A 110,338-nucleotide genomic window follows, 5' to 3' on the forward strand; every position below is an offset into this window, starting at 1 on the left:
GACCGCTGCTCTACCAATTGAGCCACCGCCCTTCGGACACGGTTCGTCACCGATCCGCGTTCCGGTGGACGAGTCTACGGGAGTCCGTCACACGGTGTCCACTTGGCCCCTTCCACGGCGTGCCGCGCCGGTAGGCTGGGCCCCGTGAGCACCGCAGCCCCAGGCCCCGAGTCCACCGCCCACGTGTCCGTCGACACCCCCGCCACCGCGCCGGTCGATCGTCCGCGCATCGCGTCCCGCATCGCGGCCATCGCCGAGTCCGCGACGCTCAAGGTCGACGCGAAGGCCAAGGCACTCAAGGCCGCCGGCCGTCCGGTGATCTCGTTCGCCGCCGGTGAGCCGGACTTCGCGACCCCGCAGCACGTGGTCGACGCGGCCGTCGCTGCCGCGCAGGACCCGAAGAACCACCGCTACACGCCCGCGACCGGCCTGCCCGAACTCAAGCAGGCCATCGCCGACAAGACCGCCCGGGTGTCCGGCGTCACCGTCGAGCCGTCGCAGGTCATCGTCACGAACGGTGGCAAGCAGGCGGTCTACCAGGCGTTCCAGACCATCGTCGACGCCGGTGACGAGGTCCTGCTGCCCGCGCCGTACTGGACCACCTACCCCGAGGCCATCCGGTTGGCCGGCGGCGAGCCCGTCGAGGTCTTCGCCGGCAGCGACCAGGACTACCTGGTGACGGTCGAGCAGCTCGAGGCCGCCCGCACCCCGGCGACCAAGGCGCTGCTGTTCTGCTCGCCGTCGAACCCCACGGGCGCCGTGTACTCCGCCGAGCAGACCCGGGCCATCGGCGAGTGGGCGCTCGAGCACGGCATCTGGGTGATCAGCGACGAGATCTACCAGGACCTGGTGTACGACGGCGTCCGCTTCGCCGGCATCCTGGCCGAGGTCCCCGCCCTCGCCGACACCACGATCCTGGTGAACGGCGTCGCGAAGACCTACGCGATGACCGGCTGGCGCGTCGGGTGGTTCATCGGCCCGACCGACGCCGTCAAGGCCGCGTCGAACCTGCAGTCGCACCTGTCGTCGAACGTCTCGAACGTGTCGCAGCGCGCCGCGATCGCCGCCCTGACCGGTCCGCAGGAGCCCGTCGCCGCCATGCGCGAGGCCTTCGACCGCCGACGGAAGGCCATCGTGGACGGCCTCAACGCGATCCCGGGCTTCCGTACGCCGACCCCGCAGGGCGCCTTCTACGTCTACCCGGACGTCACCGCCCTGCTCGGTCGCGAGTGGGCCGGCACCACCCCGACGACCACGCTCGAGCTGGCCGACCTGATCCTCGAGCACGCCGAGGTCGCGGTCGTGCCGGGTGAGGCCTTCGGCCCCTCCGGCTACCTGCGCCTGTCGTACGCGCTGGGCGACGACGACATCGCCGAGGGCGTCGCTCGACTGGCGGAGTTCTTCGCGTAGAGCCCGCGCACACCAGACCCCGCGGAACGCAGAACGGGCCACCTCGTCGAGGTGGTCCGTTCTGCTTTTCCGAAAGGCCCGTGGTGCGTCGTGCTCGTCCGTCCCGTCGCGCGGACGATCAGCCGAGCAGGTCCCCCACCACGACGGGTTCCGGGACGAGCGAGACACCGAAGCGGTTCAGCACGGTCACCTGCACGAACCGTGCGAGCTCGGCCACCTGCGCCGCCGTCGCCCCGCCGCGGTTCGTGAGCGCGAGGGTGTGCTTCGACGAGATCGCCGCACGGGAGCCCGGCACCGCGTACCCGCGGTGCACGCCGGCGTGCTCGATGAGCCACGCGGCACTGAGCTTGACGTCGTCGCCCGCGGGCCAGCGAGGCGCATCCGTCGGCAGGGTCTCGGCGAACGCCGGCGAGACGATCGGGTTCGTGAAGAACGACCCGGCGCTCCAGGTGTCGTGGTCGTCCCCGTCGAGCACCATGCCCTTCGAGCCGCGCAGCCGCAGGACCTCGTCGCGGACGGTCGTGGGCGGCACGAGCGCACCGAGCTCGACCCCGAGCGAACCGGCGAGCTGCGCGTACCGCACGGGCACGCCGTGCTCCCCCGCGAGCCCGAGTCGGAACTCGACCGTCAGCACGACACCGCGCCGACCGTGCTTGAGGGTCGACGTGCGGTAGCCGAGCGCCAGCTCGGCTGCCGGGAGCCACGCGCGCTCCCCCGTGGCCGCATCGAGGAACTCGACGCGGGTGAGCACGTCGGCGAGTTCGACCCCGTAGGCGCCGATGTTCTGCACCGGGGACGCACCGACGGTGCCCGGGATGCCGCTGAGGGCCTCCAGGCCGGTCCAGCCGTTCGCGACGGTCGTGGCGACGAACGGGTCCCACGGTTCCCCCGCGGCGACGCGGACGGTGACGCCGTCGGCGTCGCGGTCGGCGTCGACGCCCGTCGTCCGGACCAGCACGACGGTGCCGTCGAAGCCCTGGTCGGCGACCAGCAGGTTGCTGCCGCCGCCGAGGACGAGCCACTCGTGGTCGTCGAAGGCGTCGAGCGCGTGGGCGACGAGCTCGTCGGTCGTCTCGGCCGTGAGCAGCCGGGTGGCGGCCCCGCCGACGCGGAGCGTCGTCAGGTCGGCCAGCACCGGCTCGGACACGGTCAGCGGAACACCACCGTGACCTGCGCCTTGCCGAGCACGGTCTGCCCGGCGGCGGTCACGGTGAGGTCGATGCGCTTCGGCCGGCCGTCCTCGTCGACGGTGCCGACCTTCGCGACGATGCCGACGGTGGCACCCTGCTCCGGGTCGACGACGACGGGGCGCGTGAAGCGGACGCCGTAGCCCGCGACCCAGCCGCTGTCACCGAGCCACTCGGCGACCGGCTGCACGGCGATGCCCATCGTGAGCATGCCGTGGGCGAGCACACCGGGCAGGCCGACCGAGGCGGCGACGTCGTCGCGGTAGTGGATCGGGTTGAAGTCGCCCGAGGCGCCGGCGTACCGGACGAGCGAGTCGCGCGTGATGTGCACGTCGCGCTCGGCGACGACGGTGCCGACCTCGAGCGCGGTGGCGGGTGCGGCGGTCATGCGTCGTCTCCTCGGACCACGAGGGTGGAGGTCGCCGTGACGACGTGCTCCCCCTCGGCGTCGTTCATGGTGCTCTGGGCGGTGACCATCGCGTTGCCGCCGAGGGTCTTCACGCTGGTGACCGTCAGGGTCGCGGTGAGCTCGTCACCGGCGACGATCGGCCGGTCGTAGGTGAAGGACTGCTCGCCGTGGACGACGCGGGAGAAGTCGATGCCGGCGTCGGGCTCGTTCAGGAGCTGCGCGAGCGTGGCCTCCTGCACGACCACGGCGAACGTCGGGGGTGCGACCACGTCGGCGTACCCGGCGGCACGTGCGGCGTCCGGATCGTGGTGGACGGGGTTGGTCGCGAAGACCGCACGCGAGAACTCGCGCACCTTCTCGCGGCCGACCAGGTAGGGCTGGGCCGGCGGGAACGTCCTGCCGACGAGCTCGGGGTTCACTGACACCACGGCAGTCTACCGAGGCCCGTCCGGGGGCCGGTGATCGATGAGAACGCTTCAGCTAGACTGTCTGAGACCGATTCGGGGGAATCGGGGCGTGCCGTGCGGCACGGGTTCGTTCGGGACGGGGAGGGCCGATGGACACCACGACGGAGTTCGCCGTGCACACGGGAGACCGGTGCACCGCCATGGAGGTCGCGGCCGCCGCGCTGCGCCGCACGGGCCACCACGTCGAGTCGACGGGTGGCACGATGACCGCGACGGCGGGCAGCCGGACGCTCACGATCCTGCTCGGCGCGCTCGTCCAGCCGGCCCGGGAGTACCGCCGGTACGAGCTGTCGACCGTCGTGGACGGTGCCACCACCACGATCACCCTGCGCCGGGCCGGGCACGGCACGGCCGTGTCGGGCGGCAGCATCGGAGCGAACCGGCGACGGGCCGCCTGGCAGCAGGTCACCGCCGCGGTCGAGGACGCGTTCCGTGCGGCCGGGGTGCTCGCGACGCGGACGGACACCGGCTCCCACCGCACGCAGTAGGCGGCCGGACGGCCTCCGGCGGGTGGCCGCGCGGCGCACCGCCACGGGAGCGGTCACCGGGGACCCGGCCAGCCATCTAGGTTGGGCCCGGGGCCCCGGAAAGGAACCGCCATGAGCATGGAGAGCGCAGCCTGGAGCTCGCTGTACAAGATGTCGTCCGCGCAGGGCGGCAAGCACGGGTTCTCCCGCGCGTCCGTCCGGCGGATCCTGACGTTCGCGGTGCCGTACCGGGCGAAGCTGCTGGTCTTCATCGGCCTGTCCGTCGTCGGCGCCTTCCTCGCGGTCGCGACGCCGGTCCTCGCCGGGCAGGTGGTCGACGTCATCGTCGCCCGCGGTGAGGTCGCGACGATCGTCCGGCTGGCCGTGGTCATCGCCCTGGTGGCCGTGGCCGACGCCGCCGTGTCGCTGACGACGCGGTGGTACTCGGCGCGGATCGGCGAGGGCGTGATCCTGGACCTCCGGACCGCCGTCTTCGACCACGTGCAGAAGATGCCCATCGCGTTCTTCACCCGCACCCGGACCGGTGCGCTCGTGAGCCGCCTCAACAACGACGTGATCGGCGCCCAGCAGGCCTTCAGCGGCACGCTGTCCGGCGTGGTCACGAACCTCGTGGCGCTGGTCCTCACCCTGATCGTCATGCTCAGCACCTCGTGGCTCGTGACGGTGCTCGCCGTCGTCATGCTCCCGGTGTTCCTGGTCCCCGCGCGCCGTATGGGGAGCCGCCTCGCCGCCCTGCGTCGTGAGGCCGCCGACCACAACTCCGCGATGAGCACCCAGATGACCGAGCGCTTCTCGGCTCCCGGCGCCACCCTCGTCAAGCTGTTCGGCCGACCCGACGAGGAAGCCGAGGAGTTCCGTGTCCGCGCTGCCCGGGTCCGCGACATCGGGGTCCGGACCGCGATGCTGCAGTTCGTCTTCTTCACCGCGCTCATGCTCGTCTCCGCGCTCGCCCTCGCGCTGGTCTACGGGCTCGGCGGCTTCCTCGCGCTCGCCGGCCGGCTGGACACCGGCGAGGTCGTCACCCTGGCGCTCCTGCTCACTCGGCTGTACGCCCCGCTGACGAGCCTGGCGAACGCCCGGGTCGAGATCATGAGCGCCGTGGTCAGCTTCGAGCGCGTCTTCGAGGTGCTCGACCTCGAACCACTCATCCAGGAGCAGCCCGACGCGGTCACCATCCCCGACGGCCCGGTCTCCGTCGAGTTCGACGACGTCCGGTTCGCGTACCCGTCCGCCGACAAGGTGTCGCTCGCCTCGCTCGAGGAGGTCGCGACGCTCGACACCCGCGGCGGCGAGGAGGTGCTGCACGGCCTGTCGTTCCGGATCGAACCGGGGCAGACCGTGGCCCTGGTCGGCTCGTCCGGGGCCGGCAAGTCCACGGTCGCGCAGCTGCTCTCGCGCCTGTACGACGTCGACAGCGGCGCCGTGCGCCTGGCCGGGACGGACGTCCGCGACGTCACCTTCGCCTCGATGCGGCACACCCTCGGCATGGTGACGCAGGACGGCCACCTGTTCCACGAGACCATCCGCTCCAACCTGCGGTTTGCCCGGCCCGAGGCGTCCGACGACGAGGTGTGGGACGCGGTCCGCCGCGCACGGCTCGAGCCGCTCATCCGGTCCCTCCCCGACCAGCTGGACACCATGGTGGGTGAACGCGGCTACCGGCTCTCCGGGGGCGAGCGCCAGCGCATGACGATCGCCCGGCTCCTGCTCGCCCAGCCGCGCGTCGTCATCCTCGACGAGGCGACGGCGGCGCTCGACTCGACGTCCGAGGCAGCGGTGCAGGCAGCGCTCGGCGAGGCGCTCGAGGGACGGACGGCGATGGTGATCGCGCACCGGCTCTCGACGATCCGCAGCGCGGACGTGATCCTCGTCGTCGAGGACGGCTCGATCGTGGAGCGGGGCACGCACGACGAACTGCTGGCCGCGGATGGCCGGTACGAGGAGCTGCACCGCACCCAGTTCGCCCCGCAGGAGAACGTCACGGCCGACGTGCCGGCGGCGGACTGAACGCGCGACGGGTGGGCCCCGGCAATCGAAGTGGGGCCGGCAACAGAGAAGGCCCCCTGACCCAGGGGATCCTGGACGAGAGGGCCTTGCGTGTAGCGAGGGCGGGACTTGAACCCGCGACCCCACGATTATGAGTCGTGTGCTCTAACCAACTGAGCTACCCCGCCAGAGATCCGGAGCGGCACGCGCACCGGGTCGGAGCCCCGAGTCAGGATTGAACTGACGACCCCCTCCTTACCATGGAGGTGCTCTACCACTGAGCTATCGGGGCGATGTACCGCGAGCGGCACCACACGAGGATAGCAGACCTCCGACGCTGCTCCGGAACCGGACGAGACGCCCGGGCGTGCCGCGTCGCGGGCCCCTAGTTCGCGTTGGTCTTGAGCCACGCCAGCGGGTCCACCGGGACCCCGTCGACGTGCACCTCGAGGTGCAGGTGCGGGCCCGTGGAGTTGCCCGTGCTGCCGACGAGACCGAGGATGTCGCCGACCTCGACGTGCTGGCCGGTGACCACCTTGAAGGAGTTGTCCTCCATGTGGCCGTAGACGCTGACGAACTGCTTGCCGTCGACGTCGTGCTCGACCCAGACGTCGTTGCCGAAGCCGCCGTCGTTCGCCTGCACCTTGATGACGGTGCCGGCGGCGATGACGCCGATCGGGGTGCCCCCGCCCGGGGCGAAGTCGACGCCCATGTGGTTCGTCGAGCAGAACGAGCACCCGGCGACCTGGCGTCCGCCGAAGCCCGAGGTGATCGGGACACCGGTCAGGAACGGCCACTGGATCGTGCCGGTCGGGTCGTTCGTGAAGCTGGAGGAGTCGACGTTCGCGTACTGCGTGGCGTCCGAGACCGTGAACTGGTCGCGAGCGGTCGACCCGTCAGCAGCGGCACCGACCTGCATCGACTGGGTGGCACCCGAGCTGGCACGGGCCGCGGTCGAGCCGGACTCGGGCACCCAGAGCGCCTGGGCCGGCAGCGAGGTCGAGACGACCAGGCCGGCCGCGAAGAGCAGGGCACCGACCGCGGTCACACGGGAGGCCGACCGGCGGAACGACGCACCACGCTTCGGGGCCGGTGCGCTGACGGGGGTGCTGGAACGGATGTGACGGGTCGCGCGGTCGACCGGGGTCTTCGTGGCCGGACGGCTGGTGCGACGACGCGACGCGGGGACCTGCCCAGCGACCCGACGCGGCTGCGACACCGAGGCGGCGGGAGCGGCCGGCTGCGCGTGCACGACGGGCGAGGTGGGGGCCGGCGGCGTCACGATGCGGGACGCCGGGCGCGCGGGCGACGCCGGTGCGAGGTCGATCGGTGACACGGGGGCCGCGGGGGTTCCCGGCGTGACCGCACCGATCACGTCGTCGAAGCTCGGCCCCGCCGAGCCCTGCGCCTCCTGCACCACGCTCGAGCCCTTCGCCGCTGCTCGTTCCGCCTCGATCCGAGCGCGTCGGGTCTGGTGGACGACCGGGGTGGCGGCGTCGACGGAACCGTCGGTGGGAGCGGACGACAGAGGAGTACGGGGCATGCGTGCGGTGGCGATCCTGATCAGAGAAGGGCTCACTCGTTGGTAACGAGCAGATAACGGGACCTGAGCACGCTAGCAGGCGAGGTCGCAGGTCGCCAGTCGTGGTGATGTCCTCCCGGCGCCCCCAGACCTGGGGACCGGCGCGTCCTCAGGCCCGCACGGCTCCGAGCGCACCGGCCTCGAGCCCACGCACCAGGGCCTCGAGTTCGTCGGCGACGGCGGAGCTCGCGAACAGGAAGGAGCGGGTCCCCCCGGCCTCCCAGATGCGGATCGTCGCGCCGGCCTCCTGCGCGACGAGGGCCCCGCCCGCCATGTCCCACGGGTTGATCCCGCGCTCGTAGTACGCGTCCACCACGCCCGCACCGACGGCGCAGCAGTCGAGCGACGCCGCTCCCCCACGGCGGATGTCCCGCACCTCGCCGATGAGCCCGGCGAGCACCGCGACCTGCTCGCGGCGACGGTCGGCCGTGTACCCGAACCCGGTGGCGACGAGCGTCTCGGCGAGCGAACCGGGCGTGGCGACGGACAACGGCTCCCCGTCACGGGTCGCACCCTGGCCGACGGCCGCGCGGAAGACGGTACCCGTCGCCGGCGCCACGACGACGCCCGCGATCGGTTCCCAGGTCATCGGGTCGGGTGCGCCGCGGACGACGCCGATGCTCACGCCGTACTCGGCGCTGCCGTACAGGTAGTTGACCGTGCCGTCGATCGGGTCCACGACCCAGGTGATGCCCGAGGCACCGGAAGCCGACCCGGACTCCTCGCCGTGGAAGGCGTCGTCCGGTCGGGCCTCGGCGATGCGGGCGCGGATGAGCGCCTCGACCTCACGGTCGGCGGCCGTGACCACGTCGACGATGCTCGACTTCCGGTCCGCGACCTCGACCCCCTCGGCGCGGCGGCGTGCGGCCAGCGCCGCTGCGTCACGGGCGATCGACTCGGCGAGGTCGGCGAACTGGGACGGGGTGAGGTCGGATGCCATGCACCCATCCTCCCGGAAACACCATCGGCCCCGTCCGCAGTGGACGGGGCCGATCAGATGGTGGCAAGTGAGGGATTCGAACCCCCGAAGGCTACGCCGGCTGATTTACAGTCAGATCCCTTTGGCCGCTTGGGTAACTTGCCATGCGCACCCAGCCGGTGTGATCACCAACCGAAGGCGCGCACAAAAGCATAGCGGATGGCTGACGGTGGTCGTGACCATCGGCCCTGGACGCGACCACGCACCCACCAGGGCCCGCGCACGGGGGCCGAACCCGGCCTCCCGTCCGCCGTTAGGCTGTCGGCATGGCAGACAGTTCCTTCGACGTGGTCAGCAAGGTCGACAAGATGGAGGCGGAGAACGCCCTCAACCAGGCGGCCAAGGAGATCGAGCAGCGGTACGACTTCAAGGGCGCCGACGCCTCGGTCGCGTTCAGCGGCGAGGACGTCCTGATCAAGGCGAACTCGGAAGAGCGCGCCAAGGCGGTCCTCGACGTGCTGCAGAGCAAGGCGATCAAGCGGAACATCAGCCTGAAGAGCCTCGACGCCGGCGACCCGTACCCCTCGGGCAAGGAGTACCGCATCGAGGTGAAGTTCAAGAACGGCATCGAGCAGGACGTGGCGAAGAAGATCGGCGCGTTCCTGCGGGCCAACGCCCCGAAGACGGTGAAGAGCCAGATCCAGGGTGACGAGCTCCGCGTCTCGTCGAAGAGCCGTGACGACCTGCAGAACACGATCCAGCTCCTCAAGGGTGAAGAGTTCGACGTCCCGTTGCAGTTCATCAACTTCCGCTGACCCGCGGCCCCTGCGAACGACACCCGACACCCCGTGGAGCACTGGCTCAGCGTCGTCATCACCGTCCTGCTCGTCCTGCTGGACCTGGCGATCCGCGTCTTCTCGATCATCTACGTCCCGATCAACCGGAAGCCGCAGACCGCGACGGCGTGGCTGCTCGCGATCTTCCTCATCCCCTACATCGGCTTCATCGTCTTCCTGGTCATCGGGTCGACGAAGCTCCCCCGCGCCCGTCGCGAGAAGCAGACCGAGATCAACGCGTACATCCTCGAGCAGACCGAGGGCATCGAGCGGGTCCGGCGCGACCACCCGTGGCCCGCGTGGCTCGAGAGCGTCACGCGGCTGAACCGCCAACTCGGCGCGATGCCGTTGGTCGGCGGCAACTCCGCGGAGCTCTACCCCGACTCCGAGGAGTCCATCGCCGAGATGACCCGCGCGATCGACCAGTCCCGCCGGTTCGTGCACGTCGAGTTCTACATCGCGACGCTCGACGACACCACGCGCCCGTTCTTCGAGGCGCTCGCGCGGGCGCAGGCCCGTGGGGTGACCGTGCGGTTCCTGCTCGACCACTGGGCCAGCCGCGGGTACCCGGGCTACAAGGACACCCTGGCGTTCATGGACCAGGCGGGCATCGAGTGGCACCTGATGCTGCCCCTCCTGCCACTGCAGGGCAAGTTCCAGCGCCCCGACCTCCGCAACCACCGGAAGATCATGGTGATCGACGGCTCGGTCGCGTTCACCGGCTCGCAGAACCTGATCGACGCGTCGTACGACATCAAGTCCCACATCGAGAAGGGCATGGTCTACAAGGACCTGTTCGCCCGGTTCGAGGGACCGGTCGTCGCCGGGCTCAACGCCCTGTTCGTCACCGACTGGTACAGCGAGACCGACGAGCTGCTGCTGCGTGAGAGCGACCCCGTCCAGCGGGCCGACCGCGGCGATGCGCTCGACTGCCAGGTGGTGCCGTCCGGCCCGGGCTTCGACGGCGAGAACAACCTGCGCCTGTTCAACGCGCTGCTCTACTCGGCGCAGCAGAAGGTCTCGATCACGTCGCCGTACTTCGTACCGGACGACTCGATGCTCTACGCCATCACCACGACCGCCCAGCGCGGGGTCGACGTCGAGCTGTTCGTCGGCGAGATGGGCGACCACGCGATGACCTGGCACGCGCAGCGCTCCTACTACGAGGAACTCCTGCGGGCCGGCGTGCGGATCTGGCTGTACCGCGCGCCGACGATCCTGCACGCCAAGCACTTCACCATCGACGACGAGGTGTCGGTGATCGGGTCGAGCAACATGGACATGCGCTCGTTCAGCCTGAACCTCGAGGTCTCCGTGATGGTGCGCGGTCACCGCTTCGTCGATGCCCTGCGCGAGGTGCAGGACTCCTACAAGGAGCACAGCTTCGAGCTCACGCTCGACGCGTGGGTCGACCGTCCGCGACGTTCCAAGGTGCTCGACAACGTCGCGCGGCTTACGGCGGCGCTGCAGTAGCCGTCTGGAGGCCCGTCGCAGCGTGCACCGTCGCGCCGTCGCACCGTGCGTCGTCCTCCACCCGGTGCGACCTTGGCCGCACCGTGCGTCGCGACAGCGGGGCACCCGGCGAGCAAGCCCGCGGCGAACGGACAACCCTGCACCGTGCGGGGCGTTCCGAGCCGGTTCAGGATGCCGTGCGCCACGCGTCGCACAACCAACCACGCACGGTGCGGACGGGAGGCGCGGGTCGCCTCCGCCGCGCACGGTGCGTCGTCCTCCACCCGGTGCGACCTCGGCCGCACCGTGCGTCGCGACAGCGGGGCACCCGGCGAGCAAGCCCGCGGCGAACGGAGAACCCTGCACCGTGCGGTGAGCGTTCCGCGGCCGGTGCGGGTCCGCCAGGTGCGCTCAGCGCATCGGGACGAGGGACGCCACGGCCCCGACCACCCGCTCGAGCGGGCCGCGGCCGAGGAACCGCCGCCACAGCATCGCGAAGACCACCGAGCCGAGGGCGAACCAGCCCCAGGCCTCGGCCGACTCGGGGTACGTCGGCAGCATCGCGATGACCACGAGGTGCCCCGAGTACACCGTCAGCGGCATCGACCCCACGGCCGCCAGGGGGAACGCGATCCGCTCGGCGACGCGCCCGCGGCCGTCGAACACGAGCAGGCAGAGGGCGATCACCGCGACCGCCACCCCGGCCGTCCCCACCACGTCGACGACCGACGACGAGTGGTCGCGCGGGGACAGGAACAGCTGCGCGAGGGCCTGACCGGGGGTCGAGTCCTCGCCCGCGTACGGGACCCCGGGGAACGCCAGGGCCGCGTCGTCCGGCAGCGGGGCGAGCACCGAACCGGCGACGTACGCGGTGGCGGCGACCAGTGCGCCTGCCACCAGGAGCGCGACCTGCCGGCCCCGTTCCTCCAGGTCGGCCCGGGCGACCGCGAGCCCCACCAGGACGTACGCCAGGAAGGTGACCACGGGGTAGACCAGGCCGAGCTGGACGCCGATCATGCCGGCGTCCGCGTAGGCCGGCGCGATCGTCAGCGCGGCGAGCGGCGACAGCACCGCGCAGAGCGCGGCGATGCCGAGCAGCGCCGCCGGGCGGACGCGGAGCACCGGGACCACGAGCAGGAACAGCACCCCGTAGGTCGGCAGGATCACGTACACGGGGGTGTCGAGCGCCATCAGGGCGAACCCGATGACGACGACCACCACGGCGCGGATCGCGAGCCGGGCACGGATGCGGCCGATGATGGGCGGGCCGGGCGGGTCGGTGCGGCCGCTCGTCAGACCGATCGAGACGCCGGCGAGGACCGCGAACAGCGTGGACGGGCGCCCGTGGGCGACGGCGGTCCAGGTGGCCGGGTCGGTCCAGTCGAGCTGCTCCGCGATGCCACCGATGTGTGCGGCCATCATGCCCAGCAGCGCGACCGCACGGGCCACGTCGACGCCCTGCAGCCGCATCCCTGACGTGGACGCGCCCCGCACCGCTGTGAACGGGACGGGGCGCGTGTCGGTCATGGTCGTCAGCTCGTCGGGGTGTCGACGCGTCCGAGCGAGACCTCGATCATCTCGTCGCGCGGCACCACCTTGATGCGCTCGCGCCCGTCGACCGCACCGAGCGCCTGCTCGTGGGTGTCGAGGTGGTGCCAGCCCTCGAGGTCGGTGTACTCGACACCGCGCTCGCGGAGCAGGGCCGGGATCGCCTCGTCGGAGGGGTCCTCAGGGGTCCACCAGCTCGCCTGGTCGTTGACGATGTGCTGCACGGTCTCCATCGCGTCGGACTTCGTGTGCCCGATGAGCCCGACCGGACCGCGCTTGATCCAGCCGGTGGCGTACACCCCGGGGATCTGCTGGTTGTCGTCGTCGAGGACCTGGCCCTCGTGGTTCGGGATGACACCGTGGCGCTCGTCGAACGGCACACCGGGCAGCGGGGAACCGAAGTACCCGACCGCGCGGTAGGCGGCCTGGATCGGGATCTCGCGGATCTCGCCGGTGCCCTCCACGCCGCCCTCGCCGTTCGGACGGGTGCGCTCGTAGCGGATGGCGGTCAGCTTGCCCTGCTCGTCGCCGACGAACTCGATCGGCTTCGCGTAGAAGTGCAGGTGGAGCCGGCGGCTGGCCTGGCCGACCTCGCGCGTACGCCACTGCTCGAGGACACGGTTGATCACCATGACCTGCTTGTTCGTCGCGATCGCGGTCTTCGACGCCTCGTCGTGGTCGAAGTCCTCGTCGTAGACCACCATGTCGACGTCACGGACCTCGCCGAGCTCGCGGAGCTCGAGCGGCGTGAACTTCACCTGTGCCGGGCCGCGGCGGCCGAAGACGTGCACGTCCGTGACCGGCGATGCCTTGAGGCCCTCGTAGACGTTCGCGGGGATCTCGGTCGGCAGCAGGTCGTCGGCGTGCTTCGCCAGGATGCGGGAGACGTCGAGGGCGACGTTGCCGACGCCGATGACCGCGACGCTCTCGGCGTTCAGCGGCCAGGTGCGCGGGACGTCGGGGTGGCCGTCGAACCAGCTCACGAACTCGGCGGCGCCGTACGAGCCGTCGAGGTCGACACCGGGGATGTCGAGGTCGGCGTCCTTGATCGCGCCGGTCGAGAACACCACCGCGTTGTAGTGCTTCTTGAGGTCCTCGAGGGTGATGTCCTCGCCGTAGCGGACGTTGCCGAACAGCCGGACGACCCCGCGGTCGAGGACGTCACGCAGGGCGTTGATGATGCCCTTGATGCGCGGGTGGTCGGGGGCGACGCCGTACCGGACCAGACCGTAGGGCGCGGGGAGCTGCTCGAACAGGTCGATCGACACGTCGTAGCCGTGGGCCTCGCGCAGCAGGATGTCCGCGGCGTAGATGCCGGCCGGGCCGGCGCCGACGATGGCGAGTCGGAGGGTGGGCACTGATCGTCTCCAGTTCGTTCGGGTGGGGGTTCCCGGGGGCCTCCCGACCGGGCCGCAGTGCGTGCGCCGTCGGGAGGGGTGTTCAACGGCTTCGGTCGACGACGGAGTCCGCGAAGCGGGTGAGTGCCCGTTTCACGGTGCCGTCGGGGAGCGGGGCGAGGGCGGCGACGGCTTCGCGGGCCCAGGCGACGGCGACGGCTCGGGTCGCCGCGGTGGCCTCGTGCTCGCGGAGCGCGGCGACGGCCGACTGGTACGGCGCGGAGTCGACCACGTCGTCCGGCGCACCGTTGACGTCGCGCTCGATGCGCTCGACCAGGTGCTGCGCGGACGGGTCGGTCGCGGCCATCCGGCGCAGCTGCAGGACCGGCAGGGTGTCGACGCCGGCGCGCAGGTCGTTGCCGGCGATCTTGCCGGTCTTGTCCGTCGCGGGGGCGAGGTCGATGACGTCGTCGACGAGCTGGAAGGCCACGCCGACCTTCTCGCCGAAGGTACCGACGGCGTCGAGGTAGGCACGGTCGGCACCGGAGAACATCACTCCGGCGCGTGCCGCGGTGGCGATGAGCGAACCGGTCTTGTCGCTGAGTACCTGGATGTAGTGCTCGAGCGGGTCGTCGTCCGGCTGCGGCCCCGTGGTCTCGTGCAGCTGCCCCATGCAGAGACGTTGGAAGGTCTCGGCCTGCATCCGGATGCCCTCGGTGCCGAGGTCGGCGGTGATCAGGCTGGCGCGGGCGAAGAGCAGGTCGCCGGTGAGGATCGCCACGTTGTTGCCGTAGGTGATCTGCGCGGCGGGGACCCCGCGGCGCACGGGCGCTTCGTCCATGACGTCGTCGTGGTACAGCGACGCCAGGTGCGTGGTCTCGATGCTCACCGCGGCCTTGACCACGGCGTCGGTCACGCCGTCACCGAGCTGGGCGATGAGGAGCGTCAGGGTCGGACGGATGCGCTTGCCACCGGCGGACAGCAGGTACCGGCTGGTGGTGTCGGCCAGGGTGTCGGTGGAGCGCATGGCGTCCTCGAGCCCCTGCTCGACGAGTTCGAGCCCGTCGTCGACCGCGGAGATGAAGCGTCGGTCGGCGGGCGTGGCGAACAACCGCTCGCCGATGCCCAGCGATGCGCGCAGGCTCGGCGCGCGACGTGCGACCGGGACGCTCGGATTCAAGTGCTGCTCCGTCTTCGGGGGTGGTGACCGGTCAGTCGGCGGCCGGGTCGACGCGCGGCTGCTCGCCGGTGTTCTGGTGGTCACGGCGGGCCTTCGCACGCCGTGCCGCGGACTCGCGCACCGTGTCGGCGACGGGCTTGCGGCCACGGTGCAGTGCGACGATACCGGCCGTCAGGTTGCGGTAGGCGACCACCGAGAAGCCGACACCGCGGAGCCACTGGGTGAGCACCTGCTGGTCGGGCCACGCATCGATCGACTCGGCGAGGTAGCGGTAGGCGGCCGGGTTGCTGCTCGAGAGCCGCGCGATGCCCGGGAGCACGCGCTTCAGGTAGGTGCCGTAGCCGAGGCGCAGCAGGGCGCGGGGCGGCGTCGAGAACTCACAGATGACGACGCGGCCACCGGGCTTCAGGACGCGCAGCATCTCGGCGAGCGCCTGCTTCGGGTCGTTCACGTTGCGCAGCCCGAACGAGATCGTGACGGCGTCGAACGTGTCGTCGTCGAAGGGCAGCTGCTCGGCATTGCCCTCGACGAAGGTGATCTCGGGGTGGCGTTCGCGGCCGACGGCGATCATGCCGGCGGACAGGTCGAGCGCGGTGACCTCGGCGCCCTTCTTGGCGAAGGCCGCTGCGCTGGTCCCGGTGCCCGCGGCGATGTCGAGGACCTTCTCGCCGGGCTGCGGGTCGACCGCGCGGACCGTCGCGACACGCCACAGCGGGGCGTTGCCCGCCGACAGGATGTCGTTCGTGAGGTCGTACTTGGCCGCGACGTCGTCGAACATCGCCGCCACCTCGTCCGGGCGCTTGTTCAGGTCCGCTCTGCTCACACGATCAATCCTAGAGGTCCCGACCGAGCGTTCACCGGACCCGCAGCCACCCGGGCGGTGCGGGATCGGCGCGTAGCATCGGAGCCGTGACCCGAACCACCACGGCGGCGCCCCCGCTGACGGTCTCGACCCGGATCCTTGACGACCCGGGCGCCGTCCTCCGCCACACGCTCCGCGACCGTCCCCTCGCCTTCGTCCGGAACGGCGACGGCATCGTCGGCATCGGTGAGGCGCTCCGGTTCACGTTCACCGGTCCCGATCGGATGCGGGACGCCGCGGCCCTCTGGCGCAGCATCGTCGAGACCGCCGTCGTCGACGACCCGGTGCAGCTGCGCGGTTCGGGGCTCGTCGCGTTCGGGTCGTTCGCCTTCGCCGACGACTCCGCCGACGAGAGCGTGCTCATCGTGCCCCGGGTGGTCCTCGGTCGGCGTCGCGGCAAGGCCTGGCTGACCGCGATCGACACCACGCGCGGCGCGGAGCCCCTGGCCTTCACCCGGACCTCGGTCCCGGTCCCCCACGTCGGGCCGCACGTGTCCGTGGCCCTGCGTCCCGGGCACATCGACGAGGACACCTACGCCGCCAACGTGACCGAGGCGGTCCGCCGCATCGTGGCCGGGGGTGCCCGCAAGGTGGTGCTCGCCCGCGACCTCGTCGGGACGCTGCCGCCGGGAGCCGATCGACGGGCGGTCCTGCTCGACCTCGCGTCGGCCTACCCGCAGTGCGTGACCTTCGCGGTGGACGGACTGGTCGGCGCCACCCCCGAGACCCTCGCCCGCACCGACGGCACACGGTTGACCGCACGGGTGCTCGCCGGCAGCGCCGCCCGGGGCACCGACGAGGTGTCCGACCGGGCCGCCGCCGAGGCCCTGGCCAGCAGTGCCAAGGACGTCGAGGAGCACACCTTCGCGATCGACAGTCTGCTCGCGGCCCTCGCCCCGCTCGCGACGGACCTGCGCGCCGACGCCGAACCGTTCCGGCTGCAGCTGCCGAACCTGTGGCACCTGGCGACCGACGTGCAGGCCACGCTGCCGCCCGACACCACGTCGCTGGACGTCGCCGACGCCCTGCACCCGACGGCCGCGGTCGCCGGGACCCCGACGGACGTGGCCGTGCGGCTCGTCGCCGAGCTCGAGGGCGTCGACCGGGGCCGCTACGCCGGGCCGGTCGGCTGGATGAGCGCGACGGGCGACGGCGAGTGGATGCTCGCGCTCCGCAGCGCGCGGATCGACGACGACGGCACCGTGCGGGCCTGGGCGGGGGCCGGGATCGTGGCCGGTTCGGAGCCGGCGCGCGAGGTCGCCGAGACGGCCCTGAAGTTCCGGCCCATCGCCGACGCCCTGGCCTGAGGCAGGCGCGCGATCCGCGCGGGCGCGCAGTCGCCGGTCGCCGGTCAGTCCGCCAGCGGGACCTCGATCACGACCCGCTCGGCGGGGTCGGTGAGCACCCGCTCGAGGTCACCCCACGTCGCCGCCCGGCGGTACTCCCACCCGAGGCCCGTGACGACACGCTCGACGTCGACGTGCTGCGGGGTCGACATCATCCGCCGCATGTCTGCCTCCGGCGTGGTCTTCGCCACCTCGAGCCCGCGGAAGATCGCGCCACCGTGGTCGTTGCCGACGACGACCTGCACCCGGTGGACACGTTCCTCGGTGCCGGTGACGAACGCTCCGAGGTCGTGCAGCAGCGTCAGGTCGCCGAGGAGCACGCGAGTGGTGCCCACCGAGGCCGAGGACTGTTCGAGCGCCGCGGCGATGCCGAGTGCGGTCGAGACGGTACCGTCGATGCCGGCGAGGCCGCGGTTCGCGTGCACCCGGATCTTCTTGCCGAGCACCCGGGCATCGGCTTCACGGATGAGCTGCGATGCCCCGAGGACCAGCCGGTCGTGCGGCCAGGTCACCCCCCAGACGGCCTCGGCGAGCATGGCGCGGTCGACGGGTCGGCGACGGAGCGCGACCTCGTCACGAAGGAACTTGTTCCGCTCGGCTCGGTCGGCGGAGCGCTTGGCGTCGAGGTCCGGGCCGGCGTCGCCGTCCCCCAGGATCCGCCGGCTGGAGCCGACCCAGCGGCCGACCCACGCGCGGTGCTCCGGCCGGGTCCGGCCCGCCACGCGGACGTCGGACACGAAGGTGGTCGCGGCGTCCGGTCGGGAGGCGCGGGCCGGGTCGAAGGGGTCGGCCGCCGGTCCGCGGACCACGATCGTCTCGACCCCGTCGCGCTGCAGGAGCGCGGGGATCTCCCTGCTGAGGGTCGGGTGGCCGAGCACGACGGCCCGGCGGACCGCTCCGCCGTGGTCCGGGTCGCGCAGCAGTTCGCGGTAGGCCACGACCAGGTTGCGGCCGAAGCGCGCGCCGCTCGAGACCTCGGCGAGGAGCGGCGCCCCGAGTTCCCAGGCGATCCGCTCGGCGTCCTCGCCGGCGTCGTGCCCGGCGATGACGACGGTGCCCGGTTCGTCGTCCGGGGCGAGTTCGGCGACCGGGAGACCGGTGTGTGCCCGGCGGGTGGCGAACGCCAGGTCGACCTCGTCGTCCGGCACGGGGCTGACGTGCTCCGGGGCGAGCCCGGCGGACAACGGCTCACGGAACGCGACGTTGAGCTGCGCGGGACCGGGCTGCCCGGTGTGCCCGGCTGCGGCGGCGACCGCCTGTCGGGCGAGGGTGCGCAGGGTGTCGCGGACCGAGGCGTCGACGCCGTGCGCCGACGGGGCCTCGACGTCGCGGACGAAGGCGACGGCCTGGCCGAAGATCCCCGGCTGGACGGTGGTCTGGTTGCTGCCGATGCCGCGCAGTTCGTCGGGACGGTCGGCGCTCAGCACGATCATCGGCACGCCGGAGTGGTGCGCCTCGAGCACGGCGGGGTGCAGGTTCGCCACCGCGGTGCCCGACGTCGTCACCACCGCTGCGGGTCGGTGCGTCTCGACGGCGAGCCCGAGTGCGAAGAACCCGGCGGTCCGTTCGTCCAACCGCACGTGCACGGTCAACCCGCCGGCGCGCTCGAGGGCGACTGCCGCGAGGGCGAGTGCCTGGGAACGCGAACCGGGGCTCACCACGACGTCGGTGACGCCGGCACGCACGAGTTCCTGCAGGAGGGCGAGCGCGGTGTCCGTCGCCGGGCTGCCCGAACCGGCGGGCCCGTCAGCGATCGGTGCGGCCGTCGTCGTCGCGCTCGTGGAACTGGTCTTCGAGGTCTCGGAGGGTCGCGTCGTCCTGGTCCTTGTCCGTGAGGGTGGTGCCCGGCTCCGGCGTGGTGCCGAGGAAGTCCGGGTCGTCTTCGGGTCCACGGTAGCGGGCCGACGCACCGGGGTCGGCCGCCGGGGTGCGGCCCAGCAGGAACCAGAGCACGCCACCGAGGACGGGCAGGATGATGACGAGCAGCAGCCACACGCCGCGACGCAGGGAACGGACGCGCTGACGCGGCATCGTGCCGCAGTCGATGGCCGCGTACACCGTGAAGGCGACGGCGGCCACGGCGACGATCAACCACAAGCGGACCATGCGGTGAAGTCTAGGTCGCGACCCTGTGATGCCCCTGCCGGTCGGCGCTCCGTAGACTCACCGTGTGAAAGCGTGGCTCCTGTACACCCTGGCTCGGCTCGGCATCTTCGTGGTGGCGCTCGTGCTCCTCCTGCTCCTGACGCCGATGCCGTGGTACTGGGCGACGATCGTGGCCGCCCTGGTGGGCCTGCTCATCTCGTACATCGCCCTGTCCGGACTGCGCACGCAGGTGGCCCTGAGCCTGGCGAACCGCCGCGGTACCCCGGAGCGGGACGCCGACTCGGACTTCGAGGACGACTTCGTCGACGCCGCCGACTCCGACGCCACGGCCACCCCGACCGTCCGTCCGGTGTCCGACGCGGACCGGCACGAGGCGCGCCGGGACACCGACGCCGACTGACTCCGAGCGCGAGGGCGGGGCCGTCCGGTCGAGCAGCCGGAACGGCTACGGCTGGACGGCCAGGGTGATCCCGAGCACCACGCCGAAGGCGAGCGAGGCGAACGACGACAGCTGCAGGGCCGTGATGAGCTCGCGGGGCTTCCGTGACGACACCCCGATCGCCAGTGCCGGCAGCGCCAGCAGCAGCGAGAAGTACGTGAAGCCCGTGCGGAAGTACAGCAGCACGAACCAGAGCAGCACGACGTACGGCAGCATCAGGAACAGGCCGTACAGGACGCGGGCCACCGGACGGCCGACGACCACGGCGAGCGTGCGCTTGCCCGCCAGCTGGTCCTCGTCGATGTCGCGGATGTTGTTCACCATCAGGACCGCGCAGGCGAAGAAGCCGGCGGCCACCGCGGCTGCCCAGCCGCTGACCGTGACCTCGCGGATCTGCACGAACTGGGTGCCGAGCACAGCGACCAGCCCGAAGAAGACGAAGACGAAGACCTCGCCGAGGGCGTTGTACCCGTACGGCTTCTTGCCACCCGTGTAGAACCAGGCGGCGACGATGGCGGCTGCCCCCACGAGCAGCAACCACCACAGCTGGGTGAGCAGCACGATGACCAGGCCGGCGACCGCGGCCAGGCCGAAGAACGTCAGGGCGACGGTGAGCACGGTCCGGGGCTTGGCCAGACCGGCTCCGGTGAGTCGTGCCGGGCCGACGCGGAACTCGTCGGTGCCGCGGACCCCGTCGGAGTAGTCGTTGCTGTAGTTCACACCGATCTGCAGGAACAGCGCCACGGCCAGGGCGAGCAGCGCGACGGCGAGGTGGCCGTCCTTCGCCAGGTAGTCGCCGAAGTCGCCGGGCTCCCCGCTGTCGACGAACGCGACGGCGGTGCCGAGCACGACCGGGACGACACCGAGGGTCAGGGTGCGCAGGCGTGCGCCGCCGATCCAGTCGCGTGCGGTCGCCTTCCGCTTGGTGCGGGCGGGGGCAGCGGCCTTCGCCGGGTTGCCGGACCGGCCCTGCTTCTGCGTCGAGTTCTTCGTTCGTGCCACGAGCACCGATCATATTGCCGATGCGCCGCCCGGCCGCTCGCGGTCCCTACGAGCGGCCCGGGTCGACGAGCGCCTGCACGGCCCGACGGTCGGGCTTGCCCGACGACAGCATCGGGATCCGGTCCAGGACGACGACGTCCGCCGGACGGGCGGCACGGCCCAGGGTGGCCCCGACGTGCGAACGCACGGCATCGAGGTCGAGCGGCTGCTCGGTGACGACGACCGGGACCTCGCCCCACTCCCCCGCCGAGCGCCGGGCGACGACAGCGGTCTCCTGCCCGGGCAGCCCGCGGACGAGCCGTTCGACCGCACCGAGCTGGACCTTCTCGCCGCCGGAGATCACCACGTCGTCGAGGCGTCCGAGCACGCGGACCACGCCGTCGGACAGGGCCGCGGTGTCCCCGGTCCGGTACCAGCGCAGCCCGTCCCGCTCGACGAAGGCCGACGCCGTGCGGGCATCGTCGTCCAGGTACCCCTCCGCGAGCATCGGCCCCGCCAGGTGCAGCTCGCCGTCGACCAGCGCGGTGCGCACCGTGCCGAACGGGACGCCGTCGTAGACGCATCCGCCGCTCGTCTCGCTCGCACCGTACGTCGTCACGACCCGGACCCCGGCGTCGAGCGCACGCTGCCGGAGCGGCGCCGGGGTGGCCTGCCCGCCCACCAGGACCGCGTCGAACCGGGCGAGCGCACGGGTGGCGTCCGGGTCGTCGAGGACCCGGGCGAGCTGCACCGGCACCAGTGAGGTGTAGCGACGCGGTGCGGCCGGACCGGTGACGAGCCGTTCTGCGGCCTCGGTGAACGCGGCGGCCGCGAAGTGCCCGGGTGGCACGACGACGGGTTCGGTGCCCGCGGTGATCGAGCGGGTCAGGACGTTGATGCCGGCGATGTAGTGCGTCGGCAGCGCGAGCACCCAGCGCCCGGGCCCACCGAGTGCCGCGTCCGCCGCGGCGGCACCGGCGAGGAGCGCCTCGGACGAGAGCGCCACGCGCTTGCCGGTGCCGGTGGACCCGCTCGTCTCGACCACCAGGGCGACCGCCTGCCGGACCTCGGCCGGAGGTGGCGTCGGCAGTGCCGGTGCCCCCTCGGCGACGGGGAGCAGTGCGGGGCCGCCGGCGAGTGCTGCCTCCAGGCCGCGCAGCACGGCCGTCGGGTCCGACGTACCGGTCGCGACCAGCGGACGGGGCATCAGTAGTGCCAGGGGAACGCGGTCCACTCGGGAGCGCGCTTCTCGAGGAACGAGTCGCGACCCTCGACCGCCTCGTCGGTGCCGTAGGCGAGCCGCGTCGCCTCGCCCGCGAACACCTGCTGGCCGACCATGCCGTCGTCCACGGCGTTGAACGCGTACTTGAGCATCCGGATCGCCGTCGGGGACTTGCCGAGCACGATCTCGCCCCAGCGGATCGCCTCGCGCTCCAGGTCGGCGTGCGGCACCACGGCGTTCACCGCACCCATCTCGTACGCGCGCTGGGCGGAGTACTCCTGCGCGAGGAAGAAGACCTCGCGGGCGAACTTCTGCCCGATCTGCTTGGCGTAGTAGGCGCTGCCGTAGCCGCCGTCGAACGAGCCGACGTCGGCATCGGTCTGCTTGAACTTCCCGTGCTCGGCGCTCGCGATGGTGAGGTCGCAGATCGCGTGCAGCGAGTGCCCACCGCCCGCAGCCCAGCCGGGGACGACCGCGATGACGACCTTGGGCATCATCCGGATCAGCCGCTGGACCTCGAGGATGTGCAGCCGCCCCATCGATGCCTGGGCGGCCGCGGGGTCGACGCCCTCGGGCGGGGCGCCCTCGTCACCGACGTACTGGTAGCCGCTCCGCCCCCGGATGCGCTGGTCGCCGCCGGAGCAGAACGCCCACCCGCCGTCCTTCGGGCTCGGGCCGTTGCCGGTGAGCAGCACGACGCCGACACGGGGGTCCTGCCGGGCGTCGTCGAGGGCGCGGTAGAGCTCGTCGACGGTGCGCGGGCGGAAGGCGTTGCGGACCTCGGGACGGTCGAAGGCGACCCGGACGATGCCCTTGGAGACGTGCTTGTGGTACGTGATGTCGGTGAACTGCTCCGCGATCGGAGCGGTGGTCCAGACGTCGGGGTCGAACAGGTCGGAGACGGGAGCAGCCATGCTCCCAACGTACCGCCGGGCGTCTGGCGGGTCAGGCGCCCATGTCGGTCAGGATCTCCGGCGCGACGAACACCATGATCACGATGAGGATGACGGGGTTCGCGAAGAACGCCAGGACGACCCCGACGGCGCCGTACCAGCGTCCGAACGAGCCGACGGCGGCGACGAACCCGAGCACGGCGGCGACGAGCGTCAGGAACACGACGACGAAGCAGATCCCGAAGGCGAAGTTCGTGTCACCGCCCATGAACACGGCGAAGGCACTGGCGTCCACAGCGGCGGACACCACGGCCAGGCCGAGGGCGATCTTGCCGACGACGGGGTTGCGGCGCTTCGTGCCACCCGTCTGCCGGACGTCGACGGTGTTGCGCTGCATGAGGCGGGCGAAGTCATCGGAGTCGCGCCCGGGAGCCGCCGCGGATCGAGCACCCGCTGCCGGGCGGGTCGCCGCCGCGGGTCGGGCTGCAGCTGCCGGACGAGCCGACGCTGCCGGGCGTGCAGCTCCGGCGCTCGACGGGTCGGACGGGCGCTGCGATGCGCGCTGCTGTGCTGCGCGCTGCCGCGGATCCACCGCCACCGAGCCTCCCTCGTTCCGGGTCGTTCCCCTGCCGACCGAGGCCGACCGATGCATGCTAGTGCCCTGCCCTGGCGGTCCCCTCCGAGGATCCGGCAGGGCCCCTGGGTGCGGTGGGAGGATGGCGGACGTGCTCCCCGACCTCGCCGATCTCCTCGCCGACGCCCACGTGGTGGCCCTGCCGATGCGCATGCGGTTCCGCGGCATCACCACGCGCGAGGCGGTCGTGCTGCGCGGACCCGCCGGCTGGACCGAGTTCTCGCCGTTCGTCGAGTACGACGACGCCGAGGCCGCCGCCTGGCTGCGTGCCACCGTCGACTTCGGGTGGACGGACCACGAACCGGCCGCCGACTCCGTGCCGGTCAACGCCACCGTCCCGGCGATCGCCGCCGACGACGTCGCGGACCTGCTCGCACGGTACCCCGGGTGCACCACCGCCAAGGTCAAGGTCGCGGAGCCCGGCACGACCGTCGACGACGACGTCGCCCGTGTCGCCGCGGTCCGCCGGGTGATGGGGCCCGAGGCCGCGGTCCGGGTCGACGCGAACGGGCTGTGGAGCGTGGAGCAGGCCGCCGCGGCACTCGAGCGGCTCGCACCGTTCGACCTGCAGTACGCCGAGCAGCCCTGCGCGACGGTGCCCGAGCTCGCGGAGCTCCGGTCGCGGATCGCCGGCCTCGGCGTCCGGGTCGCCGCGGACGAGAGCGTCCGGAAGGCGAGCGATCCCCTCGCCGTCGCCCGGGCCGGCGCTGCCGACGTCCTGGTCGTGAAGGCCCAGCCGCTCGGGGGGATCACCGCGGCCCGTGCCGTCATCGCCGACGCCGGGTTGCCGTGCGTCGTCTCCAGTGCGCTCGACACCTCGGTCGGGCTCGGCATGGGAGCGTTCCTGGCCGCCGCGGCGATGACGCCCGGGTACGCCGCCGGGCTCGGGACGGCGGCCATGTTCGCCGGGGACGTCACGACCGATCCGCTGCTGCCGGCCGGCGGTCGGGTGCCGGTGCGCCGCGTCGACGTCGCGCCGGAGCTGGTGGAGCGGTACGCCGCGTCGCCGGAGCGCACGGCGTGGTGGCGTGCGCGGGTGGCCCGAGTGCACGATCTGCTCGCAGCTGCCGGGTAGCGCGCCCGCCGCGTCCTCACGAGACGCCGCCGTCTCCGGAAGACGCCGGCGTCTCAGTTCGACGCCGGCGTCTCCCTTCGGCGCCGCCGAGTCATCGAGACGCCGCCGTAATCAGCGGCGTCTCACCGACGAGGCGGCGTCCCACCGACACGACGGCGTCTTCCTGGCCGTGCACGCACCCCGGACGACGGACGGGAGGCACGGCGCCAGCTGGCACCATGCCTCCCGTCCGGTCGTGGTCGCGACCAGGGCCGCGTCAGCGACCCGCGTGACTCACAGACCCGAGTAGCTGTGCAGGCCCTTGAAGAAGACGTTCACGACCGAGAAGTTGAACATCACCGCGGCGAAGCCGATGAGGGCCAGCCAGGACGACCGCGCACCGCGCCAGCCACGGGTCGCACGAGCGTGGATGTAGCCCGCGTAGACGACCCAGATGATGAAGGTCCAGACCTCTTTCGTGTCCCAGCCCCAGTAGCGGCCCCAGGCGCGCTCGGCCCAGATCGCACCGGCGATGAGGGTGAACGTCCAGAGGACGAAGCCGACGAGCAGGACGCGGTAGGTCAGGACCTCGAGCCGGTCGGCATCGGGCAGCGTCGCCATGAAGCGGAGCTTGCCGGAGGCCGTGCGGCCCTGGCGGTACGTCTGCACGAGCTGCGCCACCGCGAGCCCCGCGCCGAGCGCGAAGAACCCGGTGCCGGCGATCGCCACGAACACGTGGATGACCAGCCAGTACGACTGCAGGGCCGGCTGCAGCGGGACGACGGGGACCCAGTAGTTCACGGTCGCGATGCCGAGCAGGATGATCGTCAGGCCGGTGATGAAGACGCCGAGGAACTTCAGGTTCTGCCAGAACTGCACGAGCAGGAAGATCAGGGTGATCAGCGCCGTGCCGGTCAGCGAGAACTCGAACATGTTGCCCCACGGCACGCGGTCGGCCGCGATGCCGCGGAGGACGACCGAGGCGACGTGCAGGACGAGCGCGAGGATCGTCATCGCCATGCCGACGCGCTCGAACTTCGTGCCGCGGCCGGCGGAACCGCCCGACGGCGGTGCGGCGACCTGCTCGAGCACGACGGTGCCGCCGCGGACGGTCGCGACCGTCTTCGCGCCGGGTGCTGCCGCAGCGCTGGCCGCGTCGGCCGAGCTGTCGTCGGCGCCCGCGTTCTTCGCGGCGGCCGTGACGTCGCCGGAGCGTTTGGCCATGTCGAGGGCGAACGAGATGAACGCGACCACGTACACCGCCATCGCGGAGTACGTGAGCACGACCGAGTAGGTCGCGAGGTTCGTGGTCATGTCGTTCACTGGGGCATCCTAACTCCGAGGTCCGACGTGTGGCGCTGTGCGATGTCCGCGACGGCCCGTTCGAGGTTCGGGTCCTCGCCGCGTGCGAGTCCGGCGTACTCGAGGTCGTACTCGCCGCCCGCCGTGTCCGTGCGCGGGACGACCTTCACCCAGACGCGACGGCGCGGGACGAACAGCGAGGTGAGCAGGCCGAGGGTGGAGAGCAGGGCGAACCCGCCCACCCAGAGCTGCGAGGGGTCGTGGTGGACGTCGAGGGAGACGTACCGCTTGACGCCGTCGAACGTGATCGACCCGGCGCCTTCGGGGAGCTTCTTCGTCTGGCCGGGCTTCAGCGCGATGCTCGCGGTGTCCGACTGCCGACCGGCGATCTGGTCGAGCCCCTTGGTGCTGAGCGTGTAGACGCTCTGCGGGACTCCGCTGTCGAGCCCGAGGTCGCCCGTGTAGACCTGCAGCGTCAGCAGCGGGTTCTGGGTGTCCGGGTAGGCACTCGAGTAGGCGCCGCTCGCGAGCTTCGATGCCGTGGGGTAGAAGAACCCGACCATGCCGAGCTGGTCCGGCTTCGCGTCCGGCACCTTGATGACGCCGGTGGAGGTGTAGTTCGCGTCCTCCGGCAGGAACGGCACGACGTCCTTGAAGGCCACGTTGCCGTCGCCGTCGCGCACCGTGACCTGCATCGCGTAGCCGTTGCCGAGCAGGTAGACGTTCGTGCCGCCGACGTGCAGCGGATCGTTCACACCGAGGCGGCTGGTCTTCGGCTCGCCGCCCTTCTCGGTGCTCGTGACCGTGGCCGAGTAGTCGAGCGCCTGCCCGAGGGCGTCGAGGTTGCGCTCCTCGTACTTCGTCACGAACTTGTCGAGCCGGAGGTTGTAGCCCTTGAGGTCGGTCTGCTGGAACCAGCGACCGGGGTTGAACGAGTCGTACGAGCCGAGCACGTTCGAGAACGTCTGGCCCTCGACCAGCAGGCGCTGTCCGGTGAAGCCGAAACCACCGCCGACGCCGACCGCCAGGAGCACCCCGACGAGGGCGGTGTGGAACACCAGGTTGCCGGTCTCGCGCAGGTAGCCGCGCTCCGCGCTCACCGAGTCGCCGAACCGCTCGACGCGGTACCCGGACCGCTTCAGGATCGCCATCGCGCGCGTCACCGCGTGCTCGGCGGACGGGAGGCCCGTGGTCGCGTCGATCCCGGTCGTCCCGTCGATCATCGCGTCCGGCTGCACCGCCACGGTGCGGAAGCCCGCCAGTCGCGTCAGGCGCGCGGGGGTCTTCGGTGGACGGGTCCGCAGTGCCTGCCAGTGGTGCTTCGTGCGGGGCACGATGCAGCCGATGAGCGAGATGAAGAGCAGCAGGTAGATCGCGGAGAACCACACCGAGGTGTAGGTGTCGAAGACCTGCAGCTTGTCGAGGACCGGGTAGAGCTGCGGGTGGTCCGCCTTGTACTGCACGACGCCGTTCGGGTCGGCGGTGCGCTGCGGCACGAGCGACCCCGGGATCGCCGCGAGGGCGAGCAGCATGAGCAGGAACAGCGCCGTGCGCATGCTCGTCAGCTGCCGCCAGAAGAAGCGGAGGTACCCGACGAAGCCGAGCTTCGGCTGGTTGATGCCGCCGTCGGTGGGGCCGGAGCCGTCGACGTGGTCGGACGGTCGCTGCGGGTCGGAGGCGCTGTCGGCCCCGTCGCCTGCGCTCGTCGGGATGTGCTCGTTCAGGTCAGACCGCGGGGACAAAGCTCTGGATCACCGCCCCGACGCTCGACATGACGGCCGACCAGATACCGGTGACCATGAGCAGACCGATGACGATCAGGATCGCTCCTCCGATGATGTTGACGGTGCGCATGTGACGCTTCACCGCCGCGATGGCCCCCGTGGCCCAGCCGGCGCCGAGGGCGACGAGGACGAACGGGATGCCGAGCCCGAGGCAGTACGCCACCCCGAGCCACATGCCCTGCCAGGCGCTGCCCGACTGGACACTGAGCAGGTTGATGGCCGCCAGCGTCGGGCCGAGGCACGGGGTCCAGCCGAGGCCGAACACGATGCCGAGCAGGGGGGCGCCGAGGATCCCGGTGGCCGGGGTCCAGCTGGGCTTGATGGTGCGCTGCAGGAACGTGAACCGACCGACGAACACCAGGCCCATCGCGATCACGACGACCCCGAGGATCTGCGTGATGAGGTCGCGCCACCGCACGAGCCAGAAGCCGAGCGCGCCGAACACCGTCGTGTACGCCACGAACACCGCGGTGAACCCGGCGATGAACAGCAGCACGCCGAGCACCACTCGACCCCGACGCTGCCCGCCCTCGGCGACACCGCCGACGTACCCGAGGTACCCCGGCACGAGCGGCAGCACGCACGGGGACAGGAACGACACGAGCCCGGCGAGCGCCGCCACGGGCAGCGCGACGGCCATCTGGCCGCTCAGGATCGCGTCGGCGAAGGGGTTGGAGGTCACGGGTCAGGAGGCCTTGCCGGCGTCGAGCTCGTCGCTGACCAGGGTCTGCAGGATGCTCGTGCCGTCGATCGCGCCGAGGACCCGGGCAGCCACGCGGCCCTTGGTGTCGAGGACGATCGTGGCCGGCACCGCGTTCGGTGCGATCTGCCCGGACATCGCCAGCTGCATCGTGCCCGTGCGCTGGTCGAGGACCGTCGGGTACTGCACGTCGAAGGTGCGCTCGAAGGCGGCCGCGGTCGCTGCTTCGTCGCGGACGTTGACACCGATGAACGCGACGTCGTCGGCGTCGGCGTACTCGTCGTGCACCTGGTTGAGGTACTTCGCCTCGGCACGGCACGGGGGGCAGCTGGCGTACCAGAAGTTCAGGACGACGACCTTGCCGCGGAGGTCCTTCGACGAGACCGTGTCACCGTTCGAGTCCTCGGCCCGGAAGGTGACCGGGTCGGTGCGGTCCTTCGCGGAGACCTCGGTCACGGCACCGTCACCGGAGATGTAGTTCTGGGTCGTGCCGTTGCCGTACTGCTTCGCGATGCCGCCACTGTCCGACGAGCAGCCGGACAGGACGAGCACGGCTGCGACGGCCGTCGCTGCGAGGACCGCGAACCGCTTGCTGATGACGCGCGCACGCTTCGTGCTGTTCACACTGCTCCTTCGTCGACGGCGGTCGCGCGCAGTTCCTGCGCGGGGTCCGCGTACCCGACCTCGGTGAACCGACCGGTCGACGTGGCGGGCACACGTTCGACGGTGGTGATGCTCGACAGGTCACAGCGGCGCTTGCGCGGGTCGTGCCACAGGGACTCCCCCGCGAGCTTCCGGTGGACCATCCAGATCGGCAGCTGGTGGCTGACCAGGACGACGTCGCCCTCGTCCACGCTCTCCCACGCCGTGGTCATCGCCGCGAGCATGCGGTTGGCGATCGACTCGTACGCCTCGCCCCAGCTGGGACGCAGCGGGTTCGCGATCCACGGCCACTCTGCCGGGCGGCCGAGCGAGCGCTTCGTGAACCCGGGGGGCTGCCCCTCGTAGCGGTTCGTCGGTTCGATCAGGCGCTCGTCGAGCGTCACGTCGAGCCCGTAGGCGGCCGACCAGGGCGCAGCGGACTCCTGCGTGCGCTGCAGCGGGGACGCCACGATCCGACGCACGTCAATGCCGGCGTCCTTCCAGGCGGTCGCGGAGGCCTGCGCCATCCGCGTGCCGAGGTCGCTCAGCCCGAAGCCCGGGAGCCGGCCGTAGAGGACGCGGCCCGGGTTGTGCACCTCTCCGTGCCGGACGAGGTGGAGACGGGTCGCGGGCATGGGTTCCAGTGTAGGTCGCCCGCGGTTCCCACCGCCCCCTCAGGTGATTCATCGGATGCGGAAGCACTCAGCCGCCGAGCTCACCGGAGAGCCGCCCGTGCAGCGCGATCGACCCCGTGTCGAGGTTCACCACCTCGACGGTCGACCCGTGCTTCGCGAACCGCTGTTCGACCCCGTCGAGCGCCGCGACCGTGGACGCGTCGAACACGTGGGCGTCGGCCAGGTCGATGATCACGTGCTCCGGGTCCTCGGCGTAGGAGAACCGCGTGACGAGGTCGTTCGACGAGGCGAAGAACAACGCCCCGCGGACCCGGTACCGCACGGTGCGGTCGTCGACCGGCTCGCGCACCACGGTCACCACGTGCGCCACCCGTCGGGCGAAGACCAGGGCCGCCACGACCACGCCGACGAGCACCCCGGTCGCGAGGTTCTCGGTCACGACGACCACCACGACGGTGACGAGCATGACCGCGGTCTCGCCGAGCGGCATCCGCCGCAGGGTGCGCGGTCGGATGCTGTGCCAGTCGAAGGTCGCGACGCAGACCATGAGCATGACCGCCGTCAGTGCCGCCATCGGGATCTGGGCCACGAGGTCGTGGAGCACGATCGTCAGGACCAGCACCGAGACCCCGGCCGCGAAGGTCGAGACGCGGGTCCGGGCACCCGCGGTCTTCACGTTGATCACCGTCTGGCCGATCATCGCGCAGCCGCCGGTCCCACCGAAGAAGGCGGACGCGATGTTCGCGACGCCCTGACCCCACGACTCGCGCCACTTGCTCGAGCCCGTCTCGGTGATGGAGTCGACGAGCTGCGCGGTGAGCAGGGTCTCGATCAGCCCGACGATCGCGACACCGAACGCGTACGGAGCGATGATCTGCAGCGTCTCGAACGTGAACGGCGTCGTGATGCCGCCGAAGCCCGGGAGCGCCGTCGGCAGTTCACCCTCGTCGCCGACCGTCGGCACGGCGACGCTGAACACCATCGTGAGACCGGTGACGACGACGACCGCGATGAGCGGCGCGGGGATCGCCTTCGTCAGGAACGGGAAGCCGACGATGATCGCGATGCCGAGCACGGTCAGCGGCCAGACGATGAACGGCACGTCGTCGCCGAGCAGGTTCGGCAGCTGGGCGGTGAAGATGAGGATGGCCAGGGCGTTCACGAACGCGACGTTGACGCTGCGCGGAATGAAGCGCATCAGCCGTGCCACCCCGAGGAACCCGAGCACGAGCTGGAACACGCCGCCCAGGACGATCGCGGGCACCAGGTACTCGATCCCGTGCTCCCGGACGAGCGGGGCGATGACGAGCGCCACCGAGCCGGCTGCGGCGGAGATCATCGCGGGGCGACCACCGACGATCGAGATCACGATCGCGATGACGACGCTCGAGAACAGGCCGACCGCAGGATCGACCCCGGCGACGACGGAGAACGAGATCGCCTCGGGGATGAGGGCCAGGGCGGTGACGATGCCGGCCAGGACCTCTCGGGTGAGCATGCGGGGCGAGCGGAGGGCGGCGAGGACGCTCGGGGCCGTCGGCGCGTGTGTGATCACGGACATCGATCGGAACTCTACCCTCACGTGAGGGTAGAGTCGTACGCCGTGAGCACCAGCGACGTCCCCGACACGATGCACATCGGCGAGCTCGCCGACCGCGCCGGCATGTCCCTGCGCACGATCCGGCACTACGACGAGGTCGGGCTGCTCGTGCCGAGCGGCCGCACCACCGGCGGGTTCCGGGTCTACACGGCGCAGGACCTCGAACGGTTGCTCGTGATCCGCCGGATGAAGCCGCTCGGGTTCACGCTCGACGAGATGGCCGAGCTGCTCCGCGTGGTCGACGCCCTCGCGACGAAGGACCCCGAGGACGAACCAGCGCTGGCAGCCCGCCTCGACGCGTACCTCGAGGATGCCCGCGCCCGGCACGCCAAGCTCGTCGAGCGGGCCGGCATGGCCGAGGAGTTCATCGGCACGCTCGGATCACTCCGCGCGTCGCTCCCCTGATGTCGCGGTGTCCTCGGCGAGCACCCTGGCGCGCATGCGCTGCCGCTCGAGTTCGAGCTTGAGCTCCCCCTCCTCAACGTGCAGCTGCCAGTCGATCGCCCCACGTTGCGCCCAGTCCCACATGCTCTCGCCAGGCGCAGGACCGATGTACGGCCGCTCCGCGGGAACCGTGTCCTCCTTCCGAACCAGCTCTCGCCAGGCACGGCGCAGACGAGTCGTCATCACGGTCTCCTCTTCTCGATGAACAGTTCCGCAAGCACCCTCGCAGCGGGTTCTTCTCCGGCAGGCACTTTCTGCATGTCGTACATCGCCTGTGCCAGGTTCCGGCCGATCTCGCGGCGCCCGACCTCGGCCGCGGTGATCAGCTCGAACACCACGGTCAACCGCGCCCAGTAGCGGTCCCGTTGCTCCCGCGCGACATCCCGCCGCCACCGGATGACCGCCCACAGCCCACCGACGACCGCCACGAGCAGCGTGAACGCCGTCGTGCACAGTGCAGCCACCACCACCGCGACCGCCGCAGGCGGCCAGGCCGCGAGCTCCCCCGTCTCCGTCCCCACCCGGTCCCCCTCTCGTCCCGCGACCCGGCCACGTCGAGAACGCTACGGAGTCCACGCACGCCGCCACGGGCCTCCCGGCCATCGGTGGAGAACGCCGGACGCAGGCGGCCCTGTGGAGGAAGGAACCCTGCCGCCCACGCCCCCGGACGCAGGCGGTTAGACTCGACCACCGTGATCGAACGCACCCGCATCGCCGACCTGGCAGCCCTCCCCGACGGTCCCGTCTCCGTGGCCGGATGGGTCGAGACCGTCCGAGACCAGAAGAAGGTGCAGTTCGTCGTGCTGCGCGACGAGACCGGCGCCGTCCAGCTCGTGAACCCGGCGACGCGCGAGGCCGAGGACGGCGACGACGCGGCACAGTCCGCGCTCGCGACCACCAACGAGATCTCCGGCCTGGCCCACGGCACCTTCGTGCACGTCACCGGCACGCTGAAGCACGACGAGCGCGTGAAGCTCGGGGGACTCGAGGTCAAGATCGGTGCGCTGCAGGTGGTGAGCGCCGCGATCCCGGAGACCCCGATCGCCGACGACTCGTCGCTCGACAAGCGTCTCGACTGGCGCTTCCTCGACCTGCGCAACCGCAAGCAGAACCTGATCTTCCGCATCCAGACGACGCTGGAGCACGCGTTCCGCACGTACTGGGTCGACCGCGACTACATCGAGATCCACACCCCGAAGCTGATGGCGTCGGCGTCCGAGTCGCGCGCCGAGCTGTTCCAGCTCGAGTACTTCGAGACGACCGCCTACCTGGCCCAGTCGCCGCAGAACTTCAAGCAGATGGCGCAGCCGGCCGGCTTCGGTGCCGTGTTCGAGATCGCGGACGCCTTCCGCGCCGACCCGTCCTTCACGAGCCGCCACGCCACCGAGTTCACCAGCGTCGACGCCGAGTTCTCGTGGATCGAGTCCCACGAGGACGTCATGGCGATGCACGAAGAGGTCCTGGTCGCCGGCATCACCGCCGTCAAGGAGAAGTACGGCAAGGACATCGCGGAGGTCTTCGGCTTCGAGCTGCAGGTCCCTGCGACGCCGTTCCCGCGCGTGACCCTGGCCGACGCGCGCAAGATCGTCGCCGACAGCGGCTACGACGTCGTCCGCGCCGACGGTGACCTGGACCCCGAGGGCGAGCGCCGCGTCGCCGCCTGGGCGAAGGAGCACCACGGCTCCGAGTTCGTGTTCGTCACGGAGTACGACGCCTCGATCCGGCCGTACTACCACATGCGGAAGCCCGGCGACCCGTCGGTCACCAACAGCTACGACCTCATCTTCAACGGCGCCGAGATCTCCACGGGTGCACAGCGTGAGCACCGCGTCGACGTGCTCGAGGCGCAGGCAGTCGAGAAGGGTCTCGACCCGGAGGAGCTCGGCTGGTACCTCGACTTCTTCCGCTACGGCGTCCCGCCGCACGGCGGCTTCGGCATGGGCCTCGCACGCGTGCTGATGCTGATGCTCGGTGAGCCGTCGATCCGCGAGGTCACGTACCTGTTCCGTGGCCCGACGCGCCTGACCCCGTAGTCACCAGCGAGTGAGCAGAAAAGGTCGCCTCCGGAAATCGGAGGCGACCTTTTCTGCTCACTGGACGCACGCAGCACATGCAGCGCCGGGGGCGGGACGGGACGGGAGGCCCGGCTCAGCTCTCCCAGTCGATGGCGGCCCGCGCCGTGACCAGTTCGCGGATCTCCGCTGCCGCGGCCTGGTGCTCCGGGTGCACCTGGTACGCGTCGAGTCCGGCGAGGTCGTCGAAGGTGGCGACCACGGCGACGTCGTGGTTCTTGTCCGGGTAGGCGACGTTCTCGACGACCTCGAGCGACCGGATCGACTCGACGGTGCCGACCAGACCGGTCAGGAGTTCGCGGATGCGGGCGATCGACGCGGTGCGGTCGAGGTCGGTCCGCAGGGACCAGGAGACGACGTGGGAGATCATGCGCGGGCCTCGGCCTTCTCGAGCGCACGTGCGAGCCGGTCGGCGTCGACGTGCCAGTTGCTGTGGACGCGCCCGTCGATCAGCACGACGGGGATGTCCTCCGCGTACTCCTGGCGGAGGGCGTCGTCGTCGAGGATCGAGCGTTCCTGCAGGGTGACCCCCGGGTGGTCGGCGACGACGCGTTCGACCACGGGTCGGGCGTCGTCGCAGAGGTGGCATCCGGGCTTCGTCAGGAACGTCACTGCGGGCATGGTCCCATCGTAGTCCGGGAACGCGAAAGCCCCGGCGAACCGGGGCTTCTCGTGCAGGTCCTCCGACCTGCGCAGACCTGTGAGGGTCTACTTCTTGTTGCGGCGCTGGTGACGCGTCTTGCGAAGGAGCTTGCGGTGCTTCTTCTTCGCCATGCGCTTACGACGCTTCTTGATGACAGAACCCATGTGGACCTCGCTCGGACTGATGCTGATGTACGGACACCGGGCCGAAGAGACCGCGGAAAATCAACCTGCCCGAGTCTACCGGCTGCCCGCTGTGATGTCGAACGCGCGCTCAGCCGACGTCCGCCACGCCACCGCGCAGCACGTCGGCGACGGCTGACTCGGGGACGCGGAAGGAACGGCCGAAGCGGATGGCGGGGAGCTCACCGGCGTGCACCATCCGGTACACGGTCATCTTCGAGACGCGCATCATCTCGGCGACCTCAGCGACGGTGAGGAAGCGCACGTCGTCGAAACTGCCGGTCATGGTCCGCCTTCGGGGCTCGCACGCGCGCTGCGCACGGGAGTGGTGTGACCTGTGTGGTCAGTGGCAACTGTAGAGGCGTGTGCGACCCGGTGTCCAGGATCAGTCCGCGCCACGAGCCCACCTGCCGTGCCGCGGAATCAGTCCTCGTCGCCCCGGCGGGTGAAGCGCTTGCGGCTGCGGTCGACGACGCGCTCCCAGCCCTGCTGCGCGCCGGAGATCGCCGCGGTCGCCCGGTACGACGCCTCGGCCATCACACGACCGAGCTCGGTGCCCACCTCCACCGTCGCCTTGCCGGCCGTGCCGTTCCGGCGGATCGACACCGGCTGGCCGTCCGGCGTCCACGCGGTGGTGGCCGGGGTGCCGTCGGCGTCGACCGCGCCCGTGAACGGCAGGACCCAGTCCTCCAGGTGCACGAGCGGCTCCGGGTCGAGCCGGTAGTAGCGGTGCTGCCCCTCTTCGCGACTGGTGACGAGCCCGATGTCGCGCAGGACACGCAGGTGCTTCGACACCGTGGGCTGGCTGACCCCGAGGCGTTCGACGAGCTGGCCGACGCTGAGCTCCCCGCCGGTGACGTCCGAACCGTAGGCGGACAACAGCGTGCCGAGCAGCTCGCGCCGGGTCGGGTCCGCCACGACGGAGAAGATGTCGGCCATGGGGCAAGGCTAGCCGGGGCACCACGGATGTACCATGACGAACCGTCCCGGCCCATGTCCTCGGAGGCATACGCATGCTCGACCGAACCGAGCCGATCCCGCACCACGTGAGTGTCGGCCGACGGCGAGCGAGCCGGATCGCGACGGTGCTGCGCTCGTCGCCGTCCCGACTGGCGATCGTCGTGTTCATCGCGCTGATCTTCCTGTTCACGGTGCTCTTCATGACGCCGTGGGCCACCGCGGACCGCAGCAGCACCCACTTCGCGGACGCCCTGTTCACCGCGGCGTCGGTGGTCTGCGTCACCGGGTTGTCCACGGTCGACATGGCGACGCACTGGTCGGTGTTCGGCAAGGTCCTGGTGGTCATCGGCACCCAGATCGGCGCCGTCGGCGTGCTGACGTTCGCCTCGATCCTCGGCCTGTTCGTCACCCGCAAGCTCGGCCTGCGCGCCAAGCTCATGGCGGCCGGCGACTCGAACCCGCTCCGCACTCACCACGGCGCCGTGCCCGAGGGACAGGCCGTCCGGCTCGGCGAGGTCGGCACCCTGCTCGCGACCGTGGCGGTGAGCACGCTGTCGATCGAGATCGTCCTCGGCCTGCTGCTCCTGCCGTCGGTGCTCATCGCCGGCATCCCCTTCTGGACCGCGGTCGGCGACTCCTTCTACTACGCGGCGATGGCCTTCACGAACACCGGGTTCTCGCCGAACGCCGACGGCCTCGACCCGTTCGCCCACGACTACTGGTTCCTGACGCTGCTGATGATCGGCGTCGTGGCGGGGTCCATCGGGTTCCCGGTGATCCGTGCCCTGACGAAGCAGCTGCGCACCCCGCGGCGCTGGCCGATCCACGTCAAGCTCACCCTGGCGACGAGCGCGATCCTGCTCCTCGGCGGCGCGGTCGTCTACACCGCCCTCGAGGCGTCGAACCCGACGACCTTCGGCGAAGAAGGAGCCGGGCGCACCGCGTTCCAGGCACTCTTCCTGTCGACGATGACCCGCTCGGGAGGCTTCTCGCTCGTCGACTTCGACCAGCTCAACGGCTCGAGCCTGCTCGTCACGGACATGCTCATGTTCATCGGTGGCGGATCCGCCTCGACGGCCGGCGGCATCAAGGTGACGACCCTCGCGGTGCTGTTCCTGGCCGCGGTCGCCGAGGCCCGCGGTCGCCAGAGCATGGAGGCCTTCGGTCGCCGGATCCCGAGCGACGTCCTGCGGGTCGCGGTGGCCATCGTGCTCTGGGGAGCGACGATCGTGGCCGTCGCGACCGTGGTGCTCCTGCAGATCACCGACGACTCGCTCGACCGGGTGCTGTTCGAGGTGATCTCGGCCTTCTCGACCAGTGGGTTGTCCTCCGGCGTGTCCGCGGACCTGCCGGAACCGGGCAAGTACGTGCTCGCCGCCACCATGTTCCTCGGCCGGGTCGGTACAGTGACCATCGCCGCTGCCCTGGCCGCCAGCCAGAGCCGGCAACTGTTCCGCCGTCCCGAGGAGAGGCCGATCGTTGGCTGACCGCACCCGTTCGTCGCACCAGCACGGTGCCATCAGTCACGACGCTCCCGTCCTCGTCATCGGGCTCGGTCGCTTCGGGGCCGCCACCGCCGGGCAGCTCGAACGCCAGGACCGCGAGGTGCTCGTCGTCGACACCGACGCCGGACTGGTGCAGAAGTGGTCCGACCGGGTCACCCACGCGGTGCAGGCGGACGCGACCGACATCGACGCGCTCCGGCAGATCGGCGCGCAGGACTTCGCCATCGCCGTCGTCGGCACGGGCAGCGACCTGGAGTCGAGCGTGCTCATCACGGCGAACCTGGTCGACCTCGGCGTCCCGCAGATCTGGGCGAAGGCGATCAGCCGCTCACACGGCACGATCCTGTCCCGCATCGGCGCCAACCACGTCGTCTACCCCGAGCGTGAGGCCGGCGAGCGCACGGCGCACCTGGTGTCCGGCCGGATGCTCGACTTCATCGAGTTCGACGACGACTTCGCCGTGGTCAAGATGTTCCCTCCGCGCGCGGTCCGTGGCAAGGACCTCGCCACCACCGTGATCCGCACGCGCTTCGGCCTGACCGTGCTCGGCATCAAGCCGCCCGGCAACCCGTTCGTGCCGGCGACGCCGGACAGCGTCATCGGCGAGGACGACGTCATCATCGTCTCGGGTTCCGAGACCGACCTGGAGCGCTTCGCCGCGTACGAGTAGCGACCGCAGGACGGACGGGAGGCCCGTGGCGGCCTCGCCCCGGGCCTCCCGTCCGCACTGTGGCTGCGTCCACGACGCGGTGTGCGTCTACGACGCGGCGATCTCCTCGGCACGCGCGATCGCGGCACGCGACGCACGCAGCAGCGTGTCCGCCAGGTCGGCGTCCTGCAGCACCGCGACTGCCCGTTCCGTCGTGCCCTTCGGGCTCGTCACCGCGCGGCGCAGGTCGGCGGGCTCACGGCCCGACCCCTCGAGCAGCTCGACCGCGCCGCGGACGGTGCCCTGCACCATCGTCGCCGCCTGCTCGTGGGTGAACCCGAGCTCCTCGGCGGCACGCTGCCACTGCTCGATCAGCAGGAAGACGTAGGCGGGACCGGAACCGGACACGGCGGACAGCGCGTCGAGCTGCGACTCCGGCACCTCGATGACCTCGCCCGAGGCGGTGAACACCGACGACGCCAGTGCGACGGCCTCGGCGTCGGCCGAGGTGCCCGCGCTGATGCCGGTGACGCCGTGGCCGACGCCGATCGGGGTGTTCGGCAGGGCACGGACGACGCGGACGCCGTCGGGCACCCGTGTCTCCATGCTCGCGGTGGTGGTGCCGACGGCGACGCTGACCAGGACGGCGCCGGGCTCCAGGTCGTCGGCGACCTCGTCGAGTAGGTCCGCCATCATGTACGGCTTCACGCCGACGACGACGAGGGCCGCGCCACGGACGGCCGAGCGGTTGGCGTCGGGGTCGGTGTCGCTCGCGGTGGCGTCGAGACCGCGCTCCCGGTGGGCAGCAGCGGACGCCTCCGACTTCGTGGTGAGGGTCACGGTGGCCGGGTCGAGTCCCGCGGCGAGCAGGCCGTCGAGGACCGCGCCGGACATGGAGCCGACGCCGAGCAGGGCGGTGCGGGGCAGGTCGATCGTCATGCTCCCGACCCTACCGACGCCACCCGCCTAGGATCGTGTCGCAGACCACGAGAAGGGGACAGCTGTGAGCGCTTCCGGAGGCACGAAGGCAATCTTCGCCGCACTCGGTGCCAACATCGGCATCGCGATCGTGAAGTTCATCGCGGCGGCGATCAGCGGATCGGCGTCGATGCTGGCCGAGGGCGTGCACTCCCTGGCCGACTCCGCGAACCAGCTCCTCCTGCTGCTCGGTGGCCGGAAGGCCCGGCGAGCGGCGGACCAGGAGCACCCGTTCGGCTACGGGCGTGAACGCTACGTCTACGCGTTCGTCGTCTCCATCATCCTGTTCTCGGTCGGCGGTGTGTTCTCGCTCTACGAGGGCATCGAGAAGCTCGCCCACCCGCACCCGCTCGAGAACTGGTGGCTCCCCCTGGTGGTGCTCGTCATCGCCATCGGGCTCGAGGGCTTCTCGCTCCGCACCGCCCTGCACGAGGCCCGACCGCAGAAGGGCTCGCAGAGCTGGGTGCAGTTCGTCCGCCGCGCGAAGGCCCCGGAGCTGCCGGTCGTGATGCTCGAGGACACCGCGGCGCTGCTCGGCCTGGTCTTCGCCCTGTTCGGCGTCGGCCTGACTGCGATCACCGGCAACGGGGTGTTCGACGCGATCGGCACCATGCTGATCGCGGCGCTGCTCATCACGGTCGCCGTGGTGCTCGGCATCGAGACGAAGAGCCTGCTCGTCGGCGAGGGCGCGACCGCCGCCGACGTCGAGCGCATCAAGCAGGCGGTGCTCGACGGCCCCGAGGTCGACGCGATCATCCACCTGAAGACCCTGTACCTCGGACCGGACGAGCTGATGGTCGGCGTGAAGGTCGCCGTCGACGGGGACCGCCGGCTCGGTGACGTCGCCGCCGGCATCGACACCGTCGAGCAGCGTGTCCGGAGCGCCGTGCCGATCGCCCGGGTGATCTACGTCGAACCGGACGTGCTGCGCACCGGGCCGCAGCCGCCGACCGAAGCGATCGTCATCCTCGCCGCGGACTGAAGAAGTCGTCGAGCAGCTCGGCACACGCCTGCTCGAGCACGCCCCCGATGACCTCGGAGCGGTGCGGCAGCCGGCGGTCCCTGGCGATGTCGTAGACGCTGCCGCTGGCGCCCGCCTTCGGGTCCCACGCGCCGAACACGACCCGGGGCACCCGTGCGGCCATGACGGCGCCGGCGCACATCGGGCAGGGCTCGAGCGTCACCACGAGCGTGTGCTCCTCGAGGTGCCAGTCCCCCGTCACCGCCGCTGCAGCACGCAGCGCGAGGACCTCGGCGTGGGCCGTCGGGTCCTGTCGCGCCTCGCGCTCGTTCCGGCCGGTGGCGACCACGACGCCGTCGCGGTCGAGCACCACGGCGCCGACCGGGACGTCGTCGGTCTCCAGGCACCGTCGAGCCTCGTCGAGCGCGCGCTCCATCGCCGGGACGAACGGGCGGGCTGCGGGCTCCTCCACGGGACCTCCTGACGGTCGACGGCACGCTAGGCTCGACCCTATGCGAGTCCACGTCGCCGACCACCCGCTCATCACCCACAAGCTCTCGGTGCTCCGCGACCGTACGACGCCCTCCCCCACGTTCCGCGCGCTGACCGAGGAGCTCGTCACGCTCCTCGCGTACGAGGCCACGCGGGGCGTCCGGGTCACGGCGACGCCGATCGACACGCCGGTGGCGCACACCATGGGCGTCGCGATCGCCAAGCCGCGGCCGCTCGTCGTCCCGATCCTCCGCGCCGGGCTCGGCATGCTCGAGGGCATGGTCAAGCTCGTCCCGACCGCCGAGGTCGGCTTCCTCGGCATGGCCCGCAACGAGGAGACGCTCGAGCCGCAGACCTACGCCGAGCGCCTGCCCGACGACCTGTCCGGGCGGCAGTGCTTCGTGCTCGACCCGATGCTCGCCACCGGTGGCACTCTCGCCGCCGCGATCGACTTCCTGTTCGCCCGCGGTGCGCAGGAGATCACGTGCGTGTGCATCCTCGGCGCCCCCGAGGGGCTCGCCATGGTCGAGCAGGCCGTCGGCGACCGCAACGTCTCGATCGTCCTCGGTGCGCTCGACGAGAAGCTCGACGAGAACGGGTACATCGTCCCGGGCCTCGGCGACGCCGGCGACCGGCTCTACGGCCTGGCCGAGTAGCGCAGACCCCGCCACTTCTCGGACTGGAGGCGCGGTGCCAGCTGGCACCGCGCCTCCAGTCCGTCGTGGCGCGCGTCGCGCCCACCGCACCCGCCCGTTCCGGGCGTACCAGGTCGTTCCGGGCGTACCAGGTCGTTCCGGGCGTACCAGGTCGTTCCGGGCGTACCCGGTCGGTTCTTTCCACCCGGTACGCCCGATTCCACCTTCCATCGCGGGTGCAATGGGAAAGAACGGGCGTGGCACTCGACGTCCGTGCGGTCACGCCCACCGCACCGTCCGCGCGGACGGTTGACACCGCGTTGGTATACCGCAGATACTCGTCACATGACTGCAACCGTGTCCACCCGCGTCCTCTCCGAGGCGTGCTCCTCCGCAGGGGCAGTGGGGACCGTCGGCGTGATGATGCCGACCATGCCGGTCATGCGTTGTCGAATGTGTGCCTGATCGGCACCCGTTCCAGCCGGATCCCCCGCGACACCACCCCCGTCGCGAGCGCGTGATCCCCGGGTGACGGACACCGTCGGCGACGCGCACCACGTCACGAGGTCTGTCTCCCGTTCCCCCGGGTCGGCCCCGGTCCGCAGCAGGACCGCAGGGCACATCGGCGTACCGCCGCACCCGGGATGACGCATTCGACACCGGCCGCCGCGCCACCAGCGCACCGGCCACACCGCCCGGAGAACCACCATGTCGCTCACCATCGCCCAGCCCCGCACCGCGCTCCGCACCGCACCGGCTCCGACCGACCTCGGCACCGTGACGCCGATCCGCCCGCGCCCGGCCTCCCCGGCGGCCACCGGAGCGGCCACCGTGCCGACGAGCCCCGTAATCGCGCCGCAGCGGAACCGCGCACTCCCCGACGGCACCGAGGCCCGCGGCTTCGCCCTGTACGTCGGCATCGACGAAGCGAAGGCCGCCGCCGCCGGCACGACCCTGGCCGCGGTGGTCGAGCAGCTCAAGGCCCTCACCGCGCAGCTCGTCCCGTCGTCCGAGACGTACGCGGCCGTCGCCGTCGCCGCCGAGCACTCCGGTGGCCGTGACGTCGACGTCGTCCGCCTCGCCCTGCAGGACCGCTCAGCGGTGGCCGCCCGCAAGCAGGCCGAGAAGCCCGAGCCCGAGGAGACCGGCGTCGTCATCGACATCTCCCGGAAGCGCGTGACCCTCGACGGCGAAGCGGCGCCCCTGACCTACAAGGAGTTCGAGCTCCTGCAGTTCCTGGTCCTCCGCGAGGGCCAGACCGTCGACCGTTCCGCGATCATCGAGGGCCTCTGGTCGGACGGCGAGGACGAGACCCCGAACGAGCGCACCATCGACGTGCACGTGCGTCGGCTGCGCTCCAAGCTCGGCGCGTTCGAGGAGATCGTCCGCACCGTGCGCGGCGTCGGCTACCGCTTCGACCGGCACGCCGACGTCGCCGTGCGGTACGCGTCGACCCCGTCGCCCGACCTCTTCTGAGCGTGATCGGTTGCTCTTGGTGAACTCGCAGCGAACCGGCCGCGGAGAGGCTGGCGCGCCGTTACCGCTTCGTTATACAGTCGGTTGCGCAGGCAGTGTTTGCTGTGGCACCGCCTGTGGAATGTGATTGCAGGAAACTCTTGGTGCAAGGGAGAGGGCCGGTCGCCGACAGGCGGCCGGCCCTCGTGCATGTCGCCCGACTCCTGTCGGACCCCGTCGGTAGTGTGGTCAGACCGTACGACCGGAGGGAACGCGAACGTGAGCGAGACACGCCGCAGTGAGAAGGCGACCGCCGTCGCTGCCTGGGAAGCGCTCTTCCGCGCCCAGGTCGCCGTGATGCGGAGTCTCAACGCGGACTTCCCCGGCGACGAGATCTCGTTCAACGAGTACGACGTCTGCTTCAACCTGTCGACCCAGCCCGGCCGCCGCTGCCGCATGCGCGACCTCACCGGGCACCTCCTCCTCACCCAGCCGAGCGTCAGCCGTCTGGTCGACCGACTGCTCGCCCGCGGCATCGTCGAGAAGCAGCCGGACCCGACCGACGCCCGCGGGGTGATCGTGGCGCTGACCCCGCACGGCTTCGACGTCTACCGTCAGGTCGCCGTGCAGCACGCGGCGAGCATCGCGCAGCAGGTCGGCGCCGGGCTGTCCGACCCCGAACTCCGCACCCTCACCGAACTCTGCACGAAGCTCCGACTGGCGGTCGGCACGACTCCGGGCCGGCGGTCGACGGTCCGCCCGGTCGCTGCGGATGCGGCCACGGTGTGACCGGCGCGATCGTCTGGCTCCGTGACGACCTGCGGCTGTCGGACAACCCGGCGCTCCGTGCGGCGATCGACCACGGTGGCGACGTCACGGTGGTGGTCGTCCTCGACGAGCAGTCCTCCGGGCTCCGTCCGATCGGTGCCGCGAGCCGCTGGTGGCTGCACCACTCCCTGACCGCCCTCGATGCCGACCTGCGCGAGCGGGGCTCCCGGCTGGTCCTCCGGCGCGGCGCCGCGGCGAAGGCGATCGACCAGCTCGTCGCCGACACCGGGGCGGACGCCGTGTACTGGAACCGTCGGTACGGCGCCGTCGAGCGGGACATCGACGCCGGCATCAAGGCGGCCCTGCACGACCGTGGCATCGAGGCGCACAGCTTCGCCGCGAACCTGCTCTGGGAACCGTGGACGGTGCTCACCGGGCAGGGCGAGCCGTACAAGGTCTTCACCCCGTTCTGGAACGCCGTCCAGGCGCTGCCCGAACCGCGCCACCCCCTGCCCGACCCCGACGACCTCCCGGCGGCGGCCGACATCACCGGTGACGCGCTGGCCGACTGGGCACTGCTGCCGACGAAGCCCGACTGGGCCGGCGGACTCCGTGACGCCTGGAGCCCGGGCGAGCACGGCGCCCAGCAGCAGCTCGAGCACTTCGTCGAGCACGCGCTCGAGGACTACGACCAGCGCGACGAGCCCGCGATGGAGGCCACGAGCAGCCTGTCGCCGTTCCTGCGGTGGGGCGAGATCAGCCCGTACCAGGTGTGGCATCGCCTGCACGAGCGGCTCGAGCCCGCCCAGCGCCAGAACGCCGCGGCGTTCCTCCGGCAGCTGGCGTGGCGCGAGTTCAACTGGAACGAGTACTTCCACTGCGACGACATCGCCACCGTCAACGTCCGTCGGAACTTCGACGCGTTCCCGTGGCGTGACCCGGAAGCGGCCGAGCTCGACCGCTGGCGGCAGGGTCTGACCGGATTCGACCTGGTCGACGCGGGCATGCGCGAGCTCTGGCACAGCGGCGCCATGCACAACCGGGTGCGGCTGGCCGCCGGCAGCTTCCTCGTGAAGAACCTGCTCGTCGACTGGCGCGTCGGGGAGCAGTGGTTCTGGGACACCCTGGTCGATGCCGACCCCGCCAACAACGCGGCGAACTGGCAGTGGGTCGCGGGCTCCGGCTTCGACGCCGCCCCGTACTTCCGCGTCTTCAACCCCGATCGGCAACTCGAGCGCTTCGACCCGCACCGCGAGTACGTCCACCGCTGGGTCCCCGCCGACGAGCTGCGCCCCGAGCCGATGGTCGACCTGAAGGCGTCGCGGCAGCGGGCGCTCGACGCCTACGAACGGATGCGGCGCTCGTGACCGGGTCGCACCCCGCGATCGCTGCGATCGTCGACCAGGTCGACGAGCTGTTCCGTGCTCGCGTCGAACAGGGCATCGCGCCGAGCAGCGTGTGGGGCGTGTTCGACCGCTCCGGCCTCGTCGCGTCCGGCGGGCACGGTGACCGCGGTGACGGCCGGAGCCCGGACGCCGACACCGTGTACCGCATCGCTTCCTGTACCAAGAGCGTCACCGCCGCGACCCTGCTGACCCTCGTCGCCCGGGGTGCACTCGACCTCGACGCGCCGATCACCGACTTCGTGCCGGCCTTCGGCGCCGTCACCCTGCCGACCCCGGACTCCCCCGTCCCCACGGTGCGGATGCTGCTGACGATGTCGGCCGGGTTCCCCACCGACGACCCCTGGGCCGACCGGCAGGAGTCGATCTCGGACGCCGAGCTCGACGAGGTCTTGCGCGGCGGCCTGCTGTTCGACTCGCTGCCCGGCACCCGCTTCGCCTACTCGAACCTCGGCTACGCGCTGCTCGGCCGGGTCGTCGCCGCCGTGACGGGGCAGCCCTTCACCGCGGCCGCCAGCGAGACCGTGCTCCGTCCCCTCGGCCTCACCGACACGGTGTTCAGCGCCGCCGAGTCGACCGGCTTCGTGGTCACCGGTGTCCGCGGACACGAGGGCGACTGGGAACCCCTGCCGATGACCGGCCCCGGTGCCTTCTCGTCGATCGGCGGGCTCTTCTCGACCGTGCGTGACCTGGCGCGCTGGGCGACGCACCTCGGTTCGGCGTTCTCCGCCGCACCGGAACCCGGCCCGGTCTCCCCCGCTGACCGCCGGCTGATGCAGCAGGCGATGCGGGTCGTCCCGTCGTCCGTCGTCCCGGGTTCTGCCCGCGCGACGGCGTACGGCTTCGGGCTGTTCGTCGAGCAGGACGACCGCTTCGGCGAGCTCGTCTCGCACTCCGGCGGCTACCCGGGCTTCTCCGCGCACATGCGGTGGTCCGTGCGCGACGGCTTCGGGGTCGTCGCGTTCGAGAACGCCACGCAGGCCAAGGTCTCCGCGGTCGCCCAGCAGGCGCACGACCTCGTGCTCGACGCGGCGCTGACGGCTCACACACCCGACGCGCCGGGAGCCAGTACCGACGTGACCGGAGCGAGCACCGGGGTGGTGGCGACCACCCGCGCGACGCGAGCCGCCCAGGTCGCCGTGACGCGCCTCCTGGCCGACTGGCGGGACGACCTGGCGGACGCGATCTGCACGCCCAACGTGGCGATGGACGTGCCGTACGACCGACGGCGGCGGGCTGTGGCGCAGGCCGTCGCGGACGTCGGTGCCGACCTCGGTGCCGCACCGGTGTCCGAGTACTCGGCGGCGCCGTCGCACCTGCGCTGGTGGCTCCCCGGCACCTGCGGGCGACTGCGCGTCGAGATCCGGCTGGCGCCCGCCGCCGCGGGGCGCGTCCAGACCCTGAACGTCGTCGCTGAACCGTCCGAGCGCTGATCTGACGGCGCGCTGAACCGTCGGAGCGCTGGTCTGACGGCGCGCTGACCCGACGGCACCACGGAGGCGCGCCCGCCTCAGACCGGCGGTCGTCCGCCCACGAAGCCGAGTGCCCGCGCGGCGACCCGGGTGCCCTCGCGGGCTGCAGCACCGACGCGGACCGGATCCGTCGCCCACGCACGGACGAACCCGGCGACGAAGGCGTCCCCCGCCCCGATGGTGTCGACGACGGTCGCCGGTGTCGCGGGCACCCGGTGGACGCTGCGGCCCCGGCGCCCGATGAACGCGCCGTCGGCCCCGGCCGTGACGACGACCAGCGGGACGTGCTCGGTCAGCCGCCGCACCGCGGCGTCGAGGTCGTCACCCCCGGCGAGGGCGAGCGCCTCGTGCTGGTCGGGGAAGATCACGTCGACGCCCCGCAGGGCCTCGAGGAACCGGTCGGCACCGATCGCCTCGATCACCGCCACCGACGAGGGGTCCACCGCCACGCGCGCCGGCCCCGTCCGGGCGCACGCCACGAGGTCGGCGAGCCGGTCGGCTCCGCCGCCGAGCATGGCGGCCCCGGTCAGGTGCACGATGTCGGCGCGGGCGACCACCGACGGCGGGACGTCGGCGGCGCTGATCTTCCCGCTCGCGGCGGGGTCCGACATCGCGGTGCGACCGTGGTCGTTGCGGACCGAGACCACGACCCCGGTGGACGTCATCGCGTCGTACCGCAGGTGGGCGCGGACCCCGGCGTCCTCGAGCGCGCGCTCGTGGCGGTAGACGTCATCGACCCCGACCCGGGCGACGACGTCGACCTCGGCCCCGAGCCAGCCGAGCCACGTGGCCGTGTTGCCACCGGCACCGGTCGGCCGGTGGCGGATCTCCGCAGCGGGGTCGTGCACCCCGATCCGGTGTGCGGTGGTGTGCACGAGGACGCCGTCCAGGACGTCCCCGACGACCAGGAAGCGTTTTCCGGCGCCGCGACGACGGCCCGCGACCACCCGTCCGGCGCGGGTCCCCTCGGGCCGTGACGGCGGCAGAGCGCCCTCGTACGGCATGGACATCCGCAACAGTCTACCCGGAGCCGAGTTTTTCTCCGTTTCTATCGGTGAAAACGGAGGTTTCGCGGAGAGATCGCACACAACGACCAATGGTGTCACTGATATACCGGCTGCTAGTATGTGGGCGGTCGCGCGACCACCGCCCCGACGACGGAGATGCCATGCCCAGGAAGCCCGACCCCACCCGCAAACCCGCGATCCTCGAGAAGGTCGTCGACCACTTCGTCGAGACCAAGATCGAGGACGTCACGGTCCGGGGCCTCGGCCGCGTACTCGGGACGAGCGCCTACCCGGTCGTCTACCACTTCGGCTCCCGCGACGCCCTGATCGACTCCGTCGTCGAGCACCTCGCGACCTCGCACCGAACGCCCGCGCTCGACCCCGCCGCCGACACGGACGCCCTCGCCGATCACCTGGTCGCGACCTTCGGCGGGCTCGACGACACGCACCGTGCGCTGGCCGCACGGCTCACCTTCGAACTCGGGTCGGTCGAGTCCCTCGACGGGCGTGACCGGCAGCGCCGCGCGCACCGCTGCCAGGTCGCCGCCATCCGGGCCTGGTGCCGAGCACACGGCGCCGACCCCGTCCTCGCCGAACGTGCGGCCCAGCACACGGTCATGGCCGCCCGCGGAGCCCAGTGGGGCGCGCTCGTCGACGGCGCGCACACCGATGCTGACGCCGCACTGCGTCGCATCGCCCACGACCTGGCAGCCAGCACGGCCGCCGCAGACCGCGCGCGCTGAGCGCACGCGCGAACGCGATCGCGGACCGCTCGCGTACCCGGCAACGGCGCACGGCCCGGAACGTGACCCGGACCACGAACGGGAGGCACGGTGCCAGCTGGCACCGTGCCTCCCGTTCGTCAGGTGGTCACCGTGGTGACCCGCCGACGCGGATCAGAGCGTGACGAACCGCTGCGACTTCGCGTTCTCGAAACGAGCGGCGACGTTCTCCCAGTCGACGATGTTCCAGACGGCCTTGACGTAGTCCGCCTTGACGTTCAGGTAGTCGAGGTAGAAGGCGTGCTCCCACATGTCGAGCATGAAGATCGGGACGAGGCCGAACGGGATGTTGCCCTGCTGGTCGAAGAGCTGGAACGTGGTGAGCTTCTGGCCCACGGTGTCCCAGGCCAGCACGGACCAGCCGGAGCCCTGGATGCCGTTCGCGACGGCGGCGAACTGCGCCTGGAACTTCTCGAACGAACCGAAGAACTCGTCGATCGCCGCGGCGAGCTCGCCCTCGGGGACCTTCGTGTCCGGGCCGAGGTTGGTCCAGAAGATCGAGTGGTTCACGTGACCACCGAGGTGGAACGCGAGGTCCTTCTCGAGCTTGTTGATCGCGCCGAAGTTGCCGGACTCACGGGCCTCACCGAGCTGCTGCAGCGCGGTGTTGGCACCGGTCACGTAGGCCTGGTGGTGCTTGTCGTGGTGCAGCTGCATGATCTTGCCGCTGATGTGCGGCTCGAGCGCGGCGTAGTCGTACGGCAGTTCCGGCAGGGTGTACTCAGCCATGTGAGGTCCTTTCGATCAGTGGGTTGTGGACGCGGCTCCGCGGCTCACGAGAGCCGGGAACGATCGGTGAGGGAGTGGAATTCCCGGTTGTGGTAGACCAGCGGCTCGCCGCGGTCGGCGCCGACGATGATGTCGAGCACCTCGGCCACGACGACGGTCGAGCTGCCGATGGGGGTCGTCGACAGCGGTCGGCAGCGGAGCGCACTCGCCGCACTCGGCAGGTAGCGGTCGCCGGACGGCAGGGTGCCCCAGATCGGGTCGTCAGCGGCCGGGCTGCCGGTCGAGGCGAAGCGCTTCGCCAGTGCGACCCCGAGGGAGTCGACCAGGTGCACGACGAACAGCGGCGCACCGAGCACGACCCCGGCCGAGCCGGAGTTCGTCGAGAGCGAGAAGACCAGCACGGGCGGGTCGACGGCGACGCTCGCGACGCTCGAGGCGGTGAGGCCGGTCGGTCCGTCGGGGCCTTCGGCCGTGATGACGGCGACGCCGGCAGGGTGCCCGCGGAAGGCGGACTTGTACGCGTCGGCGATGGTTGCCGGTGCTTCGTCGGGCATGGTGATCGTGGTCGTTCCTTCGGGAGGGGCTGCCGTCACTCGGCGGCTGTCACCCAACGTATGACCTGAACCCTGGTTGAGGTCAACGATTCACAGGTTCGGGCGTGGCCGGGCGCGCCGTTGCGGGCGCTTCGTGAGCAGGAATGGTCGGGTCACGCACGGCGACCCGACCATTCCTGCTCACGAAGCGCAGCGGCGCTCGCGGCGCAGCGCGCGCCCGCGCGGCCGCTCAGCGGCGCTTGAGCATGACGAGCGCACCCGCGGCCGCCACCACCATGAGCACCGCGGCGACACCCGCCGTGATCGTCACGCCGGAGTCGAAGGCCGCCCGCGCCGACTCGAGCAGCACCTGCCCGGCGCTGCCGCCGAGCTGGCCCGCCGCGGCGACCGCGCCGCCGAGGGTCTCCTGCGCCGCGATGTGCGCCGCCGAGGACAACCCGTCGGGCACCACGACGTGCGCCCGGTAGGTCGTGGCCAGGATCGTCCCGAGCACCGCGGTGCCGAGCACGGCGCCGATCTCGTACGCCGTCTCGGACATCGCCGACGCCGCACCCGCCTTGTCCGCCGGTGCCGTCGAGATGATGAGGTCGTTCGTCACGGTCTCGGACGCGCCGATCCCGATGCCGAGCAGCACGAACGCGAACGCCAGGGCGGCGATGGAGGCGTGGTGTCCGAGGACCGCGACCAGGGCGTACGCCGCCGCCGAGAACAGCAGCGCGACCGACACGACCCAGCGCGGGGCGACACGCGCCACGATCGGCACGACCGCGAGCCCGGCGACGATGGTCAGGACCGACCCCGGGATGAGCACGATGCCGGATGCGAACGGGTCGAGCCCGGCCACGAGCTGCAGGTGCTGGGCGATGAAGAACAGGAACCCGGTGAGCGAGAACATCGCCGCCAGGTTCATCAGCACGCTGCCGGTGAAGGCCGTGCTGCGGAACAGCCGCAGGTCGAGCATCGGCGTGCGGGACCGCAGCTGGCGACGGACGAACGCGATGCCGCACACGACACCGACGGCGAGCATGGCGATCGCGAGGCCGCGCTCCTCGGGGTGCACGACCGACTTGATGGCCCACGCGATCGGTGCGAGCGCGCCGAGGGACAGGAACATGCTCGGCAGGTCGACCGGCCCGGGCATCGGGTCGCGGGACTCCGGCACGCAGAACGGCACGCCGACGAGCATGAGCACGAGGATCGGCACCGCGACGAGGAACACGCTGCCCCAGTGGAAGTGCGCGAGCAGCGCGCCGCCGACGAGCGGGCCGAGGGCGTTGCCGGCCGCGAACATCGTCGACCAGACGGCGAGCGCCATCCGCCGCTCCCCCGCGTCCACGAACACGTTGCGGATGATCGAGAGCGTGGCGGGCATGAGCATCGCGCCGAAGACGCCCATGGCGATCCGGGCCGCGACGAGCATCCAGGCGTCGGTCGCGAAGGCCGCGGCCACCGAGAACAGTGCGAACCCGGTCGCCCCGATCACCAGGATCCGCCGGCGGCCGATGCGGTCACCGATGCTGCCCATCACGACGAGCAGGCCGGCGAGCACCAGCGGGTACGCGTCCACGATCCAGAGCTGCGTGGTCGCGTCCGGGTTCAGCGCGCGGCTGATCGACGGCAGCGCGAAGCTCAGGATGGTGTTGTCGACCGAGATGAGCAGGACCGGGAGCATGAGCACGGCGAGCGCCAGGAACCGTCGGGCGCGGCTCCCGGTGACGCGGGTGGCGACGGGGCTGGTGAGCAGTGCGGACACGGCGGACTCCTGGGACTTCGAGCCGGACCAGGTCGACGGCGGGTGGTACGTGGGGCAGACGAGACGGGACGCGGGATGGACACGCGCCCCGTCAGGACTCCGTTAGTGTACCGTCCGGACGGTTTTGGTTGCAAATGCAACTGACGACGGCCAGGAGGCCCGTGGCGGTCCCGCCACGGGCCTGCGGACGATCCCCTGGTGGCGTCGTCGGGCCTACGCCGATTCGCGGAGCAGCAACCGGTGGCGCACCGTGCGCTCGACGGCCGCGCCCGAGCGCGGCAGCTCGCCCGCGAGCATGCCGAGCGCCAGGTCGAGGGCCTGACCCGCGACCTCGTCGAGGTCGACGGCCAGCGTGGTGAGCGTCGGTGCGACGAGCGTCCCGAGCGACAGGCCGTCGACGCCGACCACGCGGACGTCCCCGGGGACGTCGACCCCGGCACGACGGCAGGCCGACAGCACGCCGAGCGCCAGCACGTCGTTGAACGCCAGGACCGCGTCCACCCGCCGGTGCTCGGCGAGGATCCGCTCGGTCTGCCCGGCGCCGGCCTCGGCGGTGGGCGCGGACGCGACGACGAGGTCGGGCAGGTACCCGCGCCGCCGGAGTGCCGCGACCATGTGCTCCCCGCGCTGACTCGGCGCGCCGTCGGCGGCGGCGTCGAGCACGACGGGGTGCTTCACCCCGACGTCGACGAGGTGGTCGGCGAGGTCCTCGATCGCGGCGGTCGGGTCGATCCGGACCGCGGCGCGGGTCACCGGCCCCGAGGGGTCGAGCTCGACGACCGGGACCGAGCCGAGCCGTTCGATCCACTCCGGCGCGCGGGACCCGAGGTAGCCGATCACGACGTCGGTCTGGGCGCCGAGGGACTCCACCATCCGGTCCGAGTCGCTCGCGAGCCCGACGTCGGCGAGCATGACGTTCCACCCGCGGGCGGCGGCCAGGCCGAGCACCGCGGATGCGAGTGCCGGTGCGTAGGGGTTCCGCAGGTCGTTGACGACGAGCCCGAGCTGGTGGTCGCCACCCGTGACGAGCCCACGGCCGAAGCGCGACGGACGGTAGTCGAGCGCCGCCGCGGCCTGGAGCACGCGGTCCTTGGTCGCCGCGCTGATGCCGGACATGCCGTTCATCGCGCGGGTGACGGTCTGCCGGGACACCCCGGCGGCCGCGGCGACGTCGATGATCGTCGCGCGGCCGCCCGGGGTCAGGCGCGGAGGTCCAGCCATGCCACCTGTTCCGGGGAGAGTTCGACGGAGAGGCCGGTCATGGACGACCGGGCCTCCGCGATCGTACGGGGTCCGAAGAGCGGGAACGTCGGGAACGGCTGGTTGAGCACGTACGCAAGGGCGATCGCCGTCGCGGGGACGCCGAACTGCTCGCCGAGCTCCCGCGCACGCCGGAGCCGCTCGAAGTTGTCGTCCGAGTAGTAGCAGCGGACGAGTTCGGCGTCGCTGGTGTCCTCGGGCGTCGCGCGGCCGGTGAAGAACCCGCGGGCCTGCGAGGACCAGGGCAGAAGCGGGACCTGGCGTTCCTCGAGCCACGCCTTCGACGCCGCATCGGTCGCGTGTTCGCAGCCGTCCCACGGCACGTCGTACGCCTCGGCGAGACCGAAGTGGTTGCTGAGCACCTCGAACCCGTGCTTGCCGTTGGCGCGTGCGTAGGCGTTCGCCTCGTCGAACCGTGCGGGAGTCCAGTTCGAGCCGCCGTACACACGGATGCGGCCGGCCCGGCGGTGCTCGTCGAGCACGTCGACGAACTCCCCCACCGGGATGTCGGGGTTGTCGCGGTGCATCATGTAGATGTCCGCGTAGTCGGTGCCCTGGCGCTCGAGGCTCTCGAGCAGCTGGCGGGTGATCGACTCCGGGTCACAGTGCGGGGTGTGGGCGCCCTTCGTGATGACGACCACGTCCTCGCGGATCCCCCGGTTCTGGATCCACTTGCCGAGCCTGCCCTCGAGCACACCGCCGCCGTAGATGTAGCCGGTGTCGAAGACGTTGCCGCCCTGCTCGACGAACAGGTCGAAGATCGCGCTGGCGTGTGCCAGGTCCGGCTGGTTGTCGACGCCCATCACCAGGCGGGACATCCGCTTGCCGACGCCCGGCACCTCGCCGTAGCGCATCGGGTTGCCGTCCTGCACGGTGAGCGGCCGGCCGGACACGGTCGGGATGTCGGCGGTCTCCGCCTCGAACGGGTAGCGCAGGCCGATCGCCGCGCGCCACCTGTCGAGCGTGCGGGCGGTGGCGAGGGTCTCGTCGATGGTCATCTGCGCCGCTTCGACCCCGCCGGCACGCAGGGCGTCGGTGGTGGCGTCGGCTTCTCGGGCGTAGGGGTGCTCACCCGCGAACGACAGCGAGCGAGGGGGTTCGTCGACGGTGTGGATCTCGATGGTGGGATCGTCGCCCAGGGTCCACGGGTCGGTGAGCACGATGCGACCGCGCGAGCCGTACACCGACACGGCGTTGTCGTCCTGCACGAAGACGCCGGTCCGGACCGTCGCCGTGATCCCGCCCCGGTAGGTGAGCTGCGCGACCGTCCACTCGTCGACCCCGGTCGGCCCGAGCGTGCCCGTGGCGGTGAGGTCCACGGGCTCGGCGACGGCGACCCCGGTCGCGGCCTGCACGATCGCCGCGGCCATCGTCACCGGGTACCCGCCGACGTCGAGGATCCCGCCGCCGGCGGTGCCGACGTCGAACAGTCGACCGGTGCGCTCGCCCGTCCGGAACGCGAACGAGGCGTCGACGTGGGTCACGTCGCCGATCACGCCGTCGCGGATCAGGTCGAGCAGTGCCGCGGTCTGCGGGTGGAAGCGGTACATGAACGCCTCGACGAGCGGCAGACCGGCCTGGCGTGCGGCGTCCGTGAGCGCCATCGCGGTCCCGTGGTTCACGGCGAGGGGCTTCTCGCACAGGACGGCCTTGCCGGCCTCGAGTGCGGCGATCACGAGCCGGGCGTGCCCGGTGTGCACGGTCGACACGTAGACGGCGTCCACCCGCGGGTCGGCGAGGACCTCGTCGTAGGTCCCGGCGGTCACGTCCGTGAACCCGAACCCGGCGGCCTCGTCGGCGAAGACCTGCGCCCGCTCGGCGGACGAACTGCCGGCCGCGACCAGGACGCCCCCGCTGGCGGGCAGCTGCGAGAGGAAGCGTCGGGCGATGCCGCCGGGGCCGAGGACGGCCCACCCGGGGCCGTCGGTGGTGGTCGAGGTCGGAGTGGTGGCGGTGTTCGCCGTCTGCGCTGACATGCGGATCCTTGTCGTCTCGTGAACCTTCACGGTCGGTTCGACGCTAGCGGGCGCCAGAGCGATCGGCAATGGTCCTGCGGCGATTCGTGAGCGTTCACGGCGGTGGCGGAGGAGCCGGCGTCCGCGACCCCCGGAACTGCTCCTAGACTCTGGGCATGGCCAGTGCCCGCGACCGTGTCCTCGACAGCTTCGTCGCCATCGTGTGCGAGGAAGGCGAGCGTCCCGCCACGCTCGACGCCGTCGCCGCGCGCGCCGGTGTCTCGAAGGGCGGCCTGCTCTACCACTTCGGGTCCAAGGCCGCGCTGGTCGAGGGGCTCTGCGAACGCCTGTCCGACCTGTCCGCGATCGACGTCGAGCGCATGCAGGACGCCGAGGACGGTGCCGCGCGCTACTTCGTCCGCAACTGCCTGTTCGTCGGCAGCGAGCTGGACCTCGCCCTGCTCGCCGCGAGCCGCCTGCAGCAGGCCGGCTACGAAGAGGCCGGACGCACCCTCGACGACACCGAGAACGCCTGGCTCGCGACCCTCGTCGACGCCCTCGGCGACGAGCCGACCGCGCAGGCCGTCAAGCTTCTCGGCGACGGGCTGTACCACCAGGCCTCACTCGGTGCTGCGAGCGAGGTACGACCGAAGCGGGGCAGCGTCGACATGGAGACCCTGCTCACCGTCGTCGACCGTCTGATCGCGACGCGACCCGGAGCGTGAACCGGCACACCCCCGGCTGGGGATAGACTGGGGAACGATCCACTCGTCGACACCCGGAGGTATCCCGTGGGCCGCGTCATCGCCGCTGTTTTCTCGATCCTGCTGCTGCTGGTGTCGATGTACCTGTTCGGGTTCGCCTTCCAGGTCGAGTCGGGCCAGGCCTTCGTCTTCATGGCCGGCGTGCTCCTGATGAGCCTCTCCTTCTTCCTGCCGATCCACGTGTTCGGCAAGCGCTAGCCAGCAAGCACTGCCGCGAGCCAGCAAGCACCGCCGCTGGCCAGCAAGCGCGGACCAGCAAGCACAGAACGGCCCCGCACCTCACCGGTGCGGGGCCGTTCTGCGTGGAGCGTCAGATCACGAGCCGATCAGACCGGGAGGCGCAGGGACCGCAGCGTCACCGCGGTGCTGATCGCCGCGTGTGCGGCCTCGGCGCCCTTGTCCTCCTTGGAGTCGGGCAGCCCGGCGCGGTCGAGTCCCTGCTGCTCGTCGTCCAGCGTGAGCACGCCGAACCCGACGGGCTTGCCGGTGTCGATCGCGACCTGCGTCAGGCCGCTCGTCGCAGCACCCGAGACGTACTCGAAGTGCGGGGTGCCGCCGCGGATGATGACGCCGAGCGCGACCGCCGCGTCGAAACCGGCCTCGAGCGCGGTCTTCGCGACCACGGGCAGCTCGAAGCTGCCGGGGACGGGGATGACCTCGGCCGTCGCCCCGAGCCGCTCGACCTCGCGCTGTGCGCCGGCCAGCAGGCCCGCGGCGATGGTGTCGTGCCACTGTCCGGCGATGACGGCCACCCGGATCCCGGTGCCGTCGACCTGGTCGCGGTCCGCCGCGCCTGCTCCGCTCATCGTGTCGTTCCTTCCGTGGGCGCTGCGGTCGCTGCCGCCGCCCGGTCTGCCGCGTCCAGCCACTCGGCGAGCGCGGCGATGGTGATGACGGGCACGCCCTCGCGCGCCCCGAGTGCGACGAGCGCCGGCAGCCGCATCATGCTGCCGTCCTCGTCGACGATCTCGCAGATCGCCGCAGCGGGCCGGAGCCCGGCTGCTGTGACGAGCTCGATCGCTGCTTCGGTGTGCCCGGCGCGCTCCCGGACCCCGCCCGGTCGTGCGCGCAGGGGCACCACGTGTCCGGGGCGGTGCAGGTCGTCGCGCACCGAGGTCGGGTCGGCGAGGACCCGCAGCGTACGGGCACGGTCGTGGGCGCTGATGCCCGTGGTCACGCCGACGGCGGCGTCGACGGTGACCGTGTAGGCCGTGCCGCGGACGTCCTCGTTGTGCGCCACCATCGGCGGCAGGTCGAGGGCGTCGGCGATCTCGGTGCTGAGCGGCGCGCAGATGAACCCGGACGAGTGCGCCACAGTCCACGCGATCCACTCCGGCGAGGCGAGCTCGGCGGACAGGATGACGTCACCCTCGTTCTCGCGGTCCTCGTCGTCGACCACGATCACCGGGCGCCCGGCGGCGATCGACGCGATCGCGGCCTCGATGCTCGACAGCCCGAGTGCCTGCGGGACGGCACCGGTCTCGGCGACCATCACCGGGCCTCCGATCCGACGGTCTCGAGCGACTGCGCCGCGGCGTCGAGCCGCAGCATGCGGCGGACGTGCCGTGCCAGGACGTCGGTCTCGACGTTCACCCGGTCACCCGGCACGCGGAGCCCGAGCGTCGTCGCCTCGAGCGTCTCGGGGATCAGGCTCACCTCGAACCAGGCCGCGTCGGGCGCGGTGTCCTCGGGTGAGACCGCGCTGACCGTGAGCGAGACGCCGTCGAGCGCGATCGAGCCCTTGTCGACCACGAGCGGGCTGAGCGCCGGCGCGAGCGAGAACCGCACGCGTCGCCAGCCGTCACCGTCTGCCGTCTCGAGCACCGTGGCGGTGCCGTCGATGTGGCCCTGCACGATGTGCCCGCCCAGGCGGTCACCCACCGAGGCGGCGCGCTCGAGGTTCAGGCGGTCCCCCACCCGGAGTGCACCGTGGGCGCTCATGTCGAGGGTCTGCTTCATGACGAAGGCGGTGAAGGTCTCGGGGGTCTGCTCGACGACGGTCAGGCAGACACCACTCGTCGCGATCGAGTCGCCGTGCCGGGCGTCCTGCACGACGACGGGGCCGTGGACGGTGAGCGCGACGGAGTCGCCCTGCTGCTCGACGGCGGTGACGGTGCCGAGTTCCTCGATGATGCCGGTGAACACTGGTGTCCTCTCAACGGGACTCCGGGGGCGTTCGACGATCGTCGGCATCGACGGACGGGTCGCACCCCACGGGTCGTGGGGTCGTCCTGTCCGCCCAGCGCGCCTCCCATCCGGACTTTCACCGTCGGTCCCGGAATCCCACCGGGTCAACCTCTGTCGGGTTCGCACCCGTCATCAGTTCGTGGACTGTCACCACCGGCTCGGAATTACACCGACCCCGGAGCGCTTGCGTAGTCGGAACGATACCCCAGGCCGCTGACGGCCGCGCCACGGTGGCAGCGCCGTCGTAACCGGGCGTCTCCCCCGGGCGCGGTGAGCACGTGGCACCCGCGGTCTCCGACGTCCGCGTCCGGCGTCCGGCGTCCGGCGTCCGCACTGCGACGATGCACGAGTCGATCGACGAGCGGTCCGTCGGAACATGCACACGCATCCGATGCGCCGACATGTTCCGACAGGACATCCGTCGATCCTCCGGTGTTCTGTCGCGGAACGCGCACGCCCCCCCGGGCATGGTGACGAGGGGCGCCACGGTGTGACGCCCCTCGATCACCCGCCGGTCAGTGCCGGCGACGGAGCACGAGCGTGCCCGCTCCGGCGAGGAGCAGCAGGAGCGCGAACCCGGCGGGCAGGACCGGCGAGCCGGCTCCCGTGTAGGCGAGCTCCGGCTGGCCGTCACCGGCCGCGGCGGCTGCCGCGACGGTCCCGGCGCTGGTGCGGACCCCGCTGGTGGCAGCGGTCGTGGTGGTCACCACACCCGCAGTGGAGGCCCGGGGCGGCTCGACGACGCCGACCACGCCCACCGGGATGGTCGCCGTGCCGGGCGTGGTGCCGGTGTCGGTGCCCGTCCCGTCGGTGGGGACGGTGCCCGGGTCGGTACCGGGGTCCGTACCGGGGTCGGTACCGGGGTCCGTGCCCGGGTCCGTGCCCGGGTTGGTCCCGGGGTTCGTGCCGGTGCCGGGGGTGGTGCTGGTGCCGTCACCGACGATGCCGATCCCGTTGCCGCCGATCGTGATCGGCAGGCTGATCACCGGGGTGACCTGGGTGCCGGAGAGCAGGCCGCCGTCGCCGGAGGTCGAACCGCCGGCCGTCGGGGTCGTGGTGCCGGTGGCCGGAGCCGTGGCGCCGCCGGTGCTCGTGCCGTCACCGAGGACGCCGATGCCGTTGCCACCGATCGTCACCGGGACGTCGACGACCGGGGACACCTGCGTACCCGAAGCCGTGCCGTCCGAACCCGAGGTCGTACCACCGGCCGCCGGAGCGGTCCCGGTACCCGTGCCCGTGCCCGCAGCGGGCGCCGTCCCCGTCGCGGTGCCCGTCCCGAGCAGCCCGATGCCGTTGTCCGCCACCGTGACCGGGATCGAGACGACCGGGGACACCTGCGTGCCCGAAGCCGTGCCGTCCGAACCAGAGGTCGAACCACCGGCCGCCGGAGCAGTTCCGGTACCCGTGCCCGCAGCGGGCGCCGTGCCCGTCGCGGTCCCGTCACCGAGGACACCGATGCCGTTGCCACCGATCGTCACCGGGACGTCGACCAGGCCGGTCACCTGGGTGCCGGAGAGCAGTCCGTCGGTACCCGAGGTGCTGGGTGCCGACGGTGCTTCGGCAGCCGGCGCCGGAGTGGTCGCCGCCGCCGGGGCGGTCGACGTCGCGGTGCCGTCGCCGAGGACGCCGATCCCGTTGCCGGCCACCGTCACGGGGACGGTCACGGCCGGGGCGACCTGGGTGCCGGAAGCGGTGCCGTCCTCGCCCGAGGTGCTCGGAGTGGGAGCGGCAGGAGCAGCAGGAGCCGGTGCCGGTGCCGGTGCTGCAGGCGCCGGAGCTGCCGCGGGTGCGGGTGCGGCGGCCGAGACCGCGTCACCGGCGACCGCCACGGCGTTGCCGCCGACCGTCACCGGTGCCGCGACGTCCGGCACCACCTGGGTGCCCGAGAGCGTGCCGTCCTGGCCCGAGGTGCTGGGGGCAGGAGCGGTCGTGGCCGGAGCCGGAGCAGGCGCCGGAGCGGCGGGCGTGGACCCCGTCGCCGTCGACACCGCGTCGCCGAGCACGGCGATCGCGTTGCCGCCGAGGGACACCGGGGCGTCCACGGAGGGGGCCACCTGGGTGCCCGAGACGGTGCCGTCGGCACCGGATGTCGTGGCCGCGTTCGCCGCAGCCGTGCCGCCGAGCGTGAGCCCGCCGACGAAGAGGGCGAACCAGAGCCCTCTGGAGACGTACTTGTTCATGGTCGTACTCCCTGATCGAGATCGTCACCGACCGCGGACGCAGCCGGGATGTGTGCGTGCCTGCCGTGGCGGACAGGCGCACCGATCTCAGTCAGGGGCGACGTCGTGCTCGCCGACGACCGATGCGGGGACCGCGTCGTCGGAGAGCGTGCCGCGAGACCCCGCGGCGAGGGAGACGATGTCGTCGGTCGAGCCGACGATGCCGACGGCTGCTGCGCCGCCGGAGGTCGAGGAGGCACTGCCACCGAGCACGCCGGCGTCGGCTCCGTCGAACGGGAGCCCGTGGCCCTCACCGTCCGCGGGGACGAGCAGCGCGTGTCCGCCGAGGGTCGCGTCCTGCACATCGACGGCCGAGACGACCGGGCCGACCGTTGCCGTCGTGGCGGCTACGTCGACGGGCTCCGACGGGCGGAGTCCGGCTGCGCGGTCGCCCACGGCATCGGCAGCGACGACGCGCGCGGATGCGGGTGTGGGTGCGATGGGCACCGTGGCGCCCTGCGGGGCGACGGTTCCGGGCCGGACGGGTGTGTTCGCGACCGGCACCGACGGGACGGGCCCGGCGGACGGGTTCGAGCCGCCGCCCACCGGGAGCGCGGGGACGTCGACGACGGGGTCCGTGCCTCCTGGCAGGGTGCCGCCGACGGACGGGACGACGCCCTCGACCACGTCGGGGACGGTGCCGACGGTCGTGCCGACCGAGCCGAGCGTGTCGTCGACCAGGCCCGTGACCGGACCGGTGACGGTGCCGAGGGCGTCGTCGCCGAGGACCGCGCCGACCACCGGGACGCTGCCGACCACGTCGTCGACGGTGTCGACGACGGCGGTCACGGGGCGCGCGTCCGTGACGCGTTCCACGGTTCCGGTGACGGGGCGCAGGACGTTCGCGACGGTGTCGGTGGCCGGCCTGGAGGCGCTGCTCACCTGGTCGACGACCTGTCGCACCGGGCGCGTGGCCGGGTGGGCCGCAGGGGCGGTCGTGGTCGGCTCGGCAGCCGGGGTGGTCGCGACCGGAGCGGGGCTCGACGGCGCGGGGGTTGCGGGAGCCGGAGCGGGGGCTGCGGGTGCCGGTGCGGGCGCTGCGGGCACCGGAGCAGGTACGGGCGCGGGGGCCGGAGCAGGTGCGGGTGTGGGTGCCACGGCCTTGCGGACGGGATCCGTCACGCCGCCGACGACCTTGCCGACCTCACCGGTCACGCCCTGCACGGTGCCACCGACGCCGTCGACGACGCTGCCGACGAGTCCGCGCTGCTCGGTCGGTGCGGCAGAGGTCGTCGCGGCGGAGGCCGGTCGCGCGCCGAGGAGCAGGGACAGCAGCACGAGGGCGGCGAGCGTCCCGACGCCCAGCAGCACGATGCGGAGTGCGGCGCGCCAGGGTGGGCGCAACGGGTGGTCCATGCGCTCACCTCCTGATCTCGGCTGCGCACGTAGAGTGGTTGACCGGCAATGTACGCCGATCCGGTCCGGAACACACCCTGTTTCGGAAGAAATTCTCAGGAAGGGCCGTCCGTGGTCTCGATCTTCAACGCTCCGACCCGCAACCTGGACATCGTCACGCTGCACGAGATCCTGCGGCTCCGCCAGGACGTCTTCGTCGTCGAGCAGGAAGCCGCGTACGGCGACATCGACGGCCGTGACCTCGAGCCCGGCACCGTGCAGTTCTGGGCCGGCAACGGTTCGGTGGACGCGACGCTCCGCCTGCTCCGCGAGCCCGACGGCACCGAGCGCATCGGCCGGGTCGCCACCGCGAAGCACGCCCGCGGCCAGGGGCTCGGCGCGCAGCTCATGGAGGCAGCGATCGCCGAGTCCCGTTCGCCGAGCATCGCCCTCGGTGCCCAGTCGCACCTGGAGCAGTGGTACGGCCGCTTCGGCTTCGTGCGCTCGGGCGACGAGTACCTGGAGGACCGCATCCCGCACATCCCGATGACCCGGAAGCGCTGACCCGACGGCGCTGTTCTGACCGCGCTGATCAGGGCTTTCGCGCGTCAGGCCCGCCAGCGCCGCAGTTCGTCGAACGAGCGGCCCTGCGTGGCCCGGTCGGCGACGAGGCGTTCGAACACGATGTTCGTCTGCGTCGTCGCCACCGAGGGGTCACCGCTGAGCTCGTCGGCCACGAAGTCCCGGAGCTGCTCGGTCGACTCGCACGCGATGTGCACGAGGAAGTCCTTGTCCCCCGCCAGGAACGACACGTCCTGCACGACGGGCACCCGCAGCAGGCGCTTGGCGAAGTCCCGCAGTTCGTGGCGGGCTGCGGCGTGCACCCGGACGGACACCATCGCCTCGATCGAGAACCCGAGCCGGGCGACGTCCACCTCGGCTCGGTAGCCGCGGATCACCCCGGCGTCCTCGAGCGCACGGACCCGTGCCAGGCAGGTCGACGGCGCGATGCCGACGGCGGCCGCGAGCCGGTTGTTCGGGATCCGGGCGTCGGCCGACAGGGTCCAGAGGATGCGCTCGTCGACCTCGTCGAGGCGCGGAGCGGGGTCGGGGCGACGTGCGGGACGGTCGGACACGCCTCGACGCTACCGCGACGGCGCGAGCAGGGCGCGGAGGGCGTCCTCGAGCGCGGCCGACACGACGGCGTCGTCGGCGGATGCCAGCGGTTCCACCGCGGTGGACTGCCGGAGCATCGACATCCCGAGCACCACCGCCAGCGCGATCTCGGCACGGACGAGCAGCTCCTCGGACCCCGCGCCGCCGACCGTGCCCGCGAGCCGTTCGGCGTACCGGCGCAGCGTCTCACGGCGGATGGCATCGGCGCCGTCGTCGCCGGAGGACCGGAGCAGGAGCATGAGCTGCAGGGAGTCGTCGTCGGTCGGGGCGCGCACGATGTGCGTGATGATGCCGGTCAGCGCCCGTTCGAGGCCCTGCTGGCTCGCCTCTTCGGCCCCCAGGTCGCGGACGACGCGGTCGAGGCAGGCGCGGAAGAGCCCCTCCTTCGAGCCGAAGTACCGGTTGATGAGGGCGACGTTCACCCCGGCGTCCCCGGCGATGTCGCGCACCGTCGTCCCGCGGTATCCGTCGAAGGCGAACCGACGCCGGGCGGCCTGCACGAGCAGGAGTCGGGTGGCCGCGGCGTCCTTGCTCATGGAGCGCAGCCTAGCGGTCCTCACAGGGATGTAAGCAAGCGTTGACATGCCCTCTCGAACGCGTACCCTCGTCATGTCAGCAATTGTTTACATCGACGACCACGACGACACGGAGCACGATGACCGACACCATGCAGAGCCCACGGACCGGCTCGCACCCCACCACCGACGGACGCCGGCCGAACAGCACGGCGATCATCGTCTACCTGTCCCTCGGCGGCCTGTCCTTCGCGGTCCTGCAGTCACTGGTCGCCCCGGCACTGTCGACCATCGGGCAGGACCTCGGCGCCTCCACCAGTGCGACGAGCTGGGTGCTCACCGCGTACCTGCTCTCCGCCTCGGTGCTCACGCCGATCCTCGGTCGCCTCGGCGACATGATCGGCAAGCGCAAGGTCCTGATCGTCGTGCTGTCGATCCTGCTCGTCGGCGCCGTGCTCGCCGCCCTCGCACCGAACCTCGGCGTCCTGATCGTCGGGCGCGCGCTGCAGGGCGCCGCCGGAGCGGTGATGCCGCTGTCGATCGGCATCGTGCGTGACGAGCTGCCGAAGGAGAAGGTCAGCGTCACGATCGGTCTGCTGTCGGCGATCTTCGGTATCGGTGCCGGTGTCGGCATCGTCGCGGCCGGGCCCATCGTCGAGCACCTGTCGTGGCACTGGCTGTTCTGGCTCCCCGCCGTGCTCGTCGTCATCGCACTGCTCGGTGCGGTCTTCGGGATGCCGGAGTCCCCGGTCCGGAAGCCCGGTCGCCTGGACATGGCCGGCACGTTCGTCCTCGCGGTGTCGCTCGTCGCCATCCTGCTCGCCGTCAGCGAGGGCGAGACCTGGGGCTGGGGCGACGGCAAGACCATCGGCCTGCTGGCCCTCGGCGCCGTCGCACTGGTCGTGTTCGTCCTGGTCGAGCTCCGGGTCGCCGAGCCGCTCATCGACGTCCGGCTCTTCGCGGTCCGCGGCGTCTGGACCGCCCACGTCGTCGCACTCGTCTTCGGGTTCGCGATGTTCGGCACCTTCGTCCTCGTGCCGACGCTGCTGCAGCTCCCGACGGCGCTCGGCTACGGCTTCGGCAAGGACGTCACCCAGGCCGGTCTCTTCCTGCTGCCGACCGTCGTGATGATGGTCGTCGCCGGGCCGATCGCGGGCATCCTGGTACGCAAGGTCGGCCCGAAGCCGCCGATGCTCATCGGTGGGTTCGCCATCGTCGCCGCGTTCGTGCTGCCGGCGATCGCACACGCCGAGCTGTGGCAGGTGGTGGCCTCCGGTGTCCTGACCGGCATCGGCATCGGCATGGCCCTCGCCGCCTGCTCGAACGCGATCATCGAGAGCGTCCCCGCGAACCAGACCGGTGAGGCCATCAGCGCCAACACGGTCGTCCGCACCATCGGCTCGAGCGTCGGCACCGCCGTCATCGCAGCGCTCATCACCTCGCACAGCACACCCCAGGGACTGCCCACCGACGACGCCTTCACCATCGGGTTCTGGGCGTGCACCGGTGTGGCGGTGGTGGCCGTGCTCGCCGCGCTCGCCGCGCCGTCCATGCGTGCCCGCCGCGCAGCGGCCGCCGCCCGTGGGATCGACGACCTCGAGGAGGTCACCGAGTAGGGCATCGGGCCCGACCACCGGGAGGCCCGTCCAGCGTCGTCGACGCGGGGCGGGCCTCCCGTCCGTTGCGCAACCTGGGAACGCACCGGGCACACGCGAGTCAGCGTGACGATCATCGGACCGGTCGCGTCCCGTCAGGGGACGCGGACCGCCGCGCCCGGACAGGAGACCCCATGAGCAGCACCGACCACGACGACACCACCGCTCCCGGACGGCCGTCGTTCCGCGACACCGTGACCGCCGGACTCGTGCAGAAGGCCCTCGAGCCGGTGCTGCGCGCCGTCCGCGAGGAGGTCGCCTCGGCGCGGCGCGAGATCGGCGAGCGCGCGAGCGGTGCGAAGACCGGGCTGGTGCTCACCGGGGTGGCCGTCGGGTTCGCCCTGACGACCCTGGTCGCGCTGGCCGGCTTCGCGGTGGCGCTGCTCGCCCTGGCGCTGCCGCTGTGGGCGGCGACCGGGATCACGTTCGTCGTGTTCGCGATCGTGACCGCGATCCTGTTCGTCGTCGGCCTGCGCGGGATCCGGCGGGGTGTGCCGCCGGTGCCGAAGGACACGATCCAGGCGGCGAAGCAGCGGGTGACGCACGCGGCGGACGCCCAGACGGACAGCGCCGCGCGCGACTGACGGACCCGACGGACCTGCGGCGGGGGCCGCGACCGCCAGCGCTCGCTCCGCTACATCGCCAGGGTCATGCCGACCACCGCGACGGTCATCGCGAAGACCTCGCCGCTGCGGACGGCCCGCCGGTCCTCGCGGCCCCACTCGTACCGGAGCAGCCAACCGCTGAACGCGCAGTAGCCGATCACGCCGGCGCCGAGCACCGCGGACAGGGCGATGCCGTGCCCGGCGTGGTCGCCGGCGACGCCCGAGGCGTGGCCCATCAGCAGCATGCCCGCCATCACGACGGCGGAGAGCGCGCGGTGGACGTCCATCGGCTCCGCGCGGCGACCGTCGGCGCGGCGGCGACGCATCACGGGCAACGGCGCGAGCAGGAGCAGGAGGGTCGCGGCGAACAGGGTCCACACCGCTCCGGCGTCGACGACGGGCATCAGCATCGCGACGAGCATCACGCCCGCCGGCACGATCACGCCCGGGCGCGGTCGGTAGCGGTCACCGACGATGCAGCACACGGACGCGAACTGCGGCACGACGAGCATGGCGTCGGCGACGGTCTCGTGCACGTGGGGCGTCCTCGGTGCGGCGGAGTGGTGCGGGGTGGGGTCAGTCCTCGGCGCGGGCAGCGGCCTTGGCGGCGCGCTCCTGCTTCACGCGGGCGTTCTCGGCGTGCACGGCGGCCTGCGTCGCACGCTCACGGACGAGCCACTCGGGCTTCTGCTCGAGCAGCGTCTTGATGTCCGCCGTCGTCAGTGCGTCGTCGATCCCCGCACGGCTCAGGCCGGAGATGGAGATGCCGAGCTTCTGCGCCACGACGGGTCGCGGGTGCGGGCCGTCGCGTCGGAGGTCCTCGAGCCAGGTCGGGGGTTCGGTGCGGAGCTCGTCGAAGGCGGTCCGCGTGAGGGGAGCGCTCTGGAAGGACTCCGGAGCCGCCGTCAGCAAGATGCCGAGCTTCTTCGCAGCCGTCTCGGGCTTCATGGTCTGTTCCTGCGCCATGAGGACAAGGGTACGGCCCCTATGCTCGTCTGCATGACCGCGGCTCTCACCATCGCCTTCGTGCCGGGGGTCTCCCCCGCAAAGTGGGCCCGTGTCTGGCGGGAACGCTTCCCCTCCATCGAGCTCCGGCTGCGGCCGATCGGCGCCGACGACGTCGACGACACGCTGGCCGGCGAGGCCGACATGGTCTTCGCACGCATGCCCGTGTCCGAGCAGCACAACGCCATCCCGCTCTGGACCGAGACGGCCGTCGTCGCGATGCCCAAGGACTCCCCCCTCGCCGAACTCGCCGAGGTCGACCTCGCCGACGCCGAGGTCCACGTGATCGACGCCGGCCCGGTGCCCGCCGACATCGACGGATCGCTCGACCTGGTCGAGTCGAACGTCGGCGTCGTCGTGCTCCCCCAGTCACTGTTCCGCGCCGCCAGCCGCAAGGACCTGGTCGGTCGTCCGCTCATGGACGCCGAGGGCACGCGCATCGCGCTGGTCTGGCGGGACGAGGACGCCACCGAGACTACCGAGGAGTTCATCGGCGTGGTGCGCGGGCGGACCGCCAACAGTTCGCGCCAGCCAGGAGGCCCGGATCGCGACGCCGACGACGACTCGCGTCCGGTTCGTGCCGGCGCCAAGGCCGGGTCGGGTGCCAAGGGCTCGTCCAGCGGGTCGGGTGGGTCCGGCGGGTCGGGTGCGTCGGGTTCCAAGGGCGGCGCCGCGGGCGCCGGCGGCAAGGCCAAGGCGAAGTCGCCCGGCAGCGGTAAGTCCGGCGCCGGCAAGAAGTCGAACACCGGCAAGGGGCCGACACCCGGACGCGGCAAGATGCGCGGGAAGCCGAGCCGGGGTTCCAAGGGCAACCGATGACGGACACGCGGCTGGCACTGATGCCGGCCACGCGCCTCCCGGCCTGGCTCCAGCGCACGATGGCCGAGTACGTCGAGTCGCGGATGCAGGCGGGCGAGACCCGCGAGCAGGCCGAGGCGAACGAGCAGCAGTCACGGGACCGCTGGTTCCCGGGCGGGTCCCCCGCTGACGGGCAGCTCGTGTGGGACGTCACCGACCAGGACGACACCGTCATCGGGTACCTGTGGATCGGACCGCTCACGCCGGGCAGCACCGACTGGTGGGTGTTCAACGTCGAGATCGACGAGGCACACCGGCGCCGCGGGCACGCACGGCGGGCGCTCGAGCTCGGGCACCGCGCCGCTGCGGAGCACGGTGCGACGAGCATCGGGCTGAACGTGTTCGGCTACAACACCGGGGCGCAGGAGCTCTACGCGGCGCTCGGGTACCAGGTGACGTCGGCGCAGATGCGGAAGCCGCTGGTCTAGCCCGCGGCGGCGGCTGCTGCTGCTGCCGCTGCTCGGGTCACAACACCCCGCGTGCATGGCCCCGAGCGGTCACGAAGTGTCGACTGGCCGCGCCCGGAACGACGTGTCGTGACCACTCGGCGGACACCAGCGGGGATTCGTGACCGCCTCAAGGTCCGCGTCAGCGCAGGACGGCTGCGGCGGCGCGGGTCACCCTCGCGCCGCGCGACTCCTCGGCTGCTGCGCGGGCCCGGGTGACGACGACGGCGTCGGCGCGCTCGGCCGATCCGTGGTCGAACGGCGGTTGCGGGTCGTACTCGATCTGCAACTGGATCGCCTCAGCAGCGGGCTGTCCAGCGAGCTCGGCCGCGAGCCACAGCGCCATGTCGATGCCCGCGCTCACCCCGGCCGCGGTGACGACGGCGCCGTCCCTTGCGATCCGGGCGTCCACCGGCTGCGCGCCGAAGGCCTCGAGCATCGGCTTCGAGGCCCAGTGGGTGGTCGCGCGTCTGCCGGCGAGCAGCCCCGCGGCGCCGAGCACGAAGGCACCGGTGCACACCGAGGTGATCCACGTCGCGTGCTCGGCCTGGCGCCGCACGAAGGCCACGACGTCCGGGTCGAGCATCGCGTCGAAGGCACCGTCACCACCGGGCACCACGAGCACGTCCGCGGGTCCTGCATCCCTGATCGTCACGGTGGGGACGAGCGCCAAGCCGCAGTCGCTCGGCACCGGGTCGAGCGTCGCCGCGACGTACTCGACGCGTGCGCCGGGCACGCGGCTGAGGACCTGCGCCGGACCGGTCAGGTCGAGCTGGGTCAGGTGCGGGAACAGCAGGAACGCGATCCGGAAGTCGTCGGCCATGTCGTGACCATAGTCCCGGCGAGGACGTGCGTCATGGGCGGGCTGGCTCGTGCTTGCTCGTGCTCCTGGGCTGGACTGGGCTCGCCTGTCAGCCCCAGATGCCGGAGGTCCCGCGCCGGTGGCTGCCCACCAGGTGGGTGTCGACGATGCCGAGCGCTTCCATCAGGGCGTACATCGTGGTCGGTCCGACGAAGGCGAATCCGCGCTTCCGCAGCGCCTTCGACAGGGCGAGGGACTCGTCGGACTTCGTCGGGACCTCGGCGGAGGACCGCGGCTCGGGCGTGGTCGCCGGCCGGAACGACCACACGAAGTCGGCGAGCCCGCCGTCCTGCCGCAGGGCGATCGTGGCGTTCGCGTTGGTGATCGTCGCGAGGATCTTCGCGCGGTTCCGGACGATCCCGGCGTCGGCCATGAGCCGTGCGACGTCGTCCTCGACGAAGGCTGCGACGGTGTCGGCGTCGAAGTCCGCGAAGGCGGCCCGGAACGCCGGTCGTTTGGCGAGGATCGTGCGCCACGACAGACCGGACTGGAACGCCTCGAGCGAGAGCCGCTCGAACACCCCGCGTTCGTCGCGGACGGGCATGCCCCACTCGGTGTCGTAGTACTCGCGGAGGAGCTCGTCCGACGACGCCCAGACCGGCCGGGCGAGGCCGTCGTCGCCGGTGACGAGGTCGGGCACGGGCGGGGCGTCGACGGGCTCGGTGCTCATGCGACCATCCTGGCGGGCGCCGCCGACAGCCGATCACTCACTCGGCGGGCGGGCCGTCCTGCGTCGCCTGCTCGTCCATCCACACGTACTCCCAGCGGTGTCCGTCCGGGTCGGTGAAGCTCCGCTGGTACATGAAGCCGAGGTCCATCTCCGGGCGGTCTTCGGTGCCGCCGGCGGCCACCGCGGCGTCGACGATGCGGTGGACGTCCTCCTTCGACGGGGCGCTGAGCGAGTTGATGACCTCGATCGTGTCGGCGTCGGCGATCGTCTTGTCCGTGAACTCGGCGAACTTCGCCGTCGTCAGGATCATGACGGAGATCGTGTCGGACACCACCACGCACGCCGCGGTGTCGTCGCTGAACGCCGGGTTGATCGAGTACCCGAGTGCCTCGTAGAACGCCTTCGAGCGCTCGAGGTCCGTGACGGGCAGGTTGATGAAGACCATCGTGTCCATGGCGGTTCCTTTCGTCACGCTCAACCTGGACCCACCCGGTCCAGCGCGCAACCGTTTCGCGGGGGAACCAACCGGTACACAATATGCTGGTCGGATGCGGGCGGACGTGGACGAGTCAGAACCCGGTGGTGGACGGGACCACACCGCGTACGTCCTCGCTGCGGTGATCATGCGGATCAACGGCGAGGACGAAGCCCGCGAGGCGGTTCGACGGGCGACCCCTCGGCGGATGCGGAAGCTGCACTGGTACGAGGCACTCGGAGAACAGCGACTCTCATGGCTCGCCCTCCTGCGGCATGCCGTCGCCATCGTCGTCGTCCGTTACGCCGGTCATCCGGCCCGGACGGAACGCCGTCGCAGGCGGTGCCTGGAGCGCCTTGCTTGGGAGCTCGATCAGCGAGGAGTCAGTCGCGTGGTCTTCGAGTCGCGCGGGCCGTCACGCGACGCGAGTGAGGCTTCGATGATGGAGTCACTCCGCGGTCGGGGCCTCGGCGCAGAGTTGCAGTACGAACACGTCCGAGGCGGTGTGGAGCCGCTGTTGTCACTCGCCGACATCGCCTGCGGGATGCACGTGCACGGCGCCGAGAGCGAGCACGTGCGATTGGAGGTCGTGCGGGCCGAGTGACGGTCCGGACAGCGCAAAACCCCGGTCCCGCGCTGGCTGCAGGATGCTCCGGGGCTCACTTTCGACCGAGCAGCACCCGATCGACATATCAATGCTACCCGCAACGCTCGGCCCCGGTCAAGGCGCCGGCCGCCGCGGCCGGAAACGACGAAGCCGCTGTCGTCCGACAGCGACTTCGTCGTTCCGCGTCTGGCCGGGGACGCCCGACCTGAGCGACCTCAGGCCAGCTCGCGTCCCTCGCCCGCCGCACGCTGGTGCGACTCGGCCTCGGCCTGGCCGATGATGTCCTCGGCGGGCACCGGGTTCAGGCGGTCCCAGAGGAAGAACAGGCCGCCGCCGACGAGCAGCGAGATCCCGACCCACAGGTTGATGTGGATCCCGCCGGTCTTCTCGGGGTCGGTGTTCCAGTGCACGATCCCGACGATGGTCGTGATCACGCCGTAGAGCACGAACAGGCCGCCGAGGATGCGGCGCAGGTCGAGTCGGCGGGTGGAGCGGACGAGGGCTGCCTTCTGCTCCTCGGTCATCGCGCCGGGGGTGGTGGTGTCACTCATGAGAAGTGGTCTCCTTCGCGGATCAGAGGAACGGGAGGTACAGGACGACGCACAGGACGAGCGCGACGGTGCCGAGCAGTGCGGGCGAGCGGTACCAGGCGGTGTCCGTCGCGACCGAGTCGCCGTGCAGGTCGATCTTGCCCACGCCGTAGACGAGTCCACCGAGCTCCTTCTCGTCCTTCGGCTTGGTGAGCATCGAGACGACGAAGCCGACGACCAGCACGGTGACGAACGAGATGATCGCGCCGTACAGGGTCTCCGCGGTCGCGGTGGCGAACAGGTCCGGGTTGACCAGGTAGGCGATCCAGGTGATCGTCGGGGTCACGATGCCGAGGACGTACCCCCAGAGCGCACCCTGCGTCGTCATGCGCTTCCACAGCAGGCCGAGGATGAACACGGCGAACAGCGGTGCGTTGAAGAACGAGAACAGCGTCTGCATGTACGTCATGATGTTCGACGCCTGGGCCGCGATGAACGCGGTCGCGATGCCGACCACGACGCCGACGACGGTGACCCAGCGGCCGGTCTTCAGGTAGTGCGGGTCGGGCATGTTCGGGCGGATGTAGCGCTGCCAGATGTCGTAGGTGAAGACGGTGTTGAACGACGAGACGTTCGCCGCCATGCCGGCCATGAAGGACGCCAGCAGACCGGTCACCGCGATGCCGAGCACACCGGTCGGCAGGTACATCTGGATGAGCTTCGGGATCGCGTCGTTGTAGGTCAGCGTGCCGTCGGCGAACTGGTTGCCGACGACGGCCGCGGCGATGAGGCCCGGGATCACGACGATGGCCGGGATGAAGAGCTTCGGGATCGCGGCGATGAGCGGGGTGCGGCGGGCCGCGGACATGTTCTTCGCCGAGAACGCGCGCTGCACCTCGGTGAAGTTCGTGGTCCAGTAGCCGAAGCCGAGCACGAAGCCCAGGCCGAGCACGATGGCGAGCCAGTTGGCGCCGATCGGGTTGGTGACGTCACCGAAGCCGGTGCCGGCCCAGGCCTGCAGGTGCTGCACGCCCTGGGTCTCGGTGATTGCCTTCGACAGGCCGTCCCAGCCGCCGACGCGGTGCAGGCCGACGATCGTCAGCGGGATGAGCCCGGCGATGATCACGAAGAACTGCATGACCTCGTTGTAGATCGCGCTCGAGAGCCCGCCGAGGGTGATGTAGACGAGCACGAAGCCGGCGGAGACGATGATCGCCAGCCACTCCGGCCAGCCGAGCATGGCCTCGATGACGATGGCCATCGCGTAGAGGTTGATGCCCGCGATGAGCACGTTCGACACCGCGAACGCGATCGCGTTCACCAGGTGCGGCGCCTTGCCGAAGCGGCGCAGCATGAACTCCGGCACGGAGCGGACCTTCGAGCCGTAGTAGAACGGCATCATCACGAGGCCGAGGAACACCATCGCGGGCACGGCGCCGACGAGGTAGTAGTGCAGGGTGGCCATGCCGATCTGGGCACCGTTGGCCGCCATGCCGAGGATCTCGGTGGCGCCGAGGTTCGCGGACACGAACGCCAGGCCCGTGATCCACGCCGGCATCGAGCGGCCGGACAGGAAGAAGTCCATGCTCGTCCGGACCTGCTTGCGGGCGGTGAACCCGATCCCGATGACGACCGCGAAGTACACGATGATCATCAGGTAGTCGACCCAGCCCAAGTCGAGCCGGATCCCTTCGTTCGCTGCAGCGAGAACCATTCACATCTCCACGTCAGTGTGTTGCAGTCGACAACTCTGCCGACCCGGACGGAGACGTTACACCGATTTGTGACCGTTCACATAGCCAGCGCATGCATCGTCCGAGCCGCGCAGCGCTCCCTCGGTTCGCTACGCTCGGCCCATGACCGACGCGTCGCGCATCCTCGTCCTCAACGGCCCGAACCTCGACATCCTCGGGCGCCGCGACCCGGAGCAGTACGGCACCGTGACGCTCGCCGAGATCGAGGCGATCGTGCACACCGAGGCGGCCGTGCACGGGCTCGAGGCCGACTTCCGCCAGACGAACCGCGAGGGCGAGCTGGTCGAGTGGCTGCACGAGGCGCTCGACGACTTCGCCGCGGTCGTCATCAACCCCGCCGCCTACGCGCACACCTCGGTCGCGCTGCACGACGCGGTGGAGGCCCTGTGGGTCCCCGTCGTCGAGGTGCACCTGTCGAACACGTGGAAGCGCGAGCCGTTCCGCCACGTCGACCACGTCGCCACCGCCGCGACGGCGGTCATCGCCGGCGCGGGCGCCGATGGCTACCGCCTGGCGGTCGCGCACGTCGCGTCCCTGCTCGGCTGAGCCAACGACCGGACGGGAGGCCCGTGGCGGCGTCGCCACGGGCCTCCCGTCCGCCATCTGGTCACGCTGGGTCGCGCCCGTTCCTTCCCATGGCACGCGCGATGCCTGGTGGTTCCGGGCATACCTGGTGAGAACTTTCGACCAGGGACGCCCGGAAGCACCAGGGACGCCCGGAAGAGCCGGGCGTGGGGATCAGAACTCGGCGGGGCGCCGCACGTCGGTCAGGCCGGCGGTGGCGAAGCCGCCGCGGATGAGCGGCACGGCCCGGCGCACGGCCTGGTCGATGCGGAGCTCGAGGTCGACGCTCGCGATGTCGTAGCCACCCTCGCGCTTGGTGAAGTCCCGCTCGTTGCCGAACACCCCGAGCGGCAGGGTCGTGGACTGGAAGAACCCGAACAGCGGGCGCATCTGGTGTTCGACGAGCAGGGCGTGCCGGTCGCTGCCACCGGTGGCGGTGAGGAGCACCGGGGTGTCGACGAGGTCGTACTGGCCGACCCAGTCGAAGAACAGCTTGAAGGCACCGGAGTAGGCCGCCCGGAAGGCTGGGCTGCCGACGACGAGCACGTCCGCGGACTCCACCGTCTCGAGGGCCCGGCGGGTGCGGTCGGACATCGTCTCGCGACCCGAGGCCGCTCCGAGGTCGGCCAGCAGCGGGCCGATCTCGATCGTCTCGGTCCGGGCGCCGTCGATCTCCTCGGCCAACCGGGCCACCGTCGCCGCGACCAGGGTCGAGGTCCGCGAGGGGTCCGATGGGCTGCCACTGACGCCGACGACCAGTTCTCCGCTCATGCGGTCGATGCTCACACGCTGCCGGGGCGGGCGGCACGTTCGTGACGACATGTGTCGGGTGCCAGTCCGTCGGGGTAGCGTCCGCGCCATGCAGACCTTCCTGCCGTACGCCGACTTCCGGGCATCCGCCGAGGTCCTCGACGACCGGCGGCTCGGCAAGCAGCGGGTCGAGACCCTGCAGGTGATGCGCGCCCTGACGCTCCCCGACTACGGCTGGCAGCACCACCCGGTGACGGCGATGTGGCGCGGGTACCGTCCGGCGCTGATGGCGTACCAGGAGGCCACGTGCCGCGTCTGGGCCGAGCGCGGGTACGCCGACACGTGTCTCGAGAAGACCCTGCTCGACCTGGGCCGCGTGCCGGAGGACCTGGCTGCCTACGAGCGGGGCGACGTGCCGATGCCGCCGTGGAACGACGACGAGGCCCTGCACGTCTCGCACCGGTCGAAGCTCGTGCAGAAGGCGCCGGAGCACTACCGGGAGCTGTTCCCCGACGTGCCGGACGACCTGGACTACGTCTGGCCGGGGACCCCCGAGACGGCGACGCACACCGCCTGACCGTCAGGCGACCGCAGGGCCGTCAGGCGACCGGGATCCAGCGACCGCCCTCGCGCCGGGTGACGACGTCGGAGCGGATCTCGACCACGTCCCGCAGCCCGTCGACTGCGGCGTCGCGGACGGCCGCGGCGGCACGGTCGTCCTCGGCCTCGAAGCGCACGACGGCACAGGGGACACCACGGAGCAGCCGGACGTCCTCGGCCTCGACCACGGCGTGTTCGCGCACGAGGGCGGCCGCGGCGGGCAGGACGGCGTCCGGGGCGGTGCCGGGCGCGAGGGCGCCGATCGCCAGGGTCGCACGGTACGAGGGCATGCGACGACGCTACCGGGGAACCGGATCCCGCCGTGGGCTGCAGGGGAACCGACGCCGCTCAGGGGTGCGGACGTCGACCCACGGCGGGATCGCGGTGTACGGCGGGACACGACGACAGGGGGACCGTCGCGCCCCGCGCCGGACGTCGATCAGGGGGTCGACATCCGGTCTGGGTCCACCGCGCGGCTCGGTTCAGGGGAACCGCACGGTGGTGGACCTCAAGGGTGTTCGGTGTCCTCTCGGTACCGGTCCGTCTCGGTCGGTGCGGGCATCGACCGGTGGGCGGCGGCTGGCCGGACCATCGGGAGCAGGGCACTCCCGGCGGTCGCGAGCGCTCCGACCACGGCGATGATCCCGAGCGGGGCCGTGCCGAGGTCGTGCTGCGCTGCCAGGGCGAGCGCGACGAGGGTGGCCGGCGCCGGCAGGAGCTGCACCGCTCGGAAGCGGTCGTCCCGTCGTGTCCGGGTCATCATCGCGTTTGCCATGACCACACTCTGACGCAGATCGGTTGTCCGCAGAAGGGGGGACACGTACCCAGAGATGGAGTAGAACGTCTAGTACACCTCAGCCGAGGGCGCGGACGGTCGCCACGGCGTCGGCCACGGCCCCGACGACGACCGGGACGTCGTCGGCGGTCAGGGCCGCGTCGAACGTCAGGCGGAGCGCGGTGCGCGCCACGTCCTCGGGGATCCCGAGCGCCGTGAGCACGTGGGAGGCCTCGTTGCTGCCCGCAGCACAGGCGCTGCCCGACGACGACACCACGTCGCGCTGCTCGAGCTCGAGCAGGACGGTCTCGCCGTTGACGCCCGGGAAGCAGAACGACGCGTGCCCGGGCAGTCGGTGCTCCCGCGACCCGGTGACGAACGCGCCGGGGACCGCGGCGAGCACGCCGTCGAGCACCGCGTCGCGCACGGTGGTCGCCGTGCCCTCCCCCGACCGCGCCGTCTCCGCCGCCAGCCCGAGGGCGGTCGCCACCGCCACGGCGCCGGCGACGTCCTCGGTGCCGGACCGCCGTCCCCGTTCCTGTCCCCCGCCGTGCAGCAGCGGCTCGAGCGGGACACCGGCGCGCACGGCGAGCACGCCGGTGCCCTTCGGAGCACCGAGCTTGTGCCCGGACAACGACAGCGCGTCGACGCCCAGCACCCCGAGACCGATCGGCAGCCAGGGCGCGGACTGCACGGCGTCGGTGTGGAACCGCGCCCCGACCTCGTGCGCCACCGCCGCGAGCGCGGGGACGTCCTGCACGGTGCCGATCTCGTTGTCGGCGTGCGCGATCGAGACGAGCGTCGTGTCCGGGCGGAGTGCCGCGCGCAGCACCGCCGGGTCCACGCGGCCGTCCGGGCCGACGGGCAGCACGGTGACGTCGAAGTCGTGGAAGCGGGCGAGGTACGCGCAGCTCTCCAACACCGCCTCGTGCTCGATGGCGCTCGTGACGACGTGCCGACCGCGGGGTGCGGCGAGGGCGATCCCCTTGATCGCGGTGTTCGCCCCCTCGGTGCCGCCGGTGGTGAAGACGACCTCGGCGGGCCGGCACCCGAGCACACCGGCGACGGCGGCCCGTGCGGCGGTGAGTCCCCGCGCGGCTTCGTCCCCGACCCCGTGCGTCGACGAGGGGTTGCCGAACACCCCCGTCAGGTAGGGCCACATCGCCTCGAGCACCTCGCGGCGGACCGGGGTGGTGGCGGCGCGGTCCAGGTAGAACACGGCTAGTCCCGCACCGGCACCGCGACGTGCTCCGTCGGCACCGCGACGTGCTCCACCGGCACCGCGACGTCGATGTCGAGTCCGAGGTCGAGCGCCCGCGCCGAGTGGGTCAGCGCCCCGACCGAGATGACGTCGACGCCGGTCGCCGCGATCGCCGCGACGGTGTCGAGCGACACGCCTCCCGAGGCCTCGACGAGCGCGCGTCCGGCGACGATGCCGACCCCGGTCACGAGTTCGTCCGGGGTGAAGTTGTCGAGCATGATCGTGTCGACCCCCGCAGCGACGACGGGTTCGATCTGATCGATGCGGTCCACCTCGACCTCGACGTGCACGGTGTGCCCGAGCCGCTGGCGGGCCTGGGCGATCGCGTCGCCGATGCCGATGCCGCCGGCCAGGAGCACCGCCAGGTGGTTGTCCTTGGCGAGCACGGCGTCGGAGAGCGAGGTGCGGTGGTTGTGTCCGCCGCCGCACCGGACGGCGTACCGCTCGAGTGCTCGGAGGCCGGGCGTCGTCTTCCGGGTGTCGACGATCCGCGCCGAGGTGCCCGCGGCGGCAGCGACGTGCGCCGCGGTGGTCGTCGCGATGCCCGACATCCGCTGCACCAGGTTGAGGGCGACCCGCTCGGCCCGCAGCACGGCACGCGCCGACCCGGTCACGGTCGCGAGGACGTCGCCCGCGACGAAACGCGTCCCGTCGGCGACGTGCACGACGGCGTGGATCGACGGGTCGACGGCGTGCATCACGGCGACGAACACCGCGCCGCCACTCAGCACGCCGGGCTCGCGCGCGCCGAGGGTCGCGGTCGCGGTCGCCTCGGCGGGGATGAGGGTCTCGCTGGTGACGTCGCCCCAGGGTGCGTCCTCCTCGAGCGCGGTCTCGATCACGCGACGGAGCGCGTGCGGCGGGATGGTGCCGGGGTCGGTGGTCATGCGGGTACCTCCTGCGGGACGACTGCGGAGCCGTCGGTGCGTTCGTCCGTGTGCTCGTCGGGGTGTGCGTCGGTGTCGTCGGCGACCCAGGCGTACGAGGCCGGGGCGGTGGGGTCGGTGTCGGGGTGGTCGGTGCGGGCGTGCGCCCCGCGGGACTCGGTGCGGGCCTCGGCGGCGAGCGCGACGAGTCGCGCCAGGTCGAGCAGCGCACGGTCCTCGTGCTCGCGCACGCCCCCGCCGGTCGGCGCGGTCAGCGCGTCGAGCTCGCGGCGTGCGCTGGCCAGCCCGACGGCGTCACGGAGCAGCCCGACGCGGTCCGTCATGACGGACTGGACCGCCTGCCGGACGGCACCCAGGTCGTCGAGGTGGGTCGCGCCTCCAGGCAGGGTCGGACGGGAGGAACGGATCGCGTCGGCCGCTCGAGGCACGCTGGTGACGTGGAGACCCGCGTCCCCGCGCAGGCGGAGCAAGCCGGGTCGCGGTGCGGCGACCGCGTCCGCTGCGCGGACCGCGAAGACGAGTCCCTCGAGCAGGGAGTTCGAGGCGAGCCGGTTGGCGCCGTGGACCCCGGTGCAGGCGGCTTCACCGACGGCGAGGAGTCCGGGCAGGCTGGTGCGGCCCTCGGCGTCGGTGGCGATGCCGCCCATCGAGTAGTGCGCGGCCGGTGCGACCGGGACGCCCTCGCGGGTCCAGTCGAAGCCGGCGGCGCGGGTGGCCCGGGTGAGTCCGGGGAACCGCGTGACCAGGAACCCGGCGTCGAGGCCGGTGGCGTCGAGGAGCACGGGCGCGCCGCCCTGGTCGCGCACCGCGGCGGCGATCCCCCGCGCGACGACGTCACGCGGGGCGAGCTCGGCGTCCGGGTGCACGTCGGTCATGAAGCGGTGCCCGGCGGCGTCGCGGAGGACGGCGCCCTCACCGCGGACGGCTTCGGACACCAGGCCGCCACCGGGGACGGCCAGCCGTGTCGGGTGGAACTGGAAGAACTCCAGGTCGGCGAGGACGGCGCCGGCGCGCCAGGCGGCGGCGACCCCGTCACCGGTCGCGACCAGCGGGTTCGTCGTCTCGCGGTACAGGTGTCCGGCTCCCCCGGACGCGATGACGACGGCGTCGGCGTCGAGCCGGCGGGGTTCCCCGAGGAGGTCGAGGACGTCGACGCCGACGACCACGCCGCCGCGGACGACCAGGTCGGTCAGGCTCGTGCGCTCGAGGATCGTGACGTGCCGTCGGTGCAGTGCTGCGATGAGGGTGCGTTCGATGGCGGCTCCGGTCGCGTCACCGTCGGCGTGCACGACGCGCCACCGGCCGTGCGCGGCTTCACGGCCGCGGGCGAGGTCGTCGCCGTACCGGTCGAGGGTCGCCGGGTCCGACGACCGGTCGAAGGGCACCCCGAGGGCGAGCAGGTCGCGGACGCGGGCCGGGCCGTCGGTGCACAGGACCTCGACGGCCCGGGTGTCGGCGCTGCCCGCCGCGGCGACGTGGGTGTCGGCCTGGTGCAGCGCCGCGGAGTCGTCGGCACCGAGCGCCACCGCGATGCCGCCCTGGGCGTACGCGGTGGCGCTGTCGGCGAGCGCCCCCTTCGTCACCAGGGTGACGTCGTGCAGGGCACTGGCGCGGATCGCTGCGGTCAAGCCGGCGATGCCGGAGCCGACGATGACGACGTGCACGGTGGTCTCCCTCGTTCGGTCGGGTCCGCGTCTCAGCCGCGCGGCTTGGCCGCGAGCATGCGCTCGAGCGCGACCTTGGCGTCGGCCTGCACGTCGGTGGGGACGACGATCTCGTTGAGGACCTCGCCGCGGACGAGGGCCTCGAGCACCCAGGCGAGGTAGCCCGGGTGGATCCGGTACATCGTCGAGCAGGGGCAGACGACCGGGTCGAGGCAGAAGATCGTGTGCTGCGGGTACTCGGCGGCGAGCCGGTTCACCATGTTGATCTCGGTGCCGATCGCGAACGTCGTCGGCTCGGTGGCCGCGGCGACGGTCTTCCGGATCAGGTCGGTGCTGCCGGCGTGGTCAGCGGCGTCGACGACGGCCATCGGGCACTCCGGGTGCACGATGACCTGCACGCCCGGGTGCTCGCGGCGGGCCTGGTCGATCTGGTCGACGGTGAAGCGGCGGTGCACCGAGCAGAAGCCGTGCCAGAGGATGACCTTCGCCTCGAGCAGGTCCGCGGCCGTGTTGCCCCCACCCGGCAGGCGCGGGTTCCACATCGGCATCAGGTCCGTGCTGATGCCCATCGCCTTCGCGGTGTTGCGGCCGAGGTGCTGGTCGGGGAAGAACAGGACGCGCTGCCCACGCTCGAAGGCCCACTCGAGCACGGTCGCGGCGTTCGACGAGGTGCACACGATGCCGCCGTTGCGACCGCAGAAGGCCTTGAGGTCGGCGGCGGAGTTCATGTAGGTGACCGGGATCACGGGGACGCGGCCGTCGGCGTCGGGCTCGGTGCCGTACGCCGCGGTCAGCTCCGCCCACGCGGCCTCGACGCTGTCGATGTCGGCCATGTCGGCCATCGAGCAGCCGGCGGCCAGGTTCGGCAGGATCACGCGCTGGTCGTCGCGCGCCAGGATGTCGGCCGTCTCGGCCATGAAGTGCACGCCGCAGAACACGATCGCCTCGGCGTCGGGTTTCGTCAGGGCGGCGTTCGCGAGCTGGAACGAGTCGCCGAGGAAGTCCGCGTGCCGGACGACCTCGTCGCGCTGGTAGAAGTGCCCGAGGACGACGACCCGGTCGCCGAGGGTGGCCTTCGCCCGCTCGATGCGCTCGTGGAGCTCGTCGGTCGGGGTCGTCTTGTACTCGTCGGGCAGGACGCCCTGGCGCGGGGCGCTCGTCGGGATGACGTCGGACATCGACGACCCCGGGCCGTACCCGGGGCGGGAGTCGAAGTCCCACGTCGGCATGGCGAGATCGGGCGTGCAGGTGCTGCCGCCGGCCTTGCCGTTGGAGATGAGTTCGATCGTCGTGGCGATGGACACGGGGCTTCCTATCGGTTCCGCTGCTGGTGCTGATCGGCCCCGGTCTGCAGCGGGCCGTTGTCCGCGTAGGCCAGGTCGGGGTTCGAGCGGTACAGCCGGGCCGGACGGTGCCGACCCCCGCTCGTGGTCTCGTCGGTCGGCAGGACCGCGTCGGTCTTCTCGACCTGCCGACGGAAGTTCGCGGGGTCGAGTGCACGGCCGAGCACCGCCTCGTACACGCCGCGGAGTTCGGCGAGGGTGAAGCGGTCACCGAGGAACGCCTGCGCGATCCGCGAGTAGGACATCTTGTTGCGCAGCCGCCACAGGGCGTACCCGACGATGCGGTCGTGGTCGAAGGCGAGGGGCGGGTGCTCGTCGGCCAGGAACCACCGGACGTTCCAGTCGTCGGGCACGACGTTCGCCTCGTCCGGGTGCACGAGTGCCCAGTACACGATCGACACCACGCGGCTCGGGGATCGTCCGACGTCCCCGAACGCGTAGAGCTGCTCGAGGTACCGCGGCTGGACGTTCGTCGTCTCGCGCAGTCGGGCGGCCGCGGAGTCCTCGAGCCCCTCGTCGTCGCCGACCCAGCCGCCGGGGAGCGCCCATGAACCCTCGAACGGTTCGGCGACGCGACGGACGAGCGGCATCCACAGCGCCGGGGCCCCGGTGTCGGGGTGCGGGCGCAGTGCGACGATCACGGTGGAGACCGCGACGCGGATGCCTGCTTCGTCCATGGTGGAGATAGTGTCAATCTGACTCGAAGTGTTCGGGTTGGAATGACACTATCACTGCGGCGCGGCGCGCTCGTCACGAGCCGGAAACAGATCGTCACGGGGCCGAAAACTCCCGAGGGGCCGCCGCGGTTAGCGTGGAGGACATGACGACGGTGACGAGGGTGCATGCCGTGGTGTCGGGGACGGTCCAGGGGGTCGGCTTCCGGTACTGGACCGCTCGGAAGGCGGACGGGCTCGACCTCGTCGGCTACGCGAGGAACCTCTGGGACGGCACGGTGGAGGTCGAGGCAGAGGGACCCTCGGTCGCCGTGGACTCGTTGGTCGAGTGCCTGCGCACCGGGCCGCCGTCGGCGACCGTGACCGACGTCACCCTGCGGTCGGTGGTGCCGCACGGCGACGCCGACGGGTTCGCGATCCTGCACTGAGCGGACGTGCATGGGAGCTGCGCCGACGACCGGCCGGCTCGGCACCGATCGTTCACCTGCGGATGTCGGAGCGAAGCGGAATAATCGCATCCACTCAGGGAGTTGGCCTGTCTGCGCGTCCTGCGCCACACCCGTTCCACCCGTCGTGACCCACCAGGAGCACCCGCATGACCCAGGCCGTCGATTCCGCCCCCCGCACGGGAAGCGTCTCGCAGCCGTCCGCTGCCGAGACCCGACTCGTGATCGGGCTGCTGCTCGTCTCCGCGTTCGTCGTCATCCTCAACGAGACCATCATGGGCGTGGCCCTGCCCCGGCTCATGGACGACCTGGACATCAGCGCCGCGACCGGCCAGTGGCTGACCACCGGCTTCCTGCTCACCATGGCGGTCGTCATCCCGATCACCGGGTTCCTGCTGCAGCGATTCAACACCCGACCGGTGTTCGTCTGGGCGATGGGCCTGTTCTCGGTCGGCACGCTGATCGCCCTGCTCGCGCCGGGCTTCACCGTCCTGCTCGTCGGCCGCATCGTGCAGGCCAGCGGCACCGCGATCATGATGCCGCTGCTCATGACGACGGTCCTGACCCTCGTCGACCCCGCACACCGTGGCCGCATCATGGGCAACATCTCGATCGTCATCTCGGTCGCTCCGGCCATCGGCCCGACGATCTCCGGCCTGATCCTCAACGCGTTCTCGTGGCGCTGGCTGTTCGGCTTCGTGCTGCCCATCGCGATCGCGGCGCTCATCCTCGGCATGGTCAAGGTGCAGAACGTCTCGACGCCGCGCAAGGCACCGATCGACGTCGTCTCGGTCATCCTCTCCGCCTTCGCGTTCGGCGGCATCGTCTACGGACTGTCCAGCATCGGTGAAGCCGGTACGACCGGTCCGCTCGTCCCGGTGACCGCCCTGGTCGTCGGTGCCGTCGCCCTCGCGGTGTTCATCGTCCGGCAGACGCGCCTGCAGCGCACCGACAGCGCCCTGCTCGACCTGCGCACCTTCCGCACCCGTGGCTTCACGGTGCCGATCGTCGCGATGGGCCTGAGCTTCATGGCGATGTTCGGCACGCTCATCCTGCTGCCGATCTACCTGGAGCGCGTCCTCGGCCTCGAGGTCCTGCAGGTCGGCCTGCTGCTGCTCCCCGGTGGGCTGCTGATGGGCCTGCTCTCCCCCATCGTCGGGCGCATCTACGACCGCCGTGGCCCGCGCGTGCTGCTGATCCCCGGATCGATCATCGTCAGCGCCGTGCTCTGGGCGCTCTCCACCGTGGGCGTCGACACCAGCGTGTGGTTCGTCCTCGGTGCGCACGTGGTGCTGAGCATCGGCCTGGCCCTGACCTTCACGCCGCTGTTCACCGCGGCGCTCGGCGGGCTGCCCCCGAAGCTGTACTCGCACGGCAGCGCGGTGCTCGGCACGGCGCAGCAGCTCGCCGGTGCGGCGGGCACCGCCCTGTTCGTCACGCTGCTGACGATCGGTGCGGCCACCGCCGTCGAGGGCTCCGGTGCCCGTGGGGTCCAGGTGGCCACCGCGTCGGGCGTCGGCACCGCCTTCATGGTCGGCGCGATCATCTCGCTGTTCGGCATCCTGGCGTCGGTGTTCGTCCGCCGGCCCGAGGTGCCCGAAGGCGCGCCGACGCCCCCGCCCGTGCACTGACCGACGAGCCTCTCGCACCGACCGACGAGCCGGGCCGACGCCGAACCCGTGACGGGACCGGCGCCGGCCCGCGCCCGTCTCCGGACCGCGTGGCAGGGTGGGCGCCATGCGGTCGACGACGAGCGAGCTCAACTGGTCCGGCACGGTCACGTACACGGCCGAACGGGTCGTCCGCCCGTCGTCGACCGACGAGGCCGCCCAGGTCGTGGCCGACGCCGATCGGGTGCACGGCCTCGGCACCCGGCACTCGTTCAACGACGTCGCCGACACCGCAGGCACCCTGCTCGACCTGACCGGCGTCCCCACCGACCTGGTCGTCGACGCCGAGCACCGCACCGTGACCCTCGGAGCCGGCACCCGGTACGGCGACGTCGCGGCCGACATCGACCGTGCCGGGTTCGCCCTGCACAACACGGGGTCCCTGCCGCACATCTCCGTCGGGGGTGCGGTCGCGACCGGCACCCACGGTTCCGGTACGGCACTGGGCTCGCTCGCCACCGCGGTGCGCGCGTTCGAGGTGCTCGGTCCGGACGGCTCCGCCCGGACGATCGACCGGACGGACCCCGCGTTCGACGGTGCCGTGCTGCACCTCGGACTGCTCGGCATCGTGACCCGGGTGACCCTCGACGTGGAACCGTCCTACGGGATGCGTCAGGACGTCTACGGCGCGATCCCCTGGGACACCTTCACGGCGAACGTCGCTGACGTGCACGCCGCCGCGTACTCGGTGTGCGCCTACACCGTGTTCGGCGATGCGATCACCGAGGTCCTGGTGAAGTCGCGCGTGCCCGACGGCGCCGAGGACGTGCCGGTGCCCGAAGCGCTGGCCGGCGCACGCCGCCTGCCCGGCACCCCCGGCGACGACCGCCGGACCGCGCGCGACGGCTCGGTCGGACCGTGGTGGGACCGCCTGCCGCACTTCCCGATCGGGTCCGTCCCGAGCCACGGGTCCGAGGTGCAGAGCGAGCACTTCGTCCCGCTCCGGCACGCGGCGGCCGCTCTCGACGCGCTCCGGGGGCTCGCCGACCGGATCCAGCCGCACCTGCACGTCTGCGAACTCCGGACGATGGCCGCGGACGACCTCTGGCTCAGCCCGACCCAGGGCGAGGACGTCCTCTGCATCGCGTTCACCTGGAAGAAGCACCCGACCGAGGTCGCCGCGATCCTGCCCGACCTGGAGTCCCGGCTCGCAGCCTTCGACGGCCGACCACACTGGGGCAAGATGAGCTCCCTCGACCACGCGGCGATCGCCGGGCTGTACCCGCGGCTGGCGGACTTCCGCGACCTCGTCGCCCGGGCCGACCCGGAGCGGACGTTCGCATCCGCGTTCGGCGAGCGCGTGCTCGGGACCTGAGCCGGGCCTCCAGGCCGTGCCCCGCTAGCCGGTGGTGAACGCGAGCGGCGTGATCGTCCGCGTCTCGCCGTCCCAGTGCCGGACGCCGCCGACGTCGAGCGTCTCCGGCAGCGGCACGGCGCGCAGCGCAGCGACGGCGCGCGGCAGGTCCTCGTCACGCACCCGGCGGGCCAGCGTGACGTGCGGCGACCAGTGCCCGGGCACCGACGTCTCGACGCCGCCGGGCGCGACCGTGTGCACCTCGCCGTGGAAGGTCGTGAGCGCCGCGTCGAGGACCACCGCGCGCACGAGGACCGACCGACCGGCACCCGCGGGGAAGAGCAGGAGCCCGCCGAGCCGGATCGCGGTCGGGACCGACGTGCGGAACCCGGCCGGCACGGGCAGCGTGTCCCCGGCGGCCAGGGTGACGTGCGGGGCGTTCGACGGCGACGGGTGCCGACCGAGGCTCGGCAGGTCGGCGTCGATCAGGGCCTGCCAGGCGGACCGCACGGCGGCGTCCGACTCCGGGCCGAGGACGAGTTCGATGCTGCGCACGATCCGAGTCAACCAAGTCGTGTCGGGACGCGTGCTCCCACGCAGGCGGCACGGGTCGAGTGCTGCGTAACACGACGGAACGGAACTCGCACCGGGGGTGGACCGCACGTCACACTCGTCTCCACGCCGCGGACCACCGCGGCTCCCCCACACGCACTGCCCACGAGGAGCACCAGCATGTCCGCAGCCCCCGCACTGCCCGAGAAGCCGAAGGGCAAGCGCCCGATCGGCTGGATCGTCGCCGCCGCGATCGTCGTCGTGGCGATCGTCGTCGCCGTCGTCGTCGGCGCCCTCCGCTCCGGGAGCAACGACGCCGGTGCCGCCGGTGACGCCGCCCCGAAGACCGTCACGATCGGTGTCGCGGACAAGTCGCTCGGCTACTGGAGCACGTACACGAAGCTCGCGAAGGACAAGCTCAACGTCACCGTCAAGCTGACGAACTTCTCGGACTACTCGCTGCCGAACCCCGCCCTCAAGGACGGTCAGCTGGACATCAACCAGTTCCAGCACATCCAGTACCTGGCGGACTACAACGTCACCTCGAACGACGACCTGCAGCCGATCGGTTCGACCGCCGTCTACCCGCTGCCGCTCTACGCGACGAAGTACGACAAGCCGTCCGAGCTGCCCGCGAACGCCAAGGTCGCGATCCCGAACGACTCCATCAACCAGGCCCGTGCGCTCCTGATCCTGCAGGCGGCCGACCTGATCACCCTGAAGGACGGCGGCTCGGCGTTCTCCACCGCGGACGACATCGAGACGAAGAAGGTCGACGTCCAGCCCCTCGACGCCTCGCAGACCGCGAACGCGCTGCAGCAGGGCTCCGTCGCCGCCGCCGTCGTGAACAACAACTTCGCCACCGCCGCCGGCCTGCCGATCTCGGACGCGATCTACCAGGACGACCCCTCGAGTGCGAGCGCCGCCCCGTACGTGAACGTCTTCGCCGTCCGCGACGAGGACAAGGGCAACAAGACCTACCTCGACCTGGCGGAGCTGTTCCAGGACGACGCCGTGCAGAAGGCCTTCGCGAAGGACCTGCCCGAGGCCGTCGCCCGCGACGAGAGCGCCTCGAAGCTGCAGGACGAGCTCGCCCAGGTCGAGCAGGACGCGAAGGCGGCCAAGCAGTAGTGCCGGTCCTCGTCGAACTCCGCGGCGTCTCGAAGCACTACCGCCGCGCCGACACCGGCGAGACCGTGGTGGCCGTCGAGGACGTCTCCCTGGACGTGCACCAGGGAGAGGTCCTCGGCGTCATCGGGTACTCCGGTGCCGGCAAGTCCACCCTGGTCCGCCTGGTCAACGCGCTGGAACTGCCGAGTTCCGGCACGGTGACCGTCGCGGGCCGCGAACTGACGGCGATCCCCGAGCGGGACCGCCGTCTGGCGCGTCGCAACATCGGGATGATCTTCCAGCAGTTCAACCTGTTCCGGTCCCGCACGATCGCCGGCAACGTCGCGTACCCGCTCAAGGTCGCAGGCGTGCCGAAGGCCGAGCGGAACCGTCGCGTCGCCGAGCTGCTCGACTTCGTGGGCCTGCTCGAGCGCGCCCACGCCTACCCGGAGCAGCTGTCCGGCGGGCAGAAGCAGCGCGTCGGCATCGCCCGCGCCCTCGCCGCGTCGCCCGACCTGCTGCTCGCCGACGAGGCGACCAGCGCCCTCGACCCGGAGACCACCTCCGAGGTGCTCGCGCTGCTCCGCCGCGTCAACCGGGAGCTCGGCGTCACCATCATCGTGATCACGCACGAGATGGACGCGGTCCGGCAGATCGCCGACCGGGTCGCCGTGATGGAGCAGGGGCGGGTCGTCGAGGTCGGGGACGTCTACGACGTGTTCTCGACGCCGAAGACCGGTGCCGCGCAGCGCTTCGTCCGCACCGCGCTGCACGACCGGCCCTCCCCCGAGACGCTCCGGCGCCTGCGGGACCGCCACCCGGGTCGGCTCGTCACGGTGCAGATCACCGACGAGGCCGGGCTGCAGAACCGCATCGACGCCGCGTTCCGCGCCGCCGGGGTCACCGCCGAACTCGTCTACGGCGGGGTCGGCGAGATCCGGGAGCGTCGGATCGGGTCGCTCACCTACGAACTGAGCGCGCCCGGCGCCGAGCCCGACGCCATCGATCGCGCGATCGCCGCACTCCGCGCCGACGGCGTCACGACCGACGAGGAGGCCGCCGCGTGAACAACAACTCGTTCCAGAGCGTGATCGACACGTTCGACGTCTTCCTCGCCGCGATCCGCGACACCATCGTGATGTCGCTGATCTCGCTGGTCATCGCCGGGGTCATCGGCCTCGCGCTCGGCCTGCTGCTCTACGCGACCCGGCCGGGCAACGTCCTCGGCAACCGCACCGCGTACACGGTGCTCAACGTGTTCGTGAACCTGATCCGCCCGATCCCGTTCGTGATCTTCCTCGCCGCGATCGCGCCGCTGTCGCGGGTCGTCGTGCAGACCACGATCGGTGTCCCCGCGGTCACCTTCGCGATCTCGTTGGCCGCGGCCTTCGCGGTGTCCCGGATCGTCGAGCAGAACCTGCTGTCGGTCGACCCAGGCGTCGTCGAGGCTGCTCGGGCCTCGGGTGCGCACCCGGTCTCGATCCTGCTGACCGTGCTCATCCCCGAGGGTCTCGGCCCCCTGATCCTCGGCTACACGTTCATCTACATCGGCATCGTCGACATGACGGCGCAGGGTGCGCTGATCGGTGGCGGCGGACTCGGCGAGTACGCGATCACCTACGGCTCGCAGCGCTACGACTGGTGGGTGGTCTACGTCTCGGTGGCGGCGATCGTCGTCATCGTGCAGCTCGGCCAGTTCATCGGCAACCGCTTGGCGCGGGCAACGCTGCGTCGCTGACGCGGGCTCGCGGGTTCTGAGGGCAACCGCCTGGAGGCCCGGTGCCGGTCCACGAGACCGGCACCGGGCCTCCGGTGCGTCGCCGCCCCGACGGACGCGCCCAGCGTCGTGCGCCGAGCGGTCACGACTCCCCGCTCATCTCCGCCGAGGTCGCACGCACCGTCGCCCGACGCCCCCGCAACCGACAGTTCGGGACCACTCGGGGCCGCGCACACGGCACGTCGTGCGACCTCGACACGGGCTGCCGAGCGGTCACGACTCCCCGCTCACCTCTGCCGAGGTCGCACGAACCGTCGCCCGGCGCCCCCGCAACCGACAGTTTGCGACCACTCGGCGGCGCGCACGCGGCCTGTCGTGCGACCTCGGCACGCACCGCCGACGCTCCCGACGGCCCACCGCCGAGCGGTCACGACTCCCCGCCCACTTCCGCCGAGGTCGCACGAAGTGTCGGCTGGCGTCTCCGCAACCGACAGTTTGCGACCACTCGGCGGCGCGCACGCGGCACGTCGTGCAACCTCGGCACGCACCGCCGACGCGCCCGACGGCCCCCTGCCGAGCGGTCACGACTCCCCGCTCACCTCCGCCGAGGTCGCACGAACCGTCGCCCGACGCCCCCGCAACCGACAATTCGCGACCACTCGGCGATGCGCACGCGGCATGTCGTGCGACCTCGGCGGCCGGCACGAGCGGCCGCCGACGCGTGTCAGGCGGCGGGAGCCTCGACGGTGGTGACGGCGCCGGTCTCGCCGGGGTGCTCGTAGTGGGCACGGACCAGGATCGGGCGGTGGTCGGAGATGCCGGCCGGCAGGGTCTCGACGCCCGCGATGTGCAAGCCGACGCTCGTCGCGAAGTCGAAGTGGCCCGTGAACTTGCGGTAGCGCAGGTACGTCGGCTGGTCGGACAGCGACAACGCGAACCCGCCCTGCTCGATCTTGCGGCGCAGGTTCGTCTGGAACCACGGGTAGTTGAAGTCGCCGACCATGACCGCGGGGACGTCCTTCGCAAGTTCGCGCAGGAACTGGTGCGCGGCCTCGATCTGCTTGCGGCGCAGGGAGTTCGTCGCGGTCAGCGGTGAGGCGTGGAACGAGGCGACGACGACCTCGGCATCGGCCTCGGTGTCGCGCAGGTGCATCGCGATGAGCCGTTCGTGCGCGGGTGCGAGGACCCGGTCGTGCAGCGACTTCTGCAGCGAGTGGATGCTGAAGTCCTGCACCTCGAAGCGGTCGTCGCGCTTGTAGATCGCGAGCCCGAGTCGGTTGGTGCGGGTCGACGCGGCGAGCGAGAGGCCGCCGATCGACGGTGCGAGGTCGTTGCTGTCGCACTCCTGCACGCACAGGACGTCGGCGTCGGACGCCTCGGCCAGTGCGGCGAGCTCGCTGTTCGCGGTGTGCTCGCGGAGGTTGTAACTGACGACACGGAGCTGCGTGGGCTGCACGGTCTGCTCTGATGCGATCGTGCTCTGCTGCTCTGGCGCGGCCATGCTGCCTTCCTGTCCGGGTGTTCCGGTCACCCTGCCGCGGTCACCGTACTCGGGTACCGCGGACGGTTGCTGAGACTGTAACGCCTGCCGGGTTTCGTCCGTGTGACCGTGACGGAAACGGACAGCGGCGGGATCAGGCGCGGACACGGCGGACCGGGCGGACGGTGTCGCCCGCTGTGCGACTCATCAGGATGCCCTCCACGCAGGCGACCACGAGCAGGGCGGCGATGACCCAGAACGCGGCCGCGTACGGCCCGTCGCCGCCCAGCCCGGAGGCCGCGCGGATGACCACGGCGGCGACGGCGACACCGAAGCCCGCGGCGGTCTGCTGCAGCGTCGACGACAGCGTGTTCGCGGGGGTCATGTCGGCCTGCTCGACGTCGGCGAAGGCGATGGTGTTGTACGCCGTGAAGCCCACGGAGCGGGCGGCACCACTGACGACGAGCAGGACGGCGAGCAGCCAGAACGGGGTGTCCTCGGTCATGAACGCCATCGCGACCACGGTCAGCGCGGCGACGGCCGACGACACGACGATCACCGGGCGGTAGCCGAACCAACGGAGGAACGGGGTCGTCATCGGCTTGATGCCGAGGTTGCCGACGAACACCCACAGCACGGCGGACCCGGCGAGCACGGCGCTCCAACCCCAGGCGTCCTGGAACAGCAGCGGGAGCACGAACGGCACCGCGGACACCGCCAGGCGGAACAGGCCGCCGCCGGCGTGCGACACCCGGAAGGTCTCGAGCCGGAACGCGTCGAGCCCCATGATCGGGTGCGGAGCCCGGCGGAAGTGCCGGATCGCGAGCCAGCAGCACACCGCGCCGAGGATGCCGGAGACGACGACCGCGGTGACCGGCACGACGTCGAGCGCGAGCAAGGACGCCATGACCACGAGCGAGCCGAGCCCGACGCAGGCGAGCAGCGACCCGAACCAGTCGAACGGCACCCGCTGCGCCGCACGCTCCTGCGGCACGAGCACCAGGGCGGCGATGAAGGCGACGACGCCGAGCGGGATGTTGATGAGGAAGATCCAGTGCCACGACAGCGTCTCGACGAGCACGCCGCCGATGAACGGCGCGATGATCGGTGCGGCGAGGGCCGGCCAGGTCAGGATGGCGATGGCGGTGACGAGTTGTTCGCGCCCGGCGCTCCGGAGCACGACGAGCCGGCCGACGGGCACCATGAGCGCCCCACCGAGCCCCTGCAGGATGCGCCACAGCGTCAGCTCGACCAGCCCGGTGGACAGCGCGCACAGGGCCGACGCGATCGTGAACAGCGCGATGGCACCGGCGAAGACGGTCCGGGAACCGATCCGGTCGGTGAGCCAGCCGGACACCGGGATGAACACCGCGAGGGTCACGAGGTACGCGGTGATCGTCACGCCCACCGCGGCGGAGTCGACCCCGAGGTCACGCCCCATGGCCGGGGCGGCGGTCGCCAGGATCGTGCCGTCCAGGAGCTCCATGAAGAAGGTCCCGGCCACCAGCACGGCGACCGCCGTGCTGCGCGTCCGTCGTCTGGGTGTCGTCGCCGTCGTCGTCATCGCCCACCGAGACTATGCCCGCGGACGTCCGCGCCGTCACGGACGGGCCGCCCACCGGACGGGACACCGGGTGCGGCACCGACCGCCCACCGGACGCCGCACCCGCCACCCACCGGGCGCGACGCAGCGCACATGACGCGGGACGGGCCTCCAGGCGCAGTTCCGGGCGATCCTCATGCTCGGGCCGACTACCCTGGCCGGGTGCCGACCCGACCACCCGAACGCCGAGGAACTCGCGCGTGAGCCGCACCGACAGCGCCGGTGTGGTCGCCGCGGGCACGGCCAGCGGTCGACGACGTGTCCTGGACACCGTTGCCTCGTTGCCGGCGTGGGCGGCGGTCCTGCTCGTCTGGACGGGCGGCCGGGTCCTGTCGACCCTGTGGCTCGCGCTCGCGTACCCGCTCATCGGTCGTGCACTGCCGGGCAACGCGATCTGGGGCAACGAGCACGGGTTCGGCGCCTTCCTGGTGGCCTGGGACGGGCAGTACTACGAGCAGATCTCGCTGCACGGGTACCCGGACGCGCTGCCGCTCGACGCCGCCGGCAACGTCGCGCAGAACGCCTGGGCCTTCCTGCCGGCGTTCCCCTTCGCGATCCGGGCGCTGACCGCCTCGACCGGGGTGCCGTTCGAACTCGGCGCACCGCTCGTCGCGATCGTCGCCGGACTGCTCGCCACCTACCTGCTGCACCGCCTGGTGCGGGACCGCGCTGGGCACGCCGCCGCGATGTGGGCGGTCTTCTTCTTCAGCTGCGGTCCGCTGTCGTTCCTGCTGCAGGTCGGGTACGCGGAGAGCATGTTCCTCGCGCTGTCGTTCGGGGCGCTGCTCGCCCTGGAGCGTCGGCGCTACGGGCTCCTGACGGCACTCGGCGTCGCCGCGGCCTTCACCCGCCCCGGTGCCCTGGCGATCCCGCTCGTGCTCGGCGTCGTCGCACTCGTGCGGTGGGTCCGTGCACGGCGCGAGACCGGCCGGGTGCTCGAGGGCTTCCCGCTGCGCGAGCAGGTCCGGGTCGTCGCCGCGGGGCTGACCATGGTCCTCGCGGGGCTCGCCTGGCCGGTGATCGCCTCGCACGCCACCGGGACACCGAACGCCTACCTGGAGACCGAGATGTCCTGGTGGGTGAACTTCATCGGCCGCGTGGACTTCGTGCCGCTGACGCCGTGGTTCCTCATCGCGGGCCGCTGGCTCGGCGTGGGCGGGATCCTGATCGTGGTGTTCCTGCTCGTCGCGTACCCGATCTGGCTGCTCCGCCGCTCGACGCTGCGGCTCGGGCCCACGACGGTGCTGTACTCGGCCGCGTACGCGCTGTACATCTTCGCGGTGTCGCTGCCGATGGCCTCGACCCCGCGGCTGCTCATGCCGCTCGCGCCGCTGTTCGGGTCGCCCGAGCTGGTCGCGAAGCCCTGGATGCGGTGGACCTTCGTGACGGCCGCGTTGGCCGGGCAGCCGGTGCTGGTCGCGGTGCTGTGGCTGCTCGGCCCTCCGTGAGCGGCTGACGCGGAGTACTCGCAGGCACGCGCCCCGACATGACGCGACGCCGCCGTCCGGACAGGACGACGGCGTCGCGCGTCGGGCGTCTCGCCTCAGAGCTCGATCGTGCCGTGGTCGCCGGTGTCCGGCTGGCTCTGCTTGCCGAGCGCCGCCTTGAACATCTGCACCAGGCTGCCGACCGGCCCGGTGTCCTGGGTCCAGTACTCGACCGAGACCCCCTCGACCGTCAGCAGTCGGATCGACGGGTCCTGGCGGCCCTCGGGGAACCAGGCCTCGGCGAACGGCGACCAGAGCTCGTCGACGACCGATTCGTCCTGGGTCACGGTCGCGGTCCCGGCGATGGACAGGTACCCGCCCTGCGACTCGATCGAGACGTTGACGTGCGGGTTCCGCGCGATGTCCTCGACCTTCTCGCTGCCGTCCTGCACCAGGAACCGCAGGGTCCCGTGGAACGTCTTGTCCTGCACCGCGAGGGGCCTGGCGTGCAGGTTCCCGTCCTCGCTCACCGTGGTGAGCAGGGCCGTGTGGGCGCCGTGGACGATGTCCGAGATGGCGGCGCGCTGCTCCGTCTGTGTGTCGGTCATGGTGCTCCTTTGCGTCATGCGCCCCGCTCCGCTCGACGTGCGACCGTCGGTGCTCGGGGCCGTACCGTTCCGACCAGTGTGCCCCTCCGGCGCTGGACGCGTCAGCCCGGCGCGTCGACGTGGTCCGGTCGCGGTCGGCCTGGAGGCCCGGTGCACGCCCGCCACGCCGCCCCCGCCCGGCGCGCGCCGGCCTCCGAGCCGTGCATGCGTGTGCAGGAAGCGACACCACACGCGTCGATCGACAGGTGGAACGTCGTTGCATGCACACGCACCGGATGCGTGTGCATCGAGCGACCGGACACGAGTCGATCGACGCGCGGATCGTCGGAACATGCGCACGAACGGAACCGACGGGCGGCACCGTGGGCGGGCCAGCCGGCGTCAGGCGGGTTCGCGGATCGTGGTCTCGACGTCGACGACCTGGGGGATCTTCGGCATCGAGGCGAAGCCGAACGCCACGGGCGGGTCGAGCGGCGCCAGGTCCCCGAGCGGCTCCCCCGCCCAGGTCCCCCGCACGCCGGTGACGTCGTGCGCCCCGGTCACACCGTAGTACTCGCGGCGACCGTTGCCCGCCGAGCCCGCGGTCCCGGACCCGGGCGCGAGCAGCCGTGCCACGGGGTCGATCGCGGCGAGCCAGCGCGGGTCGCGGGCGATCGGCTTCGGGACGATGCGCAGGATCCGGCCGAGCGGCGAGATGCCGCCGACGTCGATCGAGGCCTGCAGTGCCCCGGCGGACAGCTCGAGGCCGCTGGCCGTGCGGCGGGCCCGGACGTCGACGACCGAGACGGTGTCGAAGCGGTAGGTGCCGGAGACGTACGCGGCGACGATCTCGTCGGGTGCGAGCAGCACGCTGGTGCCGTCGGGGAGTTCGAGGAACACGTCCGTGAACGGCCCGAACGGCGAGCGGTCCCACATGCCGACGACGATCCGGACGCCCGAGATGGTGCCGACGCCCATGATCCGGCCGCGGAACCGGCGTTCGACGACGGAGTCGGAGGCGTGACCAGCAGCGGGACCGGAGGCGTGGTCGGGGCGTGACGACATGCCCTGGACCGTACCCGCGGCCCCCGTGAGCCGATCTCGGCGCCCGCCCCGGGCCTCCCGGCCGTTGCCCGCGCGCCCGTGCCAGACGGAACCTGAACGCAAAACACCGGTGTCCACGCTCCGAACACCCGTGAAGGGTGGTGTGGAGCGCGAACACCGGTGTCTTGCGGACCGAACCGGACCGGACCCCGGACGGGCCAGCGACCGTCAGGCGACGGGGACGGGCTGCGCCAGCAGCTCGCGCACGCGGGGTGCGACCTCGGTGCCGTAGAGCTCGATCGAGCGCATCATGTCGGCGTGCGGCAGACGACCCGTCGCGTACCGCATGTCGAAGCGCGAGGCGCCGAGGATCCGCATGTTGCGCGCGACCTTCCGGGCGACGGTCTCCGGCGAGCCGACGTAGAGCGAACCGCCGGCCGACAGGCTCGCACGGTACCCGGCGACGTCGAGGGGCGGCCAGCCGCGCTCCCGGCCGAGCTGGTCGGTGACGGCCTTGTGGTACGGCCAGTAGCGCTCGGCGGCCTCTTCGTCAGTGGCGGCCACGAAGCCCGGCGAGTGCATCGCGATGGGCTGCTGCGGCAGGTCGAGCTGCGCGAGGGCCTGGCGGTACAGGCGCGAGAACGGGGCGAACTGGGCCGGCTGCCCGCCGATGATGGCGAGGAACAGCGGCAGGCCGTACGACGCGGCACGGATGACCGACTGCGGGGAGCCGCCGACACCGATCCAGGTCGGGATGGCACCGTGCTCGAGCTTCGGGAAAACGTCCTGGTCGACCAGGCCCGCGCGCTTCGTGCCGGACCAGGTGACGGCGTCGCCGCCGCGCAGGGCCGCCCAGAGCTGGAGCTTCTCCTCGAACAGGACCTCGTAGTCGCTCAGCTCGTAGCCGAACAGCGGGAACGACTCGGTGAAGGAGCCACGACCCAGGATGACCTCGGCGCGGCCGTTCGACAGGGCGTCGACGGTGGCGAAGCGCTCGTAGACGCGGACGGGGTCGTCGGAGGACAGCACCGTGACCGCGGAGCCCATCCGGATGCGCTCGGTGCTGGCGGCGATCGCGGCGAGGACGACCTCGGGGGCGCTCACGACGAAGTCGGCTCGGTGGTGCTCCCCGACGCCGATGAAGTCGACGCCGACCTGGTCGGCGAGGACGGCCTGGTCGACGACGTCGCGGATGCTCTGCGCGTCGGACTGCAGGCTGCCGTCGGCGCGCTCGGTGACGTCACCGAAGGTGTCGAGGCCGAGCTGCAGCGGTCCGATCCGGTCGGGTGCGGGCGGCGGGACGTCCGAGGGACGGTCGGTGCCGAATGCGTTGCTCATGGTGTCCTCCTGGTCGCACTTCCATGCGTTTGCATCAACATAGCACGGCGGCGGCGCGCGCGCACCGGGCCCGGACCGGTGTCGGCCAGCCCGCACGAGTACGGTCACCCGCATGCCGAACCTCCCCGACCAGACCGGACGCCGCATCGTCGTCACCGGGTCCAACAGCGGCACCGGGCAGGAGGCCGCCCTGCGCCTCGCCGGAGCAGGCGCCAGCGTCGTGCTCGCCGTCCGTAGCACCGAGAAGGGCGAGACCGCCGCCGCCGGCATCCGCGCCGCCCACCCCGCAGCCGACGTGGAGGTCCGCGAACTCGACCTCGCCGACCTGGCGAGCGTCCGCCGCTTCGCCAGCGGCATCGTCGACGAGGAACGTCCGATCGACGTCCTGGTCAACAACGCCGGCGTGATGGCCCCGCCGGAACGCTTCGAGACCGTCGACGGCTTCGAGCTGCAGTTCGGCACGAACTTCCTCGGCCCGTTCGCCCTGACGAACCTGCTGCTGCCGTCGCTGCTCCGTGCGCGGACGCCCCTCGCCGACGGTCCCCTGGCCGAGGCACCCCGGGTCGTCACGATGTCGAGCCTCGCCGCGATCCCCGGCCGGATCCGCTTCGCCGACCTGCAGTGGGAGCGCGGCTACAACGGCTGGCGCGCCTACGCGCAGTCGAAGCTCGCCGACCTGTTGCTCGCACTGCACCTGCACCGCCTGACCGTCGAGGCCGACGTACCCCTGGTCAGCACCGCTGCCCACCCCGGCTACACCCGGACGAACCTGCAGGCCGCAGGGCGCTCGCTCGGTCGGTCGAAGCCGGTGCGGTCGAGCAACCGCGCCCTGCCGTTCACCCAGGCCGTCGAGCAGGGCACCGAGCCGCTGCTCTACGCGGCCGTCGGGCCGAACGCCGTAGGAGGCGCGTACTACGGCCCCTCGGGTCCGTTCGGCATGACCGGTCCGACCACCACCGTGTCGATCCCCGGGTCCGCGCGGAGCGCCGACCTCGCCCGCTCGCTCTGGGCAGTCGCCGAGGACCTCACCGGGACGCGCCCGCCGCTCTAGCAGATACGCCGGCGTCTCGCCAAGACGCCGGCGTCTCGCCAGGACGCCTCCAGCTCCACGAGACGCCGCTGAATCCGGAGGCGTCTCGCGCACCTGGCGGCGTCGAACGGGCACGCCGGCGTCTCGCGGGAGGCCCGGGGCGGGTCCGGCACGTCGCCGGCGTCAGGCGCGGTGCAGCTCCACCGACCCGTCCAGCTTCCCGGGTTCGGTCAGGCGGGCGTGCTGCAGGACGGTGCGGCCCGGCGCGATCGCCGCGGCGACGATCGACAGGGTCGTCATGTGTCCCTCGGCCTCGTGCACGTCGCGGAGGATCGCGTCGGGGTGGTCGCTCGGCAGCGCCGCGGACTCCGCCAGCACGCCGAACCAGCCGCCCCAGCCGTCGCCGGCGTCGCCACCGGAGTCCACGGCGCGGAGTTCGTCGAACGGGCCGAGCACCGGCGGGCCGGCCGGGGCTTCGACCGCGCGGAAGGCCTCGAGCCACCGACCGATGCGCGGCGCCGCGGGGTCGTCGGCCGCACCGTGCGTGACCATGTGGACGCCGGGGCCGAGGTCGGTGGTGCGGACCTGTTCGCCGTCCCAGGTCAGCACCGAGGCGCCCTCGGCCGTGGCGCGCACCAGGTTGAAGGCCCGCGTGGTCGGCAGCGTGCCGTCGTGTCCGGGCAGCCGGTCGTCGGCGACGGCGTCCACCGGCACCACCCCGCGGGTCGTCCACGTGCCGTCGATGCTCGTCACGGGCTCGGCGCGGTTGAGCACCACGGCCAGGCCGGCTCGGTCGGACGCGGCGAGCCACGCACCACCGGCGGAGCGGTCACGGACTCCACGGAGGTCCGGGTCCCGGTCCGGCCACCAGGCGGCGGGCGGGTCCCACGGGCGCTCGGGCGACTCGTCCCGCAGGGCGAGCACGGTGACGGGCCATGCAGCCCCGGGGTCGACGCGGACGACGACGGTGCACATGCCGTCGATCCTCGCACGTGGCCCCGGTAGCGTGAGCCAGGTGAACGCAGCAGCAGAGCGCACCCTGACCGTCATCGTGGGGATCACCGGGGGCATCGCCGCCTACAAGGCCGTCGGGGTCGTCCGCGACCTGGTCAAGCGCGGCCACGACGTGCACGTCGTCCCGACCGAGGGCGCCCTGCGCTTCGTCGGGCTGCCGACGCTCGAGGCCCTCAGCCGCAACCCCGTCACCACGAGCGTGTGGGACGACGTCGCCGAGGTCCGCCACGTCGCGCTCGGTCGCCGGGCCGACCTGGTCGTGATCGCCCCAGCCACCGCCGACTCGTTGGCGCGGATGGCGCACGGCCTGGCGAGCGACCTGCTCGGCACGACGCTGCTCGCGACCGAGGCACCCGTGGTGGTCGCCCCGGCGATGCACCCGCAGATGTGGGAGCACCCCGCGACCCGTGCGAACGTCGCCACGCTGCGTGACCGCGGCGTCCACCTGGTGGGCCCGGTCGTCGGCGCACTCACCGGCGACGATGCGGGCATCGGTCGGATGGCGGAGCCCGAGGACATCGTCGCCGCAGCGCTCGCCGTGCTCGACCAGCACCCCGCACCGGCCGGCCGCCGCAGTGCGGACACCGGCACCGCGTCCAGCACCGGGGCCCGTGGTGAACAGGGCGACCTGGCCGGCGTCCGTGTCGTCGTCAGCGCGGGCGGCACCCGCGAGCCCTTCGACCCGGTGCGGTTCGTCGGCAACCGTTCGAGCGGCCGCCAGGGCATCGCGATCGCCGCCGACGCCGTCCGTCGTGGCGCGTCCGTGACCCTCGTCGCCGCGAACGTCGAGGGCTCGCTGACCGCCGGGCTGGACGTGACCGTGGTGCCCGTCGGGTCCGCGCTCGAACTCGCCGAGGCCGTGCACGCCGCCGCCACCGAAGCGGACGTCGTCGTGATGACCGCCGCCGTCGCCGACTACCGTCCCGCCGAGGTGCTCACCGAGAAGCTCAAGAAGGACGCGCAGGGCGAGCGCATGACGCTCGAGCTGGTGCGGAACCCGGACGTGCTCGCCGACCTCGTGGCGGCACGGCGGACCGGGCAGATCATCGTCGGGTTCGCCGCCGAGACCGAACCCGACCGCGACGCGCGGATCGAGCTCGGGCGCGCGAAGATCAGCCGGAAGCCGGCGGACCTGCTCGTCGTGAACCATGTCGGCTGGTCGGCCGGCTTCGAGCGCGAGGAGAACGCGATCGAGGTCCTGGTGCCCGGTGGCGAGGTGGTCCGCGAGACCTCCGGCACGAAGGCCGAGGTGGCGACCGCGGTCCTCGACCTCGTCGCGACCGCCCTGACGTGAATGCGCACTGACGTGAATGCACACTGACGTGGATGCGCACTGACGTGAGCAGCGTCTCCGGCTGCTTCCGAGGACGAGCGGGCACGATGGGGCGCATGCGACGACGTGAGCGGATCAAACGTGCCAACCGCACGGCCACCATCCTGGCGGTGGCCCTCGGCGCGGCGGGCACCATGCACTTCCTGCGCCCGACCCACTTCGACCGGATCGTACCGGAGGCCCTGCCCCCGCGGCTGACCACGCTGGCCTCCGGGGTGGCCGAGCTGGGCATCGCCGCCGGGCTCGCGTTCCCCGCCACCCGCCGAGCCTCGGGCTGGGCGGCGGCGGCGCTGTTCGCGGCGGTGTTCCCGGCGAACCTCAAGATGGCGAACGACCTGCTCGACCATCCCCGCTCGAGCCGGGCGATGCGGCTGATCGGGGTCCTGCGGCTCCCCCTGCAGCTGCCGCTGGTCCTCTGGAGCATGCGCGTCGGTCGGCACGCACCGAAGCCGTGACCCAGCCGTCGTGGACCCGGGCGGCGGTGCCGTTGCTGCACCGCCCGGTCACCCAGCACGCCTGGGAGGACATCGTGTTCGCGCACTGGCGGCACGACCCGGCGTCGCTGCAGCGGCTCGTGCCCCGCGGGACCCGTCCGGACGTGGTCGACGGCAGCGCCTGGGTGGGGCTGTCGGCGTACGTGTTCCGGGAGACCCGGGTACCGCCGTTCCCCTCTGCCGGGCGGCTCGGCACCATGACCGAGGTCACGATCGAGGTCCTCACGGTGGACGACCAGGGGCGGCGCGGGGTGACCTACCGCACGGTCGACACCGCGAACGTGCCCGCCATCGTGGCCGCGCACGCACTGCTCGGCGTGCCGTACACGTTCGCCCACGCACGTTCCCGTCGCCGCGGTGACGCGGTGGCGCACCGGTCCGTCCGGCACCCGACCCGCGCGCTGCACCCGGTGGTGTGGGCGCGGTCGCTCCGGCAGGAACGCCCGACCGGTGCGGTGCGGCCGAAGCACGCGGCCTCGGTGCGGGTGACCGCCGGCGAGGTCGTCGACACCCCGCTGGCCTCCGAGCTCACCACCCGCGCCGGCATCCACGCGCGGTACCTGGCGCAGACCCTGTTCTGGCAGCGACAGCACCCGGTGCTCACCACCCGTTCGGCCACGCTCGACCGACTCGAGGGCGACCTGCCCGACGCCGTCGGCATGCCGGGGTTGTTCGACCGGGCGCCGGACTCCCTGCTCGTGGTCGACGGCACGACCGTCCGGTACGGCTGGGGCGGGGTCGTCCGGTGACGCACGAACAGCCCCGCGCACAGGCCGACGACCCGTTCGACCTCGACCGCTTCGTCCGGGCCCAGCAGGGCGTGTACGACCTCGCGCTCGACGAACTCCGCCGGGGCCGGAAGTCGTCGCACTGGATGTGGTTCGTGTTCCCGCAGCTGGCCGGTCTGGGGCGGAGCGCCACGGCCGTGCGCTTCGCGATCACCGGCGTGGACGAAGCCCGCGCCTACCTGGCGCACCCGGCGCTCGGGCCCCGCCTGCTCACCGCGGCCGACGTCGCACACGACGCCCCCGCCCGCTCCGCCGACGCCCTGCTCGGGGGCATCGACGCGGTGAAGCTCCGGTCGTCGATGACGCTCTTCGCCCGGATCGCGGCCGACCCGGGGCCGTTCGTCGCCGTGCTCGACCGCTGGTACGACGGCGCCGAGGACCCGGCCACGCTCCGCTTGCTCGGAGAGCGCTCGGAACACGAGTGACGCACGCGACGCACGACCCACGACGCATGACGCACGACGCACGACGCACGTGACCGGCATCTGAACGTCGACACTGACACGCGCTGAGCCGACCGCAACGCCGTTGTCATATCAGGTACGGTGATGCGAGCACGTGCGATGTCGACCGTGCCCGTTCGCCCGGCGCCCCGACGCCGCCGCCCCCGAAGGAGAACGCATGCCGGTCCCCCGCAGCGCCCCGACCGAGCACCAGCTGCTCCGTGACACCGTCCGCCACAAGATCCACGACGCGATCATGGACGGCACGCTCCTGCCCGGGGAACGACTGAACGACGACGAGCTCATCTCGTGGCTCGGCGTCTCCCGGACGCCCATCCGCGAGGCCCTGAGCCAGCTGTCCCGCGCCGGCCTGATCGAGATGGCCCCGAACCGGTACACCCGTGTCACCACGCCGGACCCCGCCGAGGTCGTCGAAGCGATGCAGACCCTCGGCGTGCTGTTCGGCGGCGTGGTCCGGCTCGCGGTCCCGCGCCTCGGTTCGGCGAGCCGGAAGAAGATCCTGGCCCAGCTCGACAAGACGATCACCGAGCTCGAGGCCCACGAGGTCGCCGCTGTCAACCACGACGCCCTCGACGTCTTCGCCCTGTACGTCGCCAAGTGCGGCAACGAGAACCTGCAGCGCGTCTGCCGCGACACGATGGACGGCCTGGCGTTCCGGTTGCGCCTGCCGAACCTCGACGAACTGGTCGACTGGGACCGGATGACCGAGGACTTCCGGCGACTCCGGGCGGCGACCGAATCCGGCGACAACGTCACGGCCGAGCTCGCGACCGAGGCGATCCACCAGCTGCCGGGCGAGAAGCACTGAGTCCACCTGTACTCCCGTACAGGAACCGTCCGTCTCGCGCACGCGAGGCGGGCGGTCGACGTTCCACGGGCCTTCCGGTCGGCGGCCCGGCCATGCGCGTGACGCTCCCAGTCCCGGGGCCGCGCGGACCGATAGCATCGCTGGCGACCACCTGAACCAGGCACCCGGAGCAGCACATGAACCCCCGCCCGACGGACCGTACCGAGGTCGCCGCACGCCTGGCCGCCGCGGTCGGTCGGATCAACCGACGGGCCCGCACCGACTCGGCCTCGCTCGGGTACGGCATCGTGTCGGCGCTCGCGTCGATCCAGCGGCACGGACCCCTGCGCCCCGGCGACCTGTCGCGGATCGAGGTGGTCACGAAGCCCACGATGACCCGCATCCTGACCGAGCTCGAGCAGCGCGGCTTCATCCAGCGCGAGGCCGACCCGCGCGACGGCCGGGCGTTCATGGTGACGGCCACGCCGGAGGGCATCGAAGCGGTCGAGCAGGCCCGCGCGAACCGCACCGGGATCGTCGCCGAACTCATCGCCGAGCTCGACGAGTCGGACGTCCAGGCGATCGCCGGCGCTCTGGCCGCGCTCGAGCGTGTCGCCCAGGGCGAGCACGCCCAGGAACCTCACACCTTCTAGGCCTCGTAGGACCGTTACCGAACCGTTACCAAGTGGTGGACGGACCGTTCTGCCAGCGTTCCTGGACGCGCTGCCCAGTCTGACCGGTCATGGTGTCGGCTCCGCCTGACCGCGGCCACCCCACGGCTGCTCCCGGCGGACGGACGGGCCCCACACCACCGTCCGGTCCTCACCGGCTCGAGGACTCCTCGTCGTCGCCGACGGTGTCACCGACACCGCCAGCCTCCGGCGTGCCCGCACGACCTCGGTCGCGCGAGCGGGAGTCCCTCCCCCACCGAGCCGCCGACCTGCGGAACCGATGCGACACACCCCTGAGCTCCCCACCACGACGGCCTCGACCCGACGTGAAGCCCTGAACACCCCCACCCGCCGGATGCGCCGGGCCCTGCGGCACCGCGCGACGCTGATCGCCGGCGGTGCAGCGGTCCTGGCCGTCGCCGGTGGCGCCCTGACCGTCGGCACGCAGCCCGCCATCGGCGAGGCCCTCGGCATGCCGACCGGCACTCCGAGCGCCTCGGCGAGCGCGGAGCCCGCCCTGCGCGGCACCGCGCTCGACCGCGCCCAGGCCGCCGCCACGATCACCACGGCGAAGACCGTCATGCAGACCGCGAACCACAAGGTCGACACCTCGGCGCTCGAACAGCGCGTCGACGCCCTGAGCGACTACCCGGACCTGTCCGGCGCTGCGCTGACGAACCGGATCTCGACGACGGTCGCGTCGGCCACCGACGTCGCGCAGGCGAGCGCCACGCAGGACAAGCGGGACGTCGACGCGAAGGCCGCAGCCGCAGCGAGGGCCACAGCCGAGCGGAAGGCCGCCGCCGAGGCAGCGGAGGCCGCCCGGAAGCTCGCCGCCGGCAACACCGTCGCCGGTGCGAAGGCCACGGCGACCTCGCTCGCGTCGTCGGAGTACGGCTGGGGTGCCGACCAGTTCCAGTGCCTGGACAACCTGTGGACCAAGGAGTCCGGCTGGAACTACCAGGCCGTCAACGCGAACGGCGGCGCGACCGGCATCCCGCAGGCGCTCCCCGGCTCGAAGATGGCCACGATCGCCGCGGACTGGCGCACCAACGCCACCACCCAGATCACCTGGGGCCTGCAGTACATCAGCTCGGCGTACGGCACCCCGTGCGCGGCGTGGGGGCACTCGCAGGCGAACAACTTCTACTGATCGGCGCGGTCGCGACGGCGACCGGCAGACGGACGGGAGGCCCGTGGCGGATCCGCCACGGGCCTCCCGTCCGTTGCGTGGTCGCGGTCAGCCCACCCACGCGACGCGCACGTCTGCGCGGGTGGGCAACGGACCCGCCCGTCGCGCCGCTCGTCGCGCCTGCTCCTCAGAGTGACCGGCGGAGGACGACGGACGCCTCGGGGGTGTTCACCCGGAACGCGAAGGTCTCCTCGACGTACATCGTGACGTCGACGGCGTCGTGGCCCAGGTAGCCGAGGGCCAGGTCCTCGCCGACGGTGAACACGAAGTCCCCGCCGCGCTGACTGATCAGCAGCGACTCGTCGATGCCGGGCGCTCGCTCGACCTGACCGCCGGTGATGCCCTCGAGCTGCTCACGCAGGGGCGTGCCGGCGTCGTCGGTCTCGACGATGTCCGCCCAGTCACGGGGGCTGCACGCCAGGGCGTACGGCCCGGCGACCCCGACGTCGCGGAGTGCGGCGACCGCAGCGGTGACCGCGGCCCGGAACGACGCCGGCGAGCCGTCGTGCGACTGTGCGGGCTGGGTCGACGCGTGGCCGGCCCCGGTGATGCCGCCCTCCGGCCACCCGCGCAGCGTCGCCCGGTTCTCGTGGGCCGCGAGCCGCAGCACGGCCGCGTCGAGGTCGCCCAGGTCGACGTCGGTGGCGCCGCGGGAGGAGTCCACGAGCTCTTCGAGCGCGACGGTGAAGGTCGCACGGACCTCGCAGAGCGGCAGGACCCGGCGTCGCCGTGCGGTGATGCCGTCGGCGACCCCGCCGGTCACCGCGTCGGTGCGGCCGAGGTCGACCGAGGACCACTGCCAGCCGCGCGGTCCGTCGAAGTCGACGATGCGCCGTGCGGCGAGCGCCAGGACCAGCCGGTCACGGGCCTCGGCGTCGAGCACCGCCCAGGTGTCGTCGCCGAACGGTGCGAGTTCGCGGAGGAGGTGGTTCATGGCGTGTGCCCTTCCGTGCTGCGGAGTGAACCGATGCCGAGACCGGGACCGGTGGCGTCGGGAGCCGCCACCACGGACGGCGACGGTGCTGCCGCGAGCGCGGCGAGGTCCACCAGACGATCGCGTGCGGGGGCGAAGAACGTCGCTCCGGTGATCGCACGTGAGAAGTCGAGCAGCCGGTCGTACGTCCCGGGAGGATCGCCGACGAACATCCGTTCCAGCATCCGTTCGAGCACCCAGAGCTCACCGCTGTAGCCGATGAAGTAGGTGCCGTACTCCCCGCTGCCGGGTCGACCGAAGGGCATGTTGTCGCGGAGGACGTCGTGCTCGACCCCGTCGTCGTCGACGATGGTCGCGAGCGACTTGTGCGACGGCCGGACCTCGGTGGCGCTGTCACGCTCCACGTTGTCCGACTTCGACCGGCCGATGATGCGTTCCTGCGCGTCCGTCCCGAGGGCGTTCCACGCCGCCAGGTCGTGCAGGTACTTCTGGACGACGACGTAGCTGCCACCGGCCCAGTCCGGGTCGTCCGCGCCGACGAGTGCGGAGGCAGCCAGGTCCTGCGCGACCGGGTTCGCCGTGCCGTCCACGAAGCCGAGCAGGTCGCGGGTGTCGAAGTACCGGAAGCCGCTGACCTCGTCGACCACGGTGACGTGGTCCCCGAGCGCGGCGAGCAGCAGGCGTTCGAACTCGAAGCAGACGTCGGTGCGTTCGCCCCGGATGTGGAAGAGCAGGTCTCCTCCGGTGGACGGCGCCGAGTGGACCGGCCCGGTCAGTGCGGGGAACGGGTGCAGCGCGTCCGGGCGGGCGTGCGGCGAGAACCGGTCCCACGCCACCGCCCCGATGCCGACGACGCAGGACAGGTGCGCGTCGAGGTCGCGGAACCCGACCGTCTTCAGCAGGCCGTCGAGGTCGCTGAGGACGTCGCGGACCGCGGCGAGGTCGTCGTCGTCCGGCCCGACGTCGAGGGTCAGGAACACCGCCGAACGGGACAGCGGTGCGTCGACGCTCTGCGCGTCGATGGGGACGCGGCTGCCCGGTGCGCCGGGCATCAGGGTGCGCCGTGGACGGAGGCCATGGTGTCCGCCTTTCCTCCGCAGCCGTCCTGACGGTGCGGTTCGGTGCCGTGGGGTGTCTCCCGTCGAGCATCGCCACCCGGTGCCCCGTCACGCCTGAGTCGGATGACCCGCTCCGCAAGGGGGGATGCCCGGGCGACCACGGGGTGATGTGGTGACCGCGTCGTCGTCGCTAGCGTCCGGAGCAGCCGCCACGGGCCTCCCGGGCGGCGCAGTCGACCGACGATCCAGGAGCGACGATGACGATCAGCATCTCGGACGCACGACCGGCGCACGACGACGGCATCGGGCGAGCGCTGCGATCGCCGTCCGGCGGCACCGATCCCTTCGTGGTCGTCACCGGACCGGACGCGTCCGCCCGGGCACGGGCGCTCGCGGACATCACGGACGCCGCCCGGGCGGACGGCCACACGGTCGTCCGGTGGCGTGCGGTGGGCGGTGACCCCGTCATCGAGGCAGCGTCGCTGGCCCCGTGGCTCGCCCTCGTCCGGGCGCACGACGCCGGGGCACCGGGACCCACCCGCAGCGTCGTGCTCGTCGAGGACTTCGACGTGCTCGACGAGGACGCCAGGACCGTGCTGCACGACCTGCTCGCCGCACTGGCGCGGGACCTCGGGACGGTCGTGGTGGTCGCGGTGCGCGAGGGCCGGGCCCTGGCCGGATCGGGCACCCGGCTGCCGTCGGCCGACGTCTCCGTCACGGTCACGGCGGCCTTCACCGGCGACTTCGGTCTCGTCGACACCGAGGCCGAACGGGCCGTCCGCCGGGGCACCCGACCCGATCCGTCGCTGGTGGCGGCGGTCGAGTTCGCCCGGGCGGTCCGGTCCGGTGACGTGCACGCCGGCAGGCGGAGCGTCCTGGCCGCGCTCGGGGAGTCCGACCGGGCGGGCGCCGACGACGTCCTGGTCGCGACGCTGCACGTGCTCTGCTACCTGGGCGGGCACGACTCCTGGTGGGACGAGGCGCTGGCGCTGACCGCCGACCGCGACCTCGACCCGGTGCTGCGGCTCGTCGAGGACTGCGTGGACGGCTCCGGCCGGACCGAGCACGAGCGTGCCGCGCTGTACCGCGAGGTGCAGGCATCCGCTGCCGACACGCAACCGTGGAAGGCCGTGGCACTGCACATCGCGTGGACGCTGCTCGACTCGACGGATCCGCGCCGGGACCACGTGGAGACCGTCCTCCGGCGAGCAGGCGACGCCGGGCTCCTCGGCTACTTCAGCTCGTGCCGTGCCGCCGTGACGCACTACCAGGCCGGGCGGCTCGACGCGGCGCGGGCGGCGTTCGACCACGTGCTCCGAGCGGCCGAGCGCTGGCAGGCCGGGACGCTCGTCGCGCTGACCGAGGCGCTGCAGGCACTGGTGCTCTCCGTGCAGGGCGAGCCGGAGCAGGCGGCACGGAAGTCCGACCGCGCAGCACGGTGGGCGGCGCAGCACGGCACGCCGCTGGTCGCCCGGGCTGCGGAGCACGCCCGCTCCGCGCTCGACGTCGCGACGGGACGGTTCGAGGAGGCCTACAGCCGCTCGGCGACGCGACCGGGCAGGGCGGGGCGGTGGCTCGAGAGCAGCTACGGACCGATCGAGCTGCTCGACGCGGTGGAGTCGGCTGCGCGGCTCCGCCTGGCCGACCACGGTGCCGCGCTGGTGGCCCGGGCAGAACGGGCGTTCACCGACCAGCCGACCCCGCGCCGCTCCCTGGTGCTGCTCGCCTGCCGAGCGGTCGTCGACGAGACGCACGGAGCCCGCGCCCTCTTCGAGGACGCGCTGGCCAGCGTCGACGGCGACGTCTCGCCGTTCGAGGTGGCCCGCGTCCGCCTGGCCTACGGCGAGTGGTTGCGTCGTGGGATGCACGCACTGGAGGCCCGGGGCCAGTTCCGGATGGCGGCGCGCGCCTTCGAGGTGCTCGGTGCCGGTGACTGGCAGGCCCGCGCGGAACGCGAGCTGCGCGCAGCCGGTGCCGCCCGTCCGCTGCCGACGGCGCTGGAGGCGGTCGACCTGAGCGAACAGGAACGCCGTGTGGCGTCGCTCGCCGCGGCCGGGCTGACCAACAAGCAGATCGCCGGGCAGCTGTACCTCTCGCCGCGCACCGTGAGCGGGCACCTGTACCGGCTGTTCCCGAAGCTCGGCGTGACGACACGGGCCGGACTCCGGGATGCGCTCCTGCGACTGGGAGGCGACGGGACGGACGCCGCCCGGACGTGACCCTGTCAGGGACACCCTCGCCTGGTGTCCGCCCCGTGGGCCCCGGATGCTCCCGCCGTCACCCGCGACACCCCGGGCGGACGACCCGGGAGCGTCACCGGAACCCGTCGCCGGGGTAACGGCAGGGCCCGTCGCGAGCCCGCGGTCCGTTCGTAGACTCCAGCCACCGACGAGGACTGGTGGCCGCCGTGTTGACGGACGAGGAGTTGCTCCCCCGCGGAGACGAGGTCTCCGTGCCGGTGTCCGCCGTGCCCAGCAACCGGCTGCCGATCCGCGGCCGGAGCATCGAGCAGGCCCTCGTCGCCGATGCCGTGGCCGGTCTGGCACGGGGTGCTGGTGACGTGCTCGTCGTCCGCGGAGCAGCGGGGGTCGGCAAGTCGCGTCTCCTCGAGGACGTCGTCGACCAGGCGACCGCGGCCGGCCTCCGCGTGGCCGTCGGTCGCACGGACCGCGACGCACGTCTGATCCCGCTCGCACCGATCATGGACGCGCTCGGCGCCGGGCCCCGGCCGATCTCCGACCGCGTCCGGCTCAGCGCGGTGACGCTGGACCCGGAGGCGCGGTACTGGCTCCTCCAGCAGCTCCAGGACGACCTGGAGCGGGCCGCGGCGTCGGACGGCGTCGTGGTCGTCGTCGACGACCTGCAGTGGTGCGACACGACGACCCTGGCGGTGCTCCGATCGCTGTCGCGCCGGCTCGCCGACGTCCCCGTGCTCTGGGTCGTCGCGGTCCGGACCGAGCACCAGGACCCGCCGGTGACGGCGACCGTCGACGAGCTCGCCGCGACGGGACGGCTCGTCGACCTCGACCCGCTCGACAAGGAAGCCACGGCCGCGATGATCGCCGACCTGGTCGGCGCGACGCCGGACGGCTCGGTCCTGCGTGCGGCGCGCCGGACGGAGCACATCCCGATCCTCGTCGCCGAACTCGTCCGCGGGCTCGTCGACGAAGGCCTGCTGACGATCGTGGACGGCGTCGCCACGATGCCGGGCGCTGCACTGCCGGCGAGGTTCGGTGCGTCGATCCGCGAGGGCCTCCGACGCCTGTCGAAGCCCACGCAGCAGCTCGTGCAGGTCGGAGCGACCCTGGGACGCTCGTTCTCGGTGCGGTCGTTGTCGGCGATGCTCGACCAGCCGGTGCAGCGGCTCCTCCCCGGACTGCAGGAAGCGATCGAGGCGGGGGTGCTCGTCGACGACGGCACGGACCTGTCGTTCCGACACGACGTCCTCCGCGAGGCGGCGGAGTCGATGATCCCCGCGGCCGTCCGCGACGACCTGCTCCGGCAAGCGGTGGACGAACTCCTGCGGCAGGGTGTCCCACCGGTCTCGATCGCCGCGCGCATCGCCACCGTGGCGCAGCGCGGGGACGTCCGCGCCGCCGAGGTCCTGCGCACGGTGGCGATCGACCTCGCGAGCACGGATCCCACCGAGGCCGGCGCGCTCGCCCTCCGCGCCGCCGACCTCGCGCACGGCACCCCGGCGTTGCCCGGCGTCGTCGTCGACGTCCTGCCGCTGCTCTGGCACAGCGGTCGGACGGCCGAGGCCCGTGCGCTGCTCGACGCCCTGCAGGGCCGCCTCGCCCCGGAGGACGACGCACGCCTGCACCTCACCCTGGCGCGGCTGCAGACCGAGGGCTCGACGCCGGATGCGCTGCGGACGGTCGAGTCCGCGCTGGCCCTGCCCGGCGTGAGCGCCGGCGTGCGGTCGCGTCTGCTCGCCGTCCGCGCGCTGAACCTCGCCCAGGCCGGGCGGCACGCGGACCTCGCGACCGCGCTGCGGGAAGCCCGGGCGACGGTCGACCGCGAGGCGGACCCGGTCGCCGTCGCCACCTTCGAGGCCAGCGCGTCCGTGCTCGCCTTCAACGAGGGCCGGTTCGCGGATGCGACGCAGGCGATCACGTCGGCGATGAGCCGGATCGCTGCCACCGGGGGCTCGTCGAGCACCTGGTTGCCCGAGGGACTCTGGGTGGCGTTCCTCGCGGGTGCACTCGGCGACACCGACCGTGCCGGACGCATCGCCGAGGCGAACGCCATCGAGACCCGTCGCAACCACCTGGCCCGCCCGACGGCTGCCTGGATGATGCTGCGCACGCGGGTGCTCTTCGACCAGGGCCGTCTCGAGGACGCCAAGACGTCGGCCGAGTCGGTCCTCGACCTGGCCGAGGACCTGGAGCTCGGTCAGTTCGCTGCGCTCACGGCCGGGACGGTCCTCTTCCGCACGGCGCTGCTGCAGGGCGACCGCTCAGCGGCCGACCGGACGCGGCACTTCGCCGAGGCCCTGCACGCCGATCCGGCCTTCGCACGCTCCGGCTCGTGGCTGCTGGCGCTCGAAGCGGACGCACACGGCGACGCCCGGGCCGCCGTCGACCGCAGCGAGGTGGCGTGGCGGAGCCTGGAGGAACCGATCGCGTCGATGTCGAGCCCGGCCGACTTCGCCGACGACGTCCACCTCGCGCGCATCGCGATCCGTGGGGGCCGACGGGACCGGCTCGAGCGGATCGAACGGGTGGCACGGCTCCGGGCCACGGCGAACCCGGACAACGACCTGTGCGGCGGGACCTGGCTGCACGTGCACGGACTCGTCCACGACTCCGTGGAGCACCTCGGTGCGGCGGTGGAGCGGCTGCGCCGGGTCGACCGCCGGCTCGTGCTGGCCGCGGCGCTCGAGGACCTCGGGAGCGCCCTGCGGCGGCGCTCCGTGCCCGCGGCCGTCGAGGCGTGGCGGGAGGCGACGGAGCTGTTCGACAGTGCGGGTGCCCTGCGCGAGGCCGAACGGTCGCGGCGGCACCTGCGGGGCGTCGGCGTGACCGTCCGGGCGGCCACCGCCGACCCCGCTGCGTCGGGCGCCTCGGGACTCCCGGGGCTCACCGCTCGCGAGGCCCAGGTCGTCGAACGGGTCGCCGCCGGCCTGACGACGCAGCAGATCGCGTCCGACCTGTTCATCTCGACCCACACGGTGACGAGCCACGTCCGCCACGTCTACGCGAAGTGGGGCGTGGCCTCCCGCCGGGAGCTCGCGGCGCGGTTCCGGCAGCACCGCTCCGGCTGACCTCCGGTCGGGCAGCGCCGGGCGCACCGGGTCACTCCGGGTCACATCGGGTCACATCGCGGTCGTCGTCGAACCCGGCACCGAGCGCAGGAACCGCCAGGTGCGGCGCGGTGGAGAAGCCGAGCTCGATCCGTCCGGAGAAACCCGCGAACCCGGCGAGCGCTCCGGCGCGGGTGCGGGTGGCGTCGAGGAACCCGAGGTGCAGGTCGGCACGGACCCCGCCCGGGCCCGGCGTCCGGAAGCCGACGAGACGCCCCGTCACCGCGCGGTGCACCGTCGTCCCGGTCGTGCCGTCCTCGGTCCGGACCTCGTCGAAGACGCCGTCGACCGAGACCGCCACCGCGAAGTCGCGCGGCGGCAGGACGGCGGCGATCCGGGCCTCCAGGTCGGCAACGGAGGCGACCGACGCGACCGTCACCACCAGGTCGGGCGAGAACGTCGAGACGACCGCGAACGCGACCGGGTCGGCCGTGTCCGCGACCGATGCGGCGCCGTCCGGCAGCATCCGGAAGCACCGGCGGTCGAACACGACCAGGCCATCGGCGGTGCCGGTGCCGGTACCGGCGAGCGCACCGAGCCCGAGGGTGCCGTGCCGACCGAGGTCCGCCACGGCGACCGGGACGTGGACGGCCGGTCGTCGGTGCCGAGGATCGTCGACGACCTGCTGCGCCCACGTGGCGAGGGTCGTCAAGGACGTGGTCCTGTCATCCGTCGTCTCCCGCACCACGCACTCCTCGTCCGGCCCCGGTTCGACCGTAGGAAGTCCGCCCGCGCGGGACCAGCGCCGTTTGACTCAAGCGCTCCGGTGGGTGCGCGGCGCACGGTTGGACCATGAGTGCACGCGCGAACATGGTCTCCCCGTCCGTCCCCCCGTCCGGCACGGGGTGCGTGGAGTGCGACGCGACGGGCTCGTGGTGGGTGCACCTGCGTCGGTGCGCCGCCTGCGGGCACGTCGGCTGCTGCGACGACTCCCTGAACCGGCACGCCACCGCGCACTTCGCGGTCACCGGGCACGAGGTCATGCAGTCGTTCGAGCCCGGCGAGGGGTGGTTCTGGGACTTCGTCATGCAGGACTTCGTGGACGGACCCCGCCTCGCCGACCCGCAGGCGCACCCGACGACCCAGTCGGTCCCGGGCCCGGCCGACCGGCTCCCCCGCGACTGGTCGGAGCAGCTGGCCGAGCGACGCTGACACCGGT

115 protein-coding genes, 4 tRNA genes and 1 riboswitch (1 of these 120 only partly in view) are annotated in these 110,338 nt (G+C 72.0%); of the genes, 47 read left to right on the forward strand and 72 right to left on the reverse strand.

The window, feature by feature from the left end; translation table 11 throughout:
• Positions 1-32 (reverse strand) — tRNA-Trp (locus DEJ03_RS02610) (it extends 41 nt beyond the left edge of the window).
• 151 nt (positions 33-183) lie between these two features.
• Here DEJ03_RS02610 and DEJ03_RS02615 point away from each other — a divergent pair.
• On the forward strand, positions 184-1,410 hold the full coding sequence (locus DEJ03_RS02615; protein ID WP_110863398.1) for a pyridoxal phosphate-dependent aminotransferase: 1,227 nt from the start codon (positions 184-186) through the stop codon (positions 1,408-1,410).
• Positions 1,411-1,528: 118 nt separating this feature from the next.
• Here DEJ03_RS02615 and DEJ03_RS02620 read toward each other — a convergent pair whose 3' ends face one another.
• The 3 genes from DEJ03_RS02620 to DEJ03_RS02630 are packed head-to-tail and all read right to left on the reverse strand — an operon-like array spanning position 1,529 to position 3,431.
• On the reverse strand, positions 1,529-2,557 hold the full coding sequence (locus DEJ03_RS02620; protein ID WP_110863399.1) for a UDP-N-acetylmuramate dehydrogenase: 1,029 nt from the start codon (positions 2,555-2,557) through the stop codon (positions 1,529-1,531).
• Positions 2,558-2,559: 2 nt separating this feature from the next.
• Positions 2,560-2,985, reverse strand: coding sequence for a MaoC/PaaZ C-terminal domain-containing protein (locus tag DEJ03_RS02625; RefSeq protein ID WP_027466539.1), 426 nt, complete (start codon positions 2,983-2,985; stop codon positions 2,560-2,562).
• Positions 2,982-3,431, reverse strand: coding sequence for a MaoC family dehydratase N-terminal domain-containing protein (locus DEJ03_RS02630; RefSeq protein WP_082047026.1), 450 nt, complete (start codon positions 3,429-3,431; stop codon positions 2,982-2,984). The genes DEJ03_RS02625 and DEJ03_RS02630 overlap by 4 nt, the downstream gene beginning before the upstream one ends.
• Before the next feature lie 131 nt (positions 3,432-3,562).
• Between DEJ03_RS02630 and DEJ03_RS02635 the strand changes: the two genes are divergently transcribed.
• Positions 3,563-3,961 (forward strand): hypothetical protein, encoded by a 399-nt coding sequence (locus DEJ03_RS02635; RefSeq protein ID WP_071406316.1) that lies wholly within the window; start codon positions 3,563-3,565, stop codon positions 3,959-3,961.
• A 111-nt stretch (positions 3,962-4,072) separates the two neighbouring features.
• On the forward strand, positions 4,073-5,968 hold the full coding sequence (locus DEJ03_RS02640; RefSeq protein ID WP_110863400.1) for an ABC transporter ATP-binding protein: 1,896 nt from the start codon (positions 4,073-4,075) through the stop codon (positions 5,966-5,968).
• A gap of 93 nt (positions 5,969-6,061) precedes the next feature.
• Here DEJ03_RS02640 and DEJ03_RS02645 read toward each other — a convergent pair.
• The 5 genes from DEJ03_RS02645 to DEJ03_RS02665 all read right to left on the reverse strand — a co-directional run bounded on the left by DEJ03_RS02645 (position 6,062) and on the right by DEJ03_RS02665 (position 8,612).
• Positions 6,062-6,135: transfer RNA gene (locus DEJ03_RS02645), tRNA-Met, on the reverse strand.
• A 32-nt stretch (positions 6,136-6,167) separates the two neighbouring features.
• A tRNA-Thr gene (locus tag DEJ03_RS02650) sits at positions 6,168-6,239 on the reverse strand.
• Positions 6,240-6,332: 93 nt separating this feature from the next.
• Complete coding sequence (locus tag DEJ03_RS02655; RefSeq protein WP_110863401.1) at positions 6,333-7,490, reverse strand: M23 family metallopeptidase; 1,158 nt, start codon at positions 7,488-7,490, stop codon at positions 6,333-6,335.
• Positions 7,491-7,638: 148 nt separating this feature from the next.
• On the reverse strand, positions 7,639-8,469 hold the full coding sequence (locus DEJ03_RS02660; RefSeq protein WP_110863402.1) for an inositol monophosphatase family protein: 831 nt from the start codon (positions 8,467-8,469) through the stop codon (positions 7,639-7,641).
• A gap of 58 nt (positions 8,470-8,527) precedes the next feature.
• Positions 8,528-8,612: transfer RNA gene (locus DEJ03_RS02665), tRNA-Tyr, on the reverse strand.
• Positions 8,613-8,774: 162 nt separating this feature from the next.
• On the opposite strand from DEJ03_RS02665, the gene DEJ03_RS02670 reads away from it, so the two are divergent.
• Both DEJ03_RS02670 and cls read left to right on the forward strand, forming a co-directional pair.
• Complete coding sequence (locus DEJ03_RS02670) at positions 8,775-9,263, forward strand: YajQ family cyclic di-GMP-binding protein (protein ID WP_017888627.1); 489 nt, start codon at positions 8,775-8,777, stop codon at positions 9,261-9,263.
• 33 nt (positions 9,264-9,296) lie between these two features.
• Positions 9,297-10,757 (forward strand): cardiolipin synthase, encoded by a 1,461-nt coding sequence (cls, locus tag DEJ03_RS02675; RefSeq protein WP_110863403.1) that lies wholly within the window; start codon positions 9,297-9,299, stop codon positions 10,755-10,757.
• Positions 10,758-11,147: 390 nt separating this feature from the next.
• Here the strand turns inward: cls and DEJ03_RS02680 are convergent, their stop codons facing one another.
• The 4 genes from DEJ03_RS02680 to DEJ03_RS02695 form a co-directional block, all read right to left on the reverse strand.
• Positions 11,148-12,263 carry a heparan-alpha-glucosaminide N-acetyltransferase domain-containing protein gene (locus tag DEJ03_RS02680; RefSeq protein WP_110863404.1) on the reverse strand — a complete coding sequence of 372 codons (1,116 nt, stop codon included), beginning with the start codon at positions 12,261-12,263 and terminating at the stop codon, positions 11,148-11,150.
• A 5-nt stretch (positions 12,264-12,268) separates the two neighbouring features.
• The gene (locus DEJ03_RS02685; protein ID WP_110863405.1) at positions 12,269-13,642 is read right to left on the reverse strand and encodes an FAD-dependent oxidoreductase; all 1,374 of its coding nucleotides are present in this window, start codon (positions 13,640-13,642) and stop codon (positions 12,269-12,271) included.
• A gap of 82 nt (positions 13,643-13,724) precedes the next feature.
• Positions 13,725-14,801: a polyprenyl synthetase family protein gene (locus tag DEJ03_RS02690; RefSeq protein WP_027466355.1), complete on the reverse strand. Its 1,077-nt coding sequence runs from the start codon at positions 14,799-14,801 to the stop codon at positions 13,725-13,727.
• Between the two features lie 31 nt (positions 14,802-14,832).
• Positions 14,833-15,624 carry a demethylmenaquinone methyltransferase gene (locus tag DEJ03_RS02695; RefSeq protein WP_071406309.1) on the reverse strand — a complete coding sequence of 264 codons (792 nt, stop codon included), beginning with the start codon at positions 15,622-15,624 and terminating at the stop codon, positions 14,833-14,835.
• Positions 15,625-15,710: 86 nt separating this feature from the next.
• On the opposite strand from DEJ03_RS02695, the gene DEJ03_RS02700 reads away from it, so the two are divergent.
• Positions 15,711-16,970 carry an isochorismate synthase MenF gene (locus tag DEJ03_RS02700; RefSeq protein ID WP_110863406.1) on the forward strand — a complete coding sequence of 420 codons (1,260 nt, stop codon included), beginning with the start codon at positions 15,711-15,713 and terminating at the stop codon, positions 16,968-16,970.
• A 44-nt stretch (positions 16,971-17,014) separates the two neighbouring features.
• On the opposite strand, the gene menD is transcribed toward DEJ03_RS02700, so the two are convergent.
• Positions 17,015-18,763: a 2-succinyl-5-enolpyruvyl-6-hydroxy-3-cyclohexene-1-carboxylic-acid synthase gene (gene menD, locus DEJ03_RS02705; RefSeq protein WP_110863488.1), complete on the reverse strand. Its 1,749-nt coding sequence runs from the start codon at positions 18,761-18,763 to the stop codon at positions 17,015-17,017.
• Entirely contained in the window at positions 18,756-19,115 is a 360-nt protein-coding gene (locus DEJ03_RS02710; protein ID WP_071406307.1) for a PLDc N-terminal domain-containing protein, read from the reverse strand. Before DEJ03_RS02710 ends, menD begins: the two co-directional genes overlap by 8 nt.
• A 64-nt stretch (positions 19,116-19,179) precedes the next feature.
• Between DEJ03_RS02710 and DEJ03_RS02715 the strand changes: the two genes are divergently transcribed.
• Positions 19,180-19,515, forward strand: a complete 336-nt coding sequence (locus DEJ03_RS02715) for a DUF4229 domain-containing protein (protein ID WP_071406306.1) — start codon at positions 19,180-19,182, stop codon at positions 19,513-19,515.
• Positions 19,516-19,560: 45 nt separating this feature from the next.
• Here the strand turns inward: DEJ03_RS02715 and DEJ03_RS02720 are convergent, their stop codons facing one another.
• The 4 genes from DEJ03_RS02720 to DEJ03_RS17660 are packed head-to-tail and all read right to left on the reverse strand — an operon-like array spanning position 19,561 to position 23,248.
• Positions 19,561-20,562: a 1,4-dihydroxy-2-naphthoate polyprenyltransferase gene (locus DEJ03_RS02720; RefSeq protein ID WP_110863407.1), complete on the reverse strand. Its 1,002-nt coding sequence runs from the start codon at positions 20,560-20,562 to the stop codon at positions 19,561-19,563.
• A 40-nt stretch (positions 20,563-20,602) separates the two neighbouring features.
• On the reverse strand, positions 20,603-21,742 hold the full coding sequence (locus DEJ03_RS02725; RefSeq protein WP_110863408.1) for an AMP-binding protein: 1,140 nt from the start codon (positions 21,740-21,742) through the stop codon (positions 20,603-20,605).
• Positions 21,742-22,671: a 1,4-dihydroxy-2-naphthoyl-CoA synthase gene (locus DEJ03_RS02730; RefSeq protein ID WP_071406303.1), complete on the reverse strand. Its 930-nt coding sequence runs from the start codon at positions 22,669-22,671 to the stop codon at positions 21,742-21,744. The genes DEJ03_RS02725 and DEJ03_RS02730 overlap by 1 nt, the downstream gene beginning before the upstream one ends.
• Positions 22,672-22,702: 31 nt before the next feature.
• Positions 22,703-23,248, reverse strand: a complete 546-nt coding sequence (locus DEJ03_RS17660; RefSeq protein WP_139196600.1) for a hypothetical protein — start codon at positions 23,246-23,248, stop codon at positions 22,703-22,705.
• 118 nt (positions 23,249-23,366) lie between these two features.
• Between DEJ03_RS17660 and DEJ03_RS02740 the strand changes: the two genes are divergently transcribed.
• The gene (locus tag DEJ03_RS02740) at positions 23,367-24,359 is read left to right on the forward strand and encodes an o-succinylbenzoate synthase (RefSeq protein ID WP_110863409.1); all 993 of its coding nucleotides are present in this window, start codon (positions 23,367-23,369) and stop codon (positions 24,357-24,359) included.
• A gap of 273 nt (positions 24,360-24,632) precedes the next feature.
• On the opposite strand, the gene ccsB is transcribed toward DEJ03_RS02740, so the two are convergent.
• The 6 genes from ccsB to DEJ03_RS02770 all read right to left on the reverse strand — a co-directional run bounded on the left by ccsB (position 24,633) and on the right by DEJ03_RS02770 (position 30,962).
• Positions 24,633-25,652: a c-type cytochrome biogenesis protein CcsB gene (ccsB, locus tag DEJ03_RS02745; RefSeq protein WP_110863489.1), complete on the reverse strand. Its 1,020-nt coding sequence runs from the start codon at positions 25,650-25,652 to the stop codon at positions 24,633-24,635.
• Positions 25,653-25,657: 5 nt separating this feature from the next.
• Positions 25,658-27,382 (reverse strand): cytochrome c biogenesis protein ResB, encoded by a 1,725-nt coding sequence (locus DEJ03_RS02750; protein WP_258370457.1) that lies wholly within the window; start codon positions 27,380-27,382, stop codon positions 25,658-25,660.
• Complete coding sequence (locus DEJ03_RS02755; protein ID WP_110863490.1) at positions 27,366-28,064, reverse strand: cytochrome c biogenesis CcdA family protein; 699 nt, start codon at positions 28,062-28,064, stop codon at positions 27,366-27,368. The genes DEJ03_RS02750 and DEJ03_RS02755 overlap by 17 nt, the downstream gene beginning before the upstream one ends.
• A gap of 45 nt (positions 28,065-28,109) precedes the next feature.
• Positions 28,110-28,748 (reverse strand): TlpA disulfide reductase family protein, encoded by a 639-nt coding sequence (locus tag DEJ03_RS02760; RefSeq protein ID WP_110863410.1) that lies wholly within the window; start codon positions 28,746-28,748, stop codon positions 28,110-28,112.
• Complete coding sequence (locus DEJ03_RS02765; RefSeq protein WP_110863411.1) at positions 28,745-29,401, reverse strand: histidine phosphatase family protein; 657 nt, start codon at positions 29,399-29,401, stop codon at positions 28,745-28,747. The genes DEJ03_RS02760 and DEJ03_RS02765 overlap by 4 nt, the downstream gene beginning before the upstream one ends.
• Positions 29,402-29,468: 67 nt before the next feature.
• Positions 29,469-30,962 carry a SulP family inorganic anion transporter gene (locus tag DEJ03_RS02770; protein ID WP_110863412.1) on the reverse strand — a complete coding sequence of 498 codons (1,494 nt, stop codon included), beginning with the start codon at positions 30,960-30,962 and terminating at the stop codon, positions 29,469-29,471.
• A 42-nt stretch (positions 30,963-31,004) separates the two neighbouring features.
• Between DEJ03_RS02770 and DEJ03_RS02775 the strand changes: the two genes are divergently transcribed.
• On the forward strand, positions 31,005-31,406 hold the full coding sequence (locus DEJ03_RS02775; protein WP_371830603.1) for a MerR family transcriptional regulator: 402 nt from the start codon (positions 31,005-31,007) through the stop codon (positions 31,404-31,406).
• Here DEJ03_RS02775 and DEJ03_RS02780 read toward each other — a convergent pair.
• Together DEJ03_RS02780 and DEJ03_RS02785 are read right to left on the reverse strand one after the other, a co-directional pair.
• Positions 31,383-31,628: a hypothetical protein gene (locus tag DEJ03_RS02780; protein WP_111233288.1), complete on the reverse strand. Its 246-nt coding sequence runs from the start codon at positions 31,626-31,628 to the stop codon at positions 31,383-31,385. The genes DEJ03_RS02775 and DEJ03_RS02780 overlap by 24 nt on opposite strands.
• A complete protein-coding gene (locus tag DEJ03_RS02785; protein ID WP_110863413.1) occupies positions 31,628-31,966 on the reverse strand; it encodes a hypothetical protein in 339 nt (112 codons plus the stop codon). Before DEJ03_RS02785 ends, DEJ03_RS02780 begins: the two co-directional genes overlap by 1 nt.
• A 171-nt stretch (positions 31,967-32,137) precedes the next feature.
• On the opposite strand from DEJ03_RS02785, the gene aspS reads away from it, so the two are divergent.
• Complete coding sequence (aspS, locus tag DEJ03_RS02790) at positions 32,138-33,478, forward strand: aspartate--tRNA(Asn) ligase (RefSeq protein ID WP_027466337.1); 1,341 nt, start codon at positions 32,138-32,140, stop codon at positions 33,476-33,478.
• Positions 33,479-33,593: 115 nt separating this feature from the next.
• Here aspS and DEJ03_RS02795 read toward each other — a convergent pair whose 3' ends face one another.
• From DEJ03_RS02795 to DEJ03_RS02815, 5 genes are all read right to left on the reverse strand, one after another.
• Entirely contained in the window at positions 33,594-33,887 is a 294-nt protein-coding gene (locus DEJ03_RS02795; RefSeq protein ID WP_110863414.1) for a Dabb family protein, read from the reverse strand.
• Positions 33,884-34,138, reverse strand: a complete 255-nt coding sequence (locus DEJ03_RS02800; RefSeq protein ID WP_071247435.1) for a glutaredoxin family protein — start codon at positions 34,136-34,138, stop codon at positions 33,884-33,886. Before DEJ03_RS02800 ends, DEJ03_RS02795 begins: the two co-directional genes overlap by 4 nt.
• A gap of 87 nt (positions 34,139-34,225) precedes the next feature.
• On the reverse strand, positions 34,226-34,324 hold the full coding sequence (locus tag DEJ03_RS02805) for a 30S ribosomal protein bS22 (RefSeq protein WP_003792170.1): 99 nt from the start codon (positions 34,322-34,324) through the stop codon (positions 34,226-34,228).
• A gap of 109 nt (positions 34,325-34,433) precedes the next feature.
• A complete protein-coding gene (locus tag DEJ03_RS02810) occupies positions 34,434-34,628 on the reverse strand; it encodes a helix-turn-helix domain-containing protein (RefSeq protein ID WP_017888579.1) in 195 nt (64 codons plus the stop codon).
• Positions 34,629-34,765: 137 nt separating this feature from the next.
• On the reverse strand, positions 34,766-35,281 hold the full coding sequence (locus DEJ03_RS02815; RefSeq protein WP_051596885.1) for a helix-turn-helix transcriptional regulator: 516 nt from the start codon (positions 35,279-35,281) through the stop codon (positions 34,766-34,768).
• 74 nt (positions 35,282-35,355) lie between these two features.
• Here DEJ03_RS02815 and DEJ03_RS02820 point away from each other — a divergent pair, with 74 nt between their 5' ends.
• The gene (locus DEJ03_RS02820; protein ID WP_071406293.1) at positions 35,356-36,789 is read left to right on the forward strand and encodes a TrkH family potassium uptake protein; all 1,434 of its coding nucleotides are present in this window, start codon (positions 35,356-35,358) and stop codon (positions 36,787-36,789) included.
• Complete coding sequence (locus tag DEJ03_RS02825) at positions 36,782-37,477, forward strand: TrkA family potassium uptake protein (RefSeq protein WP_216852501.1); 696 nt, start codon at positions 36,782-36,784, stop codon at positions 37,475-37,477. Before DEJ03_RS02820 ends, DEJ03_RS02825 begins: the two co-directional genes overlap by 8 nt.
• An 87-nt stretch (positions 37,478-37,564) precedes the next feature.
• Here the strand turns inward: DEJ03_RS02825 and proC are convergent, their stop codons facing one another.
• Positions 37,565-38,395: a pyrroline-5-carboxylate reductase gene (gene proC, locus DEJ03_RS02830; RefSeq protein WP_110863415.1), complete on the reverse strand. Its 831-nt coding sequence runs from the start codon at positions 38,393-38,395 to the stop codon at positions 37,565-37,567.
• A 64-nt stretch (positions 38,396-38,459) separates the two neighbouring features.
• Between proC and DEJ03_RS02835 the strand changes: the two genes are divergently transcribed.
• Positions 38,460-39,416, forward strand: a complete 957-nt coding sequence (locus DEJ03_RS02835; protein WP_110863416.1) for a cation diffusion facilitator family transporter — start codon at positions 38,460-38,462, stop codon at positions 39,414-39,416.
• On the opposite strand, the gene DEJ03_RS02840 is transcribed toward DEJ03_RS02835, so the two are convergent.
• Entirely contained in the window at positions 39,397-39,831 is a 435-nt protein-coding gene (locus DEJ03_RS02840) for a nucleoside deaminase (RefSeq protein ID WP_071247896.1), read from the reverse strand. The two genes, DEJ03_RS02835 and DEJ03_RS02840, sit on opposite strands and share 20 nt — an antisense overlap.
• Before the next feature lie 76 nt (positions 39,832-39,907).
• Here DEJ03_RS02840 and upp point away from each other — a divergent pair, with 76 nt between their 5' ends.
• The 5 genes from upp (at position 39,908) to DEJ03_RS02865 (ending at position 45,581) form a co-directional block, all read left to right on the forward strand.
• Positions 39,908-40,543, forward strand: a complete 636-nt coding sequence (gene upp, locus DEJ03_RS02845) for a uracil phosphoribosyltransferase (RefSeq protein WP_071406290.1) — start codon at positions 39,908-39,910, stop codon at positions 40,541-40,543.
• A gap of 687 nt (positions 40,544-41,230) precedes the next feature.
• Complete coding sequence (locus tag DEJ03_RS02850) at positions 41,231-41,998, forward strand: winged helix-turn-helix domain-containing protein (RefSeq protein WP_110863417.1); 768 nt, start codon at positions 41,231-41,233, stop codon at positions 41,996-41,998.
• A 258-nt stretch (positions 41,999-42,256) separates the two neighbouring features.
• Positions 42,257-42,766 (forward strand): MarR family winged helix-turn-helix transcriptional regulator, encoded by a 510-nt coding sequence (locus tag DEJ03_RS02855; RefSeq protein ID WP_181422577.1) that lies wholly within the window; start codon positions 42,257-42,259, stop codon positions 42,764-42,766.
• On the forward strand, positions 42,763-44,112 hold the full coding sequence (locus tag DEJ03_RS02860) for a deoxyribodipyrimidine photo-lyase (RefSeq protein ID WP_110863419.1): 1,350 nt from the start codon (positions 42,763-42,765) through the stop codon (positions 44,110-44,112). The genes DEJ03_RS02855 and DEJ03_RS02860 overlap by 4 nt, the downstream gene beginning before the upstream one ends.
• The gene (locus DEJ03_RS02865) at positions 44,109-45,581 is read left to right on the forward strand and encodes a serine hydrolase (protein WP_181422578.1); all 1,473 of its coding nucleotides are present in this window, start codon (positions 44,109-44,111) and stop codon (positions 45,579-45,581) included. The genes DEJ03_RS02860 and DEJ03_RS02865 overlap by 4 nt, the downstream gene beginning before the upstream one ends.
• Before the next feature lie 77 nt (positions 45,582-45,658).
• Here DEJ03_RS02865 and DEJ03_RS02870 read toward each other — a convergent pair whose 3' ends face one another.
• Positions 45,659-46,630, reverse strand: a complete 972-nt coding sequence (locus DEJ03_RS02870; protein ID WP_110863421.1) for a carbohydrate kinase family protein — start codon at positions 46,628-46,630, stop codon at positions 45,659-45,661.
• Between the two features lie 158 nt (positions 46,631-46,788).
• Here DEJ03_RS02870 and DEJ03_RS02875 point away from each other — a divergent pair, with 158 nt between their 5' ends.
• Positions 46,789-47,370: a TetR/AcrR family transcriptional regulator gene (locus DEJ03_RS02875; RefSeq protein ID WP_110863422.1), complete on the forward strand. Its 582-nt coding sequence runs from the start codon at positions 46,789-46,791 to the stop codon at positions 47,368-47,370.
• Positions 47,371-47,523: 153 nt separating this feature from the next.
• Here DEJ03_RS02875 and DEJ03_RS02880 read toward each other — a convergent pair whose 3' ends face one another.
• From DEJ03_RS02880 to DEJ03_RS02900, 5 genes are all read right to left on the reverse strand, one after another.
• Positions 47,524-48,138, reverse strand: a complete 615-nt coding sequence (locus DEJ03_RS02880; protein ID WP_027466323.1) for a superoxide dismutase — start codon at positions 48,136-48,138, stop codon at positions 47,524-47,526.
• Positions 48,139-48,182: 44 nt separating this feature from the next.
• Positions 48,183-48,692, reverse strand: a complete 510-nt coding sequence (locus DEJ03_RS02885) for a flavin reductase family protein (RefSeq protein ID WP_027466322.1) — start codon at positions 48,690-48,692, stop codon at positions 48,183-48,185.
• A gap of 229 nt (positions 48,693-48,921) precedes the next feature.
• Positions 48,922-50,445, reverse strand: coding sequence for an MFS transporter (locus tag DEJ03_RS02890; protein ID WP_110863423.1), 1,524 nt, complete (start codon positions 50,443-50,445; stop codon positions 48,922-48,924).
• Between the two features lie 213 nt (positions 50,446-50,658).
• Positions 50,659-51,666: a LacI family DNA-binding transcriptional regulator gene (locus tag DEJ03_RS02895; RefSeq protein WP_110863424.1), complete on the reverse strand. Its 1,008-nt coding sequence runs from the start codon at positions 51,664-51,666 to the stop codon at positions 50,659-50,661.
• Positions 51,645-53,681: an aldo/keto reductase gene (locus tag DEJ03_RS02900; protein ID WP_110863425.1), complete on the reverse strand. Its 2,037-nt coding sequence runs from the start codon at positions 53,679-53,681 to the stop codon at positions 51,645-51,647. Before DEJ03_RS02900 ends, DEJ03_RS02895 begins: the two co-directional genes overlap by 22 nt.
• Before the next feature lie 155 nt (positions 53,682-53,836).
• Here DEJ03_RS02900 and DEJ03_RS02905 point away from each other — a divergent pair, with 155 nt between their 5' ends.
• Together DEJ03_RS02905 and DEJ03_RS17790 are read left to right on the forward strand one after the other, a co-directional pair.
• Positions 53,837-54,385: a TetR/AcrR family transcriptional regulator gene (locus DEJ03_RS02905; RefSeq protein ID WP_071406283.1), complete on the forward strand. Its 549-nt coding sequence runs from the start codon at positions 53,837-53,839 to the stop codon at positions 54,383-54,385.
• 66 nt (positions 54,386-54,451) lie between these two features.
• Complete coding sequence (locus tag DEJ03_RS17790) at positions 54,452-54,622, forward strand: hypothetical protein (protein ID WP_017888559.1); 171 nt, start codon at positions 54,452-54,454, stop codon at positions 54,620-54,622.
• Between the two features lie 128 nt (positions 54,623-54,750).
• Here DEJ03_RS17790 and ribH read toward each other — a convergent pair whose 3' ends face one another.
• From ribH to DEJ03_RS17795, 5 genes are all read right to left on the reverse strand, one after another.
• Complete coding sequence (gene ribH, locus DEJ03_RS02910; protein ID WP_071406282.1) at positions 54,751-55,230, reverse strand: 6,7-dimethyl-8-ribityllumazine synthase; 480 nt, start codon at positions 55,228-55,230, stop codon at positions 54,751-54,753.
• A complete protein-coding gene (ribB, locus tag DEJ03_RS02915) occupies positions 55,227-55,916 on the reverse strand; it encodes a 3,4-dihydroxy-2-butanone-4-phosphate synthase (RefSeq protein WP_110863426.1) in 690 nt (229 codons plus the stop codon). Before ribB ends, ribH begins: the two co-directional genes overlap by 4 nt.
• Positions 55,916-56,569 (reverse strand): riboflavin synthase, encoded by a 654-nt coding sequence (locus DEJ03_RS02920; RefSeq protein ID WP_071247477.1) that lies wholly within the window; start codon positions 56,567-56,569, stop codon positions 55,916-55,918. Before DEJ03_RS02920 ends, ribB begins: the two co-directional genes overlap by 1 nt.
• Positions 56,570-56,663: 94 nt before the next feature.
• A riboswitch (FMN riboswitch) is annotated at positions 56,664-56,798 on the reverse strand.
• Positions 56,799-57,126: 328 nt separating this feature from the next.
• Positions 57,127-58,791 carry a hypothetical protein gene (locus DEJ03_RS02925; protein WP_181422579.1) on the reverse strand — a complete coding sequence of 555 codons (1,665 nt, stop codon included), beginning with the start codon at positions 58,789-58,791 and terminating at the stop codon, positions 57,127-57,129.
• Positions 58,792-58,878: 87 nt separating this feature from the next.
• Positions 58,879-60,186 (reverse strand): hypothetical protein, encoded by a 1,308-nt coding sequence (locus DEJ03_RS17795; protein WP_181422580.1) that lies wholly within the window; start codon positions 60,184-60,186, stop codon positions 58,879-58,881.
• Between the two features lie 111 nt (positions 60,187-60,297).
• Between DEJ03_RS17795 and DEJ03_RS02935 the strand changes: the two genes are divergently transcribed.
• Complete coding sequence (locus tag DEJ03_RS02935) at positions 60,298-60,729, forward strand: GNAT family N-acetyltransferase (protein ID WP_027466313.1); 432 nt, start codon at positions 60,298-60,300, stop codon at positions 60,727-60,729.
• A 44-nt stretch (positions 60,730-60,773) separates the two neighbouring features.
• On the opposite strand, the gene DEJ03_RS02940 is transcribed toward DEJ03_RS02935, so the two are convergent.
• Entirely contained in the window at positions 60,774-61,301 is a 528-nt protein-coding gene (locus tag DEJ03_RS02940) for an Lrp/AsnC family transcriptional regulator (RefSeq protein ID WP_027466312.1), read from the reverse strand.
• A 9-nt stretch (positions 61,302-61,310) separates the two neighbouring features.
• Positions 61,311-61,877, reverse strand: coding sequence for a TetR/AcrR family transcriptional regulator (locus DEJ03_RS02945; protein WP_110863427.1), 567 nt, complete (start codon positions 61,875-61,877; stop codon positions 61,311-61,313).
• A 119-nt stretch (positions 61,878-61,996) separates the two neighbouring features.
• On the opposite strand from DEJ03_RS02945, the gene DEJ03_RS02950 reads away from it, so the two are divergent.
• Positions 61,997-63,472: an MFS transporter gene (locus DEJ03_RS02950; RefSeq protein ID WP_110863428.1), complete on the forward strand. Its 1,476-nt coding sequence runs from the start codon at positions 61,997-61,999 to the stop codon at positions 63,470-63,472.
• A 173-nt stretch (positions 63,473-63,645) separates the two neighbouring features.
• Positions 63,646-64,095: a phage holin family protein gene (locus tag DEJ03_RS02955; protein ID WP_110863429.1), complete on the forward strand. Its 450-nt coding sequence runs from the start codon at positions 63,646-63,648 to the stop codon at positions 64,093-64,095.
• Between the two features lie 50 nt (positions 64,096-64,145).
• On the opposite strand, the gene DEJ03_RS02960 is transcribed toward DEJ03_RS02955, so the two are convergent.
• Positions 64,146-64,652 (reverse strand): hypothetical protein, encoded by a 507-nt coding sequence (locus DEJ03_RS02960; protein WP_017888550.1) that lies wholly within the window; start codon positions 64,650-64,652, stop codon positions 64,146-64,148.
• A gap of 40 nt (positions 64,653-64,692) precedes the next feature.
• Positions 64,693-65,082 carry a DUF5997 family protein gene (locus DEJ03_RS02965; RefSeq protein ID WP_017888549.1) on the reverse strand — a complete coding sequence of 130 codons (390 nt, stop codon included), beginning with the start codon at positions 65,080-65,082 and terminating at the stop codon, positions 64,693-64,695.
• Positions 65,083-65,115: 33 nt separating this feature from the next.
• Here DEJ03_RS02965 and DEJ03_RS02970 point away from each other — a divergent pair, with 33 nt between their 5' ends.
• Positions 65,116-65,940, forward strand: coding sequence for a LysR family transcriptional regulator substrate-binding protein (locus tag DEJ03_RS02970; protein ID WP_181422581.1), 825 nt, complete (start codon positions 65,116-65,118; stop codon positions 65,938-65,940).
• Complete coding sequence (locus DEJ03_RS02975; RefSeq protein ID WP_110863431.1) at positions 65,937-66,407, forward strand: GNAT family N-acetyltransferase; 471 nt, start codon at positions 65,937-65,939, stop codon at positions 66,405-66,407. Before DEJ03_RS02970 ends, DEJ03_RS02975 begins: the two co-directional genes overlap by 4 nt.
• A 160-nt stretch (positions 66,408-66,567) precedes the next feature.
• On the opposite strand, the gene DEJ03_RS02980 is transcribed toward DEJ03_RS02975, so the two are convergent.
• From DEJ03_RS02980 to DEJ03_RS02990, 3 genes are all read right to left on the reverse strand, one after another.
• A complete protein-coding gene (locus DEJ03_RS02980; protein WP_110863432.1) occupies positions 66,568-67,248 on the reverse strand; it encodes a DJ-1/PfpI family protein in 681 nt (226 codons plus the stop codon).
• 88 nt (positions 67,249-67,336) lie between these two features.
• Positions 67,337-67,957, reverse strand: coding sequence for a DNA-3-methyladenine glycosylase I (locus tag DEJ03_RS02985; protein WP_110863433.1), 621 nt, complete (start codon positions 67,955-67,957; stop codon positions 67,337-67,339).
• Positions 67,958-67,994: 37 nt separating this feature from the next.
• Positions 67,995-68,411, reverse strand: a complete 417-nt coding sequence (locus tag DEJ03_RS02990) for a VOC family protein (protein ID WP_110863434.1) — start codon at positions 68,409-68,411, stop codon at positions 67,995-67,997.
• Positions 68,412-68,505: 94 nt separating this feature from the next.
• Here DEJ03_RS02990 and DEJ03_RS02995 point away from each other — a divergent pair, with 94 nt between their 5' ends.
• Positions 68,506-69,036, forward strand: coding sequence for a hypothetical protein (locus DEJ03_RS02995; protein ID WP_110863435.1), 531 nt, complete (start codon positions 68,506-68,508; stop codon positions 69,034-69,036).
• A gap of 218 nt (positions 69,037-69,254) precedes the next feature.
• Here the strand turns inward: DEJ03_RS02995 and DEJ03_RS03000 are convergent, their stop codons facing one another.
• Both DEJ03_RS03000 and DEJ03_RS03005 read right to left on the reverse strand, forming a co-directional pair.
• A complete protein-coding gene (locus tag DEJ03_RS03000; protein ID WP_027466303.1) occupies positions 69,255-69,590 on the reverse strand; it encodes a hypothetical protein in 336 nt (111 codons plus the stop codon).
• Positions 69,591-69,612: 22 nt separating this feature from the next.
• Positions 69,613-71,283, reverse strand: coding sequence for a sodium:solute symporter family protein (locus DEJ03_RS03005; protein WP_110863436.1), 1,671 nt, complete (start codon positions 71,281-71,283; stop codon positions 69,613-69,615).
• A gap of 142 nt (positions 71,284-71,425) precedes the next feature.
• Here DEJ03_RS03005 and aroQ point away from each other — a divergent pair, with 142 nt between their 5' ends.
• Positions 71,426-71,869 carry a type II 3-dehydroquinate dehydratase gene (gene aroQ / locus DEJ03_RS03010; protein WP_027466301.1) on the forward strand — a complete coding sequence of 148 codons (444 nt, stop codon included), beginning with the start codon at positions 71,426-71,428 and terminating at the stop codon, positions 71,867-71,869.
• A gap of 192 nt (positions 71,870-72,061) precedes the next feature.
• Here the strand turns inward: aroQ and DEJ03_RS03015 are convergent, their stop codons facing one another.
• On the reverse strand, positions 72,062-72,658 hold the full coding sequence (locus DEJ03_RS03015) for an NAD(P)H-dependent oxidoreductase (RefSeq protein WP_110863492.1): 597 nt from the start codon (positions 72,656-72,658) through the stop codon (positions 72,062-72,064).
• Positions 72,659-72,746: 88 nt separating this feature from the next.
• Here DEJ03_RS03015 and DEJ03_RS03020 point away from each other — a divergent pair, with 88 nt between their 5' ends.
• Entirely contained in the window at positions 72,747-73,214 is a 468-nt protein-coding gene (locus DEJ03_RS03020) for an MSMEG_6728 family protein (RefSeq protein ID WP_110863437.1), read from the forward strand.
• 22 nt (positions 73,215-73,236) lie between these two features.
• Here the strand turns inward: DEJ03_RS03020 and DEJ03_RS03025 are convergent, their stop codons facing one another.
• From DEJ03_RS03025 to DEJ03_RS03055, 7 genes are all read right to left on the reverse strand, one after another.
• Positions 73,237-73,527 carry a hypothetical protein gene (locus tag DEJ03_RS03025; protein ID WP_110863438.1) on the reverse strand — a complete coding sequence of 97 codons (291 nt, stop codon included), beginning with the start codon at positions 73,525-73,527 and terminating at the stop codon, positions 73,237-73,239.
• A gap of 218 nt (positions 73,528-73,745) precedes the next feature.
• Positions 73,746-74,012, reverse strand: coding sequence for a hypothetical protein (locus DEJ03_RS03030; RefSeq protein WP_111233264.1), 267 nt, complete (start codon positions 74,010-74,012; stop codon positions 73,746-73,748).
• Positions 74,013-74,091: 79 nt separating this feature from the next.
• On the reverse strand, positions 74,092-75,231 hold the full coding sequence (locus DEJ03_RS03035; protein WP_110863439.1) for a cysteine desulfurase family protein: 1,140 nt from the start codon (positions 75,229-75,231) through the stop codon (positions 74,092-74,094).
• 2 nt (positions 75,232-75,233) lie between these two features.
• Entirely contained in the window at positions 75,234-76,160 is a 927-nt protein-coding gene (gene nadC / locus DEJ03_RS03040; RefSeq protein ID WP_110863440.1) for a carboxylating nicotinate-nucleotide diphosphorylase, read from the reverse strand.
• Positions 76,157-77,824, reverse strand: a complete 1,668-nt coding sequence (gene nadB / locus DEJ03_RS03045; protein WP_110863441.1) for an L-aspartate oxidase — start codon at positions 77,822-77,824, stop codon at positions 76,157-76,159. The genes nadC and nadB overlap by 4 nt, the downstream gene beginning before the upstream one ends.
• 32 nt (positions 77,825-77,856) lie before the next feature.
• Positions 77,857-79,128 carry a quinolinate synthase NadA gene (gene nadA / locus DEJ03_RS03050; RefSeq protein WP_110863442.1) on the reverse strand — a complete coding sequence of 424 codons (1,272 nt, stop codon included), beginning with the start codon at positions 79,126-79,128 and terminating at the stop codon, positions 77,857-77,859.
• An 8-nt stretch (positions 79,129-79,136) separates the two neighbouring features.
• Positions 79,137-79,844 carry an NUDIX domain-containing protein gene (locus tag DEJ03_RS03055; RefSeq protein WP_110863443.1) on the reverse strand — a complete coding sequence of 236 codons (708 nt, stop codon included), beginning with the start codon at positions 79,842-79,844 and terminating at the stop codon, positions 79,137-79,139.
• 143 nt (positions 79,845-79,987) lie between these two features.
• Between DEJ03_RS03055 and DEJ03_RS03060 the strand changes: the two genes are divergently transcribed.
• The 3 genes from DEJ03_RS03060 (at position 79,988) to DEJ03_RS03070 (ending at position 83,272) form a co-directional block, all read left to right on the forward strand.
• On the forward strand, positions 79,988-80,269 hold the full coding sequence (locus DEJ03_RS03060) for an acylphosphatase (RefSeq protein WP_035808828.1): 282 nt from the start codon (positions 79,988-79,990) through the stop codon (positions 80,267-80,269).
• A 167-nt stretch (positions 80,270-80,436) separates the two neighbouring features.
• A complete protein-coding gene (locus DEJ03_RS03065) occupies positions 80,437-81,918 on the forward strand; it encodes an MDR family MFS transporter (RefSeq protein ID WP_110863444.1) in 1,482 nt (493 codons plus the stop codon).
• Positions 81,919-82,024: 106 nt separating this feature from the next.
• The gene (locus DEJ03_RS03070) at positions 82,025-83,272 is read left to right on the forward strand and encodes a D-arabinono-1,4-lactone oxidase (protein WP_110863445.1); all 1,248 of its coding nucleotides are present in this window, start codon (positions 82,025-82,027) and stop codon (positions 83,270-83,272) included.
• Between the two features lie 24 nt (positions 83,273-83,296).
• Here DEJ03_RS03070 and DEJ03_RS03075 read toward each other — a convergent pair whose 3' ends face one another.
• Entirely contained in the window at positions 83,297-83,806 is a 510-nt protein-coding gene (locus DEJ03_RS03075) for a 2'-5' RNA ligase family protein (protein ID WP_110863446.1), read from the reverse strand.
• Between the two features lie 177 nt (positions 83,807-83,983).
• On the opposite strand from DEJ03_RS03075, the gene DEJ03_RS03080 reads away from it, so the two are divergent.
• From DEJ03_RS03080 to DEJ03_RS03090, 3 genes are read left to right on the forward strand one after another with little or no spacing between them, the layout of a single operon-like run.
• Positions 83,984-84,934 (forward strand): MetQ/NlpA family ABC transporter substrate-binding protein, encoded by a 951-nt coding sequence (locus DEJ03_RS03080; protein WP_110863447.1) that lies wholly within the window; start codon positions 83,984-83,986, stop codon positions 84,932-84,934.
• On the forward strand, positions 84,934-85,980 hold the full coding sequence (locus DEJ03_RS03085) for a methionine ABC transporter ATP-binding protein (protein WP_110863448.1): 1,047 nt from the start codon (positions 84,934-84,936) through the stop codon (positions 85,978-85,980). The genes DEJ03_RS03080 and DEJ03_RS03085 overlap by 1 nt, the downstream gene beginning before the upstream one ends.
• Positions 85,977-86,651, forward strand: coding sequence for a methionine ABC transporter permease (locus DEJ03_RS03090; protein WP_017888525.1), 675 nt, complete (start codon positions 85,977-85,979; stop codon positions 86,649-86,651). The genes DEJ03_RS03085 and DEJ03_RS03090 overlap by 4 nt, the downstream gene beginning before the upstream one ends.
• Before the next feature lie 703 nt (positions 86,652-87,354).
• Here the strand turns inward: DEJ03_RS03090 and DEJ03_RS03095 are convergent.
• Both DEJ03_RS03095 and DEJ03_RS03100 read right to left on the reverse strand, forming a co-directional pair.
• Positions 87,355-88,131: an endonuclease/exonuclease/phosphatase family protein gene (locus tag DEJ03_RS03095; protein WP_071405095.1), complete on the reverse strand. Its 777-nt coding sequence runs from the start codon at positions 88,129-88,131 to the stop codon at positions 87,355-87,357.
• Positions 88,132-88,264: 133 nt separating this feature from the next.
• A complete protein-coding gene (locus DEJ03_RS03100; RefSeq protein ID WP_110863449.1) occupies positions 88,265-89,674 on the reverse strand; it encodes an MFS transporter in 1,410 nt (469 codons plus the stop codon).
• Between the two features lie 239 nt (positions 89,675-89,913).
• Between DEJ03_RS03100 and DEJ03_RS03105 the strand changes: the two genes are divergently transcribed.
• The gene (locus tag DEJ03_RS03105) at positions 89,914-91,161 is read left to right on the forward strand and encodes a mannosyltransferase family protein (protein WP_110863450.1); all 1,248 of its coding nucleotides are present in this window, start codon (positions 89,914-89,916) and stop codon (positions 91,159-91,161) included.
• Positions 91,162-91,256: 95 nt separating this feature from the next.
• On the opposite strand, the gene DEJ03_RS17800 is transcribed toward DEJ03_RS03105, so the two are convergent.
• From DEJ03_RS17800 to DEJ03_RS03120, 3 genes are all read right to left on the reverse strand, one after another.
• Complete coding sequence (locus DEJ03_RS17800) at positions 91,257-91,748, reverse strand: pyridoxamine 5'-phosphate oxidase family protein (protein ID WP_181422582.1); 492 nt, start codon at positions 91,746-91,748, stop codon at positions 91,257-91,259.
• Positions 91,749-92,129: 381 nt separating this feature from the next.
• Entirely contained in the window at positions 92,130-92,792 is a 663-nt protein-coding gene (locus DEJ03_RS03115) for a hypothetical protein (protein WP_110863452.1), read from the reverse strand.
• A gap of 207 nt (positions 92,793-92,999) precedes the next feature.
• Positions 93,000-94,109, reverse strand: a complete 1,110-nt coding sequence (locus tag DEJ03_RS03120; protein ID WP_111233255.1) for an LLM class flavin-dependent oxidoreductase — start codon at positions 94,107-94,109, stop codon at positions 93,000-93,002.
• A 112-nt stretch (positions 94,110-94,221) separates the two neighbouring features.
• On the opposite strand from DEJ03_RS03120, the gene DEJ03_RS03125 reads away from it, so the two are divergent.
• A complete protein-coding gene (locus DEJ03_RS03125) occupies positions 94,222-95,160 on the forward strand; it encodes an SDR family oxidoreductase (protein WP_027466280.1) in 939 nt (312 codons plus the stop codon).
• A gap of 162 nt (positions 95,161-95,322) precedes the next feature.
• Here DEJ03_RS03125 and DEJ03_RS03130 read toward each other — a convergent pair whose 3' ends face one another.
• Positions 95,323-96,114 carry an NRDE family protein gene (locus tag DEJ03_RS03130; RefSeq protein ID WP_181422583.1) on the reverse strand — a complete coding sequence of 264 codons (792 nt, stop codon included), beginning with the start codon at positions 96,112-96,114 and terminating at the stop codon, positions 95,323-95,325.
• A gap of 64 nt (positions 96,115-96,178) precedes the next feature.
• On the opposite strand from DEJ03_RS03130, the gene DEJ03_RS03135 reads away from it, so the two are divergent.
• From DEJ03_RS03135 to DEJ03_RS03165, 7 genes are all read left to right on the forward strand, one after another.
• Positions 96,179-97,447 (forward strand): phosphopantothenate--cysteine ligase family flavoprotein, encoded by a 1,269-nt coding sequence (locus DEJ03_RS03135; protein WP_110863494.1) that lies wholly within the window; start codon positions 96,179-96,181, stop codon positions 97,445-97,447.
• Between the two features lie 95 nt (positions 97,448-97,542).
• Positions 97,543-97,941, forward strand: coding sequence for a hypothetical protein (locus tag DEJ03_RS03140; protein ID WP_175330805.1), 399 nt, complete (start codon positions 97,543-97,545; stop codon positions 97,939-97,941).
• Positions 97,938-98,729, forward strand: coding sequence for a YqjF family protein (locus tag DEJ03_RS03145; RefSeq protein ID WP_181422584.1), 792 nt, complete (start codon positions 97,938-97,940; stop codon positions 98,727-98,729). The genes DEJ03_RS03140 and DEJ03_RS03145 overlap by 4 nt, the downstream gene beginning before the upstream one ends.
• A complete protein-coding gene (locus DEJ03_RS03150; RefSeq protein ID WP_110863455.1) occupies positions 98,726-99,193 on the forward strand; it encodes a DUF1810 domain-containing protein in 468 nt (155 codons plus the stop codon). The genes DEJ03_RS03145 and DEJ03_RS03150 overlap by 4 nt, the downstream gene beginning before the upstream one ends.
• A 196-nt stretch (positions 99,194-99,389) precedes the next feature.
• Positions 99,390-100,040, forward strand: coding sequence for a GntR family transcriptional regulator (locus tag DEJ03_RS03155; RefSeq protein ID WP_110863456.1), 651 nt, complete (start codon positions 99,390-99,392; stop codon positions 100,038-100,040).
• A 176-nt stretch (positions 100,041-100,216) separates the two neighbouring features.
• Positions 100,217-100,672 (forward strand): MarR family winged helix-turn-helix transcriptional regulator, encoded by a 456-nt coding sequence (locus tag DEJ03_RS03160; protein ID WP_027466277.1) that lies wholly within the window; start codon positions 100,217-100,219, stop codon positions 100,670-100,672.
• A gap of 298 nt (positions 100,673-100,970) precedes the next feature.
• Entirely contained in the window at positions 100,971-101,843 is an 873-nt protein-coding gene (locus DEJ03_RS03165) for a hypothetical protein (RefSeq protein WP_110863457.1), read from the forward strand.
• Positions 101,844-102,009: 166 nt separating this feature from the next.
• Here the strand turns inward: DEJ03_RS03165 and DEJ03_RS03170 are convergent, their stop codons facing one another.
• Both DEJ03_RS03170 and DEJ03_RS03175 read right to left on the reverse strand, forming a co-directional pair.
• Positions 102,010-102,816 (reverse strand): family 1 encapsulin nanocompartment shell protein, encoded by an 807-nt coding sequence (locus tag DEJ03_RS03170; protein ID WP_110863458.1) that lies wholly within the window; start codon positions 102,814-102,816, stop codon positions 102,010-102,012.
• Positions 102,813-103,868, reverse strand: a complete 1,056-nt coding sequence (locus DEJ03_RS03175) for a Dyp-type peroxidase (protein WP_110863459.1) — start codon at positions 103,866-103,868, stop codon at positions 102,813-102,815. The genes DEJ03_RS03170 and DEJ03_RS03175 overlap by 4 nt, the downstream gene beginning before the upstream one ends.
• A 263-nt stretch (positions 103,869-104,131) precedes the next feature.
• On the opposite strand from DEJ03_RS03175, the gene DEJ03_RS03180 reads away from it, so the two are divergent.
• Positions 104,132-106,093: a LuxR family transcriptional regulator gene (locus tag DEJ03_RS03180; protein ID WP_110863460.1), complete on the forward strand. Its 1,962-nt coding sequence runs from the start codon at positions 104,132-104,134 to the stop codon at positions 106,091-106,093.
• A 179-nt stretch (positions 106,094-106,272) separates the two neighbouring features.
• Positions 106,273-109,140 (forward strand): AAA family ATPase, encoded by a 2,868-nt coding sequence (locus DEJ03_RS03185; RefSeq protein WP_110863461.1) that lies wholly within the window; start codon positions 106,273-106,275, stop codon positions 109,138-109,140.
• 31 nt (positions 109,141-109,171) lie between these two features.
• On the opposite strand, the gene DEJ03_RS03190 is transcribed toward DEJ03_RS03185, so the two are convergent.
• On the reverse strand, positions 109,172-109,831 hold the full coding sequence (locus DEJ03_RS03190; protein WP_181422585.1) for an acetolactate decarboxylase: 660 nt from the start codon (positions 109,829-109,831) through the stop codon (positions 109,172-109,174).
• Between the two features lie 140 nt (positions 109,832-109,971).
• On the opposite strand from DEJ03_RS03190, the gene DEJ03_RS03195 reads away from it, so the two are divergent.
• On the forward strand, positions 109,972-110,331 hold the full coding sequence (locus DEJ03_RS03195; RefSeq protein WP_110863463.1) for a UBP-type zinc finger domain-containing protein: 360 nt from the start codon (positions 109,972-109,974) through the stop codon (positions 110,329-110,331).
• Positions 110,332-110,338 lie beyond the last annotated feature (7 nt).

This window comes from Curtobacterium sp. MCLR17_043 (assembly GCF_003224215.1).
GTDB classification, from domain to species: Bacteria; Actinomycetota; Actinomycetes; order Actinomycetales; family Microbacteriaceae; genus Curtobacterium; species Curtobacterium flaccumfaciens.

Bases quoted from the DNA above. Each gene is read 5' to 3' on its own strand.
- DEJ03_RS02625 (WP_027466539.1), bottom strand. From the start codon at position 2,985: ATGACCGCCGCACCCGCCACCGCGCTCGAGGTCGGCACCGTCGTCGCC.
- DEJ03_RS02635 (WP_071406316.1), top strand. From the start codon at position 3,563: ATGGACACCACGACGGAGTTCGCCGTGCACACGGGAGACCGGTGCACC.
- DEJ03_RS02640 (WP_110863400.1), top strand. From the start codon at position 4,073: ATGAGCATGGAGAGCGCAGCCTGGAGCTCGCTGTACAAGATGTCGTCC.
- DEJ03_RS02655 (WP_110863401.1), bottom strand. From the start codon at position 7,490: ATGCCCCGTACTCCTCTGTCGTCCGCTCCCACCGACGGTTCCGTCGAC.
- DEJ03_RS02660 (WP_110863402.1), bottom strand. From the start codon at position 8,469: ATGGCATCCGACCTCACCCCGTCCCAGTTCGCCGACCTCGCCGAGTCG.
- DEJ03_RS02670 (WP_017888627.1), top strand. From the start codon at position 8,775: ATGGCAGACAGTTCCTTCGACGTGGTCAGCAAGGTCGACAAGATGGAG.
- DEJ03_RS02680 (WP_110863404.1), bottom strand. From the start codon at position 12,263: ATGACCGACACGCGCCCCGTCCCGTTCACAGCGGTGCGGGGCGCGTCC.
- DEJ03_RS02710 (WP_071406307.1), bottom strand. From the start codon at position 19,115: ATGGTCCGCTTGTGGTTGATCGTCGCCGTGGCCGCCGTCGCCTTCACG.
- DEJ03_RS02725 (WP_110863408.1), bottom strand. From the start codon at position 21,742: ATGCCCCGTCCGCTGGTCGCGACCGGTACGTCGGACCCGACGGCCGTG.
- DEJ03_RS02730 (WP_071406303.1), bottom strand. From the start codon at position 22,671: ATGGCTGCTCCCGTCTCCGACCTGTTCGACCCCGACGTCTGGACCACC.
- DEJ03_RS02740 (WP_110863409.1), top strand. From the start codon at position 23,367: ATGGCGGACGTGCTCCCCGACCTCGCCGATCTCCTCGCCGACGCCCAC.
- ccsB (WP_110863489.1), bottom strand. From the start codon at position 25,652: ATGACCACGAACCTCGCGACCTACTCGGTCGTGCTCACGTACTCCGCG.
- DEJ03_RS02755 (WP_110863490.1), bottom strand. From the start codon at position 28,064: ATGGCCGTCGCGCTGCCCGTGGCGGCGCTCGCCGGGCTCGTGTCGTTC.
- DEJ03_RS02765 (WP_110863411.1), bottom strand. From the start codon at position 29,401: ATGCCCGCGACCCGTCTCCACCTCGTCCGGCACGGAGAGGTGCACAAC.
- DEJ03_RS02770 (WP_110863412.1), bottom strand. From the start codon at position 30,962: ATGTCCGTGATCACACACGCGCCGACGGCCCCGAGCGTCCTCGCCGCC.
- DEJ03_RS02780 (WP_111233288.1), bottom strand. From the start codon at position 31,628: ATGACGACTCGTCTGCGCCGTGCCTGGCGAGAGCTGGTTCGGAAGGAG.
- DEJ03_RS02795 (WP_110863414.1), bottom strand. From the start codon at position 33,887: ATGATCTCCCACGTCGTCTCCTGGTCCCTGCGGACCGACCTCGACCGC.
- DEJ03_RS02800 (WP_071247435.1), bottom strand. From the start codon at position 34,138: ATGCCCGCAGTGACGTTCCTGACGAAGCCCGGATGCCACCTCTGCGAC.
- DEJ03_RS02805 (WP_003792170.1), bottom strand. From the start codon at position 34,324: ATGGGTTCTGTCATCAAGAAGCGTCGTAAGCGCATGGCGAAGAAGAAG.
- DEJ03_RS02810 (WP_017888579.1), bottom strand. From the start codon at position 34,628: ATGACCGGCAGTTTCGACGACGTGCGCTTCCTCACCGTCGCTGAGGTC.
- DEJ03_RS02815 (WP_051596885.1), bottom strand. From the start codon at position 35,281: ATGGCCGACATCTTCTCCGTCGTGGCGGACCCGACCCGGCGCGAGCTG.
- DEJ03_RS02820 (WP_071406293.1), top strand. From the start codon at position 35,356: ATGCTCGACCGAACCGAGCCGATCCCGCACCACGTGAGTGTCGGCCGA.
- proC (WP_110863415.1), bottom strand. From the start codon at position 38,395: ATGACGATCGACCTGCCCCGCACCGCCCTGCTCGGCGTCGGCTCCATG.
- DEJ03_RS02840 (WP_071247896.1), bottom strand. From the start codon at position 39,831: ATGGAGCGCGCGCTCGACGAGGCTCGACGGTGCCTGGAGACCGACGAC.
- upp (WP_071406290.1), top strand. From the start codon at position 39,908: ATGCGAGTCCACGTCGCCGACCACCCGCTCATCACCCACAAGCTCTCG.
- DEJ03_RS02850 (WP_110863417.1), top strand. From the start codon at position 41,231: ATGTCGCTCACCATCGCCCAGCCCCGCACCGCGCTCCGCACCGCACCG.
- DEJ03_RS02870 (WP_110863421.1), bottom strand. From the start codon at position 46,630: ATGTCCATGCCGTACGAGGGCGCTCTGCCGCCGTCACGGCCCGAGGGG.
- DEJ03_RS02875 (WP_110863422.1), top strand. From the start codon at position 46,789: ATGCCCAGGAAGCCCGACCCCACCCGCAAACCCGCGATCCTCGAGAAG.
- DEJ03_RS02880 (WP_027466323.1), bottom strand. From the start codon at position 48,138: ATGGCTGAGTACACCCTGCCGGAACTGCCGTACGACTACGCCGCGCTC.
- DEJ03_RS02885 (WP_027466322.1), bottom strand. From the start codon at position 48,692: ATGCCCGACGAAGCACCGGCAACCATCGCCGACGCGTACAAGTCCGCC.
- DEJ03_RS02895 (WP_110863424.1), bottom strand. From the start codon at position 51,666: ATGGCTGGACCTCCGCGCCTGACCCCGGGCGGCCGCGCGACGATCATC.
- DEJ03_RS02900 (WP_110863425.1), bottom strand. From the start codon at position 53,681: ATGTCAGCGCAGACGGCGAACACCGCCACCACTCCGACCTCGACCACC.
- DEJ03_RS02905 (WP_071406283.1), top strand. From the start codon at position 53,837: ATGGCCAGTGCCCGCGACCGTGTCCTCGACAGCTTCGTCGCCATCGTG.
- ribH (WP_071406282.1), bottom strand. From the start codon at position 55,230: ATGAGCGGAGCAGGCGCGGCGGACCGCGACCAGGTCGACGGCACCGGG.
- ribB (WP_110863426.1), bottom strand. From the start codon at position 55,916: ATGGTCGCCGAGACCGGTGCCGTCCCGCAGGCACTCGGGCTGTCGAGC.
- DEJ03_RS02925 (WP_181422579.1), bottom strand. From the start codon at position 58,791: ATGAACAAGTACGTCTCCAGAGGGCTCTGGTTCGCCCTCTTCGTCGGC.
- DEJ03_RS17795 (WP_181422580.1), bottom strand. From the start codon at position 60,186: ATGGACCACCCGTTGCGCCCACCCTGGCGCGCCGCACTCCGCATCGTG.
- DEJ03_RS02945 (WP_110863427.1), bottom strand. From the start codon at position 61,877: ATGAGCAAGGACGCCGCGGCCACCCGACTCCTGCTCGTGCAGGCCGCC.
- DEJ03_RS02950 (WP_110863428.1), top strand. From the start codon at position 61,997: ATGACCGACACCATGCAGAGCCCACGGACCGGCTCGCACCCCACCACC.
- DEJ03_RS02955 (WP_110863429.1), top strand. From the start codon at position 63,646: ATGAGCAGCACCGACCACGACGACACCACCGCTCCCGGACGGCCGTCG.
- DEJ03_RS02965 (WP_017888549.1), bottom strand. From the start codon at position 65,082: ATGGCGCAGGAACAGACCATGAAGCCCGAGACGGCTGCGAAGAAGCTC.
- DEJ03_RS02970 (WP_181422581.1), top strand. From the start codon at position 65,116: ATGACCGCGGCTCTCACCATCGCCTTCGTGCCGGGGGTCTCCCCCGCA.
- DEJ03_RS02975 (WP_110863431.1), top strand. From the start codon at position 65,937: ATGACGGACACGCGGCTGGCACTGATGCCGGCCACGCGCCTCCCGGCC.
- DEJ03_RS02980 (WP_110863432.1), bottom strand. From the start codon at position 67,248: ATGGCCGACGACTTCCGGATCGCGTTCCTGCTGTTCCCGCACCTGACC.
- DEJ03_RS02985 (WP_110863433.1), bottom strand. From the start codon at position 67,957: ATGAGCACCGAGCCCGTCGACGCCCCGCCCGTGCCCGACCTCGTCACC.
- DEJ03_RS02990 (WP_110863434.1), bottom strand. From the start codon at position 68,411: ATGGACACGATGGTCTTCATCAACCTGCCCGTCACGGACCTCGAGCGC.
- DEJ03_RS02995 (WP_110863435.1), top strand. From the start codon at position 68,506: ATGCGGGCGGACGTGGACGAGTCAGAACCCGGTGGTGGACGGGACCAC.
- DEJ03_RS03000 (WP_027466303.1), bottom strand. From the start codon at position 69,590: ATGAGTGACACCACCACCCCCGGCGCGATGACCGAGGAGCAGAAGGCA.
- DEJ03_RS03005 (WP_110863436.1), bottom strand. From the start codon at position 71,283: ATGGTTCTCGCTGCAGCGAACGAAGGGATCCGGCTCGACTTGGGCTGG.
- aroQ (WP_027466301.1), top strand. From the start codon at position 71,426: ATGACCGACGCGTCGCGCATCCTCGTCCTCAACGGCCCGAACCTCGAC.
- DEJ03_RS03015 (WP_110863492.1), bottom strand. From the start codon at position 72,658: ATGAGCGGAGAACTGGTCGTCGGCGTCAGTGGCAGCCCATCGGACCCC.
- DEJ03_RS03020 (WP_110863437.1), top strand. From the start codon at position 72,747: ATGCAGACCTTCCTGCCGTACGCCGACTTCCGGGCATCCGCCGAGGTC.
- DEJ03_RS03025 (WP_110863438.1), bottom strand. From the start codon at position 73,527: ATGCCCTCGTACCGTGCGACCCTGGCGATCGGCGCCCTCGCGCCCGGC.
- DEJ03_RS03030 (WP_111233264.1), bottom strand. From the start codon at position 74,012: ATGGCAAACGCGATGATGACCCGGACACGACGGGACGACCGCTTCCGA.
- nadC (WP_110863440.1), bottom strand. From the start codon at position 76,160: ATGACCACCGACCCCGGCACCATCCCGCCGCACGCGCTCCGTCGCGTG.
- DEJ03_RS03055 (WP_110863443.1), bottom strand. From the start codon at position 79,844: ATGGACGAAGCAGGCATCCGCGTCGCGGTCTCCACCGTGATCGTCGCA.
- DEJ03_RS03060 (WP_035808828.1), top strand. From the start codon at position 79,988: ATGACGACGGTGACGAGGGTGCATGCCGTGGTGTCGGGGACGGTCCAG.
- DEJ03_RS03065 (WP_110863444.1), top strand. From the start codon at position 80,437: ATGACCCAGGCCGTCGATTCCGCCCCCCGCACGGGAAGCGTCTCGCAG.
- DEJ03_RS03070 (WP_110863445.1), top strand. From the start codon at position 82,025: ATGCGGTCGACGACGAGCGAGCTCAACTGGTCCGGCACGGTCACGTAC.
- DEJ03_RS03080 (WP_110863447.1), top strand. From the start codon at position 83,984: ATGTCCGCAGCCCCCGCACTGCCCGAGAAGCCGAAGGGCAAGCGCCCG.
- DEJ03_RS03095 (WP_071405095.1), bottom strand. From the start codon at position 88,131: ATGGCCGCGCCAGAGCAGCAGAGCACGATCGCATCAGAGCAGACCGTG.
- DEJ03_RS03100 (WP_110863449.1), bottom strand. From the start codon at position 89,674: ATGACGACGACGGCGACGACACCCAGACGACGGACGCGCAGCACGGCG.
- DEJ03_RS17800 (WP_181422582.1), bottom strand. From the start codon at position 91,748: ATGACCGACACACAGACGGAGCAGCGCGCCGCCATCTCGGACATCGTC.
- DEJ03_RS03115 (WP_110863452.1), bottom strand. From the start codon at position 92,792: ATGTCGTCACGCCCCGACCACGCCTCCGGTCCCGCTGCTGGTCACGCC.
- DEJ03_RS03120 (WP_111233255.1), bottom strand. From the start codon at position 94,109: ATGAGCAACGCATTCGGCACCGACCGTCCCTCGGACGTCCCGCCGCCC.
- DEJ03_RS03125 (WP_027466280.1), top strand. From the start codon at position 94,222: ATGCCGAACCTCCCCGACCAGACCGGACGCCGCATCGTCGTCACCGGG.
- DEJ03_RS03130 (WP_181422583.1), bottom strand. From the start codon at position 96,114: ATGTGCACCGTCGTCGTCCGCGTCGACCCCGGGGCTGCATGGCCCGTC.
- DEJ03_RS03140 (WP_175330805.1), top strand. From the start codon at position 97,543: ATGCGACGACGTGAGCGGATCAAACGTGCCAACCGCACGGCCACCATC.
- DEJ03_RS03155 (WP_110863456.1), top strand. From the start codon at position 99,390: ATGCCGGTCCCCCGCAGCGCCCCGACCGAGCACCAGCTGCTCCGTGAC.
- DEJ03_RS03160 (WP_027466277.1), top strand. From the start codon at position 100,217: ATGAACCCCCGCCCGACGGACCGTACCGAGGTCGCCGCACGCCTGGCC.
- DEJ03_RS03165 (WP_110863457.1), top strand. From the start codon at position 100,971: ATGCGACACACCCCTGAGCTCCCCACCACGACGGCCTCGACCCGACGT.
- DEJ03_RS03170 (WP_110863458.1), bottom strand. From the start codon at position 102,816: ATGAACCACCTCCTCCGCGAACTCGCACCGTTCGGCGACGACACCTGG.
- DEJ03_RS03175 (WP_110863459.1), bottom strand. From the start codon at position 103,868: ATGCCCGGCGCACCGGGCAGCCGCGTCCCCATCGACGCGCAGAGCGTC.
- DEJ03_RS03180 (WP_110863460.1), top strand. From the start codon at position 104,132: ATGACGATCAGCATCTCGGACGCACGACCGGCGCACGACGACGGCATC.
- DEJ03_RS03195 (WP_110863463.1), top strand. From the start codon at position 109,972: ATGAGTGCACGCGCGAACATGGTCTCCCCGTCCGTCCCCCCGTCCGGC.